This is a genomic window from Streptomyces maremycinicus, assembly GCF_001184025.1.
GTDB classification, from domain to species: Bacteria; Actinomycetota; Actinomycetes; order Streptomycetales; family Streptomycetaceae; genus Streptomyces; species Streptomyces maremycinicus.
Window position 1 is genome coordinate 1 of the sequence record NZ_BBYG01000009.1, and the last position, 115,343, is coordinate 115,343.

At 71.7% G+C, this 115,343-nt stretch carries 99 protein-coding genes (1 of these 99 running past the window's edge); 38 read left to right on the forward strand and 61 right to left on the reverse strand.

Features of this window, described 5'->3' with window-relative positions:
* Positions 1–206: 206 nt before the first annotated feature.
* The 3 genes from AOQ37_RS04585 to thyX all read right to left on the reverse strand — a co-directional run bounded on the left by AOQ37_RS04585 (position 207) and on the right by thyX (position 3,889).
* Complete coding sequence (locus AOQ37_RS04585) at positions 207–1,892, reverse strand: ribonuclease J (RefSeq protein ID WP_062641502.1); 1,686 nt, start codon at positions 1,890–1,892, stop codon at positions 207–209.
* Positions 1,893–2,019: 127 nt separating this feature from the next.
* Entirely contained in the window at positions 2,020–2,919 is a 900-nt protein-coding gene (gene dapA, locus AOQ37_RS04590; RefSeq protein ID WP_062641504.1) for a 4-hydroxy-tetrahydrodipicolinate synthase, read from the reverse strand.
* 229 nt (positions 2,920–3,148) lie between these two features.
* Complete coding sequence (thyX, locus tag AOQ37_RS04595) at positions 3,149–3,889, reverse strand: FAD-dependent thymidylate synthase (protein ID WP_062641506.1); 741 nt, start codon at positions 3,887–3,889, stop codon at positions 3,149–3,151.
* Positions 3,890–4,075: 186 nt separating this feature from the next.
* Between thyX and AOQ37_RS04600 the strand changes: the two genes are divergently transcribed.
* Together AOQ37_RS04600 and AOQ37_RS04605 are read left to right on the forward strand one after the other, a co-directional pair.
* Positions 4,076–4,312, forward strand: coding sequence for a hypothetical protein (locus AOQ37_RS04600; RefSeq protein WP_062641508.1), 237 nt, complete (start codon positions 4,076–4,078; stop codon positions 4,310–4,312).
* A gap of 123 nt (positions 4,313–4,435) precedes the next feature.
* A complete protein-coding gene (locus AOQ37_RS04605) occupies positions 4,436–4,987 on the forward strand; it encodes an SCO5741 family PH domain-containing membrane protein (protein ID WP_062641510.1) in 552 nt (183 codons plus the stop codon).
* Between the two features lie 78 nt (positions 4,988–5,065).
* On the opposite strand, the gene AOQ37_RS04610 is transcribed toward AOQ37_RS04605, so the two are convergent.
* The 5 genes from AOQ37_RS04610 to rpsO all read right to left on the reverse strand — a co-directional run bounded on the left by AOQ37_RS04610 (position 5,066) and on the right by rpsO (position 10,666).
* Complete coding sequence (locus AOQ37_RS04610; protein WP_062641512.1) at positions 5,066–5,521, reverse strand: tetratricopeptide repeat protein; 456 nt, start codon at positions 5,519–5,521, stop codon at positions 5,066–5,068.
* Between the two features lie 2 nt (positions 5,522–5,523).
* Positions 5,524–6,282, reverse strand: a complete 759-nt coding sequence (gene dapB, locus AOQ37_RS04615; RefSeq protein ID WP_062641513.1) for a 4-hydroxy-tetrahydrodipicolinate reductase — start codon at positions 6,280–6,282, stop codon at positions 5,524–5,526.
* A gap of 46 nt (positions 6,283–6,328) precedes the next feature.
* The gene (locus AOQ37_RS04620) at positions 6,329–7,708 is read right to left on the reverse strand and encodes a M16 family metallopeptidase (protein WP_062641515.1); all 1,380 of its coding nucleotides are present in this window, start codon (positions 7,706–7,708) and stop codon (positions 6,329–6,331) included.
* On the reverse strand, positions 7,705–9,924 hold the full coding sequence (locus AOQ37_RS04625) for a polyribonucleotide nucleotidyltransferase (RefSeq protein WP_062641517.1): 2,220 nt from the start codon (positions 9,922–9,924) through the stop codon (positions 7,705–7,707). The genes AOQ37_RS04620 and AOQ37_RS04625 overlap by 4 nt, the downstream gene beginning before the upstream one ends.
* Positions 9,925–10,378: 454 nt before the next feature.
* Complete coding sequence (gene rpsO / locus AOQ37_RS04630; RefSeq protein ID WP_020128575.1) at positions 10,379–10,666, reverse strand: 30S ribosomal protein S15; 288 nt, start codon at positions 10,664–10,666, stop codon at positions 10,379–10,381.
* Positions 10,667–11,068: 402 nt separating this feature from the next.
* Here rpsO and AOQ37_RS04635 point away from each other — a divergent pair, with 402 nt between their 5' ends.
* The 3 genes from AOQ37_RS04635 to AOQ37_RS04645 all read left to right on the forward strand — a co-directional run bounded on the left by AOQ37_RS04635 (position 11,069) and on the right by AOQ37_RS04645 (position 17,174).
* The gene (locus AOQ37_RS04635) at positions 11,069–11,368 is read left to right on the forward strand and encodes a DUF397 domain-containing protein (protein WP_062641518.1); all 300 of its coding nucleotides are present in this window, start codon (positions 11,069–11,071) and stop codon (positions 11,366–11,368) included.
* Positions 11,369–13,441: 2,073 nt separating this feature from the next.
* Positions 13,442–13,582, forward strand: coding sequence for a hypothetical protein (locus tag AOQ37_RS40765; protein ID WP_199824954.1), 141 nt, complete (start codon positions 13,442–13,444; stop codon positions 13,580–13,582).
* A gap of 286 nt (positions 13,583–13,868) precedes the next feature.
* Positions 13,869–17,174, forward strand: a complete 3,306-nt coding sequence (locus tag AOQ37_RS04645; RefSeq protein WP_199824933.1) for an SCO5717 family growth-regulating ATPase — start codon at positions 13,869–13,871, stop codon at positions 17,172–17,174.
* Between the two features lie 79 nt (positions 17,175–17,253).
* Here AOQ37_RS04645 and AOQ37_RS04650 read toward each other — a convergent pair whose 3' ends face one another.
* The 9 genes from AOQ37_RS04650 to rimP all read right to left on the reverse strand — a co-directional run bounded on the left by AOQ37_RS04650 (position 17,254) and on the right by rimP (position 29,953).
* Positions 17,254–18,198: a bifunctional riboflavin kinase/FAD synthetase gene (locus AOQ37_RS04650; protein ID WP_062641523.1), complete on the reverse strand. Its 945-nt coding sequence runs from the start codon at positions 18,196–18,198 to the stop codon at positions 17,254–17,256.
* A 185-nt stretch (positions 18,199–18,383) separates the two neighbouring features.
* Positions 18,384–22,454, reverse strand: a complete 4,071-nt coding sequence (locus AOQ37_RS39610) for a trypsin-like peptidase domain-containing protein (RefSeq protein ID WP_062641525.1) — start codon at positions 22,452–22,454, stop codon at positions 18,384–18,386.
* Positions 22,455–22,759: 305 nt separating this feature from the next.
* On the reverse strand, positions 22,760–23,665 hold the full coding sequence (truB, locus tag AOQ37_RS04660; protein ID WP_062641527.1) for a tRNA pseudouridine(55) synthase TruB: 906 nt from the start codon (positions 23,663–23,665) through the stop codon (positions 22,760–22,762).
* On the reverse strand, positions 23,665–24,114 hold the full coding sequence (gene rbfA / locus AOQ37_RS04665; RefSeq protein WP_062641529.1) for a 30S ribosome-binding factor RbfA: 450 nt from the start codon (positions 24,112–24,114) through the stop codon (positions 23,665–23,667). The genes truB and rbfA overlap by 1 nt, the downstream gene beginning before the upstream one ends.
* Before the next feature lie 43 nt (positions 24,115–24,157).
* Entirely contained in the window at positions 24,158–24,451 is a 294-nt protein-coding gene (locus tag AOQ37_RS04670) for a DUF503 domain-containing protein (protein ID WP_062641530.1), read from the reverse strand.
* Positions 24,452–24,706: 255 nt separating this feature from the next.
* Positions 24,707–27,841, reverse strand: a complete 3,135-nt coding sequence (gene infB, locus AOQ37_RS38370; protein WP_078890006.1) for a translation initiation factor IF-2 — start codon at positions 27,839–27,841, stop codon at positions 24,707–24,709.
* Positions 27,842–27,988: 147 nt separating this feature from the next.
* On the reverse strand, positions 27,989–28,285 hold the full coding sequence (locus tag AOQ37_RS38375) for a YlxR family protein (protein ID WP_078890007.1): 297 nt from the start codon (positions 28,283–28,285) through the stop codon (positions 27,989–27,991).
* A gap of 145 nt (positions 28,286–28,430) precedes the next feature.
* A complete protein-coding gene (gene nusA, locus AOQ37_RS04680) occupies positions 28,431–29,417 on the reverse strand; it encodes a transcription termination factor NusA (RefSeq protein WP_020128608.1) in 987 nt (328 codons plus the stop codon).
* Positions 29,418–29,419: 2 nt separating this feature from the next.
* Positions 29,420–29,953 carry a ribosome maturation factor RimP gene (gene rimP, locus AOQ37_RS04685; RefSeq protein WP_062641538.1) on the reverse strand — a complete coding sequence of 178 codons (534 nt, stop codon included), beginning with the start codon at positions 29,951–29,953 and terminating at the stop codon, positions 29,420–29,422.
* Between the two features lie 224 nt (positions 29,954–30,177).
* Here rimP and AOQ37_RS04690 point away from each other — a divergent pair, with 224 nt between their 5' ends.
* From AOQ37_RS04690 to AOQ37_RS04700, 3 genes are read left to right on the forward strand one after another with little or no spacing between them, the layout of a single operon-like run.
* A complete protein-coding gene (locus AOQ37_RS04690) occupies positions 30,178–30,822 on the forward strand; it encodes a hypothetical protein (protein ID WP_062642433.1) in 645 nt (214 codons plus the stop codon).
* Positions 30,819–31,322 (forward strand): ferritin-like domain-containing protein, encoded by a 504-nt coding sequence (locus AOQ37_RS04695; RefSeq protein ID WP_062641540.1) that lies wholly within the window; start codon positions 30,819–30,821, stop codon positions 31,320–31,322. Before AOQ37_RS04690 ends, AOQ37_RS04695 begins: the two co-directional genes overlap by 4 nt.
* A 28-nt stretch (positions 31,323–31,350) precedes the next feature.
* Positions 31,351–32,250, forward strand: a complete 900-nt coding sequence (locus AOQ37_RS04700) for an aminoglycoside phosphotransferase family protein (protein WP_062641542.1) — start codon at positions 31,351–31,353, stop codon at positions 32,248–32,250.
* A 135-nt stretch (positions 32,251–32,385) separates the two neighbouring features.
* Here AOQ37_RS04700 and AOQ37_RS04705 read toward each other — a convergent pair whose 3' ends face one another.
* The 4 genes from AOQ37_RS04705 to AOQ37_RS04720 all read right to left on the reverse strand — a co-directional run bounded on the left by AOQ37_RS04705 (position 32,386) and on the right by AOQ37_RS04720 (position 35,451).
* The gene (locus AOQ37_RS04705) at positions 32,386–32,826 is read right to left on the reverse strand and encodes a hypothetical protein (protein WP_234436810.1); all 441 of its coding nucleotides are present in this window, start codon (positions 32,824–32,826) and stop codon (positions 32,386–32,388) included.
* 200 nt (positions 32,827–33,026) lie between these two features.
* Positions 33,027–33,572, reverse strand: a complete 546-nt coding sequence (locus AOQ37_RS04710) for a WhiB family transcriptional regulator (protein ID WP_062641544.1) — start codon at positions 33,570–33,572, stop codon at positions 33,027–33,029.
* 83 nt (positions 33,573–33,655) lie between these two features.
* Positions 33,656–34,864, reverse strand: coding sequence for a BN159_2729 family protein (locus tag AOQ37_RS04715; protein WP_062641546.1), 1,209 nt, complete (start codon positions 34,862–34,864; stop codon positions 33,656–33,658).
* Positions 34,861–35,451: a sigma-70 family RNA polymerase sigma factor gene (locus tag AOQ37_RS04720; RefSeq protein WP_062641548.1), complete on the reverse strand. Its 591-nt coding sequence runs from the start codon at positions 35,449–35,451 to the stop codon at positions 34,861–34,863. The genes AOQ37_RS04715 and AOQ37_RS04720 overlap by 4 nt, the downstream gene beginning before the upstream one ends.
* A 466-nt stretch (positions 35,452–35,917) precedes the next feature.
* Between AOQ37_RS04720 and AOQ37_RS04725 the strand changes: the two genes are divergently transcribed.
* Both AOQ37_RS04725 and AOQ37_RS04730 read left to right on the forward strand, forming a co-directional pair.
* Positions 35,918–36,340: a helix-turn-helix domain-containing protein gene (locus tag AOQ37_RS04725; RefSeq protein ID WP_062641551.1), complete on the forward strand. Its 423-nt coding sequence runs from the start codon at positions 35,918–35,920 to the stop codon at positions 36,338–36,340.
* 191 nt (positions 36,341–36,531) lie between these two features.
* Complete coding sequence (locus AOQ37_RS04730) at positions 36,532–36,780, forward strand: hypothetical protein (RefSeq protein WP_062641558.1); 249 nt, start codon at positions 36,532–36,534, stop codon at positions 36,778–36,780.
* Between the two features lie 7 nt (positions 36,781–36,787).
* On the opposite strand, the gene AOQ37_RS04735 is transcribed toward AOQ37_RS04730, so the two are convergent.
* From AOQ37_RS04735 to dxr, 7 genes are all read right to left on the reverse strand, one after another.
* Positions 36,788–37,078: a hypothetical protein gene (locus tag AOQ37_RS04735; RefSeq protein WP_062641560.1), complete on the reverse strand. Its 291-nt coding sequence runs from the start codon at positions 37,076–37,078 to the stop codon at positions 36,788–36,790.
* 240 nt (positions 37,079–37,318) lie between these two features.
* Entirely contained in the window at positions 37,319–39,019 is a 1,701-nt protein-coding gene (locus AOQ37_RS04740) for a proline--tRNA ligase (RefSeq protein ID WP_062641561.1), read from the reverse strand.
* Positions 39,020–39,091: 72 nt separating this feature from the next.
* Entirely contained in the window at positions 39,092–39,622 is a 531-nt protein-coding gene (locus AOQ37_RS41975; protein ID WP_062641563.1) for a GNAT family N-acetyltransferase, read from the reverse strand.
* A gap of 21 nt (positions 39,623–39,643) precedes the next feature.
* Complete coding sequence (locus AOQ37_RS04750; RefSeq protein ID WP_062641565.1) at positions 39,644–40,492, reverse strand: GNAT family N-acetyltransferase; 849 nt, start codon at positions 40,490–40,492, stop codon at positions 39,644–39,646.
* 244 nt (positions 40,493–40,736) lie between these two features.
* The gene (gene ispG, locus AOQ37_RS04755) at positions 40,737–41,894 is read right to left on the reverse strand and encodes a flavodoxin-dependent (E)-4-hydroxy-3-methylbut-2-enyl-diphosphate synthase (protein WP_062641568.1); all 1,158 of its coding nucleotides are present in this window, start codon (positions 41,892–41,894) and stop codon (positions 40,737–40,739) included.
* 213 nt (positions 41,895–42,107) lie between these two features.
* On the reverse strand, positions 42,108–43,412 hold the full coding sequence (locus tag AOQ37_RS04760) for a M50 family metallopeptidase (RefSeq protein ID WP_062641570.1): 1,305 nt from the start codon (positions 43,410–43,412) through the stop codon (positions 42,108–42,110).
* Positions 43,409–44,662 (reverse strand): 1-deoxy-D-xylulose-5-phosphate reductoisomerase, encoded by a 1,254-nt coding sequence (dxr, locus tag AOQ37_RS04765; protein ID WP_062641572.1) that lies wholly within the window; start codon positions 44,660–44,662, stop codon positions 43,409–43,411. Before dxr ends, AOQ37_RS04760 begins: the two co-directional genes overlap by 4 nt.
* 244 nt (positions 44,663–44,906) lie before the next feature.
* Between dxr and AOQ37_RS40325 the strand changes: the two genes are divergently transcribed.
* The 5 genes from AOQ37_RS40325 to AOQ37_RS04790 are packed head-to-tail and all read left to right on the forward strand — an operon-like array spanning position 44,907 to position 48,175.
* Positions 44,907–45,086: a hypothetical protein gene (locus AOQ37_RS40325; RefSeq protein WP_062641574.1), complete on the forward strand. Its 180-nt coding sequence runs from the start codon at positions 44,907–44,909 to the stop codon at positions 45,084–45,086.
* 28 nt (positions 45,087–45,114) lie between these two features.
* Positions 45,115–45,528, forward strand: a complete 414-nt coding sequence (locus AOQ37_RS04775) for a type II CBASS E2 protein (protein ID WP_159401304.1) — start codon at positions 45,115–45,117, stop codon at positions 45,526–45,528.
* Positions 45,529–45,561: 33 nt separating this feature from the next.
* A complete protein-coding gene (locus AOQ37_RS04780; RefSeq protein ID WP_062641582.1) occupies positions 45,562–46,419 on the forward strand; it encodes a ThiF family adenylyltransferase in 858 nt (285 codons plus the stop codon).
* Between the two features lie 11 nt (positions 46,420–46,430).
* On the forward strand, positions 46,431–47,456 hold the full coding sequence (locus AOQ37_RS04785; protein ID WP_062641584.1) for a hypothetical protein: 1,026 nt from the start codon (positions 46,431–46,433) through the stop codon (positions 47,454–47,456).
* The gene (locus tag AOQ37_RS04790) at positions 47,453–48,175 is read left to right on the forward strand and encodes a hypothetical protein (RefSeq protein ID WP_062641586.1); all 723 of its coding nucleotides are present in this window, start codon (positions 47,453–47,455) and stop codon (positions 48,173–48,175) included. The genes AOQ37_RS04785 and AOQ37_RS04790 overlap by 4 nt, the downstream gene beginning before the upstream one ends.
* 38 nt (positions 48,176–48,213) lie before the next feature.
* Here AOQ37_RS04790 and AOQ37_RS04795 read toward each other — a convergent pair whose 3' ends face one another.
* Positions 48,214–50,148, reverse strand: a complete 1,935-nt coding sequence (locus AOQ37_RS04795; RefSeq protein ID WP_062642437.1) for an acyl-CoA dehydrogenase family protein — start codon at positions 50,146–50,148, stop codon at positions 48,214–48,216.
* Positions 50,149–50,563: 415 nt separating this feature from the next.
* Between AOQ37_RS04795 and AOQ37_RS04800 the strand changes: the two genes are divergently transcribed.
* The gene (locus tag AOQ37_RS04800) at positions 50,564–51,577 is read left to right on the forward strand and encodes a LacI family DNA-binding transcriptional regulator (RefSeq protein WP_062641589.1); all 1,014 of its coding nucleotides are present in this window, start codon (positions 50,564–50,566) and stop codon (positions 51,575–51,577) included.
* Positions 51,578–51,870: 293 nt separating this feature from the next.
* On the forward strand, positions 51,871–53,913 hold the full coding sequence (locus AOQ37_RS04805; RefSeq protein WP_062641591.1) for a glycoside hydrolase family 31 protein: 2,043 nt from the start codon (positions 51,871–51,873) through the stop codon (positions 53,911–53,913).
* A 120-nt stretch (positions 53,914–54,033) separates the two neighbouring features.
* Here AOQ37_RS04805 and AOQ37_RS04810 read toward each other — a convergent pair whose 3' ends face one another.
* The 7 genes from AOQ37_RS04810 to AOQ37_RS04840 all read right to left on the reverse strand — a co-directional run bounded on the left by AOQ37_RS04810 (position 54,034) and on the right by AOQ37_RS04840 (position 65,365).
* Positions 54,034–54,747 (reverse strand): glycoside hydrolase family 12 protein, encoded by a 714-nt coding sequence (locus AOQ37_RS04810; protein WP_062641593.1) that lies wholly within the window; start codon positions 54,745–54,747, stop codon positions 54,034–54,036.
* A 26-nt stretch (positions 54,748–54,773) separates the two neighbouring features.
* Positions 54,774–57,017 carry a glycosyl hydrolase family 95 catalytic domain-containing protein gene (locus tag AOQ37_RS04815; protein WP_062641595.1) on the reverse strand — a complete coding sequence of 748 codons (2,244 nt, stop codon included), beginning with the start codon at positions 57,015–57,017 and terminating at the stop codon, positions 54,774–54,776.
* The gene (locus tag AOQ37_RS04820; protein ID WP_062641597.1) at positions 57,014–58,996 is read right to left on the reverse strand and encodes a beta-galactosidase; all 1,983 of its coding nucleotides are present in this window, start codon (positions 58,994–58,996) and stop codon (positions 57,014–57,016) included. The genes AOQ37_RS04815 and AOQ37_RS04820 overlap by 4 nt, the downstream gene beginning before the upstream one ends.
* Positions 58,993–61,179, reverse strand: a complete 2,187-nt coding sequence (locus AOQ37_RS04825) for a WD40/YVTN/BNR-like repeat-containing protein (RefSeq protein WP_234436811.1) — start codon at positions 61,177–61,179, stop codon at positions 58,993–58,995. The genes AOQ37_RS04820 and AOQ37_RS04825 overlap by 4 nt, the downstream gene beginning before the upstream one ends.
* A 490-nt stretch (positions 61,180–61,669) precedes the next feature.
* Positions 61,670–62,605 carry a carbohydrate ABC transporter permease gene (locus AOQ37_RS04830; protein WP_062641600.1) on the reverse strand — a complete coding sequence of 312 codons (936 nt, stop codon included), beginning with the start codon at positions 62,603–62,605 and terminating at the stop codon, positions 61,670–61,672.
* Entirely contained in the window at positions 62,602–63,636 is a 1,035-nt protein-coding gene (locus AOQ37_RS04835; protein WP_062641602.1) for an ABC transporter permease, read from the reverse strand. Before AOQ37_RS04835 ends, AOQ37_RS04830 begins: the two co-directional genes overlap by 4 nt.
* Before the next feature lie 25 nt (positions 63,637–63,661).
* Positions 63,662–65,365 (reverse strand): extracellular solute-binding protein, encoded by a 1,704-nt coding sequence (locus tag AOQ37_RS04840; protein ID WP_062641604.1) that lies wholly within the window; start codon positions 65,363–65,365, stop codon positions 63,662–63,664.
* A 324-nt stretch (positions 65,366–65,689) separates the two neighbouring features.
* Between AOQ37_RS04840 and AOQ37_RS04845 the strand changes: the two genes are divergently transcribed.
* Positions 65,690–68,542 (forward strand): glycoside hydrolase family 3 C-terminal domain-containing protein, encoded by a 2,853-nt coding sequence (locus tag AOQ37_RS04845; RefSeq protein WP_062641606.1) that lies wholly within the window; start codon positions 65,690–65,692, stop codon positions 68,540–68,542.
* 118 nt (positions 68,543–68,660) lie between these two features.
* Here AOQ37_RS04845 and AOQ37_RS04850 read toward each other — a convergent pair whose 3' ends face one another.
* From AOQ37_RS04850 to gabT, 3 genes are all read right to left on the reverse strand, one after another.
* Entirely contained in the window at positions 68,661–70,106 is a 1,446-nt protein-coding gene (locus AOQ37_RS04850; protein WP_062641608.1) for an aldehyde dehydrogenase family protein, read from the reverse strand.
* A 39-nt stretch (positions 70,107–70,145) separates the two neighbouring features.
* Positions 70,146–70,925: a phosphatase PAP2 family protein gene (locus AOQ37_RS04855; protein WP_062641609.1), complete on the reverse strand. Its 780-nt coding sequence runs from the start codon at positions 70,923–70,925 to the stop codon at positions 70,146–70,148.
* A 473-nt stretch (positions 70,926–71,398) separates the two neighbouring features.
* Complete coding sequence (gene gabT / locus AOQ37_RS04860; protein ID WP_062641612.1) at positions 71,399–72,733, reverse strand: 4-aminobutyrate--2-oxoglutarate transaminase; 1,335 nt, start codon at positions 72,731–72,733, stop codon at positions 71,399–71,401.
* A 236-nt stretch (positions 72,734–72,969) separates the two neighbouring features.
* On the opposite strand from gabT, the gene AOQ37_RS04865 reads away from it, so the two are divergent.
* Positions 72,970–75,339, forward strand: a complete 2,370-nt coding sequence (locus tag AOQ37_RS04865; RefSeq protein ID WP_062641615.1) for a hypothetical protein — start codon at positions 72,970–72,972, stop codon at positions 75,337–75,339.
* A gap of 105 nt (positions 75,340–75,444) precedes the next feature.
* Positions 75,445–77,076, forward strand: a complete 1,632-nt coding sequence (locus AOQ37_RS04870; protein WP_062641616.1) for a PucR family transcriptional regulator — start codon at positions 75,445–75,447, stop codon at positions 77,074–77,076.
* Between the two features lie 101 nt (positions 77,077–77,177).
* Here AOQ37_RS04870 and AOQ37_RS04875 read toward each other — a convergent pair whose 3' ends face one another.
* The 7 genes from AOQ37_RS04875 to AOQ37_RS04905 all read right to left on the reverse strand — a co-directional run bounded on the left by AOQ37_RS04875 (position 77,178) and on the right by AOQ37_RS04905 (position 84,923).
* Positions 77,178–77,630, reverse strand: coding sequence for a hypothetical protein (locus AOQ37_RS04875; protein WP_062641617.1), 453 nt, complete (start codon positions 77,628–77,630; stop codon positions 77,178–77,180).
* Positions 77,631–77,769: 139 nt separating this feature from the next.
* The gene (locus tag AOQ37_RS04880) at positions 77,770–79,188 is read right to left on the reverse strand and encodes an NAD(P)/FAD-dependent oxidoreductase (RefSeq protein ID WP_062641619.1); all 1,419 of its coding nucleotides are present in this window, start codon (positions 79,186–79,188) and stop codon (positions 77,770–77,772) included.
* A gap of 20 nt (positions 79,189–79,208) precedes the next feature.
* Positions 79,209–80,018, reverse strand: a complete 810-nt coding sequence (locus tag AOQ37_RS04885; RefSeq protein WP_062641621.1) for an ABC transporter permease — start codon at positions 80,016–80,018, stop codon at positions 79,209–79,211.
* The gene (locus AOQ37_RS04890; protein WP_062641624.1) at positions 80,019–80,948 is read right to left on the reverse strand and encodes an ABC transporter permease; all 930 of its coding nucleotides are present in this window, start codon (positions 80,946–80,948) and stop codon (positions 80,019–80,021) included.
* Entirely contained in the window at positions 80,948–82,099 is a 1,152-nt protein-coding gene (locus AOQ37_RS04895) for an ABC transporter ATP-binding protein (protein ID WP_199824949.1), read from the reverse strand. Before AOQ37_RS04895 ends, AOQ37_RS04890 begins: the two co-directional genes overlap by 1 nt.
* A gap of 5 nt (positions 82,100–82,104) precedes the next feature.
* The gene (locus AOQ37_RS04900; RefSeq protein WP_062641628.1) at positions 82,105–83,352 is read right to left on the reverse strand and encodes a polyamine ABC transporter substrate-binding protein; all 1,248 of its coding nucleotides are present in this window, start codon (positions 83,350–83,352) and stop codon (positions 82,105–82,107) included.
* A gap of 56 nt (positions 83,353–83,408) precedes the next feature.
* The gene (locus AOQ37_RS04905; protein WP_062641630.1) at positions 83,409–84,923 is read right to left on the reverse strand and encodes a gamma-aminobutyraldehyde dehydrogenase; all 1,515 of its coding nucleotides are present in this window, start codon (positions 84,921–84,923) and stop codon (positions 83,409–83,411) included.
* 222 nt (positions 84,924–85,145) lie between these two features.
* On the opposite strand from AOQ37_RS04905, the gene ybiA reads away from it, so the two are divergent.
* The gene (gene ybiA, locus AOQ37_RS04910) at positions 85,146–85,706 is read left to right on the forward strand and encodes a riboflavin biosynthesis intermediates N-glycosidase (protein WP_062641631.1); all 561 of its coding nucleotides are present in this window, start codon (positions 85,146–85,148) and stop codon (positions 85,704–85,706) included.
* Positions 85,707–85,972: 266 nt separating this feature from the next.
* On the opposite strand, the gene AOQ37_RS41115 is transcribed toward ybiA, so the two are convergent.
* A complete protein-coding gene (locus tag AOQ37_RS41115; protein ID WP_234436812.1) occupies positions 85,973–86,992 on the reverse strand; it encodes a DUF4190 domain-containing protein in 1,020 nt (339 codons plus the stop codon).
* A gap of 494 nt (positions 86,993–87,486) precedes the next feature.
* Between AOQ37_RS41115 and AOQ37_RS04920 the strand changes: the two genes are divergently transcribed.
* Positions 87,487–88,608: an adenosine deaminase gene (locus AOQ37_RS04920; RefSeq protein WP_234436813.1), complete on the forward strand. Its 1,122-nt coding sequence runs from the start codon at positions 87,487–87,489 to the stop codon at positions 88,606–88,608.
* Between the two features lie 27 nt (positions 88,609–88,635).
* On the forward strand, positions 88,636–89,322 hold the full coding sequence (locus AOQ37_RS04925; protein ID WP_062642443.1) for a glycerophosphodiester phosphodiesterase: 687 nt from the start codon (positions 88,636–88,638) through the stop codon (positions 89,320–89,322).
* Here the strand turns inward: AOQ37_RS04925 and AOQ37_RS04930 are convergent.
* A complete protein-coding gene (locus AOQ37_RS04930; RefSeq protein WP_062641633.1) occupies positions 89,297–89,950 on the reverse strand; it encodes an NADPH-dependent F420 reductase in 654 nt (217 codons plus the stop codon). The genes AOQ37_RS04925 and AOQ37_RS04930 overlap by 26 nt on opposite strands.
* A 156-nt stretch (positions 89,951–90,106) precedes the next feature.
* Between AOQ37_RS04930 and AOQ37_RS04935 the strand changes: the two genes are divergently transcribed.
* Together AOQ37_RS04935 and AOQ37_RS04940 are read left to right on the forward strand one after the other, a co-directional pair.
* A complete protein-coding gene (locus tag AOQ37_RS04935; RefSeq protein WP_062641635.1) occupies positions 90,107–90,466 on the forward strand; it encodes a winged helix-turn-helix transcriptional regulator in 360 nt (119 codons plus the stop codon).
* A gap of 377 nt (positions 90,467–90,843) precedes the next feature.
* A complete protein-coding gene (locus AOQ37_RS04940) occupies positions 90,844–92,037 on the forward strand; it encodes a serine hydrolase domain-containing protein (protein ID WP_062641637.1) in 1,194 nt (397 codons plus the stop codon).
* Between the two features lie 13 nt (positions 92,038–92,050).
* Here AOQ37_RS04940 and AOQ37_RS04945 read toward each other — a convergent pair whose 3' ends face one another.
* Genes AOQ37_RS04945 through AOQ37_RS04960 form a run of 4 tightly spaced genes read right to left on the reverse strand, consistent with a single transcriptional unit; the run spans position 92,051 to position 94,056 of the window.
* Positions 92,051–92,602 (reverse strand): hypothetical protein, encoded by a 552-nt coding sequence (locus AOQ37_RS04945; protein WP_078890011.1) that lies wholly within the window; start codon positions 92,600–92,602, stop codon positions 92,051–92,053.
* Positions 92,586–93,086, reverse strand: a complete 501-nt coding sequence (locus tag AOQ37_RS04950; protein WP_062641638.1) for an RNA polymerase sigma factor — start codon at positions 93,084–93,086, stop codon at positions 92,586–92,588. Before AOQ37_RS04950 ends, AOQ37_RS04945 begins: the two co-directional genes overlap by 17 nt.
* Entirely contained in the window at positions 93,083–93,700 is a 618-nt protein-coding gene (locus tag AOQ37_RS04955) for a class F sortase (RefSeq protein ID WP_062641641.1), read from the reverse strand. Before AOQ37_RS04955 ends, AOQ37_RS04950 begins: the two co-directional genes overlap by 4 nt.
* Positions 93,697–94,056, reverse strand: coding sequence for a hypothetical protein (locus tag AOQ37_RS04960; RefSeq protein ID WP_062641642.1), 360 nt, complete (start codon positions 94,054–94,056; stop codon positions 93,697–93,699). Before AOQ37_RS04960 ends, AOQ37_RS04955 begins: the two co-directional genes overlap by 4 nt.
* 197 nt (positions 94,057–94,253) lie before the next feature.
* Between AOQ37_RS04960 and AOQ37_RS04965 the strand changes: the two genes are divergently transcribed.
* Positions 94,254–94,895 (forward strand): dihydrofolate reductase family protein, encoded by a 642-nt coding sequence (locus AOQ37_RS04965; protein ID WP_062641644.1) that lies wholly within the window; start codon positions 94,254–94,256, stop codon positions 94,893–94,895.
* 22 nt (positions 94,896–94,917) lie between these two features.
* On the opposite strand, the gene AOQ37_RS04970 is transcribed toward AOQ37_RS04965, so the two are convergent.
* A complete protein-coding gene (locus AOQ37_RS04970; RefSeq protein ID WP_062641646.1) occupies positions 94,918–96,111 on the reverse strand; it encodes an ABC transporter substrate-binding protein in 1,194 nt (397 codons plus the stop codon).
* A 413-nt stretch (positions 96,112–96,524) separates the two neighbouring features.
* A complete protein-coding gene (locus tag AOQ37_RS04975; protein ID WP_062641647.1) occupies positions 96,525–97,973 on the reverse strand; it encodes a gamma-aminobutyraldehyde dehydrogenase in 1,449 nt (482 codons plus the stop codon).
* Positions 97,974–98,137: 164 nt separating this feature from the next.
* Between AOQ37_RS04975 and AOQ37_RS04980 the strand changes: the two genes are divergently transcribed.
* The 7 genes from AOQ37_RS04980 to AOQ37_RS05010 all read left to right on the forward strand — a co-directional run bounded on the left by AOQ37_RS04980 (position 98,138) and on the right by AOQ37_RS05010 (position 105,128).
* A complete protein-coding gene (locus tag AOQ37_RS04980) occupies positions 98,138–98,656 on the forward strand; it encodes an Lrp/AsnC family transcriptional regulator (RefSeq protein WP_062641649.1) in 519 nt (172 codons plus the stop codon).
* Positions 98,657–98,675: 19 nt separating this feature from the next.
* Complete coding sequence (locus tag AOQ37_RS04985; RefSeq protein WP_062641651.1) at positions 98,676–100,040, forward strand: aspartate aminotransferase family protein; 1,365 nt, start codon at positions 98,676–98,678, stop codon at positions 100,038–100,040.
* Positions 100,041–100,235: 195 nt separating this feature from the next.
* Positions 100,236–100,979, forward strand: coding sequence for an ABC transporter ATP-binding protein (locus AOQ37_RS04990; RefSeq protein WP_062641653.1), 744 nt, complete (start codon positions 100,236–100,238; stop codon positions 100,977–100,979).
* A complete protein-coding gene (locus AOQ37_RS04995; RefSeq protein ID WP_062641654.1) occupies positions 100,961–102,436 on the forward strand; it encodes a hypothetical protein in 1,476 nt (491 codons plus the stop codon). Before AOQ37_RS04990 ends, AOQ37_RS04995 begins: the two co-directional genes overlap by 19 nt.
* Before the next feature lie 231 nt (positions 102,437–102,667).
* Entirely contained in the window at positions 102,668–103,087 is a 420-nt protein-coding gene (locus AOQ37_RS05000; protein ID WP_062641656.1) for a VOC family protein, read from the forward strand.
* Positions 103,088–103,121: 34 nt separating this feature from the next.
* Positions 103,122–104,249: an LOG family protein gene (locus tag AOQ37_RS05005; RefSeq protein WP_062641658.1), complete on the forward strand. Its 1,128-nt coding sequence runs from the start codon at positions 103,122–103,124 to the stop codon at positions 104,247–104,249.
* A gap of 162 nt (positions 104,250–104,411) precedes the next feature.
* Complete coding sequence (locus AOQ37_RS05010) at positions 104,412–105,128, forward strand: LAETG motif-containing sortase-dependent surface protein (RefSeq protein WP_062641660.1); 717 nt, start codon at positions 104,412–104,414, stop codon at positions 105,126–105,128.
* Between the two features lie 139 nt (positions 105,129–105,267).
* On the opposite strand, the gene AOQ37_RS05015 is transcribed toward AOQ37_RS05010, so the two are convergent.
* The 4 genes from AOQ37_RS05015 to rlmN form a co-directional block, all read right to left on the reverse strand.
* A complete protein-coding gene (locus AOQ37_RS05015; RefSeq protein WP_062641662.1) occupies positions 105,268–106,287 on the reverse strand; it encodes an ABC transporter ATP-binding protein in 1,020 nt (339 codons plus the stop codon).
* Entirely contained in the window at positions 106,288–107,958 is a 1,671-nt protein-coding gene (locus tag AOQ37_RS05020; protein ID WP_062641664.1) for an ABC transporter permease, read from the reverse strand.
* Positions 107,934–109,010 (reverse strand): thiamine ABC transporter substrate-binding protein, encoded by a 1,077-nt coding sequence (locus AOQ37_RS05025; RefSeq protein WP_062641666.1) that lies wholly within the window; start codon positions 109,008–109,010, stop codon positions 107,934–107,936. Before AOQ37_RS05025 ends, AOQ37_RS05020 begins: the two co-directional genes overlap by 25 nt.
* Before the next feature lie 222 nt (positions 109,011–109,232).
* Complete coding sequence (rlmN, locus tag AOQ37_RS05030; protein ID WP_062641667.1) at positions 109,233–110,339, reverse strand: dual-specificity RNA methyltransferase RlmN; 1,107 nt, start codon at positions 110,337–110,339, stop codon at positions 109,233–109,235.
* A gap of 341 nt (positions 110,340–110,680) precedes the next feature.
* On the opposite strand from rlmN, the gene AOQ37_RS05035 reads away from it, so the two are divergent.
* Both AOQ37_RS05035 and AOQ37_RS38390 read left to right on the forward strand, forming a co-directional pair.
* Positions 110,681–111,121 carry a TIR domain-containing protein gene (locus tag AOQ37_RS05035; protein ID WP_062641669.1) on the forward strand — a complete coding sequence of 147 codons (441 nt, stop codon included), beginning with the start codon at positions 110,681–110,683 and terminating at the stop codon, positions 111,119–111,121.
* Between the two features lie 2 nt (positions 111,122–111,123).
* Positions 111,124–111,552 carry an HIT family protein gene (locus tag AOQ37_RS38390; protein ID WP_078890012.1) on the forward strand — a complete coding sequence of 143 codons (429 nt, stop codon included), beginning with the start codon at positions 111,124–111,126 and terminating at the stop codon, positions 111,550–111,552.
* On the opposite strand, the gene AOQ37_RS38395 is transcribed toward AOQ37_RS38390, so the two are convergent.
* A complete protein-coding gene (locus AOQ37_RS38395; RefSeq protein WP_078890013.1) occupies positions 111,533–111,979 on the reverse strand; it encodes a hypothetical protein in 447 nt (148 codons plus the stop codon). The genes AOQ37_RS38390 and AOQ37_RS38395 overlap by 20 nt on opposite strands.
* A gap of 496 nt (positions 111,980–112,475) precedes the next feature.
* On the opposite strand from AOQ37_RS38395, the gene AOQ37_RS05040 reads away from it, so the two are divergent.
* A complete protein-coding gene (locus AOQ37_RS05040) occupies positions 112,476–113,036 on the forward strand; it encodes an HD domain-containing protein (RefSeq protein WP_062642446.1) in 561 nt (186 codons plus the stop codon).
* Here AOQ37_RS05040 and AOQ37_RS05045 read toward each other — a convergent pair.
* Both AOQ37_RS05045 and AOQ37_RS05050 read right to left on the reverse strand, forming a co-directional pair.
* Positions 113,024–113,494 carry an NUDIX hydrolase gene (locus AOQ37_RS05045; protein WP_062641672.1) on the reverse strand — a complete coding sequence of 157 codons (471 nt, stop codon included), beginning with the start codon at positions 113,492–113,494 and terminating at the stop codon, positions 113,024–113,026. The two genes, AOQ37_RS05040 and AOQ37_RS05045, sit on opposite strands and share 13 nt — an antisense overlap.
* A 34-nt stretch (positions 113,495–113,528) precedes the next feature.
* The gene (locus tag AOQ37_RS05050) at positions 113,529–114,260 is read right to left on the reverse strand and encodes a hypothetical protein (RefSeq protein ID WP_062641674.1); all 732 of its coding nucleotides are present in this window, start codon (positions 114,258–114,260) and stop codon (positions 113,529–113,531) included.
* A 156-nt stretch (positions 114,261–114,416) separates the two neighbouring features.
* On the opposite strand from AOQ37_RS05050, the gene AOQ37_RS05055 reads away from it, so the two are divergent.
* Positions 114,417–114,773 (forward strand): SCO3933 family regulatory protein, encoded by a 357-nt coding sequence (locus tag AOQ37_RS05055; RefSeq protein ID WP_062641676.1) that lies wholly within the window; start codon positions 114,417–114,419, stop codon positions 114,771–114,773.
* Between the two features lie 2 nt (positions 114,774–114,775).
* Positions 114,776–115,343, forward strand: partial view of an FtsK/SpoIIIE domain-containing protein gene (locus tag AOQ37_RS05060; RefSeq protein ID WP_062641678.1) — the 5' end (the start) only. Its footprint extends 785 nt past the window's final position; 568 of the gene's 1,353 nt are visible here — the first part of the coding sequence; its start codon is at positions 114,776–114,778; its stop codon lies off the right edge, out of view.

A 115,343-nucleotide genomic window follows, 5' to 3' on the forward strand; every position in this document is an offset into this window, starting at 1 on the left:
CCGCTTTCGCGTTTCCCTTTCCGGCGGTTCCGACTTTATCAGAAGTTCTGAGTCGGTTTTCCCGGCCCCTCCCGGGAGTGGATCCGGGGCACGAGGCGTACCGGGTTCCCGTTCAGGCGGAGCCGTAAACCTACTGGAGCGGGGCTCCTCGATGCAAATCGAGGAGCCCCGCTCCGGGTTCACGCGTACGGCGGGCCGTGGCCTGCTCAGACCTCGACCACGACCGGCAGGATCATCGGCCTGCGGCGATAGGTGTCGGAGACCCACTTGCCCAGCGTGCGACGGATGAGCTGCTGGAGCTGGTGGGGCTCGACCACGCCGTCCTGGGCGGAGCGTTCCAGGACCTCGGCGATCTTCGGGGTGACGGCCGAGAAGGCCGAGTCCTCGATGCCGGAGCCGCGGGCCTGGATGTGCGGCCCTCCGGTGATCTTGCCGGTGGAGGAGTCCACCACGACGAACACCGAGATGATGCCTTCGTCGCCCAGGATCTTCCGGTCCTTGAGGGCCGGCTCGCCCACGTCGCCGACCGAGAGGCCGTCGACGTAGACGTAACCCGCCTGGACCTTGCCGGAGATCTTCGCCTTGCCCTCGACGAGGTCTACGACAACGCCGTCCTCGGCGATGACGATGCGGTCGTGCGGGACGCCGGTCATGGCGCCCAGCTCGGCGTTGGCGCGCAGATGGCGCCATTCGCCGTGCACCGGCATCAGGTTCTTCGGGCGGCAGATGTTGTAGAAGTACAGGAGCTCGCCCGCGGACGCGTGGCCCGAGACGTGCACCTTGGCGTTGCCCTTGTGGACGACGTGCGCGCCCCAGCGGGTCAGGCCGTTGATCACCCGGTAGACCGCGTTCTCGTTGCCGGGGATGAGCGACGACGCCAGGATCACCGTGTCGCCGGGGACGATGCGGATCTGGTGGTCGCGGTTGGCCATCCGGGACAGGGCCGCCATCGGCTCGCCCTGGGAACCCGTGCAGACCAGGACCACCTCGTGGTCGGGCAGGTCGTCGAGCGTCTTGACGTCCACGACCAGGCCCGGCGGGACCTTGAGGTAACCCAGGTCTCGGGCGATCCCCATGTTGCGGACCATGGAGCGGCCCACGAAGGCGACCCGGCGGCCGTACTCGTGCGCGGTGTCCAGGATCTGCTGGATGCGGTGGATGTGGCTGGCGAAGCTGGCCACGATGATCCGCTTGCGGGCGTTCGCGAAGACCGTGCGCAGGACGTTGGAGATGTCCCGCTCGGGCGCCACGAAGCCGGGGACCTCGGCGTTCGTCGAGTCGGAGAGGAGGAGGTCGATCCCTTCCTCACTCAGACGGGCGAACGCGTGCAGGTCGGTGAGGCGGCCGTCCAGCGGGAGCTGGTCCATCTTGAAGTCGCCCGTGTGGACGACCATGCCCGCCGGCGTGCGGATGGCGACGGCGAGGGCGTCCGGGATCGAGTGGTTGACGGCGATGAACTCGCAGTCGAACGGGCCGATGCGCTCACGGTGTCCCTCCGCCACCTCGAGGGTGTACGGGCGGATCCGGTGCTCCTGGAGCTTGGCCTCGATGAACGCGAGGGTCAGCTTGGAGCCGATCAGCGGGATGTCCGGCTTCTCCCGGAGGAGGTAGGGGACGGCGCCGATGTGGTCCTCGTGACCATGGGTGAGGACGATGCCCTCGATGTCGTCGAGGCGGTTCCGGATGGACGTGAAGTCCGGCAGGATCAGGTCGATTCCGGGCTGCTCCTCCTCGGGGAAGAGCACGCCGCAGTCGACGATCAGCAGACGGCCGCCGAACTCGAAGACCGTCATGTTCCGGCCGATTTCGCCGAGGCCGCCGAGCGGGGTGACCCTCAGGCCGCCCGCCGGGAGCGGCGGGGGCGGGGCAAGTTCGGGATGCGGATGACTCAAAAGACTCTCCTCAACCATGCGCGCCACGTACCGGTGGGCACGTGGCGCGCATGACGTTCGTGCAATAGCAGTTGTCGTTGTGGATCGCAGGCACCGGTGGCCTGCTATTCAGTTGTGAAGTCTGTTGTCAGAGCTGTACCCCGCCCGCGGCAAGATCGAGCTTGAGCTGTTCGATCTCTTCGGACGAGCACTCGACCATGGGCGAGCGCAGCGGGCCGGCGGGCAGGCCCAGCAGGGTGAGCGCCGCCTTGGTGGTCATCACTCCCTGGGTGCGGAACATGCCCGTGTAGACCGGGAGCAGCTTCTGGTGGATCTCGGTCGCCTTCTGGACGTCCCCCGCGGTGAACGCCTCGACGAGGGCTCGCAGGTCCGGGGTGACCACATGGCCGACGACGGAGACGAAGCCGACCGCGCCCACGGAGAGCAGCGGCAGGTTCAGCATGTCGTCGCCCGAGTACCAGGCCAGACCGGAGCGCGCGATGGCCCAGCTGGCGCGGCCCAGGTCGCCCTTGGCGTCCTTGTTGGCGACGATCCGCGGGTGCGCCGCGAGGCGGACCAGCGTCTCGGTGCTGATCGGGACACCGCTGCGGCCGGGGATGTCGTAGAGCATGACCGGCAGCCCGGCGGCGTCGGCGACAGCCGTGAAGTGCCGGTAGAGGCCCTCCTGAGGGGGCTTGTTGTAGTACGGGGTGACGACCAGGAGGCCGTGTGCGCCCGCCCTCTCGGCCGCGCGGGCGAGTTCGGCACTGTGGTGGGTGTCGTTGGTGCCGACGCCTGCGACGACGTGGGCGCGGTCTCCGACGGCCTCCAGGACGGCTCGTACCAGGTCCGATTTCTCCGCGTCACTGGTGGTGGGGGACTCGCCGGTGGTGCCGTTGACGATCAGGCCGTCGTTGCCTGCGTCCACCAGGTGGGTGGCGAGCCGCTGTGCGCCGTCGAGGTCGAGTGCGCCGTCCGCCGTGAAGGGCGTGACCATGGCGGTGAGGACCCGCCCGAAGGGGGTCTGCGGAGTGGAGGTCGGAGCCATGGGTGACACGCTACTCGTTGCTCACCGCGGGGTCTGCCCGCGGGGGGGTACGGAAAGTCATGACAAAGATGGAACCCGGCACTGCCTGCTCGGGGGTTCAAGCAGTGCCGGGTCCGTTTGATCAGGCTAGATGAACTTCTCTAAATGCCGCAATACGGACACTTCGCGCGGATGATCCGTACATACGTCTCCGTAGCCCGATCTCCGTGGGCCGTCCCCGCCGAGGCCGTCAGGGGGCGACTCGGCCGTTGGCGTTGAAGGCCGCGTACGTCAGGGGCATGAGCCGGGCCCACTCCGCCTCCATCTTCTCGCCCACCATCTCGATCTCCCGCTGCGGGAAGGACGGGACCTTGGCCAGCTCGTGCTGGGTGCGCAGGCCGAGGAAGTGCATCAGCGAGCGGGCGTTGCAGGTGGCGTACATCGAGGAGAACAGGCCGACCGGCAGGACCGCGCGGGCCACCTCGCGGGCGACACCGGCGGCGAGCATCTCCTGGTAGGCCTCGTAGGCCTGGCGGTAGGAGTCCTCCATGGTGCGGTTGACGAGCTCCTGCTGCTCCTGGGTGCCCTCGACGAAGACGTACTTGCCGGGCCTGCCCTGCTGGACGAGCTTGCGGGACTCGCCGGGAACGTAGAAGACGGGCTGGAGCTCCCGGTAGCGGCCGGACTCCTCGTTGTACGACCAGCCCACGCGGTGGCGCATGAACTCGCGGAAGACGAAGATCGGGGCACTGATGAAGAACGTCATCGAGTTGTGCTCGAAGGGGCTGCCGTGCCGGTCCCGCATCAGGTAGTTGATCAGGCCCTTGGAGCGCTCCGGGTCCTTGCCCAGCTCGTCCAGGGACTGCTCGCCGACGGTCGAGACGCGGGCGGCGAAGAGCACGTCGGCGTCGGACGCGGTGTGCTTGACCAGTTCGACGGTGACGTCACTGCGGAAACCGGGCTTGAGGTCGTCGGCGGGGCTGTCGGTCACTGTGCGGGGGTCCTTCCGTCGCGTCTTCGGAGCGGCGCCAACTCTACGGGGGCCGCCGAGCAGGCCGGTCACGGGCGTGCCGTCGGATTCGTGTGGGACGTCTGCTGATATGGGGCACGTTTTCGGGCACCCGTTCGTCTGTATCAGTGAGAGCGCCCGATCGAAGCCCCAGGAGACCCGCCCATCATGTTCCGCCGGCGCGAACCCGTACCCTTCGCCTTCCTCGCCGAGGCCGACAGGTTCCGTAGCAATGTCACTCCCCCGCCCGCGGAGCGATCCTCCGCCGGTCAGATCGCCGGGCGCTGGCTGCTGGGGGTCACCGTCGTGGCCGCGCTGGTGGGCTCCCTGGTCATCGGGATGCCGGCGCTGAGCCTGGACCATTCGTCGCAGGCACAGCAGTCGCAGGCGTCCCAGGGCCGCTGACGCCTCCCGCACCGCCCGAACGGCGTGGGAGGCACCCCCATGGCCCCCCGATGGTGGTGAGCCGGGACACAGACGGATAACCTCACCGGGCACAGCCCACGCATGGACGAGTGAGGACCAGCCGTGCCCCTGCCCTTCCTGACGGCCGACCGCGCATTCGAGGCGGCGGACGACGTCGCGTTGCCCTTCGAGGACCGTGAACGCTGGCGGCGCCCCTACCGGCCCGGTCCCTGGCGGGTCGGGGTGGCCGCGCTGGCGCTGCTGCTCGCCTCGTACGTGCTGTTCGCGGCCGTCATCATCGCGTTGACCGGGTCGGCGTCGGAGGCCGGCGTGATCTTCGGCTGTTCGCTGCTCGTGATCGGCGCCGCCCTGCGCTTGCTGCGCATGGGTGTGTGGGTGAGCGACCGCGGACTGCGGCACGTGCGTTTCCTGCTCACCCGCACGCTGCCCTGGGAGCGGGTCGTGGCGGTGCGGACCGTGCAGCAGCCGGTGCGCTGGCTGGGGCTGCCGCGGACCGTGCAGGGGCAGGCCCTGGTCCTCGGGCGGATGGACCGTCCCGAGGAGGCCACGCAGCTGCTGACCACGCACGGGGCGGACTTCCTGGCGCGTGCCGAGGCGTTCGACCGGGCGGCCGACGCCGTCGAGGCGTGGGCCGCGGAGAACCGACGCGTCTGATCCCCTCCCCCACACACCCGCTGCACACGACGAAGGGGCCGGTCCGCCACAGGCGGGCCGGCCCCTTCGGCGCAGGGTTCAGGCGGTTCGGACCGGCTTGCCGTCGTGCAGGCTGATCGCGCGTTGCATCGCCTTGCGGGCCCGGGGGGTGTCCCGGGCGTCGTGGTAGGCGACGGCGAGGCGGAACCAGGTGCGCCAGTCCTCGGGAGCCGCCTCGGTCTCGGCCTTGCGCCGGCCGAAGACCTCGTCGGCGGAGTCGCGGTCGACGCGGCCGCCCGCGGTGCGCTTCAGTTCGTCGACGGGCAGTCCGCCCTCGGCGTCGAGTTCGGCGGCGAGGGCGTTCGCCCGGCGGACGAACTGGGTGTTCTTCCACAGGAACCACACGCCGATGACCGGCAGGATCAGCACCGCCACCCCGAAGGTGACGGTCAGGAGCGTGCCGGACTGGATGAGCATGACGCCGCGGCTGCCGACCAGGACGAAGTAGAAGACCAGGACGGCGGCCGTGACGGCGTAGGAGAGCTTGGCGCGCATGGTCAGCCTCGGCCGAGGTCCAGGAAGTGTTCCAGGCCGAAGGTGAGGCCCGGAGTCGACACCACCCGGCGGGCGCCCAGCAGGATGCCCGGCATGAAGCTGCTGTGGTGCAGCGAGTCGTGGCGGACCGTGAGGGTCTCGCCCTCGCCGCCCAGCAGCACCTCCTGGTGGGCCAGTAGCCCGCGCAGCCGGACGGCGTGCACCGGGACGCCGTCGACGTTCGCGCCCCGGGCGCCGTCCAGGGCGGTCTCGGTGGCGTCCGGCGCCGGGGCCGAGCCCGCCTCGCGACGGGCCTCGGCGATGAGCTGGGCGGTGCGCGTGGCGGTGCCGGAGGGCGCGTCCACCTTGTTCGGGTGGTGCAGTTCGACGACCTCGACGGACTCGAAGTACGGCGCGGCGATCTGCGCGAACTTCATCGTCAGAACGGCCCCGATGGAGAAGTTGGGCGCGATGAGCACGCCCGTCCCGGGAGATTCGGCCAGCCGTCCGGTCAGGTGCGCGAGGCGCTCCTCGGTCCAGCCGGTCGTGCCGACCACGGCGTGGATGCCGTGCCCCACGCAGTAGTCGAGGTTGTCCATGACCGAGGCGGGCGTGGTCAGTTCGACCACGACCTGGGCGCCGTTCTCGGTCAGCGTCTCGAGCTTGTCGCCCCGGCCGAGGGCGGCCACCAGCTCCATGTCCTCGGCGGCCTCGACCGCCCGTACCGCCTCGGAACCGATCCGGCCCTTGGCGCCGAGGACCGCCACGCGCAGCTTGCTCATCTGTTGTGCTTCCTTACCGAAGTTGCCGAGGGACTGGCCAAGAGGATCAGGCGACCGCGTCGTGCAGCCGGGAGGCCTGTTTGTCCTTGAGCGGGCCGATGACCGACAGCGACGGGCGTCGTCCCAGGATGTCGCGGGCCACCGAGCGGACCTCGTCCGGGGTCACCGCCGCTATCCGGGACAGCATCTCGTCGACCGACATCTGCTCGCCCCAGCACAGCTCGCTCTTGCCGATGCGGTTCATGAGCGCGCCGGTGTCCTCCAGACCGAGGACCGTGGAGCCCCTCAGCTGGCCGATGGCGCGGACGATCTCCTCGTCGGACAGGCCGTGCTCGGCGACCTGGTCGAGTTCGTCCCGGCAGATCTTCAGCACGTCGTGCACCTGGCTCGGGCGGCAGCCCGCGTACACGCCGAAGAGGCCGCAGTCGGCGAAGCCGGAGGTGTACGAGTACACGCTGTAGGCCAGGCCGCGCTTCTCGCGGACCTCCTGGAAGAGGCGGGAGGACATGCCGCCGCCGAGGGCGGTGTTCAGCACGCCGAGCGCCCAGCGCCGGTCGTCCGTGCGGGCCAGGCCCGGCATGCCGAGGACGACGTGCGCCTGTTCGGTCTTGCGGCCGATCAGCTCGACGCGGCCCGCGGAGCGGATCGCGCGCTTGCCGTCGCGCGGGGCGATGGGCCGGGCGTCCGGGTTGCTGAGGGCGCCCGCCTTCTCGAAGGCCGCGCGGACCTGGCGTACGACCTTGTTGTGGTCGATGTTCCCGGCGGCCGCGACCACGAGGTGGGTCGGGTCGTAGTGCTTCTTGTAGAAGCGGCGGATGCGGTCGGCGGAGAGGGCGTTGACGGTGTCGACGGTGCCGAGGACCGGGCGGCCGAGGGCGTTGTCGCCGAACATCGTGTGCGCGAACAGGTCGTGCACGCAGTCGCCGGGGTCGTCCTCGGTCATCGCGATCTCCTCGAGGATCGCGCCGCGCTCGACGTTGACGTCGTCCTCCCGGATGAGGGAGCCGGTGAGCATGTCGCAGACGACGTCGATGGCGAGCGGCAGGTCGGCGTCGAGCACGCGCGCGTAGTAGCACGTGTACTCCTTCGCCGTGAACGCGTTCATCTCGCCGCCGACCGCGTCTATGGCGGAGGAGATGTCCAGCGCGGACCTGCGGGTCGTCCCCTTGAAGAGGAGGTGCTCCAGGTAGTGCGTGGCGCCGTTCAGGGAGGGCGTCTCGTCCCGGGAGCCGACGTGCGCCCAGATGCCGAAGGTGGCGGAGCGGACCGACGGGAGGGTCTCGGTGACGATGCGCAGGCCGCCCGGGAGGGTCGTCTTGCGGACGACACCGATGCCGGCCGTGCCCTTGATCAGGGTTTGGGTACGGGCAACGGCCCGCGCCTCCGAAGAGGTGCGGGCCGTGGCCTGGGAGCTACTCGACGTCACTTGTCGGTGTCGTCCTTCGTGTCCTCATCAGCTTCCTCGCCCTCGATCACGGGGATCAGGGAGAGCTTGCCGCGGGAGTCGATCTCGGCGATCTCGACCTGGACCTTGGAGCCCACACCGAGCACGTCCTCGACGTTCTCCACGCGCTTGCCGCCGGCGAGCTTGCGGATCTGCGAGATGTGCAGCAGACCGTCCTTGCCCGGGAGCAGCGACACGAACGCACCGAAGGTGGTGGTCTTGACGACCGTACCCAGGTAGCGCTCGCCGACCTCCGGCATGGTCGGGTTGGCGATGCCGTTGATCGTGGCGCGGGCGGCCTCGGCCTGCGAGCCGACCTGGGCACCGATGTAGATGGTGCCGTCGTCCTCGATCGTGATCTCGGCGCCGGTGTCCTCCTGGATCTGGTTGATCATCTTGCCCTTCGGGCCGATGACCTCACCGATCTTGTCCACGGGGATCTTGACGGTGATGATCCGCGGGGCGTTGGGGGACATCTCGTCCGGCGTGTCGATCGCTTCCATCATCACGTCGAGGATGTGGAGGCGGGCGTCGCGGGCCTGCTTGAGGGCCGCGGCCAGGACGGAGGCCGGGATGCCGTCCAGCTTGGTGTCGAGCTGGAGGGCGGTGACGAACTCCTTGGTGCCGGCGACCTTGAAGTCCATGTCGCCGAAGGCGTCCTCCGCACCGAGGATGTCGGTGAGGGCGACGTAGTGCGTCTCGCCGTTGATCTCCTGGGAGATCAGGCCCATGGCGATACCGGCGACGGGGGCCTTGAGGGGCACACCGGCGTTCAGCAGCGACATGGTGGAGGCGCAGACCGAGCCCATGGACGTCGAGCCGTTGGAGCCGAGGGCCTCGGACACCTGACGGATCGCGTAGGGGAACTCCTCGCGCGTCGGCAGGACCGGCACGATGGCGCGCTCGGCGAGGGCGCCGTGGCCGATCTCGCGGCGCTTGGGGGAGCCCACGCGGCCGGTCTCGCCGACGGAGTACGGCGGGAAGTTGTAGTTGTGCATGTAGCGCTTGCGGGTCACCGGGGAGAGGGTGTCCAGCTGCTGCTCCATGCGGAGCATGTTGAGGGTGGTGACGCCCAGGATCTGGGTCTCGCCACGCTCGAACAGCGCCGAGCCGTGCACGCGCGGGATGGCCTCGACCTCGGCGGCGAGCGTACGGATGTCCGTGACGCCGCGGCCGTCGATGCGCTTCTTCTCCTTGATCACGCGCTCACGGACCAGCTGCTTGGTGAGCGAGCGATACGCGGCGGAGATCTCCTTCTCGCGGCCCTCGAACTCCGGCAGGAGCTTCTCGGCGGCGAGCGCCTTGACGCGGTCCAGCTCGGCCTCGCGGTCCTGCTTGCCCGCGATGGTCAGCGCGGAGGCGAGCTCCGGGCGGACGGCGGCGGACAGCGCCTCCAGGATGTCGTCCTGGTAGTCGAGGAAGACCGGGAACTCGCCGGTCGGCTTCGCGGCCTTGGCGGCGAGGTCGGCCTGGGCCTTGCAGAGCACCTTGATGAAGGGCTTCGCGGCGTCCAGACCGGAGGCGACGACCTCCTCGGTCGGCGCCTCGGCGCCGCCCGCGACGAGCTGGATGGTCTTCTCGGTGGCCTCGGCCTCGACCATCATGATCGCGACGTCGCCGTCCTCCAGGACGCGACCGGCGACGACCATGTCGAAGACGGCGTCCTCGAGCTCGGTGTGCGTCGGGAACGCGACCCACTGGCCGTTGATCAGCGCGACGCGGACGCCGCCGATCGGGCCGGAGAAGGGCAGGCCGGCCAGCTGCGTGGACGCGGAGGCGGCGTTGATGGCCACGACGTCGTACAGGTGGTCGGGGTTGAGCGCCATGATCGTGGCGACGACCTGGATCTCGTTGCGCAGGCCCTTCTTGAAGGACGGGCGCAGCGGGCGGTCGATCAGCCGGCAGGTGAGGATGGCGTCCTCGGAGGGACGGCCCTCGCGGCGGAAGAAGCTGCCGGGGATCTTGCCGGCGGCGTACATCCGCTCCTCGACGTCCACCGTGAGGGGGAAGAAGTCGAGCTGGTCCTTGGGGTTCTTGGAGGCGGTGGTGGCCGACAGCACCATGGTGTCGTCGTCCAGGTACGCCACGGCGGAGCCGGCGGCCTGCTTGGCGAGGCGGCCCGTCTCGAAGCGGATGGTGCGGGTGCCGAAGGTGCCGTTGTCGATGACGGCCTCGGCGTAGTGGGTCTCGTTCTCCACTAGCATTTTCTCCGTTACTTGTCGTCTTTCGTCCCTCGCTGCCCGTGTGGCAGGGGGACGGTGGCGGAGAAACGCTCGATGCGGGCCGGTCTTCGATCGAAGCACCCGGGGATCTCTTTCCCGGGGGCCACTACCGAGGACCGGCGGCGGTGAGGTGCGCTTCTCCTCGTTCGGTGGGCGTGGTGACGTTTACCCGCAGCGAGTACACGTCATCACGCGGTGTCGTACGTATGGCGTTGTGCTACCACACTACAAAGCGTGGGTGACACTCCGCACGTTTCCGCACGGCGACGAGGCGTACGACGGGCCCCTCGCCGGTGGCGGCACACGGAGTGTGCCGATGGCCGCCGATGGTCGCCGCCGCGTTGTGACGCGGAGCGGCGCGTGCGGTGAAAGCACGTACAGCAAAAGGGAGCGGTCCCGATGGTCCGGGAACCGCTCCCCTCACGGCGTCCTACTTGGCGCCCGCCGCACCGCGGCGGATGCCGAGGCGGTCGACCAGCGCACGGAAGCGCTGGATGTCCTTCTTGGCCAGGTACTGGAGAAGGCGGCGACGCTGACCGACGAGGATCAGCAGACCACGACGGGAGTGGTGGTCGTGCTTGTGCGTCTTGAGGTGCTCGGTCAGGTCCGAGATCCGGCGGGACAGCATGGCGACCTGGACCTCGGGGGAGCCGGTGTCGCCCTCCTTCTGGCCGAACTCCGTGATGAGCTGCTTCTTCGTAGCGGCATCGAGCGGCACGCGTACTCCTCGTAGTCTTTGAGTGGCCACCGAGTGCCCCCGGTCTTGGTCTCGGGGGAGCTTCCGTTACTCGGGTGGCGGGGATCCGCTGGGCGCGGCCCTCAGAACCTTCAGGGACTCCCTGAGGGTGTTTCCGGGGGTGCGTACACAAACGGCCGAAAGCCAGGGTAGCAGGCTGCGGCGTCGGGCTTGTCCGGGACAGCCCGCCGGACAGCCGGGCAGCGCCGCCCCGGGCGGGAGCGGACAGCGGGGCCGCATCACCCCGGGCGGGGGCAGTGTACGGGTGACGGCGCCGGTCCGGAACCCAAAGGAAGAACCTCTGAGCTGGGGGAACGCCGGCAAGTAGGCTGACGCCGAAGCTCGTTGGAACAGCGGGAACCACTGGAAAGGGTCGGAGCCGACATGGCCGATGCCGAGGACGAAGACGTCAAGGCGCGCAAGGCGCGGGAGCGGGACGAGCTCTACGCGCTCGACATCTCCGGCGTCGAATGGCAGTGCGCCCCGGGCACGGAGGAGCACGAGGAGCGCGTCGAGATCGCCTACCTGCCCGAGGGGGCCGTGGCGATGCGGTCGTCGCTCGATCCGGAGACGGTGCTGCGCTACACGGAGGCGGAGTGGCGGGCCTTCGTGCTGGGCGCCCGGGACGGCGAGTTCGATCTGGAGCCGGCCCGACAGCAGGACGGGGAGTCCGCCTCGCGGTAGGGGGACGGCGATAGCGGGACGGGCGGCGGGCAGGTGCGGGGCCGGTGGCGGGTGTCGGTGGCGGGCGTCGGCTGCTGTCGCTGCCGCGAGCTGGCGAGCTGGTCGCAGGTGTCGGGCACCGGCCGCCGGCGGCGCACCGGCTGCCGACTGCGCGCCGGGCGCCGACTGCGTGAGCGCGGGCCGACGGCGTGAGCGGGCTGCTGTGTGTGCGCCGGGGGCGGGTCCCGCAGGCCGGGGGTGGATCGGGGGTGGCTCCAGCACGGCAGGGGTGGATCGGGGGTGGCTTCAGCACGCCGGGGCGGGGCCGGTGGGCCGGGGGCTCCCATGAAGCTGGAGGGAGCCCTGCGCCGGGTGCCGTGCGGGGCCGGTGAGCCGGTATACGACGGCCGCCGCTCCCGCGTGCCGAGTGTGCCCCGGAAGGCCGGGGACGGCTCCGGTGAGGTCGGGATCCGGGGGTGGCTTCAGTGGGGCCGGACTACTGCCGTGAGTGGGGTGGGCGTGCCGGGACGGTGGGCCGGTATGCGAGGGCCGTCCCTCCCTCGTGCCGACTGCGGTCCTGGAGGGCCGGGGCGGCTCCGGTGAGGCCGCGGGACTCCGGGAGCGCTTCCGCGAACCGGACGGCTGCCGTGGGGTGGGTGGGCATATGGGGCCGGGGTCGATATGCGTCGGCCCCCTCCCACGTGCTGACTGCGGTCCTGGAGGGCCGGGGCGGCTCCGGTGAGGCCGCGGGACTCCGGGGAGCTTCCGCGAACCGGACGGCTGCCGTGGGGTGAGTGGGCATATGGGGCCGGGGTCGATATGCGTCGGCCCCCTCCCACGTGCCGACTGCGGTCCTGGAGGGCCGGGGCGGCTCCGGTGAGGGGTGAGGCCGAGGGACTCCGGCGCGCTTCCGTGAGCCGGACGGCTGCCGCGAGGGGGCTGGCGCCGGGCCGGTGGACCCGTATGCGACGGCCGTCCCTTTCGCGCGCCGAGTACGGCCCCGGAGGGCCGAGGCAGTCCAGTGGGCCGAGGCGGACCTGGTGAAGCCGCAGGGAACGGCGGGGTGGGTGGGCGTGCGGGAGCGGCGGTCGGTAGGCGCCAGCGGCGGTTGCCGTGCAGGTGTTGCCCCGGAGGGGCTCTACGGCTCCGGGGGCGCTTCCGCGAGCCGGACGGCTGCCGTGGGGTGGGTGGGCGGTTGGCGCGAGTGGGGTGGGCGCCGGTTGGCTGTACCGAAGCGTGCTCCACGCGCCTTCGAAGGTGGGTGCGGATCAGCTCGTCGTCCGGCCGTGCAGCCGCGTAGGCGACCCGGACCGCCGCGACCGGGAACGGTGTCTACGCGCCGACGGCGCCCAGGCGGACGTCGGCGCGCCCAAGCGGACGTCGGCGCGCCTTCGAAGGTGGCCGCGAATCAGCTCGGCGTCGATCTGCCCCCGTGTACATGTCGATGGGGGCCGGGGCCGACGGGGCGGCGTCGGCAGGTCGACGCCTCGCCTCGGTACGAGGGTGCCGGGTGAGCTGGTCACGCCGATCGCGGACGCCGCCTCGACCGGCCGGACGGTACGGATGTCCGGGACGGGGCGGTCGCCTCTCGGCGCGTTCCGGATCGCCGGGCGCGGCGGGTTCAGCGGCGCCCGGTCCGAGCAGGAGGAGGTGGGCGAAGACCTCGGGCGGTACGGGAGCTTCGGTCCCTGGGCTGTTCCGCTTCTGCGAGGACGGCTGGGGCCTGCATCTCGACCCTGGCGGCGGTCACACCGATCACATGCGCGTCCACCTGTTTCGCTACTCGCCCCGGTCGTGCCTCCGCAACATGCTTCGGCGGGGAGGGCGGCGAGTCGCGGTGGACGGGGGTGTGGGTTGCGGTCACCGCACCGCCGTCCCGCCTCCCGGTACCGGCGATCCGCGCTGAGCCCGCTGCCGTGTCTCGGTCCGGTCACCCGCCGATCGGGCAGGCCCGGGCCGTCGGCGCGCGTCGGGTCCCCCGAACTCCCACACCCCGCCGACAGGTTCACCCCGTGGTGTGCCGATCGCGGCCGGCCGTACGTGATGACGCAACCCACGGGTGCGGAGATCGGGTTGCCGGGCCACCCGAGGCGGATGGATCGACACGTCGGCCCGTCCCTTCTCGACCGCCTGCTCGACCGCCAACTCGACCCCCTGCTCGACCGCCAACTCGACCGCCTTCTCCTCTCCCTCCTCATCTCCCTTCACATCTCCCCTCACTTGTGGGGCACTTAGGGCGTTATGGACGATTTGCCGAGTGAACTGCGATGCATACGCGGTCCTTTCGGAGGGTGCGTGACGTGGTGGACTGATGCTGAGGGGTGGGCGGGCCTGCCGAGGTGGGCCGTCTGATGATTAGGCTGGTACGGGGCGCGATACCGGAAACCATGGGGTGGACGTCGGCGTCTCCCGGGGGAAAGCCGCATCGGACGACGTCAGACGGCCTCGAACCACCCAAGGACGACAAGCGAATGGTCGCCCCGGCACGGCATGAGGGTGCTCGACCACACCAGGAGGAATTGTGAGCAGCGATCGGGACGGGAACCGCGGGGGCTGGGCCACACCCGGCGATGACCAGCCCGGCGCGGAGCCCTCCGTCGAGGCGTCGGGCGAGTTCACCCTCGACTACGCGCCCCCGGCTTGGTACACGCAGAACACGGGTGGGGCGGCAGCCGCAGCGCCGTCCGCGCAGGACGCGCCGGACGGGGGTTTCCCCCTCGCCGCGCCGGGCGCGCCGGTCACTCCGGTGGCGCCTCCCGCGCCTCCGGCACCACCCGCTCCGCCCGTTCCCGCAGCGCCGCCCGCCGCGCCCGCCCCGCCTTCCGGCGCGGGATCCGTCGCCGTGCCGGGCCTGCCGGCGGGCAGCGGCTTCGAACCGGTGCCGCAGCCCCACCAGCAGCCGGCCGAGGCCCAGTGGGGAGCGACCGGAGCTTCGGTGGGGGACGAGGAGAGCGGTTCCGGAAACGGGGACCTGGAGAGCGGCGCGACCATGCGCTTCTCCGCGGCTGCCCTGAAACGGGAGATCGCGGAGAACGCGGCCGCGGCGCAGGCCGAGCCCGGGGCGCCCGCCGAGCCGGAGACCGAGGGCGCCGATTCCGCCCCCGCGGGCTCTGCGCCCGCCGAGGTCCCGGATGCCGCGCAAGCATCGGCCGCCCAGGGCGTCGTGGACGGCGGCGGGGCTACGACCGCCGAGTCCGGCGCGGAGCCCGAAACGGCCGAGGCGGTCGTGACGAACGAGACGACCGAGGTGACCGGGGCCGCCGAGGTTCGCGGTCACAGTGCCGCTGTCGAAGGCGACGGCGACGGCACCGCATCGGACGGGGAACACGTCTCCCCCGCTGTCGTGAGCGACGACGCGGCGGTCCGGGACGCCGAGGCCGTGACGGCTCCGGCATCCGACGGCGCCGCCGTCATCGAGGACGCGGTCCCGCAGGGCGACTCCGTCGTCGAGGAGCCCTCGGACGCCGTCCCCACGGGCCCCGCCGAACCGCAGGACAACGTGCCCCAGGACGCCGTGCCTCACGACGCCGTGCCCCAGCCCGCCTGGACTCCTCCCCCGGTCCCGCAGGGCGAACTGCCGCCGCTGCCGCCGTCGTACCAGCCCGCGGCCCCCGCACCGGCGGCCCAGTGGCCGGACCGCCCGCAGCCCGCCGACGCCGTGCCGCCGGCCGCGGCCGGTCCCGCGGCTGACCGGCAGCCGCCCGTTCACCCACCCGTCCAGCCGCAGGCAGCCCCGCCCGCGCCGGTCGGCTGGAACCCGCCGGCCCCCGAGCCGGCGCCGGCCGCACCGCAGCCGGGCTACGGCTTCCCGCAGCCGCCCGCTCCCGCCCCGGCGGCCCCGCAGCCGTCTGCCCCTCAGCAGGGTTACGGCTTCCCGCCCCCCGGTGCCGCCCCGGCCCCCGCGCCTCAGCCGCACCCGGCCGCTCCGGCACCCCAGCCGCCCGCCGACGCCCAAGCGCCCGCGCCCGCCGGATACGGGTTCCCTCACCCCACCGACGCGGCACCCGCCCCCGGCGGTTACGGCTTCCCGCAGCAGAACACCGGACCCGCGGCACCCGCCCCGGCGCCGCACCCGGCCGCCCCCGCGCCTCAGCCCCCCGCCGACGCCCAAGCGCCCGCGCCCGCGCCCGCCGGATACGGCTTCCCCCACCCCACCGACGCGCCACCCGCCCCCGGCGGCTACGGCTTCCCCCAGCCCCCGGCACCGCAGTCCCAGCAGCCCCCGGCGCCGCAGCCGCCACAGCCGCAGGCCCCGCAAGCGCTCCCCGGTGTCCCGCAGCCGGGCATTCCGCAGCAGGCGGACGGGCAGCCCCCGGCGGCCGCCGCCCAGGCGTTCCCGCACGGCGCCCCGCAGGGCTTCCCGGGGCAGCCTCTCCAGCCCCAGCCCCAGCTCCAGCCGCCCGCGCCGCATGCCGAGCAAGCACCGCAAGTCCCGCAGGCACCGCAGGCCCCGCATGCGGCCGCCGTCCCCGATCCGTCGCAGGGGCCGCAGGCGCATCAGCAGGTGCAGCCGCCCGTCGACCCCCGGGCCGGGGCCGCCTGGCCGCAGCCGATCCAGCACGACCAGCGGCAGCCGGTCAACCCCGGTGCCGCGCCGCTGGGTTACACGGCCGCCGTGGAGCTGTCCTCCGACCGGCTGCTCAACAACAAGCGGCAGAAGGCGAAGAGCGGGCGTCCCGCCGCCGCCTCGTCCCGCTTCAAGCTCGGTGGCAAGAAGGAGGAGGCCGAGCGGCAGCGCAAGCTCGAGATGATCCGTACGCCGGTGCTGTCCTGCTACCGGATCGCGGTCATCAGCCTCAAGGGCGGCGTGGGCAAGACCACGACCACCACCGCGCTCGGCGCCACCCTGGCCACCGAGCGCCAGGACAAGATCCTCGCGATCGACGCCAACCCGGACGCCGGCACGCTGGGCCGCCGGGTGCGGCGCGAGACCGGGGCGACGATCCGCGACCTCGTCCAGGCGATCCCGTACCTCAACTCGTACATGGACATCCGGCGGTTCACCTCCCAGGCGCCGTCCGGCCTGGAGATCATCGCCAACGACGTCGACCCGGCCGTGTCCACGACCTTCAACGACGAGGACTACCGGCGCGCGATCGACGTGCTCGGCAACCAGTACCCGATCATCCTCACCGACTCGGGTACCGGTCTGCTCTACAGCGCCATGCGCGGGGTGCTCGACCTCGCCGACCAGCTCATCATCATCTCCACCCCGTCCGTGGACGGCGCGAGCAGCGCCAGCACGACGCTGGACTGGCTGTCGGCGCACGGATACGCCGAGCTCGTCTCGCGGTCCCTCACCGTCATCTCCGGGGTGCGCGAGACCGGCAAGATGATCAAGGTGGACGACATCGTGTCGCACTTCGAGACCCGCTGCCGCGGTGTCGTCGTCGTGCCGTTCGACGAGCACCTGGCCGCGGGCGCCGAGGTCGATCTCGACATGATGCGGCCGAAGGTCCGGGAGGCGTACTTCAACCTCACGGCCATGGTCGCGGAGGACTTCATCCGCCACCAGCAGCGCCAGGGCCTGTGGACCAGCGACGGCAACCCGCCGCCGGTGGCCGCCCCGCCGATGCCGGGCCAGCAGATGCCGGGGCAGCCGATGCCGGGCCAGCCGGTGCCCGGGCAGCCGTATCCGCCGCAGGGGGGCCAGCCGTACCCGCAGGCGCCCCAGCCCGGTCCCGGGCAGCCCTACCCCCAGCAGGGCCAGCCCCAGGGACAGCCGTATCCGCAGCAGCCCCAGCCGGGGCAGGATCCGTACGCCCAGCCGCAGCCGCCCCAGCAGCAGGGGTATCCCCCGGCCGGCTACGGCTACCCGCAGCAGTGAGCAACGACGAAGGGCGGCCGGTGTCCTGGGACACCGGCCGCCCTTCGGCGTTTCCCCGGTCCGGACCGGGGCCGGGCGGCTAGCGCGCCGCCACCAACTCCTTGCAGCGCTTCACGTCCTCGGCCATCTGCTCCAGCAGACCGTCCAGCGAGTCGAACTTCGCCTGGCCGCGCACGAAGGCGAGGAAGTCGACGGCGACGTGCAGGCCGTACAGGTCGAGGCCGACGCGGTCGATGGCGTACGCCTCCACCGTGCGCTCGGTGCCGTCGAACTGCGGGTTGGTGCCGACGGAGATCGCGGCCGGCATCGCCTCGCCGTTCACGTGCAGCCAGCCCGCGTAGACGCCGTCAGCCGGGATCGCGGTGTGGGGCAGGGTCTCGACGTTGGCGGTCGGGAACCCGAGTTCCCGTCCCCGCTGCGCTCCGCGCACGACGACGCCCTCCACCCGGTGCGGACGGCCGAGGATCTCGCCGGCGCCCGCGACATCGCCCTCGGCGACCAGCCGCCGGGTCAGCGTCGAGGAGAACGGCTGCCCGCCGCCCGCCTCGCCGCACAGCACCAGGTCGACGACCTCGACCTCGAAGTCGTAGACCTTGCCCTGTTCGGTGAGGAACTCGACGTCGCCCGCGGCCTTGTGGCCGAAGCGGAAGTTGGGGCCCTCGACGACCGCCTTGGCGTGCAACTTGTCGACCAGGACCTTGACCACGAAGTCCGCCGGGGACAGCTTCGAGAACTCCGTGGTGAAGGGGAGGATCAACAGCGCGTCCACGCCCAGCTCGGCCATCAGCTCGGCGCGGCGGTGGTGCGGGGCGAGCAGCGGCGGGTGGCTGCCCGGGCGCACGACCTCGCTGGGGTGCGGGTCGAAGGTGACGACGACGGCGGGAACGCCCAGCTCACGGGCGCGGTCCACGGCATGCCGGATGATCAGCTGGTGTCCGCGGTGGACCCCGTCGTAGGACCCGATGGTGACGACGCTGCGTCCCCAGTCCTCGGGGATGTCCTCCAAGCCACGCCAGCGCTGCACTGTGACCGCTCCTCGAACCCGTGTCCGTCTCTACATTGCCTGTTACGCAGGACTAAGGGTGCCATGCCGGGTCCTTACGGCCCGCATCGGCATGGGGGCTGTGACCCGACCCACGCGCGCGGGCCACGACGGAGCCCCGGCGTCACGCGGGCCGCGCGTCCACCCGGGCGCGTCGCACGCGCACGTCACGCGAGCACCCGCGCGCCCGGCAGGTTCTCGATCGTCCGGCGGGCGCTGGGACCGACCACCGCCGCCCACTCCCCCGGCGCGTCCGAGAGCCAGTCCACCACCCGAGCGGCGAAGCCCGGGACGTGCCGGGCCAGCTCGACCAGACCCCGGTCGAAGCGGGTCGCGCCGTCGGGGGTGCGCACCAGGAGCAGGCCGGTGCGGTGCACCAGGGTGCGCAGCTCCTCGCCGTCGCGCCCGGCGGCCCCGTGCAGTACGGCGTCCAGGACCTCCGGGGCGCGTTCGCGGGCGAGGAGGTGGTCCAGCAGTTCGGCGCGCAGCGGGCGGGACCGCGCGGTGCCCGGGGCGGCCAGCACACCGGCCAGCGCGGCCCGCACCTGCTCGGGCCCGTCGCCGTCCAGCAGTCCGGTGACCAGCGGCAGGAGGACGGCCCGGGCGTCGGGACCGAAGTCGAGGCGGCGGTCGACGTACGCGGCCACCTGCCCGGCGGCCTCCGGTCGCCGCCGCACGGTCTCCCGGACGAGGGCGGCGACACGCGGGGCCAGGGCGGGGGTGGTGACGTCGGCGAGGGCCCGCAGCACACTGCCGGTGTCCGCGCGGTCGGGGCCGCGCAGCCGGGACCTGAAGGCGTCCAGGACCGGCTCGGGGTGGGTGTCCAGGGCGACCAGCAGCGCGCTCGGCGGCAGTTCCGGGTCCCCCGCGGTGAACCGCTCCACCGCCTGGGGCAGGTACCGGGAGCGGGTCTCGGGGTCCCGGACGAGAAGGGCGAGCGCACCGCCGTGCGGGGCGCGGTCGGCGGGTCGGGTCAGCAGGACGAGGGCCGCGTAGCGCAGCAGCCGGCGGTCGGCGTCCGTCCGGATGTGCGGGGCGGCCCGCAGCCCGTAGGTCGCCGCCGCGAACCACCGGGTCTGCCGCGCGTCGTGCGACCAGCGGTCGACGGCCCGGCACAGCGCGGACGGCTCCTCCTCCGCCAGTACGGCGAGCAGTTCGTCGGCGCGGGGGTGCGCACAGTCGACGAGGGCCTCCGTGAGGTCGTCCAGCGCCCGGTGCCGATGGGTGTGCAGCAGCGCCTGCGCCGCGGTCGCCACGGTGGCGTGCGGGGTCGCGGGCAGCGGCCGCTCGTCGTCGAACCAGTCGGTCAGGCACCGCTGTACGGCGGTGGGGTCGGCGGCCAGGAGCCGGGCGACGGCGTCGAGGTGGCGGGGCGCGTCCGCGTCGTGCGGCGCGCCGTCGGCGAGGACCAGCCGGCGCAGCAGGTCGAGACGGGCGTCGGCGGGGAGGGCCAGCCCGGTCCAGAACGCGGGACCGAAGTCCACGAACCTGCCGTGCGGCTGGGCGCCCGCGCCGATCAGGTCCGCCAGCAGGCGCAGGACACCGGTGTACGGCGCCGCGTCCGGAACGCGCAGCAGGGTCTCGGCGAGCAGCCGCGCGGCCCACCAGGAGTGCGGGTCGGCGTCCAGGGCGTGGACCAACTCCCGCAGCCGCAGGGCGAGTCGGTGCGGGCCCTGCTGGCGGGCGAGGAGCAGCAGGGACTGGACGACCGGACCGACCCGGTGGTGCGGGACGGGCAGCCGATGGCCCCCGCCGGGCGGGCGGCGGCGGTGGACCAGGGCACGCAGGGCCTCGTCCAGGTCGAGGTGGATGCCCTGGATCCAGTCGGCGAGTTCCTCGTGGGCGAAGCGGTAGCCGCGCCCCGCGGGCACCAGGAGGCCCTCGGTGAGCACGGCGGACGCCCAGCCCGTACCGCCGCCGAGGCGGGCCGGTGCCGGGCCCCAGGGGAACACCGCCTCGAACGAGGCCCGGTCGAGTTCGCCCTGGCCAGGCCCGAGACTGCGGCGGGCGGCCTCGTGCACCTGGCCGGAGACCTTCGCCGCGAGACGGCGTACGGCGGTGCCGCGCAGTCCGTTCTCGGCGGCGAGGCGTACCGCGACCCGCAGGCACATCAGGTCGAGGTACGCGGACAGGACGTCGTCGCGGTCGACGGGCACCGGCTCCCGCGGGCCGGGGAGGGCGGCCCGGACCTCGGCGAGGAGACGGAGGGTGAGGGGGTGCCGGTCGTCGGGGGCGTCGAGCGCGCCCTCGGGTACGCCGTAGCGGGCGCGGGCCTCGCGCGCCTCGTCGGCGGTGAGATCACCGAGGCGGACGCAGGGCGGGAGCGGGTCGCCGACCGGCGCGGTCCCGTGGAGCAGCTCCGGCGGGAACTCCGCGCCGGCCCGTTCCCAGTACTCCGCGCGACACGCCACCACCAGCCGTGTGCCCGTCTCCCGCAGCCATTCCGCCGTGCCCTCGGTCCACTCGGCGAGCCGGTGCGCGAGGACCGGGGGCATCTCCTCGGGCCCGTCCAGGAGCAGCAGCAGCGGGCGTCCGACGGCCCGGGCGAGACGGGCCAGCCGCTCGGGGGTGACCTCGCCGAGGCCGCGGAGGCCGGACGCCCCGTACGGGTCGGAGCCCGCCCCGCGCCCCCAGCCCACTGCCGGACCACCATGTGCCGGACCCGAAGCCTCACCCGAAACCGACCTCGAAGCCGACCCCGCTGCCGAAGCCGCCCCGGAGACGGGCCCCGACCCCGACGCCGACCCCGAGGCCGCCACGATGCGTGCCGCGCGGCTCAGGGTCCGGCGGACCGCGTCGGCCAAGGAGTCGTCCCCGGCCCGGAGGTCGGCACCGCGCAGCCACAGGGTGGGGGCCGGCTGCGCGCCCCGGTCGCGGCGCGCGGCGAGCGCGGCGAGTTCCGTCGTACGGCCGCTGCCGGGTGCGCCGACGAGCCCGAGGACGGCCGCCCGGCTCGTCGTGAAGGCGGCGAACTCCCTTGCCGGGCCGACACGTTCAACAGGTTCCGCGGCGGCGAGGGAGTCGGTCACGGTGCGGCCGATGTGGCCGGACAGCGCTTCGGGCGGGCCGTCCGAGGCGACCGATGTGGCGGTGAGCTCGAGCAGACCGGCCATGTTGAGGTCGGCGCCGTAAGCGGGGACGGTGGCCGCGTTGCGCGCGAGCAGCTCGGCCAGCGGACCTCCCGCGGGCGTCCCCGCCCTCACCCCGCCCGCCCCCGGTACGGCCCCGCCCGCCCCCGGTACGGCCTCCGTCTCTCCCCCTGCCCCTACCCCTACCCCAGCCCCAGCTCCTGCCTCCGCAGAACCGCCATAGGCACCGCCACCGCGAGTGGCACCCGCACCGGCACCGGCACCCACGTCCTGAGCCGCACCCACATCCGAACCCACACCCTCACTCACCCCCACGGACGCCACCGTCATCCGCTCGCCCTGGCGCGCGTGATCGCCCGGCGGCGGGTCGCCGGTGTAGTCGTCGGGCATCGGGATCCCGGGGCGCAGCGGCACCGCGAAGCCGACCTCTCGGTGGCCGGACCGGAGCGCGGTGCCGAGGACGGCGACGACCGCGCCCGTCTCCGCGTCGAGGACCGGTCCCCCGGCGGCGCCACCGCCCAGCCGCAGCGCGTCACGGCCCGCCGTGCCGATCGCCAGCTCCAGGGCCCCGTCGAGGAGGTGGAAGCGGTCCGTCGCCGTGTACGTCACGGACGTCGCGCCCAGCACCCGTGCCTCGCGCCAGCAGCCGGCCGCCAGCCGGACGTACCGGCCGGGCTCGACGCCGTCGCGGACGGTCACCGGCAGCGGGACCGCGCCGAGGCCCTCGGTGCGCACCAGGGCCAGGTCGAGTTCCGGGAGGAGGGTGACCGCGTCGGCGGTCACGACGCAGCTGCGGTCACCGTCGGCGTACAGCACGAGCCGGGGCAGGCCGTCGACCGCCTCATGGCTCGTGACGACCGTGCCGTGGTGGTCGGCGACGAATCCGGTGCCGCGCGGCCGACCCGCGAGGTCGCGGATCCGGACGAGTGAGGGACCGCCGTCGGCGGCGGCGAGATCGGAGGCGAGCTCCGTGCCCCGGGCGTCCGGAGCGTCCGGGGCGTCCGGGGCGTCCGGGGCGTCCGGGGCGTCCGGCGGGGCCAGGGGATCCAGCGGACCCCGGGGATCCCCCGGGCGGGCCCGGCTCGCGCCCGGCGGGGAGTCGCCCCGCGGGGAGCCGTGCCGCGGTGTCCGCGGGCCTCGTCCCGCCATCGCCGTACCTCCCGCCGCGCCCGCGTGCCTTGGGTCCGACGGTAGGGGCGGGATGATCAGCGGGACAGATCGCGGAACGAACGCGCCCCCCTGCACTCCCTCGGTTCACTCCGAGCGCCTGCCCGGACGGGTGAATGAACCAGGGGCGCCGGATACACCCTAGGGGTGGGGGAACCGAGGGGGGACCGTGGAGCGGCGGCGCAGCACCACCCCGTGTTCGCCGCTCCACGGGCACCACGGTTTCCCGCTCCACGGGCACCACGGGTCACGGCTCCACGGGCACCACACGGCGTGCCCGGTACCGCTCAGCCGAACACGGCGAGGCTCTTCGCCTTGCCCTTCTGTTCCTCGACCAGGGCCAGGAACCGGCCCTCGGGGTCGAAGACGGCGACGGCGCCCGCGCCGGCGTACTCGTCGGGCATCTCCAGGCGTACGCCGTTGGTGAGCAGTTGGGCCCGCTTGGCGTCCACGTTCCAGCGGGGGAACGCGGCGGTGGCCGCCTCGGCGATCGGCATCACGCTCAGCTCCTGCTGGAGCTGGTCGAGCGTCTTCGCCGAGTCCAGCTTGTAGGGGCCGACGCGGGTACGGCGCAGGGCGGTGAGGTGGCCGCCGACGCCGAGATCGGCGCCCAGGTCGCGGGCGAGGGCCCGGATGTAGGTGCCGGAGGAGCAGACGACGGAGACGACCAGGTCCAGGACCGGGGTGCCGTCCTCGGCCACGGCGTCTCTGACGTCGTACACGGAGAAGGAGGAGACCGTGACCGGGCGGGCCGGGATCTCGAACTCCTCGCCGTCGCGGGCCCGCTTGTAGGAGCGGACCCCGTTGATCTTGATGGCGCTGACCTTGGACGGCACCTGCATGATGTCGCCGCTCAGCTTGGCGATACCCGCGTCGATCGCGTCCCGGGTGACCTTCGAGGCGTCCGTGGACCCCGTGATCTCGCCCTCCGCGTCGTCCGTCAAGGTCGTCTGACCGAGCCGGACCGTGCCCAGGTATTCCTTCTCGGTGAGCGCCAGGTGCCCGAGGAGCTTGGTCGCCCTCTCGATGCCGAGGACGAGGACGCCCGTCGCCATCGGGTCGAGCGTGCCGGCGTGGCCGACCCGGCGGGTCTTGGCGATCCCCCGCATCTTGGCCACGACGTCGTGCGAAGTGAAGCCCGACGGCTTGTCGACGATGACAAGGCCGTCGGGCGGGGTCTGCTTGCGGTTCATCAGGCGGAGTCGTCCGTCTCGTCCTCGTCGCCGGGCTTGCGGTACGGATCGGCGTCGCCGGCGTACCCGGCGCCCGCGGACACCTCGCGGACCTTCTCGTCGGCGGCCCGCGCCTTGTCGAGGAGGTCGTCGATGGTGCGGGCGTTGTCCGGCAGTGCGTCGGCGACGAAGGCCAGCGTCGGCGTGAACTTCACGCCCGCCGCGCGGCCCACCTCGGAGCGCAGGACGCCCTTGGCGCTCTCCAGCCCGGCGGCCGCGGCCGCCCGCTCCTCGTCGTCCCCGTACACCGTGTAGAAGACCGTCGCCTCCCGGAGGTCACCCGTCACCCGGGTGTCCGTGATGGTGACGTGAGAGCCGAGCCGCGGGTCCTTGATCCCGCGCTGGAGCTTCTGGGCCACCACCTGCTGGATGAGGTCCGCCAGCCTCTTGGCGCGCGCGTTGTCGGCCACTGGTCCGTCTCCCGTTCGTTCTTCTCTTGCGTTCTGTGGTCGGTCAGTCGTCTTCGCCGTGGAAGCGGCGTCTGACCGACAGCAGCTCCACCTCGGGGCGGCCGGCGACCAGCCGTTCGCACCGGTCCAGTACATCGGTCAGATGCTCCGCGTCACCGGAGACCACGGCGAGACCGATCTTGGTCCTGCGGTGGAGATCCTGGTCGTCCACCTCGGCCGCGCTCACCGCGAACTTGCGCTGGAGCTCGGCGACGATCGGACGGACGACGGAGCGCTTCTCCTTCAGCGACCGTACGTCGCCGAGGAGGAGGTCGAAGGACAGAGTCCCCACGTACATGTGTAACCGGTTCACCCGCCGGTACGGGATCGACGGCCCTGCCGCCATGGGACAGGGACATCAAGAACGGTACAACGATCCGGCCGACGGCTCGACGGGGTTTTACCCGGTCGCGCCGGCCGGCGGATCCGGCCCGGCCGGCGTGCGGGGATGAGGCCCGTTCCGGGCCGAAGCAGAGGCCGGGGGCAAAAGCCCCCGGTACGGCCCGCCGGCCGACGGGACCAGGTCCCGTCGGCCGGCGGCGAAGCATCGGGCTCACACCCGCGGCTTCTCCCGCATCTCGTACGTCGCGATGACGTCGTCGATCTTGATGTCGTTGAAGTTTCCGAGGTTGATACCACCCTCGTAGCCTTCGCGGATCTCGGTGACGTCGTCCTTGAAGCGGCGCAGGCCCTCGATGTTGAGGTTCTCCGCGATGACCTTGCCGTCGCGGATGAGGCGCGCCTTGGTGTTGCGCTTGACCTCGCCCGAGCGGACCAGGACACCGGCGATGTTGCCCAGCTTGGACGACTTGAAGATCTCGCGGATCTCCGCCGTGCCGAGCTCGACCTCCTCGTACTCCGGCTTCAGCATGCCCTTCAGGGCCGCCTCGATCTCCTCGATCGCCTGGTAGATGACCGAGTAGTACCGGACGTCCACGCCTTCGCGCTCGGCCATCTGCGCCGCGCGGCCGGCCGCACGGACGTTGAAGCCGATGACGATGGCGTCCGAGCCCATGGCCAGGTCGATGTCCGACTCCGTGACCGCACCGACGCCGCGGTGCAGGACGCGGATGTCGACCTCTTCGCCGACGTCCAGCTGGAGCAGCGAGGACTCGAGAGCCTCCACCGAACCGGAAGCGTCACCCTTGATGATCAGGTTCAGCTGCTGGACCTCGCCGGCCTTCAGGGCGGCGTCCAGGTTCTCCAGGGAGAACCTGCGCGTGCGCTTGGCGAAGGCGGCGTTGCGCTCGCGGGCGGCACGCTTCTCGGCGATCTGGCGGGCGGTGCGGTCCTCGTCGACGACGAGGAAGTTGTCGCCCGCACCCGGGACGTTGGTCAGGCCCAGGACCTGGACCGGCGTCGACGGGCCGGCCTCGGCGACGTTGTTGCCGTTGTCGTCGAGCATGGCGCGCACACGACCGTAGGCGTCGCCCACGACCATCGTGTCGCCGACCCGCAGCGTGCCTCGCTGGACGAGGACCGTCGCCACGGCACCGCGGCCGCGGTCGAGACGGGACTCGATCGAGATGCCCTGCGCGTCCTGGCTGGGGTTGGCCCTCAGGTCGAGCGAGGCGTCGGCCGTGAGGATCACGGCTTCCAGCAGCGAGTCGATGTTCAGACCCTGCTTGGCGGAGATGTCGACGAACATCGTGTCGCCGCCGTACTCCTCGGCCACCAGACCGAACTCGGTGAGCTGACCGCGCACCTTGGTCGGGTCGGCACCCTCGACGTCGATCTTGTTGACCGCGACGACGATCGGGACCTCGGCCGCCTTGGCGTGGTTGAGCGCCTCGACCGTCTGCGGCATGACGCCGTCGTTGGCCGCGACGACCAGGATCGCGATGTCGGTCGACTTCGCACCACGGGCACGCATGGCGGTGAACGCCTCGTGACCCGGGGTGTCGATGAAGGTGATCTTGCGCTCTTCTTCGTTGACCTCGGTCGCGACCTGGTAGGCACCGATGTGCTGGGTGATGCCGCCGGCCTCGCCCGCGATGACGTTCGTCTTGCGGATGGCGTCGAGCAGTCGGGTCTTACCGTGGTCGACGTGACCCATGACGGTGACGACCGGCGGACGGACCACCAGGTCTTCCTCGTCGCCCTCGTCCTCGCCGAACTCGATGTCGAAGGACTCGAGCAGCTCGCGGTCCTCCTCCTCGGGGCTGACGATCTGGATCGTGTAGTTCATCTCGCCGGCGAGGACCTCGAGGGTCGCGTCGGAGACGGACTGCGTGGCCGTGACCATCTCACCGAGGTTCATCATCACCGCGACGAGCGACGCCGGGTTGGCGTTGATCTTCTCGGCGAAGTCGGTGAGGGACGCACCGCGCGACAGGCGAATGGTCTCGCCGTTGCCGCGAGGCAGCATCACGCCGCCGACCGACGGGGCCTGCATGGCCTCGTACTCCTGGCGCCTCTGCCGCTTCGACTTGCGACCACGACGCGCGGGACCGCCGGGACGACCGAAGGCGCCCTGCGTGCCACCACGGCCACCGGGACCGCCGGGACGGCCACCGAATCCGGGACGGCCACCGCCGCCGCCGAAGCCGCCGCCACCGCCGGGGCCACCGCCACCGGGACGACCGGCGAAGCCGCCGCCGCCACCGGGACGGGCACCGCCGCCGGGACCGGCCGGACGGCCTGCGAAGCCGCCGCCACCGGGACGACCGCCGCCGGGACGACCGGCACCGCCGCCGCCACCCGGGCCGCGGCCGCCGGGGCCACCGCCGGGACGCGGGCCGGCAGCGGGACGCTGCGGCATCATGCCGGGGTTGGGACGCGGGCCGCCGGGACGGGGACCGCCGGGGCCTGCGCCCTGCGGACGGGGCATACCGCCCGGAGACGGACGCGCGCCGCCCGGAGACTGCGGACGAGGACCGCCGCCCTGGCCACCGGGGCCCTGCGGACGGGGACCGGCGCCGGGAGCGCCACCGGGGCCGCCGGGACGCGGGGCGCCCTGCGGTCGGGGCGCCTGGGGGCGCGCCATACCGGCGTTGCCGCCGGAGGTGAAGGGGTTGTTGCCCGGACGCGGACCCGAGGGACGGGCACCGCCCGGACGCGGGGCACCGGCGCCACCGGGGCGCGGCCCCTGTGCGGCGGCCGGACGCTGGCCGCGGTCACCACGGTCACCGCGGTCGCCACGGTCCTGACCGGGCGCGGGACGGCCGGCGGGACGGGGCGCGCCGGGGCGCGGACCCTGGGAGGCCGGCCGGGGGCCGGACGACTGCGCCGGAGCGGCCGAGGCCGCCGGAGCCGCGGGGGCGGCCGGCGGAGCGGTGAACTCCGGGGCGGCCGGGGCCGGACGCGGGGCGGGCTTGGGACCCGGACGCGGGCCGGAGGCCGCCGGCGCGGGGGCCGACGGGGCGGCGGGAGCCGCCGGGGCCGCCGGAGCCGCGGGCGTCTGCGCCGCGGCGGGCTTGGGGGCGGCCGGCCGCGGTGCGGCCGGGCCCGGACGGGCCGCCTGCGCCGGGGAAGGCGCACCGGGCCTGGGGGCAGCCTTGCGCGGGGCGGGCTTCGCGGACTTGCCGCTGCCGCCCTGGAAGGCGTCTGTCAATTTGCGGACAACGGGCGCTTCGATGGTCGAAGACGCCGAACGGACGAATTCACCGAGTTCCTGGAGCTTGGCCATGACGACCTTGCTCTCCACCCCGAACTCCTTGGCGAGTTCGTATACCCGGACCTTAGCCACTTCGCTCCTTTTAGGTCCGGGTGTGTCCGGACCGTCGCTACTTCATGGGCGTACTCATCGCGTGCTCATCGAGTGCTCATCGCAATCTCGACCTACTTCCAACTCGCGGGGTACCAGAGCCGCACGGGGGTTCCGTGCGACGCCTTCTTACGGTGTTGCCTGCTGGGCAACGGTCGTCTGCTCGACGTACTGGCGCAACGCCTTTGTGTCGAGCGCTCCCGGGGCTCGCAACGCCCTCGTGAACGCCCGGCGGCGTACCGCCTGATCGAGACAGACCGGGGCGGGATGCAGATACGCACCCCGGCCGGGCAGCGTACCGCGTGGATCGGGGACACATGTGTCCTTGATCGCCACGATGCGCAGCAGCTCCGTCTTGGCCGCCCGCTCCCGGCACCCCACACAGGTGCGTTCAGGGCATGCTCCGGCGTGCGTCCGGCCAGACACTGTTAAGTCTACCTCCCCGCGGCGACCTCACCCCTTCGGGTAAGGAGTCGAACACCTGCCGCGTTACATCTGTCGTGATCTGAGCCACCGCAGGCCGAGATCTATTCCCCGGCTGCTCACCGGGCCGCTCGACGGGCCCGGTGGGCTACTCGGTCGGCTGTTCGACGTCCGGACGGATGTCGATGCGCCAGCCGGTCAGCCGGGCGGCGAGCCGGGCGTTCTGCCCTTCCTTGCCGATCGCGAGCGACAGCTGGTAGTCCGGCACCGTCACGCGCGCGGAGCGGGCCGCGAGGTCCACGACCTCGACCTTGGAGACCCGGGCCGGGGACAGCGCGTTCGCCACCATCTCGGCCGGGTCGTCCGACCAGTCGACGATGTCGATCTTCTCGCCGTTCAGCTCGCCCATCACGTTGCGCACCCGACCGCCCATGGGGCCGATGCAGGCGCCCTTGGCGTTCAGACCCGAACGGGTGGACCTGACGGCGATCTTCGTGCGGTGACCGGCCTCGCGTGCGATGGCGGCGATCTCGACCGAACCGTCGGCGATCTCCGGCACCTCCAGGGCGAAGAGCTTCTTCACCAGGTTGGGGTGGGTGCGGGAGAGCGTCACGGACGGGCCGCGCATGCCCTTCGCCACCCGGACGACGTACGACCGCAGCCGCATGCCGTGCGGGTACGTCTCGCCGGGGACCTGCTCCTGCACGGGCAGGATGGCCTCCAGCTTGCCGATGTCCACGAGCACGTTCTTCGGGTCGCGGCCCTGCTGGACCACGCCGGTGACGATGTCGCCCTCACGGCCGGCGTACTCGCCGAGCGTCGCGTCGTCCTCGGCGTCGCGCAGACGCTGGAGGATCACCTGCTTGGCGGTGGTGGCGGCGATGCGGCCGAAGTCGGACGGGGTGTCGTCGAACGGGCGGGGCTCCTGCCCCTCCTCGAGGTCCTCGGGGTCCTCCTTCGCCCACACGGTCACATGTCCGGTTTCCCGGTTGAGCTCCACGCGCGCGTGACGGCGACTTCCCTCGGTGCGGTGGTAGGCGATGAGGAGGGCCGACTCGATCGCCTCGACCAGCAGGTCGAAGGAGATCTCCTTCTCCCGTACCAAGCCCCGCAGGGCACTCATGTCGATGTCCACGGCTACGCCTCCTCTTCCATCTCGTTCTCGTCGTTGTCGTCGTTGTGCTTGCTGCTCTTGTCCTTGCGGCTGAACTCGACCTGTACGCGGGCCTTGTCGATGTCACCGAAGGAGAGTCTGCGGGCGGTGGCCTTGCGGCCCTTCACGCCGGGGACCTCGAGATCGAGTCCCTCGTCGTCGACCGTCAGGATGCGGGCGACCAGTTCGCCGCCCTCGGTCAGCTGGAACCGCACCAGCCGGTCCACGGCGCGTACGTAGTGGCGGTGTTCGGTGAGTGCGCGCTCCGCGCCCGGGGTGCCGACCTCGAGGGTGTATTCGCCCTCGCCCATCGCGTCCGTCTCGTCGAGCTTCGCCGAGAGCGCGCGGCTCACATCGGCGATCTGGTCCAGGTCCGCTCCGGAGTCGGAGTCGACGACGACGCTCAGCACCCGCTTGCGTCCCACGGAGTCCACGGTGATCTCTTCCAGATCCAGTCCCTGGGAGGCGACGAGCGGTTCCAGGAGCTCTCGCAGCCTCTCGCTCTGGGTGGTGCTCATCCGGGTGACTCCTCGGCCGCGTGTGCTGTTGTGGGATGGGGCGCGTGTCTGGTCAAAGGGTATCCGGTCGCAAGGTGTGTTGCCGTCCACCTGTGCACGGAGGGTGGCGGGCTCTCGCGGGACGGTGCCGCTGAGTGGTGCGGGGCGACCGCGCGGGTACGGTGATCACGGGCCCGCCGCCCACCAGGACCCCCGTTCCGTACGAGTTCCCGAGGACGCCCGCCGTGCCGTTGCCCCTCCCCTCGCGCACCCCCTCGGGTCCGCGCAGAAGATCCCTGCTCGCGTCGGCCGCGGGAGCCGCGCTGCTCGTGGGCTGTTCGTCCGGTTCGGAGGAGTCCGAGGAGAGCGCGAGCGGCACCCCGTCGGCCACCGAGCGGGCACGCGCGCGTGCGGCCCGGGACAGCGGCGCCCTGGTGGCACACTACGACGCCGTGCTCGCCGTGCATCCGTCGCTGGCGGCGCGGCTGGAGCCGCTGCGGGCGGAGGTCGCGGGACACGTGGAGGCCTTCGGAGGCACGGCGAAGGCGTCACCCTCCGGGTCCCCGTCCGTGACGGACTCCGTGACGGGCTCCGCGACGGACTCCGTGACGGGCTCGGCCACGGCTTCCGCGACCGGCTCCTCCGGCTCCCCCTCTTCTCCGACGGCCTCTCCGACGGGCTCCCCGACGAGCGGCGCCTCCGCCGTGGCGCCCGCCGTGCCGATCATGGACACGGACGCGCTCGCCTGGCTGGCCGCCGCCGAGCGGACGCTCGCCGACCGCAGGGCCACCGAACTGCTCGACGTCCCGGGCGAATCGGCCCGGCTGCTGGCCTCGGTCGCGGCGGCCGGCGCCGCACACGCCTATCTGCTGACGGAGGGGACCCGATGAGCGAGGCCACGAGCGACGCGGAGCTGACGGCACTCCAGGCGGCGCTGGCCGCCGAACACGCCGCCGTGTACGGGTACGGCGTCGTCGGCGGGCGGATCCGCGACGGGCGGCGCGCCGAGGCGCAGGCGGCCTACGACGCGCACCGGGCGCGCCGGGACGCGCTGGCGCGCGAGGTGCGCGACCTGGGGGCCGAGCCGGTCGCGGCGAACGCCGGGTACGCGCTGCCGTTCCCGGTGCCGGACTCCGCCGCGGCGGTACGGCTCGCGACCGTGCTGGAGGAACGCGTGGCCGGCGTGTACTCCGACCTGGTGCGGGCAGCCGAGGACGCACGGCGCCGGGACGCCGCGGGCGCGCTGCGGGACGCGGCGGTCCGTGCGGTGCGCTGGCGCGGCGGGAGCGTAGCCTTCCCTGGTCTCGCCGAGCGGACGGGTACGGATCCGGCCACGGGCACGACGTCCGCACCGGCGGCGGCAGCGCCCTCGGGCACACCGGCGGCTTGACCCGAAGCAGGAAGGGAACGACTCGCGCATGGCTTTCGAACCGCCGCAGCGTTTGGTCAGGGCGCTCGGCGAGACGGCACCGGACGGTGACGGCTGGTTGGAGAAGCTGCCGGAGACGGCGCGACAGGCCGTCGCCCTGAGCGAGTTGACCGTCGACCGGGTACAGGTGCCGGGCGGCCGGACCAGCCTGGTCGTGCTGGTGCGGCGCGCGGACGGGACCCCGGCCGTGCTGAAGCTGGCCCCGCCCCGGTTCCGGCCGGAGGCGGAGCGGGCCGCGCTGGCGCACTGGGACGGCCTGGGCGCCGTCCAGCTGCTGGAGGGGCCGCAGACCGCGGGGGCACTGCTGCTCGAGCGGCTGCATCCCGATGTGTCGGTACGGTCGCTGGCGGAGGCCAAGGCCCTGCTGGAGGCGGCGGGGACGGTCCGGCGGCTGTGGGTGGACCCACCGGCCGGCCACTCCTTCGAGTCCGTGGCCGAGCGGACCGGGCGGCAGGCGGAGGCGATGCGGGCGAGCGCCGAGGCCGCGCCCGACGTGGCCGCCCTGGTGGACGCGGCACTCGCCGCCCGCGCGGGGCTGCTCGCGGAACCGCCCGAACACAAGCTGCTGCACGGCACGTTCCGGCAGAGCAAGGTGCTCGCGGGCGAGCGGATGCCGTGGCTGGCGGTGGGACCGGATCCGGTGGTCGGCGAGTGCGCCTTCGACCTGGCCCGGCTGGTCCGCGACCGGGTCGAGGACCTGATCGCCTCGCCGTCCGGGGCACCGACGACCCGACGCCGGGTGAAGCGGCTCGCGGAGTCGCTGGAACTCGACCAGGAGCGACTGCGCGGCTGGACCCTGTTCCGGGCCGTCGAGTCAGGAGTGCGCGCGCTCCGGGTCGGCCGGGCCCGCGACGCCGAGCTGCTCCTCGAATTCGCGAGCTGGCTGTAGCGCGGGGCGCGGGCCGGGTGGCGCTCCCCCGCTGGAGGTCCCCGCGCGGGGGAGCGCCGTGGTCCGGCCGACGTGCCTCCCGAGCCTGCCAACCGGAGTCTCGTGGGCGGGCCGACAGGCCCGTCCCGTGCGGCGTCAGCGCTCGGTCGGTCGCGCCTGCGGCCGGCTCTCGGCGGGGGTGGCGAACAGTGTCCCCTCGAGCGCGAGCAGGCGGGTGTGGCTGCGGATGTGAGCGGCCTGTTCCCCCGCGGTGGGGCCGTCCCGCTGCCCGTGCCCGACGGCGCGTTCCGTGTAGGGGACATGCGCGAACAGCGGGATGTCCCTGGGCGGAAGGCGCCAGGACAACTGCCGTCCGCCGGCGACGAGTCGCAGCAGGTGCGTGCCGTCCGCTCCGGCGTCGGCGGCCGGTGTGACGACCGCGGTCGACGGGTGCAGCGCCGCCAGCCAGGCCAGGAGGTGCGCGCGTTCGAAGGAGACGCGGGTCAGCTCCCGCTCGAAGGAGTCGGCATGGCGCTGCCAGCGGACCAGCTCCCTGCGGCAGTCGTCCAGGTCCGGGGAGGGGCTCTGCCGCGGCACGGTCTCCGTCCGGTCGGCGCGGCCTCGCGGCCCGAAAAGGCGCCGCAGGACGCCGGTGCGGCCGACGGGACGAGCTGCTCGGGAGCCCCGGCTCCGGGAGCGGCCGGACGGGGGCCCTTCGAACGGGGGCTCCTCGGACGGGCGGCCCGTCGAGGGCGAGGGTACGGACATGGAGTACTCCGGTGGCGGTGAACAGGGGGTCACTTGCGGGGCGGGCCGCCGGGTGACCCGGCCGTGCCCCACAGGCGGTCGCGGCCCGGGGCGGCTTCGTCGCGCCCACGGGTGGAGCCGGTACGGCGGTATCGGCCCGCGCTGCGCGCGTTGGCCACCCGGCAGGCCTCGTCGACGGGCTCCCGCAGGCGCAGATGCCGCTGGTAGGCCGCCCGGGTCCCGCACGGGGCGGGCTGTCCCCGGGGCACACCGCCCGGCGCGCGGGGCGCCTCGGGACCGGCCGGCGGTACCGGTCGCGGCCGGTCCGCCTGACACTCCAGGGCATGGCGCTGAGCGCCGGTCAGGCCGGCGATGACACCGTCGCGTTGACACTTGGGCAGTCCCTTCTCGCGCAGGAGGACGGCGGCCCGGCAGGGGTCCAGTACGGGACAGGTCGCGCAGATGGCCACCGCGCGGGACGAGGACCGGCGGGAGAACCACAGCTCCGCGTCCTGGTACCGGCAGGCGGCACGCGACTCCCATGCCCGGGTCCCGCCGTCCGCGGTTCCCCCGCCCCTCGCTTCCCTGTGCGCCATTTCCCCGTCCGTCGTCTTCCCGTCCGTCGTTTCCCCGTCCGTCGTTCTGCGGGCGCCGGTCGGCCCCCTCGACCGACCGGCGCTCATCGGACGGGCCCGGCCGGACCGGTGGCCGGCACGGCCGGTACGAGCGGCCCGAACGGTTCCGCCCAGGCCGGGCGGACCGGCTGCACCACCGGCTCCTGCGCCCGCGCGTGTTCCTGTTCCCGTCGCCGAACCTGTTCCTGTTCCTGTTCGTGTTCCCGTCGCCGAGCCTCTTCCGGTCGCGGTTCCGGTCCCTGTTCCGGCGCGTCCGGCGTGGCCCGCGGTAAGGGCACGTCCGGCCGCACGGCCGTCTCCGACACGTCCACCGCCTCCCACGGCCCGGGAGCGCTCGGGAGCAGGTGGGACACGGCCGTCCGCGGGAGCGTCGGCGGTACCGGCAGGTCCGGCGGGGCGGCCGGTTCCTGCGGAGCCGTCGGGTCCGGCAACGCCGTCGGGTACGTCAGATCCGTCGGGTCCGTCAGAGCCGTCGGGTCCGTCAGAGCCGTCAGAGCCGGCGCGGCCTGTGGGGTCTCCGTCGGGCGGGGGAGCGTGCCGTCCTCGTCGGGGCCCACCGGTGACAGCGGCCCCAGGTACGCGACGACGTTGGCGAGGGAGCACCGCTCGGGCCGACCGTCGAGGGACATCAGGGGCATGCCGTCGCTGCTTCGGCGGCCCTCGAAGTACCAGACGCCGCCGTACCCGTCCCGCATCGGTAAGGCCAGGTCGTACAGGGTCTCGCCGATCCGGAACCGACGCTTTTCGTCTCCCGCCGTCGACTCCGGCGGTGCCGTGGAGGCGCTGAGGGCCACCACCGTCACCCGGACGCCGTCGCGTTCCCCCTCACCCGTCAGCGTGTGCGGCTCGGTCCGCTCGCCGACGATCGCGATGCCGAAGTACGAGCGCCAGCGGGCCCATTGGGCGGGGCCGTCGACGCGCAGCCTGACGCGCACCCGGTCGCCGTCGACGCTGACGGCGTGCGGGCCGGGGTGCGTGTCCAGGTGCCGCTCGATGGCACGGGCGACATGACGGGCCCGTGCGCAGGAGGTGTCCCAGGTCAGGGCCTGCCGCTCCAGTTCGGTGACCGGTCGGGCGGCGCGGGACCAGCCGCCGTCCGGTGTGCGGTAGAGCACCACGCCGAAGGAGCGCTCGGGGTCGACGAGAAGCCGGGCCGAGTCCAGCGCGTGGGCCACGGCCGTCGCCTGCTCGGTCCGGACGGTCGCCAGCACCGTGCGGATCACGCGCGCGGCATGGAGGACGTTCCCGTTCACACCGCCACCGCCCCGGCCGTCCAGCGCAGTTTCCGGAGCGCCCGATGGGTGAGCGCCTTGACGGCGCCGACGCTGCGCCCCATCTCCAGGGCCGTCTCCTGCGCCGTCAACTCGTCGAGGAAACGCAGTTGGACGCAGTGGCGTTGCTGGTCGTTGAGCGTGTGCAGGACCGTGCGGACCGTTTCGTGCGCCTCGACGGCCTCGAGTTCACGCAGGGCGAGCGACTCCGGGCCCCGGCCGGGCAGCTGGGGGTCCAGGAACTCGGCGACCGGGGTCTCCAGCCGGGTGCGGCCGCGGCCGACCTCGTCGAGATAGAGGTTCTTGGCGATGGTGACCAGCCAGGCGGCGAACGCGGTGCCCTGCCAGACGTAGGTGTCGATGCGTCGCAGCGCACGCGTGAACACCTCCTGCGTGAGGTCCTCGGCCAGGTGTCTGTTGCGCGTGCGGACCAGCAGGAAGCTGTACACGAGGCGGTAGTGGTCGTAGTAGAGGGCGGCGAACGCCTCCCGGTCGCCCGCGCGGGCCCGGGCGATCACATCGGGTTCCGGGCCGTCCGGAGCGGACGTGACGTTGTTCGGTGCGGACACAGCAGGTACTCCCGTCGACGTCGTGCGGGGGTGCGGAGCGAAGATCCCCCGCATCTGCGATATGCATGTAGATGTAGATTTCTTCGGCGGACGTCCGGCCACTCCACTCCGCCGCAAGAAGGGAGCGGGGCGACCGGTACCAAAACGTGTGGGTGACGACATGACTTCGCCGCGCGGGGCGCCGGGAACTCAGAGCCATCGGCTCTCACCGGAAGGGCGCTTGCCGCCCACTTCCTCCGCGAGCCGGACGGCCCGCCGCCGGGCCTATCTACAGTCTTCACGTAGATGCATACAGTGTCAAGTTGTGCACGGAACGCAAGATGCTGGTGTGGCGACACCGGGAGGAGCACGGGGGGCGCAGGTTTGCGCGACTGGTCCGACAACGCTCCGGCGTGCACTAAGAGCCCTGATTGTCGGTCTGCGATCTACTTGCGCTTGTAGATATCGATGGCCGATCCTCTGAGTCGTGACGAACCAGCAACACCGCCCAGGAGACCCGACGCCCGGCAATGATCCGCCACGCCAGGACGCGGACCTCGCGATTCTGCTCGAACGTCTGCTGGCGCAGGTCCCGGGAAAGACCCAGAAGGACCTGGCCTCGGCGGCCGGCATCTCCTACCCGACGCTGAACGCGTGGATGAACCGGACGCGCGGCACCTCCCGCATCGACCCGGAGAAGCTGCGGGCCATGGTCGACGTGTTCCGGCGCTGGGGCGTGGCGACCACACCGAGGGAGTTCTTCGAGGCGGTCGGCCGTCCCGCGCCCGGACCCAGCGGGGACGAGCGGGAGGCCCGCCTCCTCAAGCTGTACCGGCAATTGCCGGAAGCACGTCAACGCGCCTTGTTGAAAGACGCCGAGGCAATGTTGCAGGTCAGCCGCATCACCTGAGGTCAGCGGGCATTGCCCCGGCCCATTGACCGCGATACGTACTCCCGGCGAATCCGCAAAACCGTCACATCCCCTACGGATGAATATGACCGAAACTCCCCCTAGCCACGAGAGTCACGGCTACCATCAGTCAGCCGCTGACCTCCCGGAGCGGAGCACTCGTGTCGTTGTGCATCCCTGGGGAGACAGTTGTGTGCATCCACATTTCGTTGGCAGACAATTTGCCCAAAATTGCGGTCTGGGATCCGGATGAAGTCAGTATCCGGGTGGCCAGAGGCTTCCAGCTGAGTGACGTGCTCCGGGAAGTTCGCGACATTCTGATGGTCGACCTCGGCGCCCCTGCCTCACGGGGCAGCCTCCTGTGGTGCTTCTGCGGCATGCGGGTGGAGCTCCCGCGCGAACTCACGCCCTACGGCGTCCTCGCGGCCGAGGTCTGCTGACCTCCCGTCACCTCCACCGTCCCGCCCCCACCTCCGTGCCGTCCCTGCCCTCCACCAGGTCCGACCGGCGGGCCGGAGCGGCGCGGACGGTGCCCTGGGGCCCGGGTGCGGCGAGTGCGCGGAGGGCGGCGGCGATGCGGGGCAGGCCGTTGAGGCAGGGTCCGCACCGGCCGGCCGGCCGGAGGGCGAGCCGACGCAGGACACACGCGGTCCCGGCGACACCGTGACGGTCCACGGGCAGCGGATCCGCGGTGCGCCGGGCAAGGGCGGATTCCAGCCAGGCCGCGCCGTCCGCCACGGCGAGACAGGACTCCCTGGCGCCGACCGCGCGGTGCGTGGACTGGAGCCCGTCCGGACGAGAGGGGGCGACCGGCGCAGCACGGTCCCCGTGCCTCTTCCCTGGGCGCCATGACCGTTCCCCTACGCGGTGACGTTCTGTCACGTCCTCCGGTCGGGGAACGGTCTGAGAGAAGCCTGCGAGGGGGACCTACGCCCTCGCAGAACTCTCCGGGACGTCCCTTCGGATCAGGGCCTCAGCTCACGCCGTCAGCCGGGCGATCGCCTCGTCGACCGTGAGCTCCTCGCGCTCGCCGGTCCTGCGGTCCTTCAGCTCCAGGACGCCCTCGGCCGAGCGGCGGCCCGCCACCAGGATCTTGGGTACGCCCATCAGCTCGGAGTCGGTGAACTTCACGCCCGGAGAGACGCCGGCCCGGTCGTCGACCAGGACGCGCAGACCGGCGGCGCGCAGCTTCTCGGAGACGTCCAGCGCCAGTTCGGTCTGGAGGGCCTTGCCCGCAGCGACGACGTGCACATCGGCCGGGGCGACCTCGGCGGGCCAGCACAGGCCCTTCTCGTCGGCGCTCTGCTCGGCGAGGGCGGCGACCGCGCGGGACACGCCGATGCCGTACGAGCCCATGGTCACGCGGACGGGCTTGCCGTTCTGGCCGAGCACGTCGAGCTTGAGGGCGTCAGCGTACTTGCGGCCCAGCTGGAAGATGTGGCCGATCTCGATGGCGCGGTCCAGCTTCAGGCCGGTGCCGCACTTCGGGCAGGGGTCGCCCTCCTGGACGACCACGACGTCGACGTACTCGGCGACCTCGAAGTCACGGCCGGCGACGACGTTCTTCGCGTGCAGGCCCTCCTTGTTGGCGCCGGTGATCCAGGCGGTGCCCGGGGCGACGCGCGGGTCGGCGATGTACGTCACCTTGTCCAGACCCTGCGGGCCGACATAACCGCGGACCAGGTCCGGGCGGCCCACGAAGTCCTCGGCGGTGACCAGTTCGACGGCCGCCGGGGCGAAGTGCGCCTCGACCTTGTCCAGGTCGACCTCGCGGTCACCGGGGACGCCCACGGCGACGATCTCGCCGTCGACCTTCACCAGCAGGTTCTTCAGCGTGGCCGAGGCCGGGACGCCGAGGTGGGCGGCGAGGGTCTCGATGGTGGGGGTGTCCGGGGTCGGGATCTCCTCGAGGGCCGCCACGCCGGCGGCGTCCACCGGCTTCGACTCGTACGTGATCGCCTCGGTGTTGGCCGCGAAGTCACAGTTCGGGCAGTCGGCGAAGGTGTCCTCGCCGGCCTCGGCCGGGGCCAGGAACTCCTCCGACTTGGAGCCGCCCATCGCGCCCGCGGTCGCCGCGCAGATCCGGTAGTCCAGGCCGAGGCGCTCGAACACCTTCCGGTACGCCTGGCGGTGCAGGGCGTAGGACTGCGCGAGGCCCTCGTCCTCGGTGTCGAAGGAGTAGGAGTCCTTCATGAGGAACTCGCGGCCGCGCAGGATGCCGGCCCGGGGGCGGGCCTCGTCGCGGAACTTCGTCTGGATCTGGTAGAGGATGACCGGCAGGTCCTTGTACGAGGACGCCTGGTCCTTCACGATCAGCGTGAAGATCTCCTCGTGGGTGGGGCCGAGGAGGTAGTCGCCGCCCCTGCGGTCCTGGAGGCGGAACAGCTCCGGGCCGTACTCGTCCCAGCGGCCGGTCGCCTCGTAGGGCTCGCGGGGCAGCAGGGCGGGGAGGCTGACCTCCTGGGCGCCGATCGCGTCCATCTCCTCGCGGACGATCCGCTCCACGTTGGCGAGGACCTTCTTGCCGAGCGGCAGCCAGGACCAGATGCCGGCGGCGGTACGGCGGACGTAGCCGGCGCGGACGAGGAGCTTGTGGCTCAGTACCTCGGCGTCCGCAGGGTCGTCACGCAGCGTCTTCGCCATCAACTGGGACATGCGCTGGACCGGTGCGTTCGCCATGGTTCTCGTATCTCCTGCCGAAAAGGGTGATGGCTAGGAGGTTAGCCGGGAGCGTGGCGCGCCGGAAATCCGTTACGCGCGCAGGAGGGGGAGCGGGGCGCCCATCACCGCGTAGGGGCGGGGGGCGCTGGGGAACAGCACCCGGCGGGCCAGGTCCTGGTAGCCCAGCGAGTGGTAGAGCGCCCGGGCGGGACTCTCGGTGTCGATCGCGGAGAGGATCGAGCGGGGCTGGGTCGCGGTGTCGGTGATCGTGGTGATCAGGGCGCGGCCCGCGCCGCGGTTCTGGTGGGCGGGGTGGACGTGCAGTTCCGTGATCACGAAGGAGTCGTCCAGCCAGTGCTCGTTGCCCTGGGCCCGGAGGTAGGGCTGTACGACCGTCGACCACCAGTGGGTGCGGTCGTTGGGCATGCCGTAGACGAAGCCGACGAGCCGCTCCCCGACGGTCGCGCCGAAGGCCCTCGCGCCCGGGTGCGCCATGTGACGCAGGACGATCTGCCGGCGTACGGCCACCTCGTCGGGGCCCAGTCCGAAGGCGATCGCCTGTACGGCCAGGGCCTCGTCCACATGGGCGGGGAGGTCCAGGGGGCCGATCACGAGGTCCATGGCGGGGAGCCTACAGGGGTGTCAAAACAGGACGCTCATGAAGGCGCCGACCTCCTGGAAGCCCACCCTCCTGTACGTGCGCCGCGCCGCGGTGTTGAAGTCGTTCACGTAGAGGCTGACCACCGGGGCCACGTCGGCCAGGGCGTAGCGCAGCACCGCCGCCATGCCGGGGGCGGCGAGGCCCTGCCCCCGGTACTCCGGGGCAACCCACACGCCCTGGATCTGGCAGGCGTGGGAGGTCGCCGCGCCGATCTCCGCCTTGAAGACGACCTTGCCCCGGTCGTCGAGCCGGGCGAACGAGCGGCCGGAGCCGACGAGTTCGGCCACCCGGGCCTGGTAGAGCAGGCCTCCGTCGCCGGCCATCGGGGAGACGCCGACCTCCTCGGTGAACATCGCCACGCACGCCGGCATGATCGTGTCCATCTCGTCCTTGCGGATGCGGCGGACGTAGGGATCCGGGGCGATGTCGGTGGACATGCGGTCGGTGACCATGAGGGGCTGCTGGGCGCGGACCTCACGGGCCGGGCCCCAGTGGGGTTCGAGGAGGCGCCACAGCCGGGTGGTCGGTTCGACGGGGCCGACGATCGAGGAGCAGCGGCGGCCCGCCCGGCGGGCGCGGTCGGCGAAGGCGCGTACCGCTCGCGGGGTAGCGCAGATCGGGACGAGGTTGGCGCCCGCGTAGCACAGGGACGTGAGCATGCCGTCCTCGTACCAGCCCCACATCTCGCCGCCGAGGCGCCACGGGTCGAGGCCCGCGACCTGTACCCGGGACGTCACGAAGGCGTTGGCGACCGGCTCGCGGTCGAGGACGGCGAGCGCGGCGTCCAGGTCGCTCGGTTCGAGGACCCGGGAGGTGGTCTGGGTCAACACGCGCGGGGCCTCACACTCAGGTCTGCTGGTCCCCGCACTGTACCCGCGGAAGCTGGGCGGTGCCGACCCGTGTTCAGGCTGCGTTCGTCTGCCGTGACCGTCGCGTCGGTGCCCGGGCCCCTGGGGGCTGCCGCCCCCGGACCCGCGCTGTCGGCCTGAACGGCCTCGTCCTCGAACGCCGGACGGGCTGATCGCAGCCGGCCCGGCTCGGAAGCTTGGAGCCGGCCCGGCGCAGAGGGCGGCGTCAGCCCGCTACCGAGACCGACGGTTCGCCGGACGGGGTGCCGGCGGCCTCCATCTGTTCGGCCAGCTTCATGGCCTCCTCGATGAGGGTCTCCACGATCTTCGACTCGGGGACGGTCTTGATGACCTCGCCCTTCACGAAGATCTGCCCCTTGCCGTTGCCGGAGGCGACGCCGAGGTCGGCCTCGCGGGCCTCGCCGGGGCCGTTGACGACGCAGCCCATGACGGCGACACGGAGGGGGACCTCCATGCCCGTGAGGCCCGCGGTGACCTCTTCGGCCAGCTTGTACACGTCGACCTGGGCGCGGCCGCAGGACGGGCAGGAGACGATCTCCAGGCCGCGCTGCTTGAGGTTCAGGGACTCCAGGATCTGGTTGCCGACCTTGACCTCCTCGACCGGCGGGGCCGACAGGGAGACGCGGATGGTGTCGCCGATGCCCTGGGAGAGCAGGGCGCCGAAGGCGACCGCCGACTTGATCGTGCCCTGGAACGCCGGGCCCGCCTCGGTGACACCGAGGTGCAGCGGGTAGTCGCTCTGCGCGGCGAGCTGCCGGTACGCCTCGATCATGACCACCGGGTCGTTGTGCTTGACCGAGATCTTGATGTCCCGGAAGCCGTGCTCCTCGAAGAGGGAGGCCTCCCACAGCGCGGACTCGACGAGCGCCTCGGGGGTCGCCTTGCCGTACTTCTGGAGCAGACGGCGGTCCAGCGAGCCGGCGTTGACGCCGATACGGATCGGCGTGCCGTGCTCCTTCGCCGCCGTGGCGATCTCCTTGACCTTGTCGTCGAACTGCTTGATGTTGCCCGGGTTCACCCGGACCGCCGCGCAGCCCGCCTCGATGGCGGCGAACACGTACTTCGGCTGGAAGTGGATGTCGGCGATCACCGGGATCTGCGACTTGCGGGCGATCGTCGCCAGCGCGTCCGCGTCGTCCTGGGTGGGGCAGGCCACCCGCACGATCTGGCAGCCGGAGGCGGTCAGCTCCGCGATCTGCTGGAGGGTGGCGCCGATGTCGGAGGTACGGGTCGTGGTCATCGACTGCACGGACACCGGGGCGTCTCCGCCGACCGCCACGGATCCGACCTGGATCTGCCGGCTCTTCCGGCGCTCGGCAACCCTGGTCGGAACGGACGGCATGCCGAGAGAAATCGCAGTCATCTGCTGTGCAACCCCAAGTCGTGGATCAAGGCCCAGGTCCCGTCTTCAGGCGGGTTCCAGGCTTCGAGATTACGGCACCGGCCCGGGCGCGGGCACTCCCCCACCTCGAACCACCCGACGGGGCGACCCCGACGCCGTCAAACCCGCTCGACGGAAAGCGGCCCGGAACATATCGTCCCGGGCCGCCGCGAACCGCGTGTGAAGAGCGGGTGACTACGAGATGCGCACCGGGTTCACCACGTCCGCGATGAGGACCAGCACGGTGAAGCAGATGAAGATGCCCGCCACCACGTACGCCACCGGCATCAGCTTCGCCACGTCGAACGGGCCCGGGTCCGGCCTGCGCAGGACCTTCGCCACGTTGCGGCGCAGGGACTCCCACAGGGCGCCCGCGATGTGACCGCCGTCAAGGGGCAGCAGCGGGAGCATGTTGAAGAGGAACAGGGAGAGGTTGAAGCCCGCGACCAGCATCACGGCCATGGCCAGCTGCTGCGAGGCCGGGATGTCCAGGGTGAAGATCTCGCCGCCCACGCGGGCCGCGCCGACCACGCCCATGGGCGAGTCGGGCTCGCGGGGCGCGCCGTCGAAGGCCGCGTTCCACAGGGCCGGGATCTTGCCGGGGAGGGCGGCGATGGAGTCGACGGCCTCACCCACCCGGTCGGTCATCCAGGACACGGAGTCGCCGAAGTCCTGCTTGACGACGCCGGTGGCCGCGCCGAAGCCGAGGAAGCCCGCCTTGATGTACTCGCCCTGGACGTAGGTCCCGTCGGAGTCCTTCTTGGCGACCTGGTTGGTGGCGATGGTCGCGTGCAGGGTCAGTTCCCTGCCGCCCCGCTCGACGACGACGGCCACGTCCTTGCCGGCGCTGACCCGGATCAGGTCGGAGAGCGTGTCCCAGTCGTCGGTCCGCTGACCGGCGAAGGAGACGATCTTGTCGCCCGGCTTCATGCCGGCGGCCGCGGCCGGGGAGGCCGGGTCGGTCGACTTGCACTCGTCGCGGTTCTGGCTCTGCGCGATGACGCAGGGCGAGACCGAGCTGACGGTGGTCGTCTGCTGCTGGACGCCGAAGCCCATCAGGACGGTGAGGAACAGGCCCACCGCGAGCACCAGGTTCATGAAGGGGCCCGCGAACATCACGATGACCCGTTTCCACGGCTTGCGCGTGTAGAACATGCGCGTCTCGTCGCCCGGCTGGAGCTCCTCGTACGCGGCCGAGCGGGCGTCCTCGATCATGCCGCGCCACGGTGAGGTGGAGCGGGCGGTGACCCGGCCGTCGTCGCCCGGCGGGAACATGCCGATCATGCGGATGTAGCCGCCGAAGGGGATGGCCTTGACGCCGTACTCGGTCTCGCCCTTCTTGCGGGAGAAGATCGTCGGACCGAAGCCGACCATGTACTGCGGCACCCGGATGCCGAAGAGCTTGGCCGTGGACAGGTGCCCCAGCTCGTGCCAGGCGATCGAGATCAGCAGGCCGACGGCGAAGACGACTATGCCGAGGATCATCATCAGGGCTGTCATGCACGCGCCTCCGCGGTAGCCGTCAGTTCCTGGGACCGGGCCCGTGCCCAGGTCTCCGCTTCGAGGACGTCCGACACGGTGAGTGAAGTTCCCGTCGCCGGCGTGCCGTGCTCGCGCACGACCCGGGTGACGGTCTCCATGATCCCGTTGAACGGCAGCGCGCCCTTGCGGAACGCCTCCACACACTCCTCGTTGGCGGCATTGAACACCGCCGGGGCCGTGCCCGCGAGCTCGCCCACGTGGCGGGCGAGGTTCACCGAGGGGAAGGCCTCGTTGTCGAGCGGGAAGAACTCCCACGTCGACGCCGTGCTCCAGTCGAAGGCGGGGGCCGCGTCGGGGACACGCCGGGGCCAGCCCAGACCTACGGCGATCGGCCCACCCATGTCGGGGGGCGTCGCCTGGGCCAGCGTCGATCCGTCCGTGAACTCCACCATCGAGTGGACATACGACTGGGGATGCACGACGACCTCAATGCGGTCGAAGGGAATGTCGTAGAGCAGGTGCGCCTCGATGACTTCCAGGCCCTTGTTGACCAGGGTGGCGGAGTTGATCGTGATCACCGGGCCCATGGACCAGGTGGGGTGGGCGAGCGCCTCCTCGACCGTCACGTTCGCCAGCTGCTGCTTCGTACGGCCCCGGAACGGGCCGCCGGAGGCGGTGACGACGAGCTTGCGGACGTCCGCGCGGGTGCCCGCGGCGAGGGCCTGGAAGAGGGCCGCGTGTTCGGAGTCCACCGGGATGATCTGGCCGGGCTGGGCGAGCGCCTTGACCAGCGGGCCGCCGACGATGAGCGACTCCTTGTTGGCGAGCGCGAGGGTGCGGCCCGCCTTCAGGGCGGCGAGGGTGGGCGCGAGACCGATGGAGCCCGTGATGCCGTTGAGGACGGTGTGGCAGTCGGAGGCGGCCAGCTGGGTGGCGGCCTCCCGGCCGGCCAGGATCTCGGGGAGCGGCTCCCCGGTGCCGTACTCGGCGGCGAGGGCCTCGCGCAGGGCCGGCACCACGTCCTCGCGGGCGACCGCGACGGTCCGCACCCGCAGCCTGCGGGCCTGCTCGGCGAGGAGGGCGACCCGGCCGCCGTTGGCGGACAGGCCGGTCACCCGGAAGCGGTCCGGGTTGCGCAGCACGAGGTCGATGGCCTGGGTGCCGATCGATCCGGTGGAGCCGAGGATCACCACGTCCTTCGGGCCGTCGCCCGCGACCGGGTCGTAGACGAGGTGCGGGTCGGCGAGGGGGGCTGGACTGTCGCTCATCCCCCCATTGTTGCCGCAACGGGTGCGCGGCAGGACCGGGGTGTCCCCCGGGAGGGTCCACCGGTCGCGTACGCCCCGTCCCGCATGGCCGAACCTGGTCGGTGACGCGTCTCTCATATCGTCCGCTGTACTTATTTTTTCGTGCTGTTTCCCGTAAGGACCGTTTCGCCTATTTCGTTGGCAGTTCACCTCTACGTGCCGCTAGCTTTCGGCGCAGGATCCGCGGATCGATCGGGGGGTTTGGATGACGAGCCGCGCAGAGGCGGAGCAACTGCTGTCCTCGCTGGGTGACAACGACCTCGTGGAGGTCGGTGAGGACGGCAACATCTACGCCGTCGGGAAGTCGCCCGCCGGGTTCGTCAACAAGCCGATCGTCGGCATCGCCGACCAGAAGGGGGAGTACTCCCCCACGGGCCGGTCCTGACGTGCCGGGCGGGGCGGGGGACATCAAGGTGACCCGCAGTCTGGTGATCGGGGCCGATCCGGTGGGCGGCCGGCTGGCCGAGGAGAGACGCATCCTGGCGCTGCACTTCCCGGAGTTCGTCCTGGACGCGACGACACCGCGCGCGGGCACGTGGGCGGTCGCCAGGGGCCCGCTGCGGACGTTCGCCGGGACCCGGTACGACATCTGGATCGATCTGCCCGACGGCTACCCGCACAGCCTTCCCCAGGTCTGGCCGCACGGCTGGACGCCGGTGAAGAACCCGCACATGTACGCCGACGGCACGATCTGTGTGATGCGTCGCAGGCAGTGGTCCTCCTTCTTCTCCGCGGCGGCCGTGGTCGCGAAGGCGGCGATCTGGCTCAACAAGTACGAGATCTGGGTCGACAGGCAGGTATGGCCGGGCCCGCAGCAGCCCCATTAGCAGGGGCCACCGGGCATCCGAGGAGGTCCTGGTATGACCGCTGACGCGGTGCTCGACACGTCCCGCATCGACTATCTCCTCGACACCTCCGCACTGGGCCGGGCCAGGATCGTGCTGGCCGGCCTGGGGAGCGGAGGCACCGTGGTCATGGAGCGCCTGGCCATGTGCGGCATCCGCGACTGGGCGCTGTTCGACCCCGACGTGCTCCAGCCGGAGAACCTGGTCAAGCACCCGGCGCGGCGCAGCGACCTCGGGCGGCGCAAGACCGACATCGCCGCCGAATGGCTCCTGGACCGCAACCCGGCGAGCAGGGTCGACGCCTTCGCGCACGATGTCACCCGGTCCCCCGAGATCGAGCGGGCGATCGCCGGGGCGACCCTGGTGGTGTGCGCGGTCGACGACGCGGTGGCCCGCAACTACGTCAACGAGCTGTGTGTACGCGCCCGCGTCCCGTGTGTCTTCGGCATGGTGTTCCGCACCGGACTGGGCGGCGAGGTCTACGCCTACCTTCCGGGCGAGACCGGCTGCCACGACTGCAAGCTGAAGTTCTGCATGGACCGGGGCCTGGACCTCGACGACTGGCTGGAACTCACCGACGAGGAACAGCAGCGGATCTACGGCCTGGGCGAGACCGACTTCGCGGCTTCCGGGCTGGCCGCCGACATCTCCATCATCGCCTCGTACCACGCCCACTACGTGCTCTCGCTGCTCGGCGGGCGCCACTCGCGGTATCTGCTCCAGCCGAGCTTCAACTGGCTGACCGTCGGCATCCGCAGGGCCGAGGGGCTGTTCGGCAACGCGTACGACAACACGCGCATCCTGCTCCGGCCGCTCACCGGGTGCCATCTCGCCTGTGGACCGGCCACCGAGCCCGACACGGGCAGCGAGTGAGGACGGTGGAGATGTTCGGAACAGCCCGGAAGAAATGCCCCGCCACGCTACGGGTCTTCGTCGGGCCCGGGGTGACGCGTCGCTTCACACAGGAGATCCTCGGCAACCCGGAGGTGGAGGTGGGCGGCAAGTACGTCGGCTTCATCCGGGGCACCAAGCGCGCGGAGCGGCTGGACGAGCGCCAGGAGGCGATGGAACGGCTGGAACTGCACGTGGTGGACTACATCGACGACGGGCCGCGGGCGGACCGCACCGCCACGTTCCACCGCGGCGACACCGAGTTCCAGATCCAGGAGTTCCGGCGGCTGGAGAAGCGGTACCCCGAGATCGAGCATCTGGGCAGCTGGCACAGTCACCATCCCAACCAGCTGCGCAGCCTGAGTCCCGGGGACATCGAGGGATACCGGGAGACGGTGAACGCGCAGGGGCACAACCACGACTTCTTCTTCGCCAGCCTGGGCACGGACAGCCGTGGATTCGCGTCGGCCCGGCACTTCCTCTTCGTCCGGGGCGACAAGCACTACTACGAGCTGGCGCCGGAGAACCTGATCGTCGCCGACGGGCCGCCGGCCCCGACCGGCCCGGCGGGCGGCGCGGGCGGGACCCTCGCGGTCCCCGGTCCGGCGGCGCAGGGGAACGCGCCGCTGTCGGTCCCGGGCTGGACCGACTCGCCGCAGGGCCAGGAGCGGCTGGCCCGTGACCGGGACCTGATAGCGAAGTACGGGGGGCTGCGCCATGTCGTCCGCTCCGACCGGATCGCGGTGACCGGCCAGGTGGTCTGGGCCGGCCGGGTCCCGGTGACCCTGCACGTGCTGTACCCGACCTCGACGCACACCACCGACGGACTGCTGAAGGTGACCGTCGCCGGGGGCCAGACCCTCGAGGTCAGTCTCACCGGCGACCGGTCGGGTGATCTCGCCTTCGCGCTCGAGGCGGTGGAGTCCATCGCCCGGTGCGCGGCCGACCTCCACCACCGGGCGCAGCACCGGCGCGCCGGGCCGCCCGCCCGGGGCGGGCAGAACGGACCGCGGCCATGAGCGCGACCACGAACCGGCGCACGATCGCCCTGACCCATCGCGAACCCCCCGGCTTCCTGGGCGAGTCGGTGGGTGCGGCGCTCGGTGAGCTCCAGCACCGCCAGTCCGCCTGGCTGGTCTCGCGCAGCATCTCCGCGCCCCCGTTCACCCGTCGGTTGCTCGCGCGGGAGCCGTGCTTCGACACCCTGGCGCCGACGCAGCTGAGCGCGGCCTCACAGGCGCTGACCTTCCGGCTCGGTCATGTGCAGCGCTGGCGGCTGCTGTGGGTGGTGTCCGCCGACGGGCCCGGCCAGTTCACCGACGAGCGCACGGTCCGGGTCGGCGTCACCGAGGAGACCGCCCGCGAACTCGCGACCACCATCGGTCTCGAGGCGAAGCTGGACATCCCGTTCCTCGCCGCGCAGGCCAGCGCGCAGTGGTCGCGGCTCACCAGGTCGACCATCTCGGTGAACACGGAGTCCGAGTTCACCCGGACGCTGTCGTACGACGTTCCCGAGGGCGGCCTGGACATCGCGTTGTGGCAGCTGGAGTCGCAGCTCCTCAGGCGGCTCGAGCTGCGGGCCGGTGCCGCCCTGCCGCCGGATCCGATGCCGCGCTGGGTCGAACTGGCGGTGACCACCCGGGCCAGGAGCCGGGTGATCACCGTTCCCACCAATGTGGTCCGGGTGCTGACCAGGAGGGCACCGGGAGGCGGGGACGGTGCCGCCGCCGGGGCGTGAGTCCGCGCACCTCGGCGGACTCACGCCCCGGCGCCCGCTCAGCGGACGGGACGGTGGACGTTCGCCCGCGCGCTGGGTCCCGGTGTGGTGTCGGCGATCCAGGGGCCGTCCCCGGACGGGTCCACGATGCCGTGCTCCAGCCACTCGTAGGTGCCGGCCATGACGCCCTTGACGACCTTGCCGTCCACGTCGTCGGTGTTGCTCCACAGCCGGCCGAAGAGCTCGTCGACGCGGATCCGGGACTGGCGGCAGAAGGCGTCGGCGAGCTGGTAGGCCTCCCGGCCGTTCTCGCCGCGCGAGCGCAGCAGTTCGGCGCGCACACAGGCCGCGCTCATCGCGAACAGTTCGGCGCCGATGTCGACGATCCGGCCGAGGAAGGCCTGTTTGGTCTCCATCCGGCCCTGCCAGCGGGACATGGCGTAGAACGTGGAGCGGGCCAGCTTGCGGGAGTGCCGCTCGACGTGCCGCAGGTGCGGGGAGAGGTCGACACCGTGCTTGAACTCGGCGTAGGAGTTCGGAAGTTGGCCCGGCCCCGCGACCAGTTTCGGCAGCCACTTGGCGTAGAAGACGCCCGCGTTGGCGCCCGCCTTCGCCTTGTCCTGGAGGGACTTGTCCGGGTCGATCAGGTCGCCGGCGACCGAGAGATGGGCGTCGACCGCCTCGCGGGCGATGAGGAGGTGCATGATCTCCGTAGAGCCCTCGAAGATGCGGTTGATCCGCAGGTCGCGCAGGACCTGCTCGGCGGGGACGGCCTTCTCGCCCCGGGCGGCCAGCGAGGCGGCCGTCTCGAAGCCGCGGCCACCGCGGATCTGGACCAGCTCGTCGGCCATGCGCCAGCCCAGCTCGGAGGCGATGAGCTTGGCCAGCGCGCCCTCGATCCGGATGTCGTTGCGGTCCTCGTCCGCCATCTGGGAGGAGAGGTCGAGCACCGCCTCCAGGGCGAAGGTGGTCGCCGCGATGAAGCTGATCTTCGCGCCGACGGCCTCGTGGCGGGCGATCGGCCTGCCCCACTGCTCGCGGGCCGCGGACCACTCGCGGGCGATCTTCAACGACCACTTGCCCGCCGCCACGCAGGACGCGGGCAGCGAGAGCCGTCCCGTGTTGAGCGTGGTCAGGGCGATCTTCAGACCGACGCCCTCGGGGCCGATACGGTTCGCGGCCGGGACCCGCACCTGGTGGAAACGGGTCACGCCGTTCTCGATGCCGCGCAGGCCCATGAAGGCGTTGCGGTTCTCGACGGTGATGCCGGGCGAGTCGGCCTCCACGACGAAGGCGGTGATGCCGCCCCGGTGGCCCTCGCTCTTCGGGACCCGGGCCATCACGACCAGCAGGTCGGCGACCACGCCGTTGGTGGTCCAGAGCTTGACCCCGTCGAGGATGTAGTCGTCCCCGTCCGGGATCGCGCTCGTCGCGAGCCGCGCCGGGTCGGAGCCGACGTCAGGCTCGGTGAGGAGGAAGGCGCTGATGTCGGTGCGGGCACAGCGCGGCAGGAACCGCTGCTTCTGCTCCGGGGTGCCGAACAGCTTCAGGGGCTGCGGCACGCCGATCGACTGGTGCGCCGAGAGCAGGACGCCGACCGCGGGGCTGGCGGAGCCCACCAGGGCCAGCGCCTTGTTGTAGTAGACCTGGGTGAGACCGAGGCCGCCGTACTTGGGGTCGATCTTCATGCCGAGGGCCCCGAGCTCCTTGAGCCCGTTGATCACCTCGTCGGGGATGCGGGCCTCGCGCTCGATGAGAGCCGCGTCCACCTTCGTCTCGACGAAGGCCCGGAGCTTCGTCAGGAACTGCTCGCCGCGCCGGACGGCCTCGTCGGTGGGGAGCGGATGGGGGTGGATCAGGTCCAGCCGGAAGCGGCCGAGGAAGAGCTCCTTGCCGAAGCTGGGTTTGCGCCAGTCCTGTTCCCGAGCGGCCTCGGCGACCTGACGGGCCTCACGCTCGGTGACAGTGGGTTTCTTGAGGGGTGGTGCGGACATGAGGCTCACCTCGCCGCGAATCGGGATCTCGGGCCACATTGGTTACCGATGGGTGCTACTCGATCGTTGGTACCCGATCCGGGGCGAGGTGGCCACCCCACGCGCGTGCCTGCGGCCGCTGCCGGCCACGCACGCGGCGGCCCGGACGGCCCGTCGACCCAGAGGGCCCCGGCACCGGCTCCGCCGCCGGGGACCCGTCGGCGGACGGTGCGGAGCCTGCGCCGAACGAGTGGTGGTCGCGGGGGCCGGAAAAGCTTGCCGTACTCTTCTCCACCAATCCCCCACAACCCGCTATCGAAGCGCTTCGACAACCTATGGACACCCACTCCCGCTAGAGCTACTGTCGAACCACCCTCACCCGCCCCTGTTCGCCCTGCGCACTGTCGAAGCGCTTCACAAAAACTTGGAGAGCTGGATGGTCACCCTCGCCGAGGTCGCCCAGCACGCCGGAGTGTCGGCGAGCACGGTGAGCTATGTCCTCAGTGGCAAGCGGTCCATCTCCACGACCACCCGGCAGCGGGTCGAGCAGAGCATCCGGGAACTCGGCTACCACCCGAACGCGGGCGCCCGCGCCCTGGCGAGCAGCAGGTCGAACATCATCGCGCTGATGATCCCGTTGCGCACCGACATCTATGTGCCGGTGATGATGGAGATCGCCATCGCGGTGGCCACCACCGCGCGCACCCACGGGTACGACGTCCTGCTGCTCACCGGCGAGGAGGGCCCCGACGCCGTCCGGCGGGTCACCGGCAGCGGGCTCGCCGACGCCATGATCCTGATGGACGTCGAGCTCGACGACGAGCGGCTGCCGCTGCTGCGCTCCACCGACCGGCCCTCGGTGCTGATCGGACTGCCCGCCGACACCTCCGGCCTGACCTGCGTCGATCTGGACTTCGCGGCGACCGGCGCGCTGTGCGTGGAGCACCTGGCGATGCTCGGGCACCGTGACATCGCTGTCATCGGCGAGGCGCCGGCCGTCTACGAACGGCACACCGGCTTCGCCGAGCGCACGCTCGACGGGCTCCGGTACCGGGCGAAGGAGTTGGGCCTGCGGCTGCTGCACCGCCCGTGCGAGGGAGGCTACGACGCGATGGCCGTGACGCTGGCCCGGGTCCTGGACGAGCGGCCGGGCACCACCGGGTTCGTCGTGCAGAACGAGTCGGCGGTCGAGCCGCTGCTCGCCCTGCTGCGCCAGCAGGGCCGCGCCGTGCCGGAGGACGTGTCGGTGGTGGCGATCTGCCCCGATCAGGTCGCCGTCCAGGCCTCGGTGCGGCTGACGTCGGTCGCCATCCCCGCACAGGAGATGGGCCGGCACGCCGTGGAACGTCTCGTCGCCAAGCTGGAGGGGCAGGTCAGCGACGAGGTCGTGCTGATCGCGCCGGAACTGACGGTCCGGGCGAGCACGGGACCGGCGCCCACGGTCTCCTGACCCCGCCTCGATCCTCCGTACCGCCCGGCTCCTCCTCACCGCCCGGCTCCTCCTCACCCGCCTCGACCTTCCGTACCGCCCGGCTCCTCCCCACCGATCCCGGTCCTCCCCACCGATCCCGGTCCTCCGCGCCACCCGGTCCTCCGCGCCACCCGGTCCTCCGCGCCACCCGATCTTCCGTACCGCCCGGCTCCTCCGCGGCCACCTGCTCTTCCGTACCCACCCGGCTCTTCCGCCGTCGCGCCCGTTGCCAGGGCACCGCCATGTCTGCACTCCTTCAAGGAGCACCTCACATGAACCAGCCTGCCGAAACCCAGCCCCAGGTCAGCCTCGCGCAGTCGTCGCCCACGGTCGGCACCTTCCGTGAGCACGGCGGGGCGCTGGAGTGGAGCGGCCGCCAGGAGACCGTACGGGTCGAGCCGTGGGGCCCGGACGCCGTCCGGGTGCGTGCCCGGCTCGGCGGGCCGATCCTCGAAGGGCTGCCGGGCGCGCTCCTCGACGAGCCGCCGGCCACCGAGAGCAACGTCAAGATCACCGACGCCGAGGGCCGGTTGACCGTCGGCGCGCTCACCGTCGAGGTCGACGCCGAGGGCGTGATCCGGTTCCTGCGGACCGACGACCGCACGGAGCTCCTTGCGGAGGAGCGTGCCCACTTCTGGTGGCCGGGCACCCGTCTCTACACGGCCGTCGGCAACGGCCACCACCGTCTGGAACAGCGTTTCGCCGCCTACGACGACGAGAAGCTGTACGGCCTCGGCCAGCACCAGCACGGCCGACTGGACCAGAAGGGTCTGGTGCTGGACCTGATCCAGCGCAACGCCGAGGTCGGCATCCCGGTGCTCACCTCCAGCCGCGGCTACACCCTGCTGTGGAACAACCCGGCGATCGGCCGGGTCGAACTGGCCGGCAACGGCACCCGCTGGGTCGCGGACTCGGCCCGGCAGATCGACTACTGGATCACCGCCGGCGCCCCGGCCGACGCCCAGCGCCGCTACAGCGCGGCCACCGGCCGCACCCCGATGCTGCCGGAGTGGGCGGCGGGCTTCTGGCAGTGCAAGCTGCGCTACCGCACCCAGGACGAACTCCTCGGCGTGGCACGCGAGTACAAGCGCCGGGGACTGCCGCTCGACGCCATCGTCTGCGACTTCTTCCACTGGACCCACCTGGGCGAGTGGAAGTTCGACCCGGCCGAGTGGCCCGACCCGGCGGCGATGGTCCGTGAACTCGAGGAGCTGGGCGTCAAGCTGGTGGTGAGCGTCTGGCCGTCGGTGTCGCCGCTGAGCGAGAACCATCCGGTGATGGAGCAGCGCGGCTGGTTCATCGGCACCCAGTACGGCCCGCTGGCCCACGCCGACTGGCCGGACAAGGGCGTCGCCTCGACGGTCCAGGTGGCGTTCTACGACGCGACGAACCCCGAGGCCCGGGAGTTCGTGTGGTCGAGGATCCGCGACAACTACCTGCTCCCGTACGGCATCACGGCCTTCTGGCTGGACGCCTGCGAGCCGGAACTGAAGCCCGGGTTCCAGGAGAACCTGCGCTACTGGGCGGGCCCCGGCCTGGAGGTCGGCAACATCTACCCGGCCGACAACGCCCGCACCTTCTACGAGGGTCTGCGCGCCCACGGGGAGGACGAGATCATCAGCCTCAACCGCTCGGCGTGGGCGGGCAGCCAGCGCTACGGCGCCGCCCTGTGGTCCGGTGACATCGGCACCGACTTCGCGACCCTGCGCCGGCAGATCGCGGCCGGACTGAACACCGCGCTGTCGGGCATCCCGTGGTGGAACACCGACATCGGCGGCTTCCACGGCGGCGACCCGGGCGACCCGGCGTACCGGGAGGTGATGGTCCGCTGGTTCCAGTTCGGCGCGCTGTCCCCGCTGATGCGGCTGCACGGCTTCCGCGACCCGGGCATGCCGTTGGGCCCGGACATGACCGGCGGCCCCAACGAGGTCTGGTCGTACGGCGAGGAGGCCGGGGCGGTGATGGAGCGGTACCTGCGGCTGCGCGAGCGGCTCAAGCCGTACGTCCTCAAGGTCATGCGCGAGGCCCACGAGGAGGGGCTGCCGCCGATGCGGCCGCTGTTCCTGGAGTTCCCGGACGACCCGGCGACCTGGTCGGTGGACGACTCCTACCTGTTCGGCCGGGACCTGCTCGTCGCCCCGGTGCTGACGGCGGGCGCCACGGCCCGCACGGCCTACCTCCCGGCGGGTGCGAGCTGGACGGACGCGTGGACGGGCGAGACGTACGAGGGCGGCGCGGCCGTGACGGTCGACGCCCCGCTGGACCGCCTCCCGCTGTTCCTGCGGGACGGGGCGCGGCTGCCGGTGACGGAGTAGCCGCACGGAGGACGGAACACGGGCGTCCGGTCCCGTACCAGGGGAGGGACCGGGCGCCCGCGTGACGTGCCGTGGTCCGGGCCGGCCGGCGCGGGTGCGCGGGCCGGCCCGGACCAGGTGTCAGCCGCTGCTGACGGTGAGGTTGTTGGTGACGAAGTCGAGCCCGCCCGAGGACGAGGTGATCTCGTATCCGAACTGCACGTCACCGATGGTCTCGTTGCCGAACCAGCCCTTGGTGTCCTTGATCCACTTGAGGATCGGCAGGATGTTCACGGTGCCGGACGACGAGTCGGACGTCCGCAGGAACGAGAAGACCTCGTTCGCGCCGTTGCTGCCCTTGTAGACGGTCCAGGTGTGGCCGCCGAGGGTGACGTTGCCCTGCGAGGTGCCGAGCGGGCCGACCGCGCCGTTGTAGTTCACCCAGAGCATGATCTCGTAGTCGTAGTCGGTGTCCCAGATGTCGTACGACGTGTTGTAGGCGCCGGACGACGGGACCGTGACGTTGTAGCTGCTGGACAGCGAACCGAGCGAGGTGATCGTCTTGTTGATCACCTTCTTGGAGTTGGGGTACGACTTGATGCCACCGGTGTTCGGGTGGTTGGCCCAGACGCCCCAGTTGGTGCCGGAGTTGGCCCAGACGCACTGGCTGCCGGCACCGGAGCCCCAGATGTTGTTGTAGAGCGTGTAGCCGTTCAGGCTGGTGTTGCCCCACTGGTCGCAGGAGTTCCAGACGGCGGCCTGGGCGGGGGCGGCGGCGAGTGCGACGGTGGCGCCGAGTGCCAGCGCCGGTGCCAGCAGGGCCTTGCCGACCTTGCTCAACGTACGTGGTGCCATGGTGTCCCTTCCATGGGTGGGGGGAGTCACCACGTCCCCGAGGTGAGGACGTGGTCTTCTCCGGCGACCAGGTCGAGCGGCGATGCGTCGCCGGAGGAAGTCCTGACTTCGATGCGGTGGCCGCGCCGCGGCCGCAGGACGGCACGGGTGCCGTCGGGACCCCAGGAGAGGTCGATCTCGGCGCCGAACCGGGTCCGCACGCCCCGCAGTTCGCCCGAAGGCAGGTCCGGGGAGAGCGCGGGCAGCAGGACCAGCCGGTCGGGGGTCGACTGGACGAGCATCTCGATCAGCACCGCGGGGAGGGTGTGCGCGGCGTCGGCGTTGTACACGTCGCGGCGGGGGTAGTGGGCGCTCATCAGGGAGGCGTGGAAGAAGTCGCCGTCGAGCACCTCGCCGAGGGCGTGGGCGACCCGCCGGCCGTCCCTCAGACGGGCCGCGACCAGCGCGTGGTGGAGGTGGCCGTGCGCGGAGTCGTTCTCGGCGCCGCGCAGTTCGAGGGCGCGCAGGGCGGCGGCGGCCGTCCGCGGGGTGTCGTAGGGGTTGATCTCGTCGAGGGGCCAGACGCCGTAGAGGTGGCTCAGGTGCCGGTGGTCGTAGGTGTCGTCGAGGCCGGGCCACGCCCATTCGGCCAGGGCGCCGTCGGAGTTGATCCAGTGCGGCGGGAGGCGCTCGGCGAGGGCCCGCCAGCGGTCGGCGCGCTCGGGGTCGTCCGGGTGGTACGCGGCGGCGGTGAGCAGTGCGTGGCGCGCGGCCGAGAGGTCCATGGCCGCGTCGAGGGCGCCCCAGCTCGCGCCCGCGGGCCGGTTCTCCGGCGAGTAGGAGGGGACGACGACAAGCGGCCCCGCCGGGTCGCCGGGGGCGGTGCGGGTGAGGAAGTCCTCGTAGAACAGCGCGACTTCGGCGAGGGCCGCGGCGGTGCGCGGGTCGCGCGCGCCGCGGGTCTCGTCGTGGTCGACGAGGGGTTTGAGCAGCCAGTCGGCACCGGCGGTCCACAGGTGGAGCGGGTACTCGCGGCTGAAGTGGTAGGTCAGTCCGGACTCGCCGTCGGTGTGCGCCGGCGCGACCGCGCCGCGGGCGCCGAAGACCGCGCGGGCGTTCTCCCGCCAGTCGTCGAACTGCCGGTGGATCAGGGCGGCCAGTGCGTCGGTGACCTCGGGAAGCGCCCCGGCCGCGGCGGAGGCGGTCTGGAGATTGACGTTGGCGTCGTTGGTGAACGCGCCGGACCAGGCCGTGTTCCAGTCGCCGGTCCACAGGCCGGTCAGCCGGGGCGGGTTGAGACCGGAGGAGGACAGCAGGTGGTAGCGCCCGGCCGCGAAGAGGCGCTCGAGCAGTGCCCTGCTGCGGGGGCGTTCCAGCAGTTCGGAGCCGGGGAGGCCGCGCTCGGCGGGGTCGGCGTGGAGGTCGAGGGTGACGCGCTCGTAGGCGGTGCGGTGCAGGGGGAGGTGGCGGCCGAGCAGGTCGTCGTAGGAGTGCGGCAGTTCGCTCAAGGCGCGTTGTTCCCCGGTGACGTCCAGTTCGCCGGTGTGCCTGCGGACGCGGGTGAGCAGCAGCACGGACTCCGCGCCGGTGACGCGTACGCCGGGGTGGGCGAGCCGGGTGCGGCCGCCGGTGACGACGACGAGGGTCAGGCCCGTGAAGGCGCGGTCGCTCCCCGGGTAGTGGGCGCGCAGGGTGAGCAGGGCGCCCTCCGGGGTGAGGGCCGAGCCCTGGCCGACGGACAGGTCGGCGGGTGCGCCCGGCAGCCGGTGGTCCAGGGATATGTCCAGGTCGAGGCCGGTGACCCGGTGGACGATCACGTCGTCGGCGCGGGAGACGAAGAGCCGGCTGGTGCCGCCCGCGCAGGTCGCGGTGGCCTCGCCGGTGCTGAAGTCGACGGTTCGCAGGTGGTAGCGGCGCGGCTCGTCCGAGGGCGCTCTGAGCCGGATCTGGAAGGCCGGGTGGAAGGGCTGGACCCATTGCAGGGGCCGGTGGTCGGTGAAGCTCTCGGCGGCCTCCCACTCCCCGGCCAGCAATTCGTCCTGGAGGGCGGGGAGGTCGGCGGCCAGCTCCGGCGGACGGGCGTGCTCGGCGCCGTTGGGGCGGACCAGGGTGTGATGGGTGACGATGACCCGGTCGTCGTTCGGATCACCGAACGTGAGGGTGCCGTGCCGGCCGTTGCCGCTGAGGAAGGCGTCCTCCCAGCGGACGGCGGGCCGGTGTTCGTGGGTTCCGTGCACGGGACGGTCGGTGGCCGGGAGGCCGGGGTGCGCACGGGATCGCGGCTTGGTCATGAGCGCAACACCACCACGCCGTAGCGGTCCAGGGTGATCCCACCCCTGTGGTCCGTCCCGGTCAGCAGGTCGTGATGGGTGCCCGGCAGTGCGACGGTCACCGGCTCACGGCCGTGGTGGAGCAGGAACAGCAGCTCGCCCCGGCGGACGGCCTCGACCTCCGGCGGAAGGCCTTCCAGAACGGGCCGGACGCCCGCGCCGGCGGCGACAGCGGCGAGCAGGGCGCGGAAGGCCCCGGGCTCGGGGAGGGTGGAGACGTACCAGGCGCGGCCGTTGCGCAGGACGGCGGGCAGTCCGTCGAGTTCGCCGCCCTTGTAGACGGCTTCCACCACGTCGTCCCGTTCGGCCTCCAGCTCCTCCGACCACAGGGTCCCGCGGAAGCCGTCGGCCTCGGCGTGCTCCCCCGGCTCCAGCGGCCACCACTCGTGCAGGGTGCGGATGCCGAACAGCTCGCGCAGGCGGACGTCCATGCCGCCGGGACGGATGCGGTCGTCCTCGTCGGCCACGCCGGTCAGGAAACCGGCCACCAGGGTGCCGCCGCCGCGGACGTAGGCGACCAGGTTGTCGATCGCCGCGTCCGTCATCGCGTACAGCTGCGGGACGACGACCAGCCGGTAGCCGGTGAGATCGTGTTCGGGGTGGGCGAAGTCGGTGGTGAGGTGCGACTCCCACAGGGCGCGGTGCCAGGCGTGCAGCACGGCCGGGTGGTCGACGTGGGTGGAGGGGCGGCCGTCCTGTGCGCCGGCCCACCAGGCGTGCCAGTCGTGCAGGATCGCGACCTGCGCGCCGATCTGGCCGCCCGCCACCTCGGCGCCGATCCGGGCGAGTTCGGCGCCCAGCCGCTTGACCTCCTGGAAGGTGCGGCCCCGCTCCCCCGCGTGGCCGAGCATCCCGGAATGGAACTTCTCGGCGCCCTGCCGGGACTGCCGCCACTGGAAGTAGCAGACGGCGTCCGCGCCACGGGCCACGGCCTGGAGGGACCAGAGCCGGTTGAGGCCCCGCGGCTTGGGATGGTTCACCCCGCGCCAGTTGACCGGTCCCGCCGCCTGTTCCATCAGCATCCAGGGACCGCGCGCCTGGGAGCGGGTCAGGTCCTGCACGAGTGCCCCGTGCTGGGCCCCCAGCGGGTCGCGCGGATCGGGGTAGAGGTCGACCGAGACGACGTCCTCCTCCTCGGCCCAGCGCCAGGCGTCCTGGCCGAAGAACAGCGGCATGAAGTTGGTGGTGACCGGGATGTGCGGGGTGTGCCGGGCGACGATGTCCCGCTCGGCGAGGTAGCACTCCAGGAGCATGTCGGAGGTGAAGCGCCGGAAGTCCAGCACCTGGGCGGGGTTCTTCAGGTAGTGCGCGCGGCGGGCGGGCAGGACGGCGTCCCAGCTGTCGTAGCCCTGGCTCCAGAAGGCCGTGCCCCAGGCGGTGTTGAGGGCGTCCAGGGTGCCGTACCTCTCGCGCAGCCAGCGGCGGAAGGCGGCCGCCGCCTCGTCGCCGTGGTCGGCCGTGCAGTACTCGTTGTTGATGTGCCACATCGTGAGGGCGGGGTGGCCGCCGTAGCGGGCGGCGAGGTCTTCGGTGAGGGCGGCGGCGTACCGGCGGTAGGTGGCGCTGGAGTGCGAGAAGTGCTGACGTCCGCCCCACCACTCGACCTCGCCGTTCTCGTCGCGGGGCAGGGTGTCCGGGTGCAGCCGGCCCAGCCAGGGGGGCGGCGCCGAGGTGGGGGTGGCGAGGACGACGCCGATGCCGCCGGCGTGCATCAGGTCCATCAGCGTGTCGAGCCAGCCGAACTCCCGCGCGCCCGGCTCGGGTTCGATGCGGGACCAGGAGAAGACCCCGAGGGTGACGGAGTTGACGCCGGCGTCCCGCATGAGCCGGACGTCCTCGTGCCAGGTCTCCTCGGGCCACTGCTCGGGGTTGTAGTCACCGCCGAAGAGGATGCGGCCGCGGGTGGCGTCGGCGAGCCGGGGCCGGTCGGCGGCGGTCATCGGACGGGCTCCCCGTACTGGATGCCCCGGCCGTTGGTGGCGACGTAGACGCGGCCGTGGATCCGCGGGTCGGCGGCGATGGTCGCGCCGATCCAGCCCCACTGGTGCCGGTCGTCGTTGATCCGCACCCAGGTCCGCGCGCCGTCGTCGGAGCGGTAGACGGCGGTGATCGCCTCCGTGGAGCCGACCTGGTAGACCGCCGGGTACGCGGCGCCGTCGGCGGCCCTGCCGAAGGCGACGGTGTACGAGGCCGAACAACCGGTCAGTCTGTCGAAGCTCGCTCCGCCGTCGGTGGACCGGTACAGGCCGTTCCCTTTGGTGCTCAGCCACAGGTCGCCGGAGCGCCCCGGGGCCGCGGCCAACTGGAACTGGCTGTCTCCGGAGGGCAGTCCGCTCGCCCGCGGGGTGAAGGTGAGACCGGTGTCGGTGCTGGCGAACAGGGTTCCCGTGTCGGTGTCGTAGGCGTAGAAGCGTGCCGGGTCGGCCGGGTCGGCGAGCGGGGTGGCGCCCTTGGGGAAGGAGGGGACCTCGGACCAGGTCGCCCCGTTGTCCGCGGAGCGCTGGGCGGGGTGTTTGGTGCCGTCCCAGTGCACGAAGGTCCACAGCAGCACGCTGCCGTCGGTGTTGGTGGCGATGGGCCCCGGCGCGTCCCCGGCGAGGGCGGGCTGGGTGGCGAAGGGTGCCCACGATCTGCCGCCGTCGCCCGACCAGGCGCCGTTGCCGCGGTCGCCCCAGCCGGTGCGGACGACGTACCGCGGCCTGTCCGCGGCCTGCGCGAGCCCCGTCGCCGTCCCGGACACGGGGTCGGTCGCCATGCCCCGGGACGGGGAGGCGGTGAGCCGCTCGTGGTACATCACCCCGATGTCCCCGAGGCCGCTGATCAGGTGCGCCTGTCCGGTCGGCGGCGAGATCAGCTGCCGTACCGAGGTCTCCTCAAGGCCCCGGATCCGCGGGGCCCAGTGCTTCAGGTCCCGGGTGCCGTAGAGCGTGGCGCCGGTGCCGAAGACGACGTTCCGCGAGTCGTACGGGTCGACGGCGACGGCCTGGATCCACCAGCCGAACTTGGGCTGCTCCGCACCCCACTTCAGATACGGCGTCTCGGACACGTCGAGGACGGCGGTGTCCTTCAGGGACGTCCAGCTGCCGCCGCCGTCCGTGGTCCGGTACAGGGTGTCGACCGCCGCCCAGCGGTTGTTGGTGGAGACGACGACGGTGCCGGGGCGCCGGGCGTCCACGGCGGCCCCGCCGTAGCCGAAGGTGTCGGCGCCTCCGGGCCGCACCGGCGTCACGTCGGTCCACGTGCCGCTCGTCGTCGCCAGCTTGTGCACACTGCCGTCGGACTGGCCGTTGGGTCCGGGGGCGTCGGCGTACGTCACGTACAGCTCGCGGGTGTGACGGTCGTAGGCGGCGCGGACGGGCACCTTGGCGGAGGTGCCGGCGGGCCGGCCGGGGACGGCTTCCCAGGTGCGGCCGTCGGCGGTCCGGAACAGGTTGGCGGTCGTCCCGTCGGAGTCGCCCCAGCCGGCGTAGAGGGTGCGGCCCGCGGCGACGAGCAGGGTGACGCCCTGGCCGCTCGCGCCCGGCGTGCCGGGGAAGCCGTCGGCCGCCGCCCAGGTGGCGCCCCGGTCGGTGGATCTGAGGAGCCCGTCGTGCCGGGTGCCCAGCCACAGGGTGTCGCTGTCCCGGGGATCGACCAGCAGCCGCTCCCCCGTGCCCCGGCCGTCCTCGTTGGCGCCGAGCTTGACGGTGAGATCGGTGCGGGTCCAGGTGGCGCCGCGGTCTTCGGAGCGCAGCACGGCCCCGTTGCCCGCCCAGGACTGGGCGTACGTGCCGAGGGCCAGGTAGAGGCGGTCCGGGTGCGCGGCGTCGACGGCGAGCGCCTCCACCCCGAGGAGGTTCCAGTCGTCCCAGCCGAGGTGGTCGGTCAGCGGGGTCCAGCGGGCCGCGCGGTCGTCCCAGCGGTAGGCGCCGCCGATGTCGGTACGGGCGTAGGCGAGCCCCCGGACGGCCGGGTGGAAGAGCACACCGGTGACGAATCCGGTACCGCCGATGACGGCGTTGCGCCACCGGTAGGCGGGGGCGGCGGCCCCGGCGGCCCGGGCGAGCCCCTGCCCGGCGGGCAGCGCGGTGACCGCGGCGGCGGCCGCGCTTCCGGCGAGAACGGTACGACGGGTGACCTGCACGGAGGTTCCTCGCAAGGGGTCGTGGACGAACGGCGGACACGATGCACCGGTGTGCGTTTCACCACCGGCAAGCGGCACGATCACCCCCGGCCGGGAGGGGACGATCGCCCCGGCCGGGGGGCGGCATGATCACCGCAGGCCGGGGGGACGGCATGATCACCCCGGCCGAGGGGACACGATCCCCCCGCCGAGAGGCGGCATGATCACCGCAGGCCGGGCGGAGGCACGATCCCCCGGCCGGGGAGGGGACGATCGCCCACGGCCGGATCGGGGGCCGATGAACGCCGGACACCTATCACCCCCCAGGGGCGCGGGGAACTGCGCGATCAGCCCCCACCGGCCCGCGGCCGAAGTACGACCGCCCGCTGCTCCCACCCCGGGCAGGGGCCCCGCGACCGACCTACGACCGCCCGCTGCTCCCACCCCGGGCAGGGGCCCCACGGCCGACCTACGACCATCCGCTCCTCCCGCCGCCCCCCGTAAGGGGACTTCAGCCCTTGACCGCCCCCGTCAACATCCCCTTCCTGAAGTGCTTCTGGACGAACGGCGACAACACCGCCACCGGCAGCAGCGCCATCACCATGACCGCCATCTGCACGGCCAGCCCGGACAGCTGCCCCGTCTTGATCGCCTGCCCCAGCCCGACCGGCGCCTCCTGCTTCTGCACCAGCTGGATCATGACGTTCTGGAGCGGCATCATGTCCTGGTCGTTGAGGTACAGCGAGGCGTTGAACCAGGCGCTCCAGTACCCGACGGCGTAGAACAGCGTGATGACGGCCAGCACCGCCCTCGACAGCGGCATGACGATCTGCCAGAGGATCCGGAAGTCCCCCGCCCCGTCGATCCGCGCGCTGTCGATGAGTTCCGGCGAGATCCCCATGAAGAAGCCGCGCAGGACAAGGATGTTGAACACGCTGATCGCGCTCGGCAGGATCAGCGCGAGGTAGCTGTCCATCAGGCCCAGGGACTGCACCAGCAGATAGGTGGGGATCAGGCCCGCGCTGAAGAACATCGTCGCCAGCAGGACCATCAGGATCCAGCGGTGCCCGAGCGAGCCCGAGCGGGAGAGCCCGTAGGCGCACAGCACGGAGACGCCCATCGAGAAGAGCGTGCCGACCAGGGTGATCAGGACGCTGATGACCGCCGCGCGGGTGACCTGTCCGCCGCTGAGCAGTTCCCGGTAGGCGATGAAGGTGATCCCCTTGGGCACCATCACCAGTCCGCCGGCCTCGTCGATGGTCTTCCGCGAGGAGAGACTGGTGACGAGGACGATCCACAGCGGGAAGAGGATCGCCAGGCAGGCGAAGGCCAGGGCGACGCCCTTGCCCGCGAGGCCGGCCCTGCTGGGCTCCTCCTCCCACACGGGGCGCGGCGGCGCGGCCCACCGGCCGGGTGCGCGCACGGGTTCGTCGATCACGGCGGTCACTTCTGGTACACCCCCTGCTCGCCCATGAGATGGGCCACCTTGTTGGCGACGAGCACCAGGCCGAGGCTGATGACGCCCTTGATCAGTCCGGCGGCGGCCGCGTAGCCGAAGTCCTGGTTGCGGACGCCGTTCCACCACACGAAGGTGTCGAGGACCTCCGAGGCCCCTGGTCCGACCGCGTCGCGCTGGAGCAGGATCTGTTCGAAGCCGACCGTCAGCGCGTCACCCACCCGCAGCACCAGCAGCAGCGCGATCACCGGGCGCAGGGCCGGCAGGGTCACGTGCCACATCCGGCGCCAGCGGTTCGCGCCGTCCATCGCGGCGGCCTCGTACAGGTCGGGGTTGACCGAGGCCAGCGCGGCGAGGAAGACGATGATGCCCCAGCCCGCGTCCTTCCAGACGCTCTGCGCGGTGATCAGGAACTTGAAGGTCTCCGGGTCGGTCATGATGTCGATGCCGTCGTACCCGTGCTGCCGCAGCAGCTGCGAGAGGATTCCCGCGCCGCCGAACAGCTGCTGGAACACGGCGATGACCAGCACCCAGGAGAAGAAGTGCGGCAGGTAGAGGATCGCCTGCGAGACCGCCCGGATCCGGGGCCTGACCACGCTGTTGATGAGCAGCGCGAGCATGATCGGGATCGGGAAGTAGAGCACCAGCTGGAGGAAGAACAGCACCAGGGTGTTCCGCACGGCCTCCCAGAAGGCCGAGTCCTCGAAGAGCCGCTGGAAGTTCTCCATGCCGACCCAGGGGCTGTGCAGTATGGAGACGACCCCGTTGTCGCTGATGTAGGGGTCGTAGTCCTGGAAGGCGACCACGTTGCCGAGGATCGGCACGTAGTTGAAGAGCAGGATGAGAACGACCGCCGGGAGTGTCATCAGCAGCAGGACGCGGTCGCGTCTGAACCTGACCCGCAGCCCCAGCTTTGCGGAGGACCTCTTCCCCCGGGGGCCGGTGGCGCCGCCGGGCGCCACCGGTGTCTTCTCCGTCTCGTCGGCCTCGGCCCTGCTCCGAGGCACCGTGCTGTGCGACACGGCCGTTCTCCTCGCCTCGCTGCCGTCAGCTCGTCGCCGTGCCGTTGTCGTCGAGCAGCTTCCGGTACCAGGCGCGCAGTTCGTCGCCGCCCTTCTTCTTCCAGTCGGAGACGGCCGCCTGCATGTCGCTGATCTTCTTGCGGCCGCGGACGATGTCGTCCTCCAGCTGCTCGAAGTCGTTGGAGAGGTTGGTCCAGCGGCTGGGCTCGGTGATCTGCATGCCGTAGAAGGCCGACTTCCTGGTGAAGGCGCCCATCCGCTGCTGCCACTCGACCTGGCCCTTGGCGATGTCCGGGAAGTCGGGGTGGGCGATGGTCGACGCGGGGCTCGCGACCATCACGAAGGCGTTCAGGACCTCCTGGTTGCCCTTGTCGTTCTTGACCGGCACCCCGTCCTTGACGCTGTAGTGCGTGCCCTCCACCCCGTAGTTGGTGAGCATGTACTCCTTGGTGCCGTACGGGGCGGCGGTGACGTTGGCGACGGCCAGCACGTCGCGGATGACGGCCTCGGACGCCTTCTTGTTGACGAAGGCGAAGATGTTGGCCGGCTGAGTGGCGTAGATGACCGGGTCGGCGCCGCCGTGGCCGAAGATGTCCATGCCCCAGATCTGGAACTGCGGGTTCTGCGCGGCCTGCGAGGCCTGCTGCCCGTACCAGCTGGAGATGTCGTTGTTGTAGATGAGGAACTCACCGGCGGCGAACTTGGTACTCGGGTCGACGGCCTGGCTCTTGCCCAGCTTGAAGTCCGGGTGCACGTAGCCGGCGGCGAACAGCTTGCGCGTCCACTCCAGCGCCTCGAGGTAGGAGTCCAGCTCGATGCGGTTGACCAGTTTGTCGCCCTCGAGGATCCAGCCGAGCGGCTTCTCCCCGCCGGAGGGGACCCCGAAGCTGTTGAACGCGGTCCACTTCATGTCGCCGCAGGCCCACACCTTGGCCTTGGCGTTGGTGATCTCCTTGGCCAGGGCCGTGAACTCGTCCGTCGTCGTCGGGACCTGGTAGCCGTTCTTGTCGAAGAGGTCCTTGCGGTAGAACGGCACGATGTTGGTGACGTAGGACGACGGCATCGGCAGACCGCGCAGCTTGCCGCCGAAGAGTGCGCGCTGCCAGGCGTCGGTCGGGATCGCCGCCAGGTTCGGGTACTCCTTGACCTTGTCGCCCGACAGGTACGGGCCCAGGTCGGCGAACTTGCTGAGGATGGCGCTGGGTATCTTGCCGCCCATGTTCCAGCCGGGGACGACCACCACGTCCGGCACGTCGCTGGAGGCGAGCACCGCGCCGAGCTTCTGGTCGTAGGTGTTGCCGTCCTGGTTCTGCCAGACGACGTCGACGCCGATGAGGGCGTTCATCGCGGTGTAGTAGGCGTTGTCGCTCTTCGGCGGTGAGCCCCAGAACGGCGACATGACGGTGACCTTGCCGCCCTTGCCGAGCTTCTCGGGCACCGAGGTCTTCAGCGTGGCGAGGTCGAGCTTGCTGCTGAAGCCGACCGAGGAGCCGTTCTTCGACGGGATGTCGGGCGTCACCACGTTGCTGGCCACGTAGGCGGGCAGGATCTTCTTGGCGTCCTTGCCCGACGTGGTGCCCTCGCGCGATCCGCTGTCCGTACCGCCGCAGGCGGCAAGCAACGGCATCCCTCCCGCCACCGCGGCGGTGGCGACCGCCGTGGAGGCGAGGAAGCTTCTCCGGCTGGGTCCGGAAGGACCAGCGGAGAGGGAAGCGGCGTTCGGCGTCATTGCGTCAACCCTTCATGGCGCACCAGGACACCCGGCGGTGGCCGTCGGCTGCGGTGTCTCGAGTGGAACTGGCTGAGCGGAAGCGATCATCCGACCGGGCCCGCGGAACTTCCAGTCGAAGCGCTTCGATGTTGCTGCGAGGTTAAGTGAAGGGCAGGGGGTGCACAAGGGTCGGTCGCAATATTCCTCCACCGTGAAGGACGCGACCTTTTCTCATGCACCGCTTGAAATCGCGTCTGGGTGTCTTGACACCCGACCCACCGTCGAATGAGCATCGAAGCGCTTCGAAAGCGCCTCCCCGCTCCACCGCAAAGGGATCCCCACGTGACCGCACACACGCCGCCCACGCCGCCATTCCGCGACCCGCAGCTGCCGTTCGCGAAGCGCATCGACGATCTGCTGTCCCGGCTGACCCCCGAGGAGAAGGTCTCCTTCCTGCACCAGTTCGCACCCGCCGTCGAGCGCCTCGGCATCACCGCCTTCCGCACCGGCCAGGAGGCGCTCCACGGCGTCGCCTGGATGGGCCCGGCGACGGTGTTCCCGCAGGCCGTCGGCCTGGGCGCGACCTGGAACACCGACCTCGTGCGCCGGATCGGCGACGCGGTGTCCAAGGAGGTCCGGGCGATGCGCGCCCGCGACGAGCGGGTGGGACTGAACGTCTGGTCGCCCACCGTCAACCTGCTGCGCCATCCGCTGTGGGGCCGTAACGAGGAGGGCTACTCCGAGGACCCGCGGCTGACCTCCGCCATCGCCACCGCCTATACGCACGGCCTGCGCGGTGATCATCCGACGTACTGGCGCACGGCTCCGGTCCTCAAGCACTGGCTGGCCCACAACAACGAGACCGGCCGGGACGTCACCTCGTCCTCGGTCCGCCCCCGCGTGCTGCACGAGTACGACCTGCGTGCCTTCCGCGGATGCGTCGAGGCGGGCGCGGTGGCCGGGGTGATGCCGGCGTACAACCTGGTCAACGGTCGCCCCAACCATGTCTCGCCGTACCTGCGCGCACACCTGCGCGCCTGGACCGACGAGGACCTGCTGGTCTGCTCGGACGCCGGCGCGCCCTCCAACCTGGTGGACTCCGAGCACTACTTCGACACCCACGAGGAGGCGACGGCGGCCGCGCTCGTGGCCGGCGTGGACAGCTTCACCGACCACGGCACGGACGGCTCGAAGATCGTCGCCCGGGTCGCGGGGGCTCTGGAGCGGGGCCTGCTGACTCAGGCCGACGTCGACGCGGCGGTCCGCCGGCAGCTCTCGGTCCGCTTCCGGCTGGGCGAGTTCGACCCGCTCTACGACCCGCACGCGGGCACCGGCGAGTTCGACTCCCCGGCCCATCGCGCCCTCGCCGGGGAGGCCGCCGAGCAGGCGGTCGTCCTGCTGCGCAACGACGGGGTGCTGCCGCTGGCCGCGGACACCCGGATCGCGGTGGTCGGCCTGCTCGCCGACGAGTGCAAGCTCGACTGGTACAGCGGCACGCTGCTGCACCGCTCCACCCCGCTGGAGGGGCTGTACGAGCGGTTCGGCGCCGAGCGCGTGGAGTTCGCGGAGGGCGTGGACCGGGTCCTGCTCAGGACCTCCGCGGGGACGTTCCTGAAGGTGCCCGCCGCGCCCGAGGCCACCGAGGAGGCGTTCGGCGCGCAGGGCGCCCTCGACCCGGCGCTGCTCGCGGGCCGTACCGACCTCCCGCCGCTGACGACCGACGCGACCGGTACGGAACTCGCGCTCGCCGACTGGGGCGAGGGCGTGCTGACGCTGCGCGCGCCGGACGGGCGCTACCTCTCGGTCGCCGAGGACGGCTTCCTGCGCGCCTCCGCCGACCAGCCCGGCGGCTGGGTCGTCCAGGAGACGTTCCGCCTGGAACCGCACGCGAACGGTCACCTCCTGCTGCATCTGGGGACGGGCCGCCCCGTATGTGTCGCCGCCGACGGCGTCCGGGTTGCCGGGCCGGACGAGGAGAATTCCGAGGTCGTCGAGGTCGTCGTCGTCGAGTCCGGCGAGGACGCGGTGACCCGGGTCACCGCCGGGGCCGACGTGGTCGTGGTGGTGGCTGGCAACGACCCGCACATCAACGGCCGGGAGACCGAGGACCGCACCACGCTGCGGCTGCCGGCCCACCAGGAGCGGCTGCTGGCGGCCGCCCGGGCGGCGAACCCGCGCACGGTGCTGGCCCTGGTGTCGGCGTATCCGTACGCCATCGAGCCGGGCCCGCTGTCCGCGGTGCTGTGGACGGCGCACGGCGGCCAGGCCGCGGGCACCGCCCTCGCGCGGGTCCTGGCCGGTGACGTCTGCCCGTCCGGCCGGCTCCCGCAGACCTGGTACGCGGACGACGCCGATCTGCCCGACCTCCTCGACTACGACGTGATCGGCTCCCGGCAGACGTACCTCTACTTCGAGGGCACCCCGCTCTTCCCGTTCGGGCACGGTCTGTCGTACGCGTCGTTCTCCTACGCGGACCTGGCGGTGCGCGTCGAGGACGGCACGGCGCACGTCTCCTGCACGGTCACCAACACCGGGGACGTGACGGCCGACGAGGTCGCCCAGCTCTACACCCGTGCCGTGGATCCCTCGGTCACCAGGCCGCGCCGCGAGCTGCTCGACCACCGCCGCGTCACGCTCGCCCCGGGCGCGAGCGCGGAGGTCTCCTTCGCGGTCCCGCTGTCCGCGTTCGCCTTCTGGGACGTGGCGCAGGGGCGGTGGCGTACGGAGTCCGGCCCGTACGACCTCCTGGTCGGCGCGTCGAGCGCGGACGTCCGGCTGCGGACGACCGTCACGCTGGAGGGCGAACCGGCCACCCCGCGCCCGGTCCTGCGGCGCGGCCTGGAGGCCGCCGACTTCGACGAGCAGAGCGGCGTCGAGATCGTCGACCGGACCAAGGTGTCGCGCGACGCGGTGACGCCGGTGGCGGGCGGGACGGGCGAACTGCTCTACCGGGCCTGCGACTTCGGCACGGGCGCCGGCACGACGGGCGTGACGGTGACGGTGGCGGGCTCGGGCACGGTGGAGCTGTCGCTCGACGGCGGCCCGGCCTTGGCGACCCTGACGGTCGGCGCGCCCACCCCGGGACCGTACGACTACGTCACCGTCGACGCGGCCCTCACCGCCGGGGGCGTCCGCGACCTGCGCCTCGGACTGCGCGGCCCGCTGCGGCTGGCGCATGTCGGCTTCACCGGCTGAGGGTCCGGAGGAAGCCGGCACGAAGAAGGGGCCCGGCACCGGAAGGCATCGGTGCCGGGCCCCCTTCGGGGAGCCTATATGAAAATGGTTCCCATGAGCCAGAGAGTCGCCGGGCGTCTCAGAGCGCGAGCCCGGTAAGGACCAGCACCCGCTCGTAGGTGTAGTCCTCCATCGCGAACCGCACACCCTCGCGGCCCACGCCGGACTGCTTGGCGCCGCCGTACGGCATCTGGTCGGCACGGTAGGAGGGCACGTCGCCGACGATGACCCCGCCGACCTCCAGCGCACGGTGGGCGCGGAAGGCGACCTGGACGTCGTGGGTGAACACGCCCGCCTGGAGGCCGTACTTGGAGGAGTTGACGGCGGCGAAGGCCTCGGCCTCACCGTCCACCTTCGTCACCGTGAGGACCGGTCCGAAGACCTCCTCGCAGGCGAGGGTGGTGTCCGCCGGTACGTCGGTGAGGACGGTCGGCGCGTAGGAGGCTCCGTCGCGCTTGCCGCCCGCGAGGAGGGAGGCGCCGGCCGCGACGGCCTCGTCCACCCAGGTCTCGACGCGCTTGGCCGCGTCCTCGCTGACCAGCGGTCCGACGTCCGTCCGGGCGTCGGAGGGGTCGCCGGTGACCTGCGCCTCGACCGCGGCGACGATGCGCGGCAGCAGGCGGTCGTACACGGAGGCGTCCGCGATGACCCGCTGCACGGAGATGCAGGACTGGCCGCCCTGGTAGTTGGAGAAGGTCGCGATGCGCCCGGCGGCCCAGTCGAGGTCGGCGTCGCTCGAGAAGTCGCCGAGGACGACGGCCGCGCCGTTGCCGCCCAGCTCCAGGGTGCAGTGCTTGCGCGGCACCGAGTCCATGATCGCGTAGCCGACCTTCTCGGAACCGGTGAAGGAGATGACCGGCAGGCGCTCGTCCTGGACGAGGGCGGGCATGCGGTCGTTGGAGACCGGCAGGATGCTCCAGGAACCGGCGGGCAGCTCGGTCTCGGCGAGCAGGTCGCCGATGATCAGGCCGGACAGCGGGGTGGCCGGGGCCGGCTTGAGGATGATCGGCGCACCGGCCGCGATCGCCGGGGCGACCTTGTGGGCGCACAGGTTCAGCGGGAAGTTGAACGGCGCGATGCCGAGCACGACCCCCTTGGGGAAGCGCCGGGTCAGGGCGAGACGGCCCTGGCCGCCCGCGTCGGTGTCGAGCCGCTGGGCCTCGCCGCCGTTGAACCGCCGGGCCTCCTCGGCCGCGAACCGGAAGACGGAGACGGCCCGGCCGACCTCCCCGCGCGCCCACTTGATCGGCTTGCCGTTCTCGGCGGAGATCAGCTGGGCGATCTCCTCGGTGCGCTCCACGAGCCGCTTGCTGACGTGGTCGAGCGCGGCGGCGCGCACATGGGCCGGGGTGGCGGCGAACTCGTCGCGCACGGCGTACGCGGCGGCAACGGCCTCCTCGACCTGCGCGTCCGTCGGCACGCTGACCTTGCCGACGAGCCGGCCGTCCCACGGGGAGGTGACGTCGAAGCTGTCCTCGCCGGTCGCCTGGCGGCCGGCCAGCCAGAAGGCGTGGGTGGCCCCCACGGTCGTTTCCTGGGGCATGTGCGGGTCCCGGCCCTTCGCTTAGGGGGTGTCCTGTGGCTTTCGTGCTCCACGGTAGGGGCGGGAGGCCGAAGGGTCGCTTGTCCGAGTCGTACGGGTGAGCGGCCGGGGTGCGCCGGTTTGGCACGGTCGCCCCGACGTCGTCGGCTCCCCCGCCCCTCCCCCTCCCGTCTCCGCTTCCCGCCGCCGCTCCCTGTCCAGGAAGAACCACAGCGCACCGAGCAGCACCGTGCACAGGCACCAGCTCGCCACGACGTCCAGCGGCCAGTGGTAGCCGCGCCGGACCAGCCCGAAGGACACGGCCAGGACGAGGAGGCCGCTCGTCGCGAGGGCCAGCCGGCGGGTGAGCGCGGTGCGCAGCCACGGCAGCAGGACCAGCGCGGCCGAGCCGTAGGCGACGGCCGCCGTCGCCGTGTGGCCGGAGGGGTAGTAGCCGGTGGCCGGGGGCACGGCGGGCGTACCGGGCCGGTCCGTCCACATCTTCAGGGGGACGACGATCAGCGGCACCAGCACCATCAGGGCGAGCGCGGCGACGGACGGCGCCCACCACCGCGCCCGGCCGGCCGCTCTCCCCCGCCACGCCGCGTACCCGGCGACCAGCACCAGGACGGGCACCGCCACCTGCACCTCGCCCAGGTCGGCCAGCAGCTCGGCGGCCCGGCCGGGCCGGACGAGGGCACGGCTGACGCGCTCGTCCGCGCGCAGCAGCGGGCCGTCGGCGGCGACCTGCCAGGTGATCAGCGCGAAGAGGAGGGCGGGCGGCAGGAGAGCGAGGACGGCGCGGGGCGGGCGGGGCGGCATGGGACCCAGCTTGTCAGGAGCGGCCGGACGGCGGAGAAGGAGCCCGGAGCGAAGAAAAGACCCCGGATCGGGATCCAGGGTCGCTTTTCGTCCGCCGTTCGTCCGCTTTCAACGGTCCGCGCCGGAGAAGGAGGTCGGCCACCCCGGAACAGGGGGGGTGGTTCCGGGGTGGCCGTCCGGACCGGAGTGCCGGCCGCCCCGGGGGGTTTGGGGCGGGCGGCCGTCCGATCGGTGTGGAGATCCGAAGCCGGAAGCTCCGGTTGTGTGCGCGAGGGCACGACCAGGTCGAAGCTGGGGAGGCCCCGGCCTGGGTCCGCCCGCAGTCCCCTGCGGACGGGGTGTATCTCTCATCTGCTGAGAACCTACGGCAGAGGATGGCGGTACGACAGGCTGTATCCCGTCCCGCCATCCTCCTCGCACACGTTCTTCACACCCTGTACGGCAGAGGGGAATCAGCTGTGCGGTGCCCCGGCTCAGATGCGCGCGAAAGCCTGCTCGATGATGTCGAGTCCCTCGTTCAGCAGGTCCTCGCCGATGACCAGCGGCGGCAGGAAGCGCAGTACGTTGCCGTAGGTGCCACAGGTCAGGACCAGCAGGCCCTCCTGGTGGCAGGCCTTGGCCAGCGCGGCGGTCGCCTCGGGGTTCGGCTCCTTCGTCGTGCGGTCCTTGACCAGCTCGATCGCGATCATCGCGCCACGCCCGCGGATGTCGCCGATGACCTCGAACTTCTCGGCCATGGCGGAGAGGCGGCCCTTCATGACGGCCTCGATGTGCTTCGCCCGCGCGTTGAGGTCGAGCTCCTTCATCGTCTCGATCGCGCCGAGCGCACCCGCGCAGGCGACCGGGTTGCCGCCGTAGGTGCCGCCCAGGCCGCCCGCGTGCGCGGCGTCCATGATCTCGGCGCGGCCGGTCACCGCGGCGAGCGGCAGACCGCCCGCGATGCCCTTGGCGGTGGTGATCAGGTCCGGGACGATGCCCTCGTCCTCGCAGGCGAACCACTGGCCGGTGCGGCAGAAGCCGGACTGGATCTCGTCGGCGACGAAGACGATGCCGTTGTCGGAGGCGAACTTGCTGATCGCCGGGAGGAAGCCCTTGGCGGGCTCGATGAAGCCGCCCTCGCCGAGCAGCGGCTCGATGATGATCGCGGCGACGTTGTCCGCGCCGACCTGCTTGGTGATCTCGTCGATGGCCTGCGCGGCGGCCTCGGGGCCCGCGTGCTCGGCCCCGGTGGGCCAGCGGTAGCCGTAGGCGACCGGGACGCGGTAGACCTCGGGCGCGAACGGGCCGAAGCCGTGCTTGTACGGCATGTTCTTCGCCGTCAGCGCCATGGTGAGGTTGGTGCGGCCGTGGTAGCCGTGGTCGAAGACGACGACCGCCTGGCGCTTGGTGTACGCGCGGGCGATCTTGACGGCGTTCTCGACGGCCTCGGCACCGCTGTTGAACAGCGCGGACTTCTTGGCGTGGTCACCCGGGGTGAGCTCGGCGAGGGCCTCGGCCACCGCCACGTAGCCCTCGTAGGGGGTGACCATGAAGCAGGTGTGGGTGAAGTCGGCGAGCTGGGCGGTGGCCCGGCGCACGACGGCCTCGGCGGAGGCGCCGACGGACGTCACCGCGATACCGGAGCCGAAGTCGATCAGACGGTTGCCGTCGACGTCCTCGATGATGCCGCCGCCCGCGCGCGTGGTGAAGACGGGAAGCACCGAACCGACACCGGCCGCGACCGCGGCGGTACGGCGGGCCTGGAGTTCCTGCGACTTCGGGCCGGGGATGGCGGTGACGACGCGGCGCTCCTGCGGAAGGGCGGTCATGACGGGCTCCTGGGGTTTTGCGGACACTTTCGTTCTTTTCCCGCAGGCTAGGACGGGGAGTGGGGGGTGGGCATGCTCCATGTGGGCGGTGTCGCCGGAGCGGCTTGTCCGTCATGGACAGTGCCGACGGACGGTGATCGGCGCGGGACCGGCCGCGTAAGCGGTGAACTCCCCTTGCGGGCGCGTTAGATTGACTCGCTGATGGTGGACGGAACGGCTGGTCAGGGGGCAGGGCGATGGACAGCGACGGGACGTGGGACGCACGGGGTACGCATGCGAATCCTGTGCCGCGCCCGGCGGGGCCGCCGCGGATGCCCGCGGTGCCGCCCCGGCCGACCGACGCGCCGGGCACGCCGGGGGCGTCCCGGGCCGCCTCCTCCGCCGTAGCCGCCTGGCTCGACGAGGCGCGCCCCGTGGCGGGGACGGGAATCTGGCGCTTCGGGTACCGGCCGCCGAAGGAGGCCAGGGCCTCGGAGCGGCTCGCGCCGGTCACGGTGGTCGGCATGCTGGTCCCGCTCGTGGTCGCGCTGGTCCTGTGGTCGCTGTGGCGCCGGGGCGGGCTGCCGTACCAGTTCACCCTGCTGCGGCTGTTCACCCCGGACGACTGGTGGTGGGGCGGCACGATCGCGTCCCCGAAGTCCATGGAGGGCGCCGAGGCGCGGGTCGTCTACGACGGCGTGTTCTTCGCCGTCCTCGTCTACGGGATGGGCCGCCTGGGCAGCTGGGCGCACGCCGTACAGCACTTCGTGGGCCGCCGGCCGCAGCCCGCCCGGGCCCTCGTCGCGCTGCTGGGCGCGCTCGCCGCCCTCAGCTTCGTCTTCCCCGGCGCCTTCGGGGCCGGCTGGGACGCCCTGCCCGTGATCGACCCGCTGTTCTCGCTGATCGTCCTGATCTCCGGCAGCTACGAACTGTTCGCCTCCCCCCTGTTCACGAACGCGCTGTACACGGTCATCACGCTGCTGGTGGTGTGGCCGTTCGCGAGGGTCGGCGGCTGGTGGCCGTACGCGCGGGAACGACTCGCCGCCCGGCGCGCCGGGCCCGGGCAGGCCGCGCCCGAGGCCGGGCGGCCGCGCGCCCAGTGGCCCGAGCTGCGGGACGCCGGACAGTACGAGGCGGCCGAGCTGCTGACCGCCGAGGTCGCCGCCGGCCGGATGAACGACGTGGACTGCGTACGCGTACGGCGGGCCTGGACGGCGGGGCTCGCCGACTTCCGCGACACGGTGCTGCGGCAGGGCGGCGCGGCCTGGACGCACCCGTCCGGCGCCCGCGACCTGCCCCGGCGCACCGCGCGCCACGACCTGCTCACCGGGCAGGTGCGCGTCGGCCGCTGGGTGGCCGCCGAGCGCACCCCGACGAGCTACCACGACGCGGGCGCCGCGCTCGGCCCGGAGGTGCTGGGCACCTCGCTGCTCGCGATCGGCCCGTCCGGCTCGGGCAAGACCCGGACGCTGGTCGAGCCGCTCACCGAGGCGCTGGCCCTCCAGGCTCTCACCGGGTCGTGCGCCGTGGTCGCGGTGTCGTCGCCCGGCGGCCCGCTCGGCTCCGACTCCGCGTTCGACGTGATCGTCGGGATCGGGAATCCCGCGTCCGTGCACGACCTGGACCCGTACGCGGAGTCCGAGGACCCGGACGAGGCCGCCGCGATCCTCGCCGAGGCGCTGGTCGGGGACCTCGACACGGTCAGCGGCCAGAGCGCGACCACGGCGCTCGCCCAGGTGCTGGGCCCCTACCGGAGCGCGCACGGCTGCTTCCCCACCCTGCCCGAGCTGCGCGAACTGCTGGAGGGCGAACCGGGCGCGCTGGCCGCGCTGCGGGAGGCCGTGGCCGGGGACGAGGTGATGCGCCGCGAGCTTGAGGCGAGGATCCGGCAGACGGGGACCCCGGGCGACGCGGGCCGGGCGCTCGCCGACCGGCTGGCGCTGCTCGACCGCCCGGTGTTCGCGGAGTTCTTCGGCGGCGGCAGCAACGCCCACCGGGCGTTCTCGCTGCGGGCCGTCGCCCACCACCCGCTGCGGGTCCGCGTGGACCTGCCCGAGCGGGGTCACGAGGAGGCCGCCCGGCTGATCACCCGGCTGGTCCTCGCCCAGTTCCACACCGTCGTACGGGAGCCCCGCGACCACTTCGTCTGTCTGGTCCTGGACGACGCGACGGGCACGGTCACCGACGGGTCGGTGCGCCGGCTCCAGCGGCTGCGCTCGCAGAACGCGGGCGTGGTGCTCGCCCTGCGCTCGATCGGCGACGTCCCGGAGGCGCTGCACGGGCCGCTGTACGGGGCCGTCGGCTGCCGGATGGCGTTCTCCGGCATCACCACCTGGGACGGCAGCCGGTTCGCGCAGACCTGGGGCACCGAGTGGGTGGAGACCACCGAGGTCGCCCAGCACACCGTCTTCGCCGACCAGCCGATGACCCGCGCGATCCACGCCCTGCGCAAGCTGGTGACCGGCAAGGCGGTGACCACGGACGCGGTGACCGTGCGCGAGGTCGAGCGGGAGCGCTGGTCGGCGTCCCGGCTGGCGCACGAGGTGCCGCCCGGCCACGCGGTGCTGTCGCTGACCAGCGTGCGGGGGGAGCACGCGCCGCCGCTGCTGGTCGACCTGCGGGACTGAAAGGCGCGGACGCGGTCCGTACAGTGAGGCAGAATCGGGAGGGACCGTTCATACGCGGCGGCCAAAAGATCACACCGCCGTTCACTCCCCCGACCTGAAGGCCCCATGCCTCCCACGCTCGCCTCGCTCGTCCATCACTCCGCGCTGAAACTGACCGTGCGGGCGGGCGGGGACCGTCTGGACGTGCCGGTGCGCTGGGCGCACGTCAGCGAGCTCGCGGACCCCGTGCCGTACATGGAGGGCGGGGAGCTGCTGCTGATCACCGCGCTCAAGCTGGACGCCGAGGACCCGGAGACCATGCGGCGCTATGTGCGACGGCTGGCCAAGGCCGGGGTGGTCGGGCTGGGGTTCGCCGTCGGCGTCAACTACGAGGACATCCCGAAGGCCCTCGTGGACGCGGCCGAGGAGGAGGGCCTGCCCCTGCTGGAGGTGCCGCGCCGCACGCCCTTCCTCGCGATCAGCAAGGCGGTGTCGGCGGCGATCGCGGCCGACCAGTACCGGGCGGTCACCGCGGGGTTCGCGGCCCAGCGCGAGCTGACGAGACAGGCGCTGACGGACGGCCCGCAGGGGCTGCTCCGCGCGCTCGCCGCACAGGTCGACGGGTGGGCGGCACTCTACGACGCCTCGGGCGCCGTCGTGGGAGCGGCGCCGGAGTGGGCGGGCCGACGAGCCGCGCGGCTGACGGCGGAGGTGGAGCGGCTGCGGGAGCGGCCGGCCCCGGCCTCGGCGGTGGTGGGCGGCGGCGGAGGCGGTCCGGAGCACCCGGGACCGGACGACCGGCACGACGACCGGATCGAGCTGCACTCCCTGGGCACCGGCCGGCGCCCGCGCGCCGCGCTCGCGGTCGGCACCGCCTCGGCCCTGGGCACCGCCGAGCGGTACGCCGTCCACTCGGCCATCGCGCTGCTCACCCTCACCACGGAACGCTCCCGCTCGCTGCACGCGGCGCAGCAGCGGATCGGCGCGGCGGTGCTGTGCATGCTCCTCGCGGGTGAACCGGACCATGCGCGGGCCGTCGCCGGGGACCTCTACGGCGGTCTGCTCGACGCCCCGTTCCGGGTGATCGTCGCCGACGCGACGCCGGTGTCCGCCGCGGGCGACGGGACCGGGGACCCCTTCGACGGTCTCACCGAGGTCGTCGAGTCGGCGGCCGCCCGGGCCGGGGAGGCCGTACTGGTGGTGCCCGAGGGCGACCGGCTGGTGGCCCTGGTCACGGACGGCGGCGCGGCCGCGGCGGCGTGCGCCCGGTACACGGCGGCGCTGGAGAGTGCGCGGGCGGCCGGGGGCGTCGGGCCCGAGTCCGGCGACGAGGACGGACTCGTCGTGGGCCTGTCCGCGCCGGCCGGGCCGATCGCGGCGGCGGCCGCCTACAAGCAGGCCGAGCAGGCGCTGTCGGTGGCGCGGCGGCGGGGCCGGGTCTTCGTGGAGCACGAGCAGCTCGCGGCGGGCTCCGTGCTGCCGCTTCTCGCCGACGACGCGGTGAAGGCGTTCGCGGACGGCCTGCTGCGCGCCCTGCACGAACACGACGCGACCGGCCGCGGCGACCTGGTGGCCTCCCTGCGCGCCTGGCTCTCCCGCCACGGCCAGTGGGACGCGGCGGCAGCCGACCTGGGCGTCCACCGGCACACCCTGCGCTACCGGATGCGGCGGGTGGAGGAGATCCTCGGCCGCTCCCTGGACGACCCGGACGTCCGGATGGAACTGTGGCTCGCCCTGAAGGCGACCTCCCCGGAGTAGCCCGAAAATGATTCACCGCGGCTCCCGGAACGGGGGGCGTGGAGGCGCGCCGGCCGGGCCCCGGTCGGCGGCCGGGTACCGCGGCGGAGATGTCCGGTCGGTCAGCCGTCCTCTCCGCCGGCCAGGGCCGCCGCCGCCTCGTGCATCGCCAGTTCGAGCAGCGCCGGATCGGTCAGGGTGCCGGAGCCGTCCGGCTGGACCAGCCAGCGCACACCCCGGGTCGAGCGGCCCGGATAGGGCACGACGATCCAGGTGCCGGCCCCGGCCGTGCGGATGCCGGTGCCGAGCCAGCGGGCGGCCGTGCCGGGCGCCACGAAGAAACCCATGCGGTTGTCCCCGAAGTCGACCAGCACGGGGCCCGGCCGGTGCAGGATCCGGGTGAGCACGTCGAGGGTGGGATAGCCGAGCTCGCCCGGCAGGATGAGTACGTCCCAGGCCTTGCCCGCGGGCAGCAGCGCCACCCCCAGGGGGTTGCGCTCCCATTCCCAGCGGCATGCCTCGGGATCCGGTGCGACGGATGCCAGCCACTCGACGGCCGTCTTGGCCCCAGCCATGAGAAGACCTCCCTTTCGCTCGTCGACGCGGTCGCGTCATGAGGGAGAGGGAGGTCTCCGGTCGGCATTACGCGGGTCGGGGCAACCCGTAGGAGTGAACCGGCTCACATCTCACCGGAAGCGGTGGATCAGGCCCGGGTCAGCTGTCGAAGCCCAGCCCCAGCCGGTCCATCGCCTTGAGCCACAGGTTGCGCCGCCCGTCGTGCGTGTCGGCGCGGGCCAGCGACCACTTGGTGAGGGCGATGCCGGTCCAGGCGAAGGGCTCGGGCGGGAACGGCAGCGGCTTCCTGCGGACCATCTCGAGCGACGTCCGCTCGGTGCTCTCCCCGGCCAGCAGGTCGAGCATGACCTCCGCCCCGAAGCGGGTGGCCCCGACACCCAGGCCCGTGTACCCGGCCGCGTAGGCCACCTTCCCCCGGTGCGCCGTGCCGAAGAACGCCGAGAAGCGCGAGCAGGTGTCGATCGCCCCGCCCCACGCGTGGCTGAAGCGCAGGCCCTCCAGCTGCGGGAAGCAGCCGAAGAAGTGCCCGGCGAGCTTGGCGTACGTCTCCGGCCGGTCGTCGTACTCGGCGCGCACCCGGCCCCCGTAGGGGTACACCGCGTCGTATCCGCCCCACAGGATCCGGTTGTCCGCGGACAGCCGGAAGTAGTGGAACTGGTTGGCCGAGTCCCCGAGGCCCTGCCGGTTCTTCCACCCGATCGAGTCGAGCTGGTCGGCGGTCAGCGGCTCGGTCATCAGCGCGTAGTCGTAGACCGGGACGGTGTACGCCCGCACCCGCTTGACCAGGTTGGGGAAGACGTTGGTGCCGAGCGCGACCCTCCGCGCCCGCACCTGCCCGTACGGGGTGCCGACGGCCATGCCGGCACCGTAGGGCTTCAGGGTCAGGGCCGGGGTGCGCTCGTAGATCCGGACGCCCAGCCGCAGGCACGCCAGCTTCAGACCCCAGGCGAGCTTGGCGGGATGCAGCATGGCCACGCCCCGCCGGTCGTGCAGACCGGCCTGGAAGGTCGGCGAGGCGACCTGCTCCCGCACCGCGTCCGCGTCGAGGAACTCGATCCCGTCCGCGAGGCCCTTGCCTTCGAGCTCCCGGTGCCAGTCGCGCAGCTCCGCCGCCTGGTATGCCTCGGTGGCGACGTCGATCTCGCCGGTGCGCTCGAAGTCGCAGTCGATGCCGTGGCGGGCGATCGCCGCCTCGATCTCGTCGAGGTTGCGCCGCCCCAGCTCCTCCAGCCGGTGGATCTCGTCCGGCCAGCGGGTGAGCCCGTTGGCCAGCCCATGGGTGAGGGAGGCCGCGCAGAAACCCCCGTTGCGGCCCGAGGCGGCCCAGCCCACCTCGCGGCCCTCCAGCAGCACCACGTCCCGCTGCGGCTCGCGCTCCTTGGCGACGAGCGCGGTCCACAGTCCGCTGTAACCGCCGCCGACGACCAGCAGGTCGCAGGTCTCGGGGCCGGTGAGCGCGGGTTCGGGGTGCGGCTTGCCGGGATCTTCCAGCCAGTACGAGACCGGCTGTGCGTCGGAAAGAGAAGTGATCCACCGGTTCATGGCGCTTGGGGCCATGATTTCAACTCCCTACAGGGCTATACCGATGACGCCTTTTGCCTGTTGCGTCGATTACTGATGACCATGGAGGTCAGTACGAACAGTACGGCGACAAGGAACATGGCCGTACCGATGACATTGATCTGAACGGGCGTTCCGCGCTGCGCCGAACCCCACACGAACATGGGGAAGGTGACGGTGGAACCCGCGTTGAAATTGGTGATGATGAAATCGTCGAAGGAGAGCGCGAAGGCGAGCAGCGCGCCCGCGGCGATCCCGGGCGCGGCGATGGGCAGCGTGACCCGCAGGAACGTCTGCGCCGGCCCGGCGTAGAGGTCCTGGGCGGCCTGCTCCAGACGCGGGTCCATCGACATGACGCGCGCCTTCACCGCCGTCACGACGAAGCTGAGGCAGAACATGATGTGCGCGATGAGGATCGTCCAGAACCCGAGCTGAGCACCCAGGTTGAGGAACAGGGTGAGCAGCGAGGCGGCCATCACGACCTCGGGCATCGCCATGGGCAGGAAGATCAGCGAGTTGACGGCGCCGCGCGCGCGGAAGCGGTAGCGGACGAGCGCGAAGGCGATCATCGTGCCCAGGGCGGTCGCGCCGAGGGTCGCCCAGACGGCGATCTGGAGGCTGAGCGACAGCGACCCGCACAGTCCGGCGACCCCGCAGGGGTCCTGCCAGGCGTCGGTGGAGAACTGCTGCCACTGGTAGTTGAAACGCCCCTTCGGTTTATTGAAGGAGAATACCGTGACGACGATGTTCGGCAGCAGGAGATAAGCGAGCGTGAGAAGTCCCGCGATGACCACGAAATGGCGCTTGAGCCAGTTGACGAAGGGCATTTAGACCAGATCCTCCGTCCCGGACCTGCGGATGTAGAGAGTGACCATGAAAAGGATCGCGGCCATCAGGATGAAGGAGAGGGCCGCTGCCGTCGGATAGTCCAGAACGCGCAGGAACTGCGTCTGGATCACGTTTCCGATCATGCGGGTGTCGGTCGAGCCGAGGAGTTCGGCGTTGACGTAGTCGCCGGCCGCCGGGATGAAGGTCAGCAGCGTCCCGGAGACCACGCCCGGCATCGACAGCGGGAAGGTGACCTTGCGGAAGGTGGTGACCGGCCGCGCGTACAGGTCGCCGGCCGCCTCGTGCAGCCGCCCGTCGATACGCTCGAGCGAGGTGTAGAGGGGCAGGATCATGAAGGGCAGGAAGTTGTAGGTCAGACCGCAGACCACGGCGAGCGGGGTGGCCAGCACCCGGTCCCCCGCGGTCCAGCCGAGCCAGCTGGTGACGTCGAGGACGTGCAGGGTGTTGAGGGCGCCGACGACCGGGCCGCCGTCCGCGAGGATCGTCTTCCAGGCGAGGGTGCGGATCAGGAAGCTGGTGAAGAACGGCGCGATCACCAGGATCATGATCAGGTTCCGCCAGCGGCCGGCCCGGAAGGCGATCAGATAGGCCAGCGGGTAGCCGAGCACCAGGCACAGGATCGTCGCGGCGGCCGCGTAGAGCACCGAGCGCAGGAACTGCGGCCAGTACTCGCTCAGCGCGTCCCAGTAGGTCGCGAGGTGCCAGGTGACCTTGTAGCCCTCCTCCAGGGAGCCCGTCTGCACGGACGTGGAGGCCTGGTAGATCATCGGCAGCGCGAAGAACACGCACAGCCAGAGCAGACCGGGCAGCAGCAGCCAGTACGGCGTCCAGCGCCCGCGCCTGCGGGGCGGCTTGTGCGCCGGTGCCGTCGGGGAGAGGGGCGGGGGCGCCTCCGTGAGCGTCGCCATCAGAGGGCCGCCTCTTCCTGGATGCCCGCGTCGATGTCCTGTGCGGCGTCGAGTCCGAAGGTGTGGGCGGGGCTCCAGTGCAGGACGACCTCGGCGCCGGGGGCGAGCCGGGCGTCCCGGTCGACGTTCTGGGCGTAGACCTCGAACTCGGGACAGACCGTGCTGTCGATGACGTACTGGGTGGAGACGCCGATGAACGACGAGTTGGCGATCCGCCCGGTGATGCGGTTGCGGCCCTCGGGGATCTCACCGGCGTCGTCGGCGTGGGTGAGGGATATCTTCTCCGGGCGGATGCCGACCAGCACCTTGCCGCCCGTCGTGGTGGGCGCGGAGCAGCGCGACTCGGGCAGGACGAGTTTGCCGCCGCCCGCCTTCAGCACGATGTCGTCGCCGTTCTTGGTGTCGACCTCGGCCTCGATGAGGTTCGAGGTGCCGAGGAAGTTGGCGACGAAGGTCGTCTTCGGGTTCTCGTAGAGGTCGGTCGGCGAGCCGAGCTGCTCGACCCGGCCCGCGTTCATCACGGCGACCGTGTCGGCCATCGTCATGGCCTCCTCCTGGTCGTGCGTGACGTGCACGAAGGTGATGCCGACCTCGGTCTGGATGCGCTTGAGCTCCAGCTGCATCTGGCGGCGCAGCTTGAGGTCGAGGGCGCCGAGGGGCTCGTCGAGCAGCAGCACCCCGGGCTTGTTGATCAGGGCGCGGGCCACGGCGACCCGCTGCTGCTGGCCGCCGGAGAGCTGGTGCGGCTTCTTGCGGGCCTGCTCGCCGAGCTGTACGAGTTCCAGCATCTCCTCGACCTGCTTCTTCACGCTCTTGATGCCGCGCCGGCGCAGGCCGAAGGCGACGTTCTCGAAGATGTCGAGGTGCGGGAAGAGGGCGTAGGACTGGAACACGGTGTTGACCGGGCGCTTGTACGGCGGGAGTGCCGTCACGTCCTGGTCGCCGAGGTGGACGGTCCCGGAGGAAGGTTCCTCCAGACCGGCGATCATGCGCAGGGTGGTGGTCTTGCCGCAGCCGGAGGCACCGAGCAAGGCGAAGAAGGAGCCCTGCGGGACGGTCAGGTCGAGCGGCTGGACGGCGGTGAAGGAGCCGTAGGTCTTGCTGATGCCGGTCAGGCGGACATCGCCGCTGCCGCTGTTGGTCGTCTTCATCGTCGTCACGCCCCGGTGAGCTTCGCGAACTTCGCCTCGTAGGCGGTCTCTTCCTTCGAGCTCAGCGAGCGGAAGGAATGCGACTTCGCCTGCATGGCCTTGTCAGGGATGATCAGCGGATTGTTCGCCGCATCCTCGTCGATCTTCGCCAGCGCGTCCTTCACGCCGTCCACGGGACAGACGTAGTTGATGTACGCGGCGAGTTCGGCGGCCGGCTCCGGCTCGTAGTAGTAGTCCATGAGCCGTTCGGCGTTCGTCTTGTGACGTGCCTTGTTGGGGATCAGCATGTTGTCGCTGGAGGTCAGGTAGCCGCTGTCCGGGATGACGAAGTCGACGTCGGGGCTGTCCGCCTTCAGCTGTACGACGTCACCGGCCCAGGCGATACAGGCCGCGAAGTCGCCGCTGGTGATGTCGGACGTGTAGTCGTTGCCGGTGAAGCGGCGGATCTGGCCGCTGTCGACGCCCTTCTGGAGACGGGCGATGGCCGCGTCGTAGTCGTCGTCGGTGAACTTCTCCGGGTCCTTGCCCATGTCCAGCAGCATCATTCCGATGCTGTCGCGCATCTCGGTGAGGAAGCCGACGCGGCCCTTGAGCTTGGGGTTGTCGAGCAGGTCGGAGACCGACTTCACCTCGACGCCGTCCAGCGCCTTCTTGTTGTAGGCGATCACCGTGGAGATGCCCTGCCAGGGATACGAGTAGGCACGGCCCGGGTCCCAGTCGGGGCTGCGGAACTGGGCCGACAGGTTGGCGTAGGCGTGCGGCAGGTTGGACGGGTCCAGTTTCTGGACCCACCCGAGGCGGATGAGGCGGGCGGCCAGCCAGTCGGTGAGGACGATGATGTCCCGGCCGGTGTCCTGGCCCGCGGCGAGCTGCGGCTTGATCTTGCCGAAGAACTCGTTGTTGTCGTTGATGTCCTCGGTGTACTTGACCTTGACGCCGGTGCGTTTCGTGAAGGCGTCGAGCGTCGGGTGGTGTTTCCCGCTGTCGTCGACGTCCATGTACTCGGTCCAGTTGGAGAAGCTGACGGTCTTCTCCTTCGCCGAGTGGTCGTCGGCGGCCGTGCCGCCCTCGGTCTTGCCTGCCGCGGGGATCCCGCAGGCGCTGAGCGCGCCGAGGCCGCCCAGCGCCAGGGCCCCTGTCGTGGAGGCGCGCAACAATGACCGGCGGGTCATGGCCCCCCTGCCGTTGCGGAGGCTGCGCCGCACGGCGGCCACTTGGGCCGGGCTCAGACGGTCGGGCTCGTAACTCTCCATGCGCGTGGTGCCCTTTCGGGAGGTTCGGCCGTGGTCGGCGGCCGGTCGTCGTCGCTCTAACAGTCCCCGAAGATGGTGCGGTGCCAGGACTTGCGGGCCACCGCGGTGTTATCGAACATAACGTGCTTCACCTGCGTGTACTCCTCGAACGAGTACACCGACATGTCCTTGCCGAAGCCGGAGGCCTTGTAGCCGCCGTGGGGCATCTCGCTGATGATCGGGATGTGGTCGTTCACCCACACGCACCCGGCCTTGATCTCGCGCGTGGCCCGGTTCGCCCGGAAGACGTCCCGGCTCCACGCGGAGGCGGCCAGCCCGTACGGGGTGTCGTTGGCGAGCGCGATGCCCTCGTCGTCACTGTCGAAGGGCAGCACCACCAGGACCGGCCCGAAGATCTCGGACTGGACGACCTCACTGTCCTGCGCGGCGTCCGCGATCAGGGTGGGGCGATAGTACGCGCCCTTCTTGAGATCCCCCTGCGGGGCCTCCCCGCCGGTCACCACGCGCGCGTAGCCGCGCGCCCGGTCGACGAAGGCGGCGACCCGGTCGCGCTGGACGTGCGAGACCAGCGGGCCGAGATCGGTACCGGGGGCGAAGGGATCGCCGAGCCGGACCGTTTCCATCAGGGCGGCCGTCCGCTCGACGAACGCCTCGTAGAGGGGCCGCTGCACGTACGCGCGCGTGGCGGACGTGCAGTCCTGCCCGGTGTTGATGAGCGCCCCCGCGACCGCGCCGTTGGCGGCGGCCTCCAGGTCGGCGTCGTCGAAGACGACGAAGGGCGCCTTCCCGCCCAGCTCCAGATGGAGCCGCTTGACCGTCGCGATGGCGACCTCGGTGACGCGCTTGCCGACGGCGGTGGAGCCGGTGAATGAGGTCATGGCGACGTCGGGATGCCCGACGAGGCGCTCACCGGCCTCCTGTCCGGACCCCGTGACGATGTTGATCACGCCGTCGGGGATCCCGGCCTCGGTCGCCGCCTGGGCGAAGAGCAAGGAGGTCAGCGGGGTGAGCTCGGCGGGCTTGAGCACGATGGTGTTGCCCGCCGCGATCGCCGGGAGGATCTTCCAGGCGGCCATCTGGAGCGGGTAGTTCCAGGGCGCGATGGATCCCACGACACCGATGGGCTCACGGCGGACGTAGGAGGTGTGGTCGCCCGAGTACTCACCGGCGGCCTGGCCCGCGAGGTGGCGGGCCGCGCCGGCGAAGAAGGCGGTGTTGTCGATGGTGCCCGGAACGTCGAACTCACGGGTCAGCTTCAGCGGCTTGCCGCACTGGAGGGACTCGGCGCGGGCGAACTCCTCGGCGCGGTCGGTGAGGACGGCGGCGAACCGGTGCAGCGCGTCGGAGCGCTCACCCGGCGTGGCCCCGGCCCAGCCCGGGAAGGCGGCGCGCGCCGCGGCCACGGCGGCGTCGACGTCGTCGGCGCCGGCCAGCTCGTAGGTGAAGACCTCCTCGCCGGTCGCGGGGTCGATCACGGCGTGGCTCCGGCCGGACGTGCCGTGCCGGAGGCGGCCTCCGATGTACTGAGCGCCGTCCGCGAATCGTTCCTGTGCGGGGAACCGGTCCTGCATGTCGCTCTCCTCCGCCTTCGCCCCGCTGTGCGCGAGGGCGGCCAGCGTAGCTCCGGCTTGATTTGATTGCCGATCCTGACAGAGCAAGGGCACTCCAACAAGTGATTCCGTTGTTGCCTTTTGGTTACGCGACGGAATCTGTCGAGGGCGGGTCGACCAGGTGTCGAGTCGGAGCGGAAAAGGCGGGACGCAGTGTCAGTGGCGCGTGCCAGACTCGCGTGCATGGAGAAGATCGACAGCCGGGAGGCCCTGGTCAGGCGGGTCCAGGCCGGGGCGAGGATCAGGTATCTGCATTTCTGGGGGCACCGGCCGCGGCCCGACGGCCGGCTGGGCTCGAGCTGTCTGAGCCAGTGGTGGCCGTCACCCTTCGTGGTCGACGGGGTCACCTATCCGACGGCCGAGCACTGGATGATGGCGGGGAAGGCCCGCCTCTTCGAGGACGCGGAAGCGGAGCGGCGGGTGCTGGCCGCGGGCTCCCCCGCCCAGGCGAAGAAGGAGGGGCGGCTGGTGCGCGGCTTCGACGAGGCGACCTGGCAGCGGGAGCGGTTCGCGATCGTGGTCGAGGGCAGCGTCCACAAGTTCGCCTCGCACCCCGGGCTGCGGGCGTTCCTGCTGAACACGGGCGAGAAGGTGCTGGTGGAGGCGAGCCCCGTGGACCGCGTGTGGGGCATCGGCCTCGCGGCGGACGACGAGGCGGCGATGGACCCGCAGCGGTGGCGGGGGCCGAACCTGCTGGGGTTCGCGCTGATGGAAGCCCGCGAGAGGGTCCGGGCGACGGCCTGAGCAGCGGGTGCGGCCGCGGCCGCACCTGCCCATGCCCGCCGGTGACTCCCCTGCCCTCCGGTGACTCCTACGGCCGCAGGTGACTCCCGCGTCGGCCGGTTGCTCCCATGCCGGCCGGTGACTCCCGCGCCCCACGCCCCGTCGCTGGCTCCCGCGCCCGCCGGTGACTCCCATGCCCCGCCGCTGGCTCCCGCGCCCCGTCGCTGGCTCCCGCGCCGGGCGGTAGCTCCCGCGCCCGCCGGTGACTCCCGCGCCCCGCCGGTGGCTCAGGCCTGCACGATCAGCAGCACGCCCAGTCCGACCGCGAGCGCGATGCCCACGCTTCCGCAGATGATCCCCGCCAGGGCCTGACCCGGGTTCGAGGCCTCGCCCCGCCTGGCCTTCCCCCGTCCGACCGCGCCGAAGGTGATACCGAGGATGCCGAGCACGATGGCCAACGGCCACATGCAGAAGCCGACGGCCGAGATGATCCCGAGGATCATGCCGGCGATGCCCATGCCGTTGCTGTCCCCCGCCCCGCCGGGCCAGCCGTAGGGACCGGGGGCTCCGCCGTAGTGCGGCGGGGAGGGATAGCCGTAGCCGCCGGGATATCCGTACGGCAGCTGGCCGGGCCCGTGCGGCGCGAGGGGCGGCGGCGGGACCGGGCCGCCCGGGCCGGGGGGAGCGAAGGGGTTGACGGGGTGGCCGGGGTAACCGGGGTGACCGGGCGGACCACCGGCCGCCGCCGTGCCGGGCTGGGGCGGCGGGAAGGCGCCGGGATGCCCGTTCACCGGCGGGTTCCCGAAGGGAGCGGCCCAGGCCTGCGGGGTGCCGCCCCCGGTCGGCGGGGACACGTTGGGCAGCGAGGTCACCGTCCGCTGGTCGTGAACGGCCGGCGGCACCTGCCCCGGGGGCACGGGGGCAGGGGCCGGGGTGGCGGCGGAGTCCGGCGTCAGCGGTTCGTTCGCGGCGACGGTGTAGCCGGGCCCGCTCTGCGCGCCGTCCCCCGGGGCGGCCCAGGGGTTCGGCCCGGCAGGGGTCCCGGCGGGACCGGCCCCCCGCTCCGCCACGTCCGCCGGACCGGCAGCAGCCGCCGCATCCGTCGGACCCGGAGCCGCAGTACCCGACACGTCCGTCGGACCCGCAGCAGCCGCATCCGTCGGGGCCGTGGCCGTCGTGTCCTTGTGCAACGGCACCTTGGGAGCCGCGTCCTGCGGGCCGTCCGCCTCGTCGGCCCGGTCCGGAGCGGGCGCGGGCCACGGGTCTCGGGCGGCGTCACCGGCCGGAGTCGGCGCGTCGTCGGACATGCGTGGATCCCCTCTGTCGCCCTCTGCCCCGCGTCCCCGCCGGGCATTCGGTCCTGCGCGTTCCGTCCTGCGTTCCGTCATCCGTACGGCGTTCCACCGTGCGTACGTTCCGTCATGTTACGGCCCGGGACCGATGCGGTGAGCGGCGGTATGCGCGGCCGGGGTGGTCCGGGGCGGTGTGTGTGGCGGGGGTTGTCGGGGGCGGTGCGTGAAGAGGCCAGGGGTCGGGTCGGGGGCGGGCCGAGGAGAGGCCGGGGCCGAGGACGAGGAAGGGTCGGGGGTCGGGCGCAGGAGAGGGCGGGGGCCGAGGACGAGGAAGGCTCGGGGCCGGCCGGGCCGAGGAGAGGGCGGGGCTGGATCAGGGGCGGGTAGTGGAGAGGGCGGGGGCCGGGTCGGGGGCGGGCCGCCTACGATGATCCCGACTCATCGATCAGCCGATCACCCGCGTCCCGTCCGGCCCGCTCGGCCCGGGACGCCGTCCCGGGGAGGACCCCATGACCGACCGCTTCGACGCATCCGCCGCAGCCCCTGGCTCCCCCGTCTCCGGCGCGCCCGCCGGCCCCACCGCGGCCGACGCGGCCGGCGCCCGTGACGTGCACGCGTTCATCGCCGGGCTGCCCAAGGCCGAACTGCACGTCCACCACGTCGGCTCCGCCTCCCCCCGCATCGTCGCCGAGCTGGCCGCCCGGCACCCCGACTCCAAGGTGCCGACCGACCCCGAGGCCCTGGCCGACTACTTCACGTTCACCGACTTCGCCCACTTCATCGACGTGTACCTGTCCGTCGTGGACCTCATCCGCACCCCGGAGGACGTCCGGCTGCTGACGTACGAGGTCGCCCGGGACCTGGCCCGCCAGCAGGTGCGGTACGCCGAGCTGACCATCACCCCGTACTCCTCGACCCGGCGCGGCATCGACGAACTCGCCTTCATGGACGCCATCGAGGACGCCCGCAAGGCGGCCGAGGCGGAGTTCGGGACCGTGCTGCGCTGGTGCTTCGACATCCCCGGCGAGGCCGGTCTGGAGGCCGCCGAGGAGACGACCCGGCTCGCCACCGACGACCGGATCCGCCCCGAGGGGCTGGTCTCCTTCGGCCTCGGCGGGCCCGAGATCGGCGTGCCGCGCCCGCAGTTCAAGCCCTACTTCGACCGGGCCATCGCCGCCGGGCTGCGGTCGGTGCCGCACGCGGGCGAGACCACCGGACCGCAGACGGTGTGGGACGCGCTGACCCACCTGCGCGCCGAGCGCATCGGCCACGGCACCAGCTCCGCGCAGGACGAGAAGCTGCTCGCGCACCTCGCCGAGCACCGCATCCCCCTGGAGGTGTGCCCGACGTCGAACATCGCCACGCGCGCGGTCCGCACCCTCGACGAGCACCCGATCAAGGAGTTCGTGCGGGCCGGTGTCCTGGTCACGATCAACTCCGACGACCCGCCCATGTTCGGCACCGACCTCGACAACGAGTACGCGGTCGCCGCCCGCCTCCTCGACCTCGACGAGCGGGGCCTCGCCGCCCTGGCCAAGAACGCGGTCGACGCCTCCTTCCTGGACGAGGCCGGCAAGACGCGGATCAGGGCCGACATCGACGCCTACACGACGGACCGGCTCGCCCCCTGAGGACCCGCTGCCGCCACAATGGGCCTCATGCGCAACGTGACTGCCGTGGCCCATCGCGGCGACCCCTACCGCTTCCGTGAGAACACCGTCGACTCGCTGCGTTCCGCGCTCGACCTGGGCGCGGACGCCGTCGAGCTCGACGTACGGCTCACCCGGGACGGCGTGCCCGTCCTGCTGCACGACGCCACGTTGAAGCGGCTGTGGGAGCACGACCGGCCGCTGCTGTCCCTGTCCACCGCCGAGGTGCGCGGGCTGACGGACGGCGCGGTGCCGACGCTGGCGGAGGCGCTCGCGGCGACCGACGGCAGCAGGCTGATGCTCGACCTGCCGGGGACGCGGGAGGTGCGCACGGCACGGCGGATCGTGGACGCCGTCCGCGAGGCCGGGGCGGCGGACCGGGTCTACTACTGCGCCGACGCCACCGCGATGCTGGCCGTGCGCGCGGCCGACCCGTCCGCCGAGATCGCCCTGACCTGCACCAGCCTGGCACCCGTACGGCCCGCGCTGCTCGACGCGGTGAAGCCGCGCTGGCTCAACTACCGCTTCTCCCTGGTGGACCGGGACCTGGCCGCCCGTGTCCACCACGACGGTCACCTGCTCTCGGTCTGGACCCCCGACACCCGCCGTTCCATGCGCCGGCTCATCGACCTGGGCGTCGACTCCATCACCACCAACCGGATCGACGTGCTCACGGCTCTGCGCGGGCGGGGCTGACCGCGCCGGCCGAGCCGACAGCGCGAGCCGGGGGCCGACCCGCCGCGTACGCCAGCGGCGGAGAGATCGCCTGGGCGTCCGCCCCCTCCCCCACCCACAGCCGGATGAGCAGCGCGGCCGTCGCCTCCAGCAGGCCGGCCCTGTCGAGGCCGCCCGCGTTCAGCGGCTCGCAGCCGAGGTCGCGGACGAGCCGCCGTACGACGGACAAGGCCGCTTCGTCGTCCCCGCACAGCGGGACCGCCAGCGGACGGCCGTCGAAGACGGGCGGGTCCAGACGCCAGACGTCGACATGGCACAGGTTGAAGGCCTTCACGACGTGCGCGGTGGGCGCGGCGGCGGCGATGCGTTCGGCCGCCGCCGGGCCACCCGCCGTGAGCAGGCCGAAGTCCCGGCCCACGGGATTGGTGCAGTCGATCAGCACCCGCCCGCGCAGGGCTTCCGCCAGCCCGCCGGCCACGTCGGGCGCGGCCGCGTACGGCACCGCGAGCAGCACCGCGTCCGTCCCCGCCTCGGCCGCCTCCCGCAGCCCTCCCGAACGGCCCCCGACGACCACCTCGTGTCCGGCCCGCCGCCACCCGGTGCCCAGCGCGTCCGCCATGGAACCGGTACCGAGAATTCCCACCCGCATGACTCCTCCTCCTGTCCTACGTCCCACGTCCCACGGATCGCCCGTCGCACGGATCGCCCGTCGCACGGATCTCCGTTCCCTGGAATTCCGTTGCACGGGCTTCCGTTGCACGGATCCGCCACGACAGTAGGGAGCCGCTCGGGCACCATTCGGTACGTGGACACCGACCTCGCGTTTCTCGCCGACTGCCGGACCCGGCTCGCCTTCGACCTCGTCTCCAACACCTGGAACCCGGTGGTGATCTGGGCCCTCAAGGACGGGCCCGGCCGCCCCGGCGAGCTGCGGACGCGCATCGGCGGGATCAGCCAGAAGGTGCTGACCGAGACACTGCGCCGGCTGGAGTCCAACGGACTCGTCGCGCGGCAGGCGTACGGCGGTTCGCCACCCCGGGTGGAGTACGAACTCACGCCCCTGGGACGGACGTTGCTCCCGCCGATCCAGGCCTTCGGCGTCTGGGCGCACGACCACGGCGACGAGGTGGCCGAGGCCCAGGACCGCTACGCGCGCGAGGCCTGAGGGACCGGCGCCGGGCCGGGCGGCGCGCGGTCCGGACCTGTCGCACGGCGATCGCGACCGGCCAGGAGCGGAAGCCGTCGGGGGCGCGCGGCGAGCCGAGGTCGTCGAGGTCGGAGATCACACCGGGGAGACGGCTTGCCCCCGGCTCACGTTCTTCGCCACCCCGGACCGGTACCCGTAGGGGGCATCCCGGGTAACTCACCTACTACACAAGGCAGTTGCTCGGGGTTACCCCAGGGTCGGGCACCCTCCTCCGCGACGATCCGCGACGGTCACGCCCCGGCGGAAGATCATGTCGAGCCACGGCCACTCTCTCCCCCGGCCACCCCTCCCCCTCCTCCGTCTCCCCTTCTCCTCTCACTTCCTCTGGAGCCCGCATGCGCGTTCGCCGTCGCACCGCCGTCCTCGCCGCCTCGCTGGTGGCCGTCCTCACTGCGGGCCCGCTGGCCGCGCCCGCCTTCGCGGTGCCCGCGCCGGTGTCGGCCCCGGCGTCGGCCTCCTCGGCGCCGGCCTCCTCGGCGCCGGCCCACCCCGCGAGCCCGCTCGACGTCGAAGCGCTGGCCGCCGCGCTCACCGGACTGCCGGACCAGGACGCGACCGCCGCCCTCGTCCGGGTCGGCGGCACCGACGGCGCCTGGCGCGGCAGCGCGGGCGTGCACGACCTGGCGAGCGGCACGGCGGCCGACCCGGAGGCCCGCTTCCGGGCCGGGTCGACGACGAAGGTGGTGACGGCGGCGGCCGTCCTGCGCCTGGCGGCCGAGCGGCGTATCGACCTCGACAGGCCGGTCCAGCGCTATCTGCCCGGACTGCTCGGCGCGAGGTTCCGGCCGATCACCGTACGGCAGCTCCTCGACCACACCAGCGGCATCCCGGCGGGCGACGCCCTCGGGACCTCCTTCGAGGAGGTGTACGCGCACCGCTTCGACACGCTCACCCCGCAGCAGGTCGTGGCCTCCGCGGCGGCGAAGGGGCCGGAGTTCCGCCCGGGCACCCAGCAGCACTACCTCAACATCAACTACACGATCCTGGGCCTGCTGATCGAGAAGGTGACCGGCCGCTCGTACGCGTCCGAGGCCACCCGCCTGGTCCTGGCGCCCGCGGGCATGAAGGACACGTACTTCCCCGGCACCGAGCCGCGGATCGCCGGCCCGCACAACCACGGCTACCAGGCGGTGAAGAGGGCCGACGGGACGACGGAGTTCGTGGACGTCACCGAGTGGAACCAGGCGGACCGGTTCGCGGCGGGCGACATGGTCTCCACGACCGCGGACCTGGAACGTCTCCTCACCTCGCTGTTCCGCGGCCGCATCGTCCCCGCGCCCCAGCTGCGGGAGATGTTCACGGTCCCCGCCCATATCGAAGGCGCCAGTTACAGCGCGGGCCTCCAGCGCTTCGTGTACGAGGGGAAGGTCTACTGGCTCAAGTCGGGGGCCCGGTACGGCTACAGCGCGCTGATCGCCGGGACCCGCGACCTCAGCCGCACCCTCGTCTACTCGGTCAACTCCACCGACGCCAAGGGCGAGGAGATGAACCCGGTCGCCCAGCGCATCGCGATGGCCGCACTGAAGTGACGGCGTGACGTTCTCACTCCCGCGCGTCCGAGGACCGCGCGGCGGACGGCGCGAGGGACCGGGCGACGGACGGTGTGGGCCGCGCCGTCGCGGAGCCGCCGGGTTCACTCGCCGTGCTCGGTTCCGGCGACACATCCCGGTCACTGCCGTGGGTCGGTACAGCGGTGTCGACGGGGGCAGTCGACGCCCGCTGGTCCGGGACCCGGGTGACCCCCTCGGTAGGGCGTTCCGTGGCCGGTGCGGGCGAGGGCGTGGGCGGCACGGGCGGGGACACGGTCGACGGGCCGTTCACCGACGGCGGGGCGAGCGGGACGGTCGGGCGCGCGGGTGCGTCGGCCCCCGTCAGGTGCAGCGGCAGCAGAACGGCCAGCGCGGCGATCCCGCAGGTCGCGCCGACCCCGGCGACGGTGCGCAGCAGCCGTCGGCGGACGGCGCCCCGGCGGATCTCCTCGTAGCGGCCGGGCGGTGGGCCGAGGTGACCGGGGGCGGGCCCCAGGAGGACGGTGAGCGGGTCGTCGGGGTCGAGTTCCGGGCCGTCGTCGAAGTCGTCAGTGGGTGTGATCAAGGCTTCTCCTCAGGTGGGCGCGGAGCAGTTCGCGGGCCGCGTGCAGGTCGGCCTTGACGGTTCCCTCCTTGCGCCCGGTCAGCACGGCCACCTCCCGGATCGGCATGTCAGCGTAGTAGTGCAGCAGGATCGGGACGCGCAGCCGGTCGGGCAGGGACTGCACGAGGAGCCGGACCGAGGGGTCGGCCTGCTCGGCGGGCGGGGCCACCGCCGCCTCGACGGTGGCCCGGCGCATCGCCCTGCGCTCGCGTTCGAGCTTGCGCCAGTGGTCGCGGACCAGGTTGGCGGCGGTGACGAAGAGGAACCCCTGCGGCTCCGCCACCGCCGTCCAACGGGCCCACAGCCGGGTGAACGCCTCCGAGGCGATCTCGTGCGCCGTCTCGTCGTCGTCGACGAGTCGGCGGCACCAGCCGGCGAGGCGCGGGTAGAGGGCGGCGAACAACTCGGACGCCGCCCTCTCACGGGACCGAGCAGGCCGTTTCAACGTTCTCCAGCGGTCAGAGCGGCGAAGACGATCACGTTGTCGCGGTAGCCGTCACCGGAGCGCGGGCCGCCGCACGTGATGAGACGCAGTTCGGGCCGGTCCACGTTCCCGTAGACCTTCTCGGTCGGGAACTCCGCCTTGGCGACGGTCGTGACCTCGGTGACGGCGAACTCGGCCGTCGTGCCGTTCTCCAGACGCGCCCCGATCCGGTCGCCCCGGCGCAACCGGTCGAGGTGCCGGAAGACGCCGTCCCCGTAGGCACCGACCGTGACATGGGCGAGGATCACCGACGGTCCGGTCTGTCCGGGCGTGGGCGAGTTCTCGTACCAGCCCGCCCGGTCGTGCTCCTCGACCGGCGGGACCCGCACGCCGCCGTCGGCGGCCAGCCCCAGCCGCATGACCGGGGTGTCGACCCCGATGGCCGCGATCCGCAGCCGGACCGGCACCGAGCGCGCGAGGGGCCGCGCCGCCGGGCCGGAGGGGGCCGAGGAGGTGCCCGGCTTACGGGCGGCGGCGCCCCCGGCAGCGGGCTCCGCCGGATCGCCGGCGCAGCCCGTGAGCAGCGGCGCCGCCAGGGCCGAGAGGATCAGGGCGCGCCTGGAGAGCGGGCTCATGCGCCGGTCGCCCTCCGGCGCCGTACGACGTAGAAGCCGGTACCGGCCGCCGCGAAGGCCGCGGCCGCACCGCCACCGATCAGCCCGCCGTGCCCCTCGGAGGGCTCCCCGACCCCGGTGTCGGCCCCGCCCCGCGGCACCACGCCGACCTGGCTCGGTACGGCGGACGGAGCAGTGGTGGCCTTGGCCGGGGCCGGAGTCGCGTCGCGGGCGTCCTCGGCGGGCGCCGGGGTCGCGGTCCGGTTCGCGGTGCTGGGTACGGGCGTCGGCGTCCCGCCGTCGGCCAGCGCGGGCGTCGCGCCCGCCAGCAGGGCGGTGCCCGCAACTACCAGGGCGGCGAGGCCCGTTCGCGGCATGAGTCGCATGAATCGCTCTCTTTCGTCGGTCCGTTGACGGATCGGCCGAAGAGACGAGACAGCCCCGGAGCGGGTTGTAAAGAACGGGCAAAGTCCGAGGGGGGCGGATCGCCCGCATCCGGGGGCCGTCGAAGCGATGAGTCCGGCGGCGCCCGAGGGTCTACCCCCTGACCGCAACAGACCATCAGGAGCAAGCCATGGGCCTCATCCACGTCGAGCTGTTCGCAACCCTCGATCTCGTCGGGCAGGCGCCCGGCGGCCCCGACGAGGACCCGGTGGGGTTCCCGTTCGGAGGCTGGCAGGCGCCCCTGCTCAGCGAGGCCACCGGGGCGCAGATCGCCGCCGCGTACGAGGGCACGGACGCCCTGCTGCTCGGCCGGCGGACGTACGACATCTTCGCCGCCTATTGGCCGCACCAGAAGGGCGAGGACAACACGATCGCCACGCTCTTCAACAGCGTCCCGAAGTACGTCGCGTCCCGCGGCACCCCCGACCTCTCGTGGGCCGGGTCCACCCAGCTCGGCCCGGATCTGGCCGGCGCGGTGCGCGGGATCCGGGACCGGCACGAGCACGTGAAGGTCGTCGGGAGCCTGAACCTGGTGCAGACGCTGCTGCGCGAGAAGCTCTTCGACCGCCTCGACCTGTGGGTGCACCCGATCGTGCTCGGGGTCGGCAAGAAGGTGTTCGACGGCGGTGAGGTGCCCACGAACCTCACCCTCCTCGAACCGCCCGCGGCCGGCCCGGAGGGCACCGTGTACCTGCGCTACGGACTCGCCGACGGAACACCGAGGACGGGCGACATGAGCGCCCCCGACCGCGGCCTCGGACACGACGCCTGAAACCCGCTCGACGACGAGACCCTCAGAGCCCCGCGATCGCGTTCCACCGCTTGGCGAACTCCCGTCGCTCCGTGGAGGTGATGTCCCGCGCGATCGCGAGGTGCTCGCGCATGTCGGCGTCGGGGAAGATCAGCGGGTTCTCCGCGAGGGCCGCCGTCTCCTCGTCGTCGGAGTCGGCGAGGACCGCCTGTGCGGCCGGGACCGGGCAGACGTAGTTCACCCAGGCCGCGAGTTCGGCGGCGACCTCGGGCCGGTAGTAGTGGTCGATCAGCTTCTCGGCGTTCGCCTTGTGCCGGGCGAGGTTGGGGATCATCAGGGACTCCGCCCACAGCTCGGCGCCCTCCTCGGGCACGACGAAGCGGATGTCGGGGTTGTCGGCCTGGAGCTGGATGACATCGCCCGAGTACGCCTGGCAGGCCAGCACATCGCCGCTGACCAGGTCCTTGGTGTAGTCGTTGCCGGTGAAGCGGCGTATCTGGCCGCGGCGGACCTGTCGCTCCACGTCGTCGCAGACCTGATGGAAGTCGTCGGCGGTCCACCGCGTGACGTCCACGCCGTTGCCCTGCATCAGCAGCGCGAACGCCTCGTCCAGGCCGGACAGCAGCGTCACCCGCCCCTTGAGGTCGTCGGCCCACAGCTCCGAGACGCTGCGCAGTTCCCGGCCCAGCTTCCGCCGGTTGTAGGCGATGCCGGTGATGCCGGACTGCCACGGCACGGTGCACACGCGTCCGGGATCGAAGGCGGGCGAACGGAGCAGCGGGTCGAGGTTCTCGGTGACGTGCGGCTGCGCGGCCCGGTCCATCTCCTGGACCCAGCCCAGCCGGACGAACCGGGCGCACATCCAGTCACTGATGACGATCAGGTCGCGGCCGGTCTGCTGGTGGTTCATCAGCGCGGGGCTGATCTTGCCGAAGAACTCGTCGTTGTCGTTGATCTCCTCGACGTAGTCGACGGAGATGCCCGTGCTCTCGCGGAAGGCGTCGAGCGTCGGCCGCCGGTCGGGGTCGTCGTCGTCCGTGTCGATGTAGAGCGGCCAGTTCGCCCAGGTCAGCCGCTTGTCGCTGGCGGAGAGATCGGCCCCGGCGCGGTCGCCGGGCCGTACGTAGGCGGCGGGCACCCCGCAGCCGGCGACCCCGCCGAGAACGGCGGCGCCCCCGAGCACGCGCAGCAGGGAACGGCGGGAAACGGCACGGGAGAACGAGGGAGTCTGGGGCACGCCGTCAGCATGCCGTGGGGCCACCCCCCGAACAATCGACGCACCGTCGAGCCCGCCCCGCCCCACCCGACACCTTGTCGATCACACCCCGACCGACAACAAGAACGACCCCCGACTGAAACCGAGGGCCGAACTCACACAGCGGACGCCGCCCCCAGCCCAGCGGCGCGAGAACCCACACAACCAGCCCCCCCAGGGGCGCAGGGATCTGCGCAACCAGCCCCAGCCCACCCCCCTAGGGGCGCGGGGAACTGCGCGACCAGCCCCAGCCCACCCCCCTAGGGGCGCGGGGAACTGCGCGACCAGCGACAAGGCACCCGCACCCGAGAACGACCGGCCACGGGCGCAGCCCGACCGCACCCGCAGCCGTCAGCAGCCGAACCCGCACAACCCCCCGCAAACCCAGCGGAGCGCTACGCGTCGAGCGAAGTCATCACATGCTTGATCCGCGTGTAGTCGTCGAAGCCGTAGCCCGACAGGTCCTTGCCGTAACCGGACTTCTTGAAGCCACCGTGGGGCATCTCGGCGACCAGCGGAATGTGGGTGTTGATCCACACGCAGCCGAAGTCCAGCTTCTTGGACATCCGCATCGCGCGGCCGTGGTCCTTGGTCCACACCGAGGAGGCGAGGGCGTACTCGACGCCATTGGCCCACTCGACCGCCTGGTCCTCGTCCGTGAAGGACTGGACGGTGATGACCGGCCCGAAGACCTCGTTCTGGATGATCTCGTCGTCCTGCTTCAGCCCGGAGACGACGGTCGCGGCGTAGAAGTAGCCCTTGTCGCCGACGCGCTGTCCGCCCGCCTCGACCTTGGCGTGGGCGGGCAGCCGCTCGATGAAGCCGGTCACCTGCTGGAGCTGGTTGGGGTTGTTCAGCGGGCCGAAGAGCACGTCCTCGTCGTCCGGCTGCCCGGTCTTCGCCTCCGCCGCGGCCTTCGCGAGCGCGGCCACGAACTCGTCGTGGATGCCCTCCTGGACGAGGACGCGGGTGGCCGCCGTACAGTCCTGGCCGGCGTTGAAGAAGCCCGCCACGGAGATGTCCTCGACGGCCTTGGCGATGTCGGTGTCCTCGAAGACCACGACCGGCGCCTTGCCGCCGAGCTCCAGGTGGACGCGCTTGAGGTCCTTCGACGCCGACTCGGCGACGGACATGCCCGCGCGCACCGAGCCGGTGATGGAGGCCATCGCCGGGGTCGGGTGCTCGACCATCAGCCGGCCGGTGTCCCGGTCGCCCGTGACGACGTTGAAGACGCCCTTGGGCAGGATCGAACCGATGATCTCGGCGATCAGGACGGTGGAGGCCGGCGTGGTGTCGGACGGCTTGAGCACCACCGTGTTGCCGGCCGCGATCGCCGGGGCGAACTTCCACACGGCCATCATCATCGGGTAGTTCCACGGCGCGACCTGCGCGCAGACGCCGACCGGCTCACGGCGGACGATCGAGGTCATCCCGTCCATGTACTCGCCGGCGCTGCGCCCCTCCAGCATCCGGGCCGCGCCCGCGAAGAAGCGGATCTGGTCGACCATGGGAGGGATCTCCTCGGAGCGGGTCAGCCCGATGGGCTTGCCCGTGTTCTCCACCTCGGCCGCGATGAGCTCCTCGGCCCGCTCCTCGAACGCGTCAGCGATCTTCAGCAGGGCCTTCTGACGCTCGGCGGGCGTCGTGTCGCGCCAGCCCGGGAACGCCTCGGCGGCGGCCGCCATCGCGGCGTCGACGTCCGCGGGGCCGGACAGCGGCGCGGTCGCGTACGCCTCGCCGGTCGCGGGGTTGACCACCTCGGTGGTCCGTCCGTCGGCGGCGTCCCGGAACTCGCCGGCGATGTAGTTGCGTAGCTTGCGCAGCCGTCCCAGCTCGGTGCTCACTGCCGGCCCTCCAGGTTCGGTGTCCATTGACTGAGACACCCACACTAATCCTTACGCCGACGTTTTCAACACCCCCGATCCCGCCAGGGCTGCGGAATCCGCAGATCTCACTTACGTAAACAACGAATTTCATCGCCTCGGCCTTGCGGAACTGTCGAGACGTCGTGCACAGTGAGGCCGTGGCCAGTCGAAGCGCAGAGCACAGGGACTCCCGCGAGTCCAGGAACGGCAGCACCCCTCACCTGGATGCCGTCAGCCTCGCCATCATCCAGCAGCTCCAGGAGGACGGCCGTCGGCCGTACGCCGCGATCGGCAAGGCCGTGGGCCTCTCCGAGGCGGCCGTGCGCCAGCGCGTCCAGAAGCTGCTCGACCAGGGCGTGATGCAGATCGTCGCCGTCACGGACCCGCTCACCGTGGGCTTCCGCCGGCAGGCGATGGTCGGGATCAACGTCGAGGGCGATGTCGAGTCCATAGCGGACGCGCTGACCGACATGGCCGAAGTCGAGTACGTGGTGATGACCGCCGGCTCGTACGACATCCTCGCCGAGATCGTCTGCGAGGACGACGACCACCTGCTGGACGTCATCAACAAACGCATCCGTGCCCTGCCTGGCGTGCGCTCGACCGAGAGCTTCGTCTACCTGAAGCTGAAGAAGCAGACCTACATGTGGGGAACCCGATAATCGTGAGGACCCGATAACCGTGAGCACCAAGGACCTCAGCAGCACCGCGTACGACCACCTGTGGATGCACTTCACCCGCATGTCCTCGTACGAGAACTCCCCCGTCCCGACCATCGTCCGGGGCGAGGGCACCTACATCTACGACGACAAGGGCAAGCGCTACCTCGACGGCCTCGCGGGCCTGTTCGTGGTCCAGGCGGGCCACGGCCGCGTGGAGCTCGCCGAGGCGGCGTTCAAGCAGGCGCAGGAGCTGGCGTTCTTCCCGGTGTGGTCCTACGCCCACCCGAAGGCCGTCGAGCTCGCCGAGCGTCTCGCGCACCACGCGCCCGGCGACCTGAACAAGGTGTTCTTCACCACCGGCGGCGGCGAGGCCGTCGAGACCGCCTGGAAGCTCGCCAAGCAGTACTTCAAGCTCCAGGGCAAGCCGACCAAGTACAAGGTCATCTCCCGCGCGGTCGCCTACCACGGCACCCCGCAGGGCGCCCTGTCGATCACCGGCCTGCCGGCCCTGAAAGCCCCCTTCGAGCCGCTCGTGCCGGGCGCGCACAAGGTCCCGAACACCAACATCTACCGCGCCCCGCTGTTCGGCGACGACCCCGAGGCCTTCGGCCGCTGGGCCGCCGACCAGATCGAGCAGCAGATCCTGTTCGAGGGCCCGGAGACGGTCGCCGCGGTCTTCCTGGAGCCCGTGCAGAACGCCGGCGGCTGCTTCCCGCCGCCGCCCGGCTACTTCCAGCGCGTCCGCGAGATCTGCGACCAGTACGACGTGCTGCTCGTGTCGGACGAGGTCATCTGCGCCTTCGGCCGCCTGGGCACGATGTTCGCCTGCGACAAGTTCGGCTACGTCCCGGACATGATCACCTGCGCCAAGGGCATGACCTCGGGCTACTCCCCGATCGGCGCCTGCATCATCAGCGACAAGCTGGCCGAGCCGTTCTACAAGGGCGACAACACCTTCCTGCACGGCTACACCTTCGGCGGCCACCCGGTCTCCGCGGCGGTCGGCCTCGCCAACCTCGACCTGTTCGAGCGCGAGGGCCTCAACCAGCACGTGCTCGACAACGAGGCCGCGTTCCGCTCCACCCTGGAGAAGCTGCACGACCTGCCGATCGTCGGCGACGTCCGCGGCAACGGCTTCTTCTACGGCATCGAGCTGGTGAAGGACAAGCACACCAAGGAGTCCTTCAACGACGAGGAGACCGAGCGCGTCCTGTACGGCTTCCTCTCCAAGGCGCTGTACGACAACGGCCTCTACTGCCGTGCCGACGACCGCGGCGACCCGGTTGTCCAGCTCGCCCCGCCGCTGATCTCCAACCAGGAGACCTTCGACGAGATCGAGCAGATCCTGCGCGCCACGCTGACGGAGGCGTGGACGAAGCTCTGACCGTCAGCCTGATCAGCTGATCAACACCGGCCCCGGTGTCGACCGTTCGAGTGAGAAACGGCGACCCGGGGCCGTGTGCTGTCCGGCCTTCCCCTCCTGGCTGCCTAGCGTGCGAGTGACCGATCGGCCCTGTCTTCGTTCCCCCGCACGGGGGATAGGCACGGGAACCACAGATCTGAACCGAGGTGTACGCCCATGGAGGCCCCGCCGGACAACGACGTGCTGTGGGCACGCTCCCTGTACTTCACGCACCGCGACGGCTCACCGGGGCTCGGCGGTGTCTCGCTGGGCGTGCGGGAGGGCGAGATCCTCGCCGTCAGCGGCCCGCGCGGCAGCGGCAAGACGACCCTGCTGCACTGTCTGTCCGGCCTGGTGCCCGCCCAGCGCGGCGAGGTCTGGTTCAACAGCGTCCCCGTCCACACGATGGGCCCGATGGCCCGCGAACGGCTGCGCCGCGACCGCTTCGGCTGGATCGACCCGGCGCCGGTCCTCGTCCCCGAACTCAACGTCTGGGAGAACGCGGCCCTCCCCCTGATGCTGCGCGGCACCAGCCGCCGCCGGGCCAAGGTCGCCGCGCTGGAGTGGCTGGACCGCCTGGACATCGGCGACCGGTCCCGCAGCCGTCCGCACGAACTCACCCAGGCCGAGCGCCAGCGGGTCTGCATCACGCGCGCCCTGGCCCCGGCCCCGTCGGTCCTCTTCGCGGACGAGCCGACGGCCCCGCTGCACCGCGCGGACCGGGCCCACGTCCTGCGCACCCTGACGACGGCGGCCCGCTCCCACGGCATCACCGTGGTGCTGGCCACCCACGACCCGGAGACCGCCGCGCTCGCCGACCGCACGGTGCCGCTGATGGACGGCCGCCGGGTGAAGACGGTCCATCTGCCGCCGGTCACGGAGCCGGAAGGCCGGGGGGCCGCGTGCTCGCTCTCCGTCTGACGCGCAGCGCCCGCCCCGCCGTCCAGTTCCGCCGCCTCCTGGTGGCGACGGCCTCGGCGGGCACCGGCTTCCTCCTCCTGTGCACCCTCGGCCGGGCCCTCACCCATCCCGACACCCCGGCCGCGTCCGTGCTCCGTCTCGCCTGGTGCGCGGTGCCGCTGGCCGCGACGGTCTACCTCGCCCTGGCGGTCGCCCGCACCGACCCCGGCACCCGTCCGCGCCCCGGCCTGGCGGCGATCGGCCTGGGCCCGACCCGTCTGATGGCCGTCTCGGCGATGACGACCGCCCTGTCGACGCTGCTCGGCTCCATGCTGGCCCTGCTCCTCTTCCTGCATCTGCGCGGGGACCTCACGGGCATGCCGTTCGACGGGGCGGCCGACGACTTCCTGGCCGCGGACCAGCCCCTCCCGCTGCCCGCCTCGCTGACCCTGCTGGCCCTGGTCCCGGTGGCCTCGTCCTTCGCGGTGGCCCTGATGCTCCGCCCGCGGGACACGCGCGTGGCGGCCCGGGCGACCCCGCGGATGCTCGGCCGGTTCGGCGCGCGCGGCACGGCCGGGACGGGCGACCGGTTCGGCGCGTACGGCCGCTTCGGGGCGCGGTCCGGAAGCGCCCGGCCGACGCCTGCGGCCATCGACGCCTCACTCGTCGAGGCGTCCCTCGGCCCGGCGACGGACGGCCCGCACTCCCGCACGGCGCCGAACGGGCATCCCGTCGAGGCGGCTCCCGACCCGGCGCAGGACACCGCCGCGCCCTCGGTGCCGGGCATCACGGCCCTGGCCGACGACGCCCCGGAGACGCACCCCCGGAGCCGGCCCCCGAGCGGGCCGCGGGCCCGGTCGCAGACGCACCCGCCCCACCCCACCGCTCTCCCCTGGGGCATGGCCGTGCTCGCCGCCGGCCTGGCCGTGGAGGCGTACGCGAACCGCACCGCGCACCCCAGCACCCTGCCCCTCCCCGGCGGCCTCCCCACCGGCCCCGCCGCGGTCCTCCTCGGCTGGGTCCTCACCGCCGTGGGCCTCGCCCTCGCCGGCCCCGGCCTCACCCACCTGTGCGGCCGCCTGCTCCAGTCGGCCCGCCCCGGCGCCCTCCGTCTCCTCGCGGGCCGCGGCCTGATGCAGGAGGCGGCCCGCATCGGACAGCCGCTGGGCGTGGTCTGCGCGGTGGCGTCCGGCGCGTACACGATGGCCGCGCTGTACGACCCGGCCGACCCGGCGTTCGGCCCGCTCACCACCCTCGGCGCCGCGGTCGTGGCGGGCTGCGCGGTCGCCACGCTCCTGACCGCGGCCGTGGAGGCCCGGCAGGTCCGCGCCGACACCACCGCCGCTCTGCTGCGCCTCGGGGCCCCGGCGAAGACACTGCGCAGCGCCGCCGCCCTGCGCACCGGCGCCCTGCTCGCCCTCTTCGTCCCGCTCACCCTGGTCGTGGCCGAACTGGCGGCCCTTCCGCTGACCCGTTAGCGATCTCTGACCCGCCGACCGACCTCTGAGGCCCCGACCGACCGGCCCTCCGGCCGACCCCTGCCCCGTCGGCAGTCCCGTCGGCTGTCCGCCGGCGCGCCGCCCCACCGCCCGCCGATCCCCCGCCCCGCGCGAAAAAGATCCCCGCCCCGCGATGAGTTCCGGGCGGGCCCCCGGTCTACCCCACCGAACGGCACCCGCCGGCGACACCGACCCCTTGGGAGGGACCCGATGACCACCCCGGCCTACCAGCAGATGATCTTCGTGAACCTGCCCGTGAACGACCTCGACGCCTCGAAGAAGTTCTTCACGGAGCTGGGCTACACGATCAACCCGCAGTTCAGCGACGACAAAGCGGCCTCCGTGGTGATCAGCGACACGATCGTGGCGATGCTGCTCACCAAGCCGTTCTACTCGACCTTCACCAAGAAGGAGATCGCGGACACCTCGAAGACCAGCGAGGTCCTGATCGCCCTGAGCGCCCCGAGCCGCGAGAAGGTCGACGAGCTCGTCGACAGGGCGCTCGCGCTCGGCGGTTCGCCGAGCGGCGAGACGCAGGACATGGGTTTCATGTACGGCCGTTCGTTCGACGACCTCGACGGCCACACCTGGGAAGTCGTCTGGATGGACCCGTCGGCCGTCGAGAGCTGACCCCCGCCCGTCCGGCGCTGCCTAGCATGGGCGGGTGCATCCGACGACACCCGCCCAGCCGTTCGACGGCTCCCACGACCGTGAGATCGAGTCCCTCGTCGAGTTCGACGAGGTGGTCGCCACTCACGGTACGCTCTCCCACTTCCGCGTCCAGTCCGTCGACCTGACGGCCCGTACGGACGCCCTGCTCGCCCTGGACACCTCGGGCGCCGTCTTCCTGGGCTGCCCGATGGAGCCCGCGGCGGCCGCCAAGTCCCGCGCCTCCGGCGCCCTGGTCTTCCCGCCCGTACCGGGTCTGTCCTTCGACCCGTACCGCGGTTTCGTCTACTCCCCCGACGAGTTGTTCGCCTCCCTGGACGAGGGCTACGAGGCGACGCCGGACGCGCTCACGTACGCCTGGTTCCAGCGCACCAAGGCGGACGGCGACATCTTCGGCTCGATGCTCCGCTCGATCCACGACGACGCCGTCTCCGACGCGCTCGACGAACTCCTCGTCGGGGAGCGGGTGGTGGGCGTGATGGGCGGTCACGCCATGGCGCGCGGCACGGACGCGTACGCGGGCGCGGCCCGGCTCGGCCGTGAACTCGCCCGGTCCGGGCTCATGGTGGCGACCGGTGGCGGGCCCGGCGCGATGGAGGCGGCCAACCTCGGCGCGTACGCGGCCCCCTTCGACGGCGAGATGCTCACCGAGTCCCTCCGACTGCTCGCCAAGGCGCCGACGTTCACGCCCTCGGTCACCGACTGGGCGAGGGCGGCCTTCGAGGTACGGGCCAACTGGCCGGGCGGAGGCCCCTCGGTCGGCATCCCCACCTGGTTCTACGGCCATGAGCCGCCGAACCCGTTCGCCGCGCATCTCGCCAAGTACTTCTCCAACGCCACCCGCGAGGAAGGCCTGTTGGCCCGCTGCACCGCGGGGGTGGTGTTCCTGCCGGGCGCCGCCGGGACCGTACAGGAGATCTTCGACAACGCGACGCCCAACTACTACGGATCACGCGGCGAACCGACGCCGATGGTGCTCGTGGACCGCGCGCACTGGACCGAACGGCTGCCCGCCTGGCCGCTCTTGCGGTCACTCGCCCGGGAGCGGTCGATGGAGTCCCGTATCGCCCTCGTTGACCGGATCGAGGAGGCTCCGGCGGCGTTGAAACGTCTCGGCGGTTAATAAGCGGGCAAAGCCAGCCGCGCGGAGGCGTCCCCGCATTGACACTTCTTATGGAACGCTTATAGACCTGTGAGTCTGCTGGGGATGGTGACGCACTCGGCTCACCGGGGACGCCATCCTCCCCTCCACCCCCCGCAGTTGCGCTTCCCGTAAAGGACAAACGTGTCCCTTTCCCGCCGTACCGCCGCCCGTTCGGTGCGCATGCTCGGTGTCACCGCCGCCTCCGTCGCCCTGGCGCTCAGCGCCGCCGGCACCGCGCTGGCCTGCGACATCAGCGAGTTCTCCGCCTCCGCCGCCTGTGACGGGGCGAAGGGCCTCATCACCGTCACCGACAAGGACCCGACGGGTGTCCCGGCCGAGATCACCGTCTTCCTCGAGAACAACGGCGCCGACCTGAGGCAGGTCGGCTCGGCCCAGACGGTCAAGGGCTCGAACAAGGGCGTCACCATCTCCTTCGCCGAGGACTGGGAGCCGGGTGCCATCTACCGGATCCACGTGAAGGCCGTCAAGAACGAGAAGGTCCTCGTCGACAAGGACATCCCCGGCAACCTGACCACGCCGTCCGCGGCGTGCAAGGCCGACGACACGTCCACCCCGAGCACCACCCCGTCCTCGACGCCGTCGGACAGCACGACCACGCCGCCGCCGGCCGGGACGACCACCCCGTCCGCCTCCCCCTCCGACTCGGCGAGCGACAGCGCGGCGCCCGCGCCCTCCGCGAGCAACGCCCCGTCGGCCGCCGCCCAGGAGTCCAACCTGGCCGAGACCGGCGCGAGCTCCAACACCGGCCTGATCGTGGGCATCGCGGCCGTCCTGGTCGCCGTCGGCGGTGGCGCGGTGTTCTTCGGCATGCGACGCCGCGGCTCCGGCAACCGCTGACCCCTGCGACCGCTGACCCGTACGACCGACGGACCGTCCGGCCCGACGGTCGTACGGGTGAGGCCCGCCCCTTCTCCGGGGCGGGCCTTTCGCATGTCCTACGTCCTCGGCCGGACCCGGCCTCACCACCGGCCGGCGGTCAGTCCAGTACGACGGTCTCGGTCGCGTCGAAGGACACCCCGACCACGCTCCCCACCTCCGGCGCGTCCCGCAGCGTGCACGCCGCCTCGAGCTTCGGCGCGCCCTCCGGCTGGAGGTGCACGGCGACATGGGTGCCCCGGAAGGTGCGGGCGGCGACCGTGCAGCGCAGACCGTCGTCCGCGCCCACCAGGCGCACGCCGGCGGGCCGGACGAGCAGCGTGCGCGCTCCCTGCGCCGAGCCGGGCGGCACCGGTACCTTGCCCCACGGCGTGACCGCGGCCTCCTCGGTGACGGTCGCCTCCGCCACGTTGTCGAAGCCCAGGAAACGCGCCACGAACGCGTCCGCCGGCCGCTGCCACACCTCCAGCGGCGAACCGGACTGGGCGATCCGGCCGTCCCGCATCACCACGACCCGGTCGGCGAGCGCGAACGCCTCGCCCTGGTCATGGGTCACCGCGAGCACGGTCGTCCCCAACCGGCCGAACAGCTCCCGGAGTTCGACGACCAGGCGCTCCCGCAGCGACCGGTCGAGCTGGCCGAGCGGCTCGTCGAGCATCAACAGCCTCGGCCGCGGCGCGAGGGCCCGGGCCAGCGCCACCCGCTGCTGCTCGCCGCCGGAGAGCGCGGCCACCGCACGGCCCGCCGCGCCCGGAAGCCCGACCAGGTCGAGCAGTTCCGCCACCCGCTCGCCCTGCCGGGTCCTGGGCATGCCGTGCATCCTCGGCCCGAAGGCCACGTTGCCGCCCACGTCCCGCTGCGGGAACAGCTGATGGTCCTGGAACATCAGCCCGAGCTCGCGCTTGTGCGCGGGCACCCCCGTCTGGTCGCGCCCGCCCAGCAGCACCCGCCCCGCGTCCAGCGGCTGGAGCCCCGCCACCGCCCGCAGCAGCGTCGACTTGCCGCTGCCGCTCGGGCCCAGCACACACACGACCTCATGCTCGGCGACCGCGAGATCGACGGCGTCGAGCACCGGCCGCCCGCCGAACCGCACGGTGGCGCGCTCCAGTTCCAGCAGCATCTACAACTCCCCCGTCCGGTCGGTCCGCAGTCGCTCCAGCACCAGCAGCGCCACCACGCACACCACCATCAGAATCGTCGAAAGGGCCATCGCCTGGCCGTAGTTGAGCTCGCCGGCCCGCCCCAGCAGCCTCGCCACGGCGACCGGCAGCGTCGGATTGTCGGGCCGCGCGATGAACACCGTCGCCCCGAACTCCCCGAGCGACACCGCGAAGGCGAACCCGGCGGCGACGAGCAGCGCCCGCCACACCATCGGCAGGTCGACCTCCCGCCACACCCGCCACGGCGACGCCCCGAGCACGGCCGCCGCCTCGCGCAACCGCTGGTCCACCGCCCGCAGCACCGGCAGCATGGTCCGTACGACGAAGGGGACGCCGACCAGCGCCTGCGCGAGCGGCACCAGGATCCACGTACCGCGCAGGTCCAGCGGAGGCTCGTCGAGCGCGATGAGGAACCCGAAGCCGACGGTCACCGCGGAGACGCCCAGCGGCAGCATCAGCAGCGCGTCGAAGCCCCGCACCAGCCGTCCGGCGTCCCGGCGGGTGAGCGCGGCCGCGGCGAGCCCGCCGACCAGCACGGCGATCGCGGTGGCGGCGCCCGCGTACCCCAGCGAGTTGCCGATCGCGTCGATCGGCGGGACCAGGAAGACGTTGCTGTCGTCACCGGTCAGCGCCCGGTAGTAGGCGAAGTCGGGCGCGTCGAACGAGCGTTGCGCCAGCACCGCGAGCGGCAGCACCAGCAGGACGGCGATGGTGCCGAGCACCCCGGCGAGCAGCGTCCACTGCCCGGCCCCGCGCGGCCGCCGCGCCGTCACCGACGGGTCCACCAGCCGCAACGCGGTCTCCCGCCGCCGCACGGTCGCGGCGTGCACGGCGAGGATCGCGCCGACGGCCAGGAACTGGACGATCGTGAGGACGGCCGCCGTGGACAGGTCGAAGATCTCGGAGGTCTGCCGGTAGATCTCCACCTCGAGGGTGGAGAAGGTCGGGCCGCCGAGGATCTGCACCACTCCGAAGGAGGTGAAGGTGAAGAGGAAGACCATCAGCGCGGCCGCCGCGACCGCGGGCCCCAGGGCGGGCAGCGTGACCGTGCGCCACGCCGTCAGGCGGGACGCGCCGAGCGTCCGCGCCGCCTCCTCCTGCCGCGGGTCGAGCTGCGACCACAGCCCGCCCACCGTCCGTACGACGACCGCGTAGTTGAAGAAGACATGCGCCAGCAGGATCGCCCACACCGTGGTGTCCAGCCGTACGCCCCACAGGTCGTCGAGCAGCCCCCCGCGCCCGACGAGCGCCAGGAACGCCGTGCCCACCACGACCGTCGGCAGCACGAACGGGACGGTGACGACGGCGCGCAGCACCTGCTTGCCCGGGAACTCCAGCCGGGCGAAGACATACGCGGCGGGCAGCGCGACCAGGAGCGTGAGCGCGGTCGAGGCCAGCGCCTGCCAGGTGGTGAACCACAGCACGTGCCGGATGTCGGACTGCGCGAGCACGTCCCACAGCCGTCCGAAGCGCCATCCGCCGTCGGCGCCCAGCCCCCGGGCGACGATCGCGGCGACCGGGTAGGCGAAGAAGACCGCGAAGAAGGCGACGGGCACGGCCATGAGGCCGAGCCGCGCCGCGCTCCCCGCGCGGGCCGCGCGCCCGGTCACTTCAGTACGAGCGAGGTCCATGACTTGACCCAGTCGTCACGGTTGTCGGCGATCTTCGCCGGGTCCAGGGTCTCGGGGTCCTTCGCCTGCGGGCCGAACTGCGTGAACTCCGCCGGGACCGCGGCCCCCTTCCGCACCGGATAGACGAACATGTTGAGCGGCATGTCCTGCTGGAACTCCGAGGTGAGCAGGAAGTCGAGCAGCGCCTTGCCGCCCTCGGGGTTGGCGGCGTTGCTCAGCAGGCCCGCGTACTCGACCTGGCGGAAGCAGGTGCCGGCGGAGACGCCGGTCGGGGCGGTGGCCGGCTTCGGGTCCCCGTAGATCACCTCGGCGGGCGGGGAGGAGGCGTACGAGACGACGAGCGGCCGGTCGGCGCCCGCCTTCTTCCCGCCCGCTGACCCGGAGAATTCCTCGTTGTAGGCCTGCTCCCAGCCGTCGACGACCTTCACGCCGTTGGCCTTGAGCTTCTTCCAGTAGTCCGCCCAGCCGTCGTCGCCGTACTTCGCGGCGGTCCCGAGGAGGAATCCCAGCCCAGGGGAGGATGTGGCGGCGTTCTCGGTGACCAGCAGGTTCTTGTAGGCCGGCTTCAGCAGGTCGTCGAAGGAGGCGGGCGGGGTCAGCTTGTGCTCGCTGAAGTACGCCTTGTCGTAGTTGACGCAGATGTCACCGGTGTCGACGGGCGTGACCCGGTGCTCGTCCTGGTCGGCCCGGTACGCGGGCAGGACCTGGTCGGCGCCCTTCGCCTCGTACGACTGGAACAGCCCGTTGTCGAGGGCACGCGAAAGCAGCGTGTTGTCGACGCCGAAGAACACGTCGCCCTGCGGGTTGTCCTTGGTGAGGATGGCCTTGTTGACGGCCTGACCGGCGTCGCCGTCCTTGAGGACCTTCACCTGGTAGCCGGACTTCTTCTCGAAGTCCGCGAGCACGCTCTTGGACACGGCCCACGAGTCGTGGCTGACGAGGGTGACGGTCTTGGAGCCCGCCTGTGAACCGCCGTCGTCCGACGATCCGCAGGCGGACAGCGTGACGAGGCCGAGGCCGACGGCCGCGGCCACGAACGTCCTTGTGTGCACTGGAATTCCTCCTGGGTTGACCAGGAAGAGACGCGGCCCTGCCCGGGCACTCGCGGAGGGTTCCGCCGGTGCCCGGGCAGGGCGCAACAGCTTGAGTGATGACCGAACTTCCTACCCAGAATGACCTGGGCAAGGTTCAGAGGGTCTGCGGACTCTCCCGCACTCTCAGCGCTGTGGCGCTCCCCTGTCGGAATATGAAGATGTACTGATACCGAGGTCAGACTACCGCTCGGTGGCCGCGAGCTGACCGCACGCCCCGTCGATCTCCTGACCACGGGTGTCCCGGACCGTGACCGGCACCCCGTGCGCGGCGATCGCCTCGACGAACGCCTTCTCGTCCTCGGGCCGCGACGCCGTCCACTTCGAACCCGGGGTCGGGTTGAGCGGGATCAGGTTGACGTGCACGGGCTTGCCGCGCAGCAGCCGCCCGAGCCGGTCACCTCGCCAGGCCTGGTCGTTGATGTCGCGGATCAGCGCGTACTCGATGGAGAGCCGGCGCCCGGACCGCTCGGTGTACTCGAACCCGGCGTCCAGCACCTCACGCACCTTCCACCGCGTGTTCACGGGGACGAGGGTGTCGCGCAGCTCGTCGTCCGGCGCGTGCAGGGAGATCGCGAGCCGGCACTTGAAGCCCTCGTCGGAGAACCGGTGGATGGCGGGCACCAGCCCGACCGTCGACACGGTGATCCCCCGCTGCGAGAGCCCGAGCCCGTCCGGAGCCGGATCGGTGAGCGCGCGGATCGCGCCGACGACCCGCTTGTAGTTGGCGAGCGGTTCGCCCATCCCCATGAAGACGATGTTGGAGAGCCTGGCGGGGCCGCCGGGCACCTCACCGTCCCGCAGCGCCCGCATCCCGTCGACGATCTGGTGCACGATCTCGGCGGTGGACAGATTGCGGTCCAGCCCGGCCTGCCCGGTCGCGCAGAACGGACAGTTCATCCCGCACCCGGCCTGCGAACTGATGCACATGGTCACCCGGTCCGGGTAACGCATCAGCACCGACTCCACGAGCGTGCCGTCGAAGAGCCGCCACAGGGTCTTGCGGGTGTCCCCCTGGTCGGTCGACAGATGCCGCACGACCGACATCAGGTCCGGCAGCAGCGCCTCACGCAGCTTCTCGCGAGCACCGGCGGGGATGTCGGTCCACTCCGCCGGGTCGTGCGCGTACCGCGCGAAGTAGTGCTGCGACAGCTGCTTGGCACGGAAGGGCTTCTCCCCGATCTCCGCCACGACCTCCTTCCGCTCGGCGGGCGAGAGGTCGGCGAGATGCCGCGGCGGCTTCTTGGCTCCGCGGGGGGCTACGAAAGTGAGTTCTCCGGGTGCAGGCATAACACGTCCAGTGTGGCAGATCATCTGCGGGGGCCCAGGCCAGAGCAGGGTGGGGGTGGTCACCCGTGGGCGCTGACTGTCAGCGTTGGTCGGCTTCGGACGGCCCAGGGACGGCCCAGGGGGTTGAGTCGTGATCACTGCTCTGCAAGGACGAACGTGTTCGATCTTGGACACAGTTCGTCGCGACTGCTGGTCTAGCGGGTGAGCAACGAAGATCCGGCGTTCTCCGCGTTTGCCCTCTCTCGCCCCAGACGTCGCAGTACGCTACGCACAGACACGGCAAAGCAACTACGTCAGGGCTTGAGCAGTTCGCGCTCTCGACGTCAGGTAAAGGGGGGCCCATGGCTCGTCGCACTTTCTTCAGCTTCCACTATGAGCGTGATGTTTGGCGTTCAGCGGTAGTGCGGAAGAGTGCAGTCCTCAAGCCGGACATCTCTCCGGAGTTTATCGATGCATCCCTTTGGGAGGAGTCGAAACTCAAAGGAGATGACGCATTGCGCAAGCTCATCACTGACGCCCTCTACGGAACAACGGTCACCGCCGTACTCATTGGCGCTGAAACGAGTAAGAGGCGCTGGGTTAAGTACGAGATTTCCCAGAGCATCGAGCGGGGAAACGGACTGTTCGGGATTTACATTCACAACATCCGCGATCAGTACGGCAACAGGGACAGTAAAGGCATCAATCCACTCGGCCCCGAATTCGCAACTTACGACTGGGTCAACGATGATGGGTACAATAACTTGAGCAAGTGGGTAGAGGCTGCTTATGACGAGAGGTAGTCGTGCAGGAATGTGATTTTTGCGCCATCGGCGCGGGAGAAGCGCCAGCAATCGTTGTCTGGGAGGACGAGGAGAACCTGGCGTTTTTCCCGCGCCGCCCTGCGGTTGTCGGCCACACTCTGATAATCCCAAAACAGCACTACGACGACCTCTTCGAGCTGCCTGATCCGGCAGTAGCCAGCCTCACACAGGCAGTCGCCAGAGTCGGTCGAGGCCTGCGGCGGGCTTTGAGCCCAGACGGCATGAACCTCATCAATTCAACCGGCAAGGCAGCTACCCAGTCAGTTTTCCATGTTCACATGCACCTTGTTCCCCGATGGACCGGTGACCGGTTCGGCGACATCTGGCCTCCGAGTGAGCCCTGGGCAGGTGAAGTGAAAGCAGAGGTCGCCGATATGGTGAGGCAGGAACTCAACCCTTCGCGACCCTGATTATTCCACCTACAATAAAAGCCATATCAACTAGAGCTAGAGTGCCGTAAAAGTTGACCATGGTATGTGATCGAATCACCTTACTCCAAGGCACAACGGCGTGATAAGGCTGAACATTCATTGAAAAAAGTTCGACTGGAACCGCAGGCCTCCTAACATCGTCATAGAGCTTGCGGAATAGCCTTTCCTGTCGGAGAAAATAACTATCGAGCAGCCAAAACCCGGCAATTGGAATACTTCCGGCGGCGGCAATTTTCCAGCCAGGATTATTTGCTGAAATTCCAAAGAAGACTCCAGCAACGGTCATCGTCCACCCCTTAATCAGGAATGATCCGTTGCCTAGTCGAGCGACTATCGCTTGAATAAACTCAAGGTGCTTGATCTCTTCCTGGGTAACGGAAGGATTGGTGGAGCTACCTGATGACACGTGGTCCCCTGATTGGCGCCGAGGCTTCGAAGGTCAATAAATAGCCCATCAGAGCTTCGATACACAAGTGCACCAGACCGCAGAAAGCAGGCCATACCAGGGCGGCGGAGCGGCTTTGGGCTGGAGCTGCTTTGGGGCGAGTGATCATGGCCCCGTAAGCTTCCGGCGAGTCGGGCAGTCTGTGGACCTGCCCGTTAAAGCACGACGTTGGGGCCATGATCTTAGAGGCTCGCCCCAAAGTGGCTGCCTAAAGCCGTGGAGCCGACCGCCCCAGCCACAGAGGGTGTCTCCCCACCTATGCCCGCAGCCGCCGAGCGCGCCGCCGGGCGCGGCCAGCCGGGGCGCAGACAGGAGGCAGGCCGCGCCGCAGAGGCGGCGCGCGCCCGCGCCGTGCGCGGGCCTTGATGATGTAGGGAAAGTTCTACCGCGCTCGTGATCACGAACCGCTCGATCGAGGCCTGTCGGCTCCGTGCTCGTCTCGGCTACCGTTCCAACCATGCCTTCTGCACTGGACACTCCCCAAGGGGCTGCGGACCTCGCCGAGTCCCTGTTGCCTCCGCTCGGGAACCGCTGGCTGCACACCCAGGCCGTGGCCGCTAGGGCGCAAGAGATCGCCGGGGCTGTGTCTGAGGCTGATCGGGATCTCCTCGTCGCCGCCGCGTGGCTGCACGACATCGGCTACGCCCCCGAGCTGCGTGACACCGGCTTCCATCCCATCGATGGCGCGCGTCATCTGGAAACGCTGGGTGCGCCGGCACGTCTCGTACGGCTGGTCGCCCATCACTCCGGTGCCGTGTACGAGGCGGAGCAACGCGGCCTCTCGGCGGAGCTGGCCGTCTACGAGCGGGAAGACTCTCCGGTCCTGGACGCCCTGATCATGGCCGACATGACGACGGGCCCCGCGGGGCAGTCCTTCGACTTCGACACCCGCATTGACGAGATCCTCGTCCGTTACGAAGTGGGCAGCGAAGTGCACAACGCGATCAGCAAGGCGCGGCCGTACCTCAAGGGGGCTGTCGAGCGGACGCGTGCCCGCCTGGTTCATCAGCCGATGTAGGGCTCTGCCCGGCCGGCCAACCCGTGCTCGATCCGCATTCGCATGGACGGGTGGATGTTCAGCTCGTCCAGCCTGCTCGGGTCGACGAACGCCACTTCCTTGCTCTCGCTGCTGGTCCGCAGCTCACCCCCGGTGATCCGAGCCGTGAAGCAGATCGAGAACTGCTGACGCACTTCGCCGTCGTCGTAGGCCATGACGTGGCCGGGGTCGGTGTAGAGACCGACCAGGCCTGTCACCTCGACGTCGAAGCCGGTCTCTTCCTTGGTCTCGCGCACCGCCGCATCCGCGACCGACTCGCCGACGTCGACGCCGCCACCCGGCAGGGCCCACAGGTTGTTGTCGGTCTTGTGGATGAGCAGGACCTCTCCAGCCTCGTTGCGCGCAACGGCGGTGACCGAGGGGACGATGCTGTTCGCCTTCGGGGCGTTCGGATCGTTGATGTAGTCGACGCGGGCCATGCCTCCAGCCTCGCACGGCAGGCCCGCAGTTGGACTACGCGGGCCGCCCGCGCTCCCATGTGTAGTCGAAGCTCCGCATGTAGTGCCGGAACGTTCGGGCGCCCGGGATATAGCGGAAGTGCAGTACCGGGTTCTGTCCGGCGGGAGCTCCGAGCACGTGCGGGTTCACCAACACGTCGTCGTCGAACCGGTAGATCGAGTTGTAGAGGATCGTGTCGTGCAGCCGGACCTCCACGCCCGGGGTCTTCATCGCCGGTTCGAGGTAGCGCCGCGTGATCCGGGCGCGGGCTGCCAGGTCATCCCCTATGCCTTCCTCTTCGCCGCGCTGCCGGACCATCTCCGAGTCAGGGTCGCCGAGGAGGACGCGAACCTGGGCCCCGGCCTTGGCCTTGTCCGCCAGCTCGTACGGCAAGTCGGGGTGGTTGTCGAAGAGGAACAGCCCCGCGTACACGAGGATGTCCACCTGGTCGGTCGCCTTCTCGATGAGCGATGACCACAGCGCGGCCGGCACCGCGCCCCGGTGCGGGTAGTACGTGATCAGCTCTGACGTGCTCGCCGTCTCGGCCTGCTTCTCGACGGCAGGCCACAGGTAGACCTCGTCGACGCCGAGGTAGCTCGCGGCCTTCCAGCGGTGCCCCCGGTGCGGAGTGCGATCGGTCGTGATCCAGCGCTCCACGCTCTTGGGGTCGACCCCGACGTGCTGAGCCACGGACTGGATGGTCTCGCCCTTCGCCGAAATCGCCGCGCGCAGACGCTCGTTCGCCATGGCATGCCCTTCCTCGGACGCTTCAGGGACGTTTTGACGATAACTCAGACGTCCCTAAACGTCCATACGGACCGTGATGCGTCCACCCCCTCTCGCGGTCTCCTGATCTCACCGACGGGAGTCGGTCAACAGACCACTACAGCAGGAGACAAGACGATGCGTCAGATCCCAGTGGACACCTCCGCCGCGACCGTGATGGTCGCCAAGACTCCGCAGCCCAAGGTGAAGGACCGCCGTACGGGCGAGATCGCCACCGACATGGAGACCGGCGCGAACATGATGACCGTGGACGTGATGTTCGCGGCGAACGACGAGGTGGAGATCCTGTCCATCGCGGTCCCGGAGCCGGGCATCTCCGGTGAGCTGGCCATGGGTACCCCGGTCGCGCTCACGGGGCTGGTCGCCCGGCCGTGGGAGAACGACTTCAACGGTCAGAAGCGGCACGGGATCGCCTTCCGCGCGGTCGCCGTCACCTCGCTGGTCGCCGCTGCCGCGCAGTCCAAGGCGGCCTGATCATGACCGCCTTAACGGTCGCTCTGGTGCTGGTCGTCGCCGCTGCGGGTGTCCTGCGGTGGCGGCGTCCCGCCTGGTACTGGATGACCTTCGGCGTCACCCTCGCCACGCTGCGGGTCCTGGTCCGCTACACCTCCGTCATGGACGCCTGCGGGCTGACCGTCCCGCCCTCGCGCTGGCGGCTCGCCCTGGCCCGGGTCGCAGGCCGGGACGTCCCGCAGTCCCGCCCGCCGCGCATCCTGCGCTTCCGGCCGACCCGGACCGGCCTGGTCCTGCGGCTGGGACTGCGCCCGGGACAGGATGCTTTCGACGTCGCCGCCTCCTCGGACCGGCTGCGGCACTCGTTCTCGATGTACGGGGTCACCTCGCGTGAGGTGCGCTCCGGGGTCGTGGAAGTGCGGATGACCGGCTATGACGTCCTCAAGCGCGTGCAGATGCCCGCCACGGCCGACACCCGCCCGATGCGGGTTCCGGTCGCCCTGCGCGAGGACGGGACCGTCCACTTCCGCGACTACCGGGCTGTCCCGCACGCCCTGACCCTCGGTGCCACGGAGTCCGGGAAGTCTGTCT

Coding starts and splice junctions, on each gene's coding strand:
- dapA (WP_062641504.1), bottom strand. CDS start 2,919: ATGGCTCCGACCTCCACTCCGCAGACCCCCTTCGGGCGGGTCCTCACC.
- AOQ37_RS04600 (WP_062641508.1), top strand. CDS start 4,076: ATGTTCCGCCGGCGCGAACCCGTACCCTTCGCCTTCCTCGCCGAGGCC.
- AOQ37_RS04610 (WP_062641512.1), bottom strand. CDS start 5,521: ATGCGCGCCAAGCTCTCCTACGCCGTCACGGCCGCCGTCCTGGTCTTC.
- dapB (WP_062641513.1), bottom strand. CDS start 6,282: ATGAGCAAGCTGCGCGTGGCGGTCCTCGGCGCCAAGGGCCGGATCGGT.
- AOQ37_RS04635 (WP_062641518.1), top strand. CDS start 11,069: ATGGCCGATGCCGAGGACGAAGACGTCAAGGCGCGCAAGGCGCGGGAG.
- AOQ37_RS40765 (WP_199824954.1), top strand. CDS start 13,442: ATGGATCGACACGTCGGCCCGTCCCTTCTCGACCGCCTGCTCGACCGC.
- AOQ37_RS39610 (WP_062641525.1), bottom strand. CDS start 22,454: ATGGCGGGACGAGGCCCGCGGACACCGCGGCACGGCTCCCCGCGGGGC.
- truB (WP_062641527.1), bottom strand. CDS start 23,665: ATGAACCGCAAGCAGACCCCGCCCGACGGCCTTGTCATCGTCGACAAG.
- AOQ37_RS04670 (WP_062641530.1), bottom strand. CDS start 24,451: ATGTACGTGGGGACTCTGTCCTTCGACCTCCTCCTCGGCGACGTACGG.
- rimP (WP_062641538.1), bottom strand. CDS start 29,953: ATGAGCACCACCCAGAGCGAGAGGCTGCGAGAGCTCCTGGAACCGCTC.
- AOQ37_RS04695 (WP_062641540.1), top strand. CDS start 30,819: ATGAGCGAGGCCACGAGCGACGCGGAGCTGACGGCACTCCAGGCGGCG.
- AOQ37_RS04700 (WP_062641542.1), top strand. CDS start 31,351: ATGGCTTTCGAACCGCCGCAGCGTTTGGTCAGGGCGCTCGGCGAGACG.
- AOQ37_RS04710 (WP_062641544.1), bottom strand. CDS start 33,572: ATGGCGCACAGGGAAGCGAGGGGCGGGGGAACCGCGGACGGCGGGACC.
- AOQ37_RS04740 (WP_062641561.1), bottom strand. CDS start 39,019: ATGGCGAACGCACCGGTCCAGCGCATGTCCCAGTTGATGGCGAAGACG.
- AOQ37_RS41975 (WP_062641563.1), bottom strand. CDS start 39,622: ATGGACCTCGTGATCGGCCCCCTGGACCTCCCCGCCCATGTGGACGAG.
- ispG (WP_062641568.1), bottom strand. CDS start 41,894: ATGACTGCGATTTCTCTCGGCATGCCGTCCGTTCCGACCAGGGTTGCC.
- AOQ37_RS04760 (WP_062641570.1), bottom strand. CDS start 43,412: ATGACAGCCCTGATGATGATCCTCGGCATAGTCGTCTTCGCCGTCGGC.
- dxr (WP_062641572.1), bottom strand. CDS start 44,662: ATGAGCGACAGTCCAGCCCCCCTCGCCGACCCGCACCTCGTCTACGAC.
- AOQ37_RS40325 (WP_062641574.1), top strand. CDS start 44,907: ATGACGAGCCGCGCAGAGGCGGAGCAACTGCTGTCCTCGCTGGGTGAC.
- AOQ37_RS04780 (WP_062641582.1), top strand. CDS start 45,562: ATGACCGCTGACGCGGTGCTCGACACGTCCCGCATCGACTATCTCCTC.
- AOQ37_RS04785 (WP_062641584.1), top strand. CDS start 46,431: ATGTTCGGAACAGCCCGGAAGAAATGCCCCGCCACGCTACGGGTCTTC.
- AOQ37_RS04790 (WP_062641586.1), top strand. CDS start 47,453: ATGAGCGCGACCACGAACCGGCGCACGATCGCCCTGACCCATCGCGAA.
- AOQ37_RS04795 (WP_062642437.1), bottom strand. CDS start 50,148: ATGTCCGCACCACCCCTCAAGAAACCCACTGTCACCGAGCGTGAGGCC.
- AOQ37_RS04800 (WP_062641589.1), top strand. CDS start 50,564: ATGGTCACCCTCGCCGAGGTCGCCCAGCACGCCGGAGTGTCGGCGAGC.
- AOQ37_RS04805 (WP_062641591.1), top strand. CDS start 51,871: ATGAACCAGCCTGCCGAAACCCAGCCCCAGGTCAGCCTCGCGCAGTCG.
- AOQ37_RS04810 (WP_062641593.1), bottom strand. CDS start 54,747: ATGGCACCACGTACGTTGAGCAAGGTCGGCAAGGCCCTGCTGGCACCG.
- AOQ37_RS04815 (WP_062641595.1), bottom strand. CDS start 57,017: ATGACCAAGCCGCGATCCCGTGCGCACCCCGGCCTCCCGGCCACCGAC.
- AOQ37_RS04820 (WP_062641597.1), bottom strand. CDS start 58,996: ATGACCGCCGCCGACCGGCCCCGGCTCGCCGACGCCACCCGCGGCCGC.
- AOQ37_RS04840 (WP_062641604.1), bottom strand. CDS start 65,365: ATGACGCCGAACGCCGCTTCCCTCTCCGCTGGTCCTTCCGGACCCAGC.
- AOQ37_RS04855 (WP_062641609.1), bottom strand. CDS start 70,925: ATGCCGCCCCGCCCGCCCCGCGCCGTCCTCGCTCTCCTGCCGCCCGCC.
- gabT (WP_062641612.1), bottom strand. CDS start 72,733: ATGACCGCCCTTCCGCAGGAGCGCCGCGTCGTCACCGCCATCCCCGGC.
- AOQ37_RS04865 (WP_062641615.1), top strand. CDS start 72,970: ATGGACAGCGACGGGACGTGGGACGCACGGGGTACGCATGCGAATCCT.
- AOQ37_RS04870 (WP_062641616.1), top strand. CDS start 75,445: ATGCCTCCCACGCTCGCCTCGCTCGTCCATCACTCCGCGCTGAAACTG.
- AOQ37_RS04875 (WP_062641617.1), bottom strand. CDS start 77,630: ATGGCTGGGGCCAAGACGGCCGTCGAGTGGCTGGCATCCGTCGCACCG.
- AOQ37_RS04880 (WP_062641619.1), bottom strand. CDS start 79,188: ATGGCCCCAAGCGCCATGAACCGGTGGATCACTTCTCTTTCCGACGCA.
- AOQ37_RS04885 (WP_062641621.1), bottom strand. CDS start 80,018: ATGCCCTTCGTCAACTGGCTCAAGCGCCATTTCGTGGTCATCGCGGGA.
- AOQ37_RS04890 (WP_062641624.1), bottom strand. CDS start 80,948: ATGGCGACGCTCACGGAGGCGCCCCCGCCCCTCTCCCCGACGGCACCG.
- AOQ37_RS04895 (WP_199824949.1), bottom strand. CDS start 82,099: ATGAAGACGACCAACAGCGGCAGCGGCGATGTCCGCCTGACCGGCATC.
- AOQ37_RS04900 (WP_062641628.1), bottom strand. CDS start 83,352: ATGGAGAGTTACGAGCCCGACCGTCTGAGCCCGGCCCAAGTGGCCGCC.
- AOQ37_RS04905 (WP_062641630.1), bottom strand. CDS start 84,923: ATGCAGGACCGGTTCCCCGCACAGGAACGATTCGCGGACGGCGCTCAG.
- ybiA (WP_062641631.1), top strand. CDS start 85,146: ATGGAGAAGATCGACAGCCGGGAGGCCCTGGTCAGGCGGGTCCAGGCC.
- AOQ37_RS41115 (WP_234436812.1), bottom strand. CDS start 86,992: ATGTCCGACGACGCGCCGACTCCGGCCGGTGACGCCGCCCGAGACCCG.
- AOQ37_RS04920 (WP_234436813.1), top strand. CDS start 87,487: ATGACCGACCGCTTCGACGCATCCGCCGCAGCCCCTGGCTCCCCCGTC.
- AOQ37_RS04925 (WP_062642443.1), top strand. CDS start 88,636: ATGCGCAACGTGACTGCCGTGGCCCATCGCGGCGACCCCTACCGCTTC.
- AOQ37_RS04930 (WP_062641633.1), bottom strand. CDS start 89,950: ATGCGGGTGGGAATTCTCGGTACCGGTTCCATGGCGGACGCGCTGGGC.
- AOQ37_RS04940 (WP_062641637.1), top strand. CDS start 90,844: ATGCGCGTTCGCCGTCGCACCGCCGTCCTCGCCGCCTCGCTGGTGGCC.
- AOQ37_RS04955 (WP_062641641.1), bottom strand. CDS start 93,700: ATGAGCCCGCTCTCCAGGCGCGCCCTGATCCTCTCGGCCCTGGCGGCG.
- AOQ37_RS04960 (WP_062641642.1), bottom strand. CDS start 94,056: ATGCCGCGAACGGGCCTCGCCGCCCTGGTAGTTGCGGGCACCGCCCTG.
- AOQ37_RS04965 (WP_062641644.1), top strand. CDS start 94,254: ATGGGCCTCATCCACGTCGAGCTGTTCGCAACCCTCGATCTCGTCGGG.
- AOQ37_RS04990 (WP_062641653.1), top strand. CDS start 100,236: ATGGAGGCCCCGCCGGACAACGACGTGCTGTGGGCACGCTCCCTGTAC.
- AOQ37_RS05000 (WP_062641656.1), top strand. CDS start 102,668: ATGACCACCCCGGCCTACCAGCAGATGATCTTCGTGAACCTGCCCGTG.
- AOQ37_RS05015 (WP_062641662.1), bottom strand. CDS start 106,287: ATGCTGCTGGAACTGGAGCGCGCCACCGTGCGGTTCGGCGGGCGGCCG.
- AOQ37_RS05020 (WP_062641664.1), bottom strand. CDS start 107,958: ATGGACCTCGCTCGTACTGAAGTGACCGGGCGCGCGGCCCGCGCGGGG.
- rlmN (WP_062641667.1), bottom strand. CDS start 110,339: ATGCCTGCACCCGGAGAACTCACTTTCGTAGCCCCCCGCGGAGCCAAG.
- AOQ37_RS05035 (WP_062641669.1), top strand. CDS start 110,681: ATGGCTCGTCGCACTTTCTTCAGCTTCCACTATGAGCGTGATGTTTGG.
- AOQ37_RS05040 (WP_062642446.1), top strand. CDS start 112,476: ATGCCTTCTGCACTGGACACTCCCCAAGGGGCTGCGGACCTCGCCGAG.
- AOQ37_RS05045 (WP_062641672.1), bottom strand. CDS start 113,494: ATGGCCCGCGTCGACTACATCAACGATCCGAACGCCCCGAAGGCGAAC.
- AOQ37_RS05050 (WP_062641674.1), bottom strand. CDS start 114,260: ATGGCGAACGAGCGTCTGCGCGCGGCGATTTCGGCGAAGGGCGAGACC.
- AOQ37_RS05055 (WP_062641676.1), top strand. CDS start 114,417: ATGCGTCAGATCCCAGTGGACACCTCCGCCGCGACCGTGATGGTCGCC.